Here is a 112,202-nt window from a genome sequence, read left to right on the forward strand (position 1 = left end):
GTCGCTGGCGTGGTACAGCCGCTGGGAATGCGTATCCTGCTCGTCATGCGCGATGAAGCCAGTTTCCGGGTCCAGCGCCTGGCAATGCTCATAGAGATCCCAATACTGCTTGCGCGCGACATAGGGATCGTGCGGGTGCGACAGCGAGACGGTGAGGCACCATGGCCGATGGCTTGCATCGTCCTGTTCGCGTGAAAGCTGATAGAGCTTCTGAGACGCGAGGAACACGACCTCGTCGTCATACTCCATCTGGTTGGTGGTCTCGGCGATGCCGGCGCCGGTTACCGAACCCAGATTGTGATACCACCACTCGATGCGCTCGCCGGGTTTGCGGTAGTCCGGCGTCCAGCCGAAATCCGCCGGATAGATGTCGGTGGTCAGCCGCTCCTCGAAACCGTGCAACTGATCCGGTCCGACGAAATGCATCTTGCCCGACAGGCAGGTGTAGTAGCCGGCGGCACGCAAATGATGGGCGAAGGTCGGGATCGACGAGGTAAATTCAGCGGCATTGTCGTAGACACCGGTGCGCGACGGCAACTGGCCGCTCATGAACGAGGCGCGGCCCGGTGCGCAAAGCGGCGAGGCGGTGTAGTTGTTGGCAAAGCGCGCCGAACGCGCCGCCAGCGCTTTCAGATGCGGCGTGTGTAGAAATTCCGCTGGCCCATCCGGGAAAAAAGTCCCGTTGAGCTGGTCGACCATGACGATCAGGAAATTGGGTCGCTTCGCTGTCACTGTTTGTGCTGTCCGCCAAGTTTGGTTTCGAGATAGTCCTCGACCAGCGCGATCGCGGTCGCGGCGTCGGGCACGCCATCCTTCAGCGCGCGCCTGATGTAGAGCCCGTCGATCATTGCCGCCGTCGCTTCCGCGGCGCGGTCGGCTTCGGTCCTGGGCAGGATACCGATCAAACCGCTCATCAGGTTCGAATGCAGCCGCCTTGCGTAGACTCTGAGCAACCGGCGCAGCGAGGACGATTGCTGCGCCTCGACATAGAAGGCGAGCCATGCGGCGATGGTCTCCGCCTGGAACTGGATGTCGGAAAAATTGACGGCGACCACGGCCGACACGCGCTCGCGCGGGGAGGTGGTGGATTGAAGCGCGCGGCGCATGTCGATGGTCAGTTCGGCCAGGATGTGCCGCATCGTCGCGAACAGCAGCTCGTCCTTGGCGCCGAAATAGTGATGGGCAAGGGCCGAAGACACACCGGCGCGTCCGGCAATCTCGGACATGGTCACGTCAAGCGAGCCGCGCTCGCCGATCGCCGAGATCGTCGCGTCGATGAGCGCCTTGCGGCGCAATGGCTCCATTCCGACCTTTGGCATGCTGTTCCCGATCTTTTCGGGAGATTATTTTTTATTGACGCGTCAATCAACAAAAAATCGATGCTGACGCGACCTGCACCAAGCGATTGTTGCGCGGCGGCTCTTCACGGTTCGAGCAGGAATGTTTATATTTGAACAATAAAGACGAAGTGCGCCATGAGCCCACATGCTAGGCTGGCGCCAAGGATGGAGACCGGCATGACCGCATGTATCGTTGGCTGGGCACATTCGCGCTTCGGCAAGCTCGAGGGCGAGACGCTCGAAAACCTGATCGTCAAGGTCGCGACGGACGCGCTCGATCATGCCGGCATCGGCCCGGACGAGGTCGACGAGATCGTGCTTGGCCATTTCAACGCCGGCTTTTCGGCGCAGGATTTCACCGCAAGCCTGGTTCTCCAGGCCGATGACCGGCTGCGCTTCAAGCCGGCCACGCGCGTCGAGAATGCTTGCGCAACCGGTTCGGCCGCCGTCCGGCAAGGCATCCGCGCGATCGATGCAAACGCTGCCCGGGTCGTTCTGGTGGTCGGCGCCGAGCAGATGACGACAACGCCCGGGCCCGAGATCGGCAAGAACCTGCTCAAGGCGTCCTATCTGCCCGAGGACGGTGACACGCCGGCCGGCTTTGCCGGCGTCTTCGGCAAGATCGCGCAGGGCTATTTCCAACGCTATGGCGACCAGTCGGATGCGCTCGCCATGATCGCCGCCAAGAACCACAAGAACGGCGTCGACAATCCCTATGCCCAGATGCGCAAGGATTTAGGCTACGATTTCTGCCGGCAGGAGAGCGAGAAAAACCCGTTCGTCGCGGGACCCTTGAAGCGCACTGATTGCTCGCTGGTTTCCGACGGCGCCGCTGCCCTTGTCCTTGCCGACACGGCGACGGCACTGAAGATGCGCCGCGCCGTTGCCTTCCGCGCCAACGAACACGTACAGGATTTCCTGCCGATGTCGAAGCGCGACATCCTGGCCTTCGAAGGCTGCGAGCAGGCCTGGACCCGCGCTTTGAAGAATGCCGGCGTGACGCTCGACGATCTCTCCTTCGTCGAGACGCATGACTGTTTTACCATCGCCGAACTGATCGAGTATGAGGCGATGGGACTGGCCAAGCCCGGTGAGGGCGCTAAGCTGGCGCTGGATGGCACAACGGCAAAAGACGGTCGCCTGCCGGTCAATCCTTCCGGCGGCCTGAAAGCCAAGGGCCATCCGATCGGCGCCACCGGCGTCTCCATGCATGTCTTGACCGCCATGCAGCTTGTTGGCGAAGCCGGTGGCATCCAGGTGCCGGGCGCAAAACTCGGCGGCATTTTCAACATGGGCGGCGCGGCTGTCGCCAACTACGTTTCCATTCTTGATCGGATCAGGTAAACCGCCCCGGCATTCACGGGAGGTGACATGGCCAATCCGGTTCTGATCGAAGTCTTGCGCGGCGCCATTGTCGAGAGCGCCCATCGCGGCGCCGTCGCCGTCTTCGATGCCGGCGGCAAGCCGGTCCTGGAGATCGGCGACACATCGAAGCCGGTCTTTCCCCGCTCTGCCGTCAAGGCGATCCAGGCCCTGCCGCTTGTCGAAACGGGTGCCGCCGATGCCTACGGCTTCGGCAACCGCGAACTGGCGCTAGCGTGTGCCTCCCATTCCGGCGAGCCGGCACATGTCGACCTGGCGCGGTCCATGCTGGCCGGGGCCGGGCTGGATAGGTCGGCGCTCGAATGCGGCACCCACTGGCCCTCGGACCATGACGCCGAGATTGCGCTCGCACGTGCCGGCGGTTCACCAAATGCGCTTCACAACAACTGTTCCGGCAAGCATTCCGGCTTCCTTTGCACCTGCGTGCATTCCGGCATTGAGCATCGCGGCTACGTCAAGCCGGGGCACGCTTTGCAGGAAATGGTGCGCGACGCCATGCAGTCGGTCACCGGCGCTGTCCACGGCGCCGACGAACGCGCGACCGATGGCTGCTCGATCCCGACCTATGCGGTGCCGCTGAGGAGTTTCGCGCTCGGCTTTGCCCGCATGGCGACGGGACAGGGCTTTGGCCCCGAGCGGGCGAAAGCTGCGAAGCGACTGCTTTCGGCCTGTATGGCGGAGCCGTTCTTCGTCGCGGGCACAGGCCGTGCGGACCTGTTGCTGATGGAAGCCGCTCCCGGGCGGATTTTTGCCAAAGGCGGGGCCGAGGGCGTCCATTGTGCCGCGCTTCCGGAACTCGGTCTCGGTATCGCCGTCAAATGCGATGACGGTGCCGGGCGCGCTGGCGACGCAATCGCCGCTGCCGTCCTCGCCAGGCTGCTGCGGGCGGACGAAACCGTGGCCGCGAAGTTGTTGGACCTGGCGAACGCGCCAATCGAAAGCCGGATTGGCGCCAAGGTCGGGGCGCTGAGGCCGACGCCAGCCTTGAATTGAGGTCAGCTGACGCGGTTGCGCTCGACGGTCAGATGCGCAAAGCCGCTGCTGCTGGTCTGGGTAAGGTCTGACGTCACCGGCTCGGCCCAGCGCTGGCCGACAACCGCCCCGTTCGACGCACCGTCGATGACATTGTCGGAGATGACGGCGGTGCCGGCGCCCTCGACCACGCTGACGACGATACCGGTGCCTGCCTTGCGGATGATGTTTCCCGTGGCCACGACATTACGCAGATACGGCCCCCAGCCGATCGACATGCCGTAGAGCGGTGCATTCTCGATGACGTTGCTGGAAGCAATGGTGTCGGCTTCGACGGCGATACCGACGCCGAAACCGGGCGGGTCGGCGGTGTAGGGGCCTGATGTCGACAAATTGCGCACGATGTTGCCGGAGCAGACACCCATGCGGCCGCCTTCGTTGAAGTTGACGATCGAGATACCGTTGGCCGCACCGTCGACGATGTTGTTGGAGATGACGGCGCCCTCGAACGAGAACTCGGAGTAGACCGCGGTCTCGCCCGAGCGTGCGCAGGTGTTGCCCGATATCTGCAGATTGCTGGAACTGTTGGCGCGGATCGCCGAGAACGCGCAGTCCGAAACCACATTGCCCGAGATAACGACATTTCCAGCGCGGAAGGCATTGATGCCGTTGCCGTTCTGGCCGGTCCCGCCGCTGCGCGCGCCAATGCGTTCGACGCGGTTGCCGGTGACCATGGTGCCGTCTTCCGCGGCTTGCCAGCGGTGCACGAGGATGCCGCCATTGGCGCAATCGGAGACGGTGTTGCCGGTGACTGCCAGTCCTGCGGCTTCGACGGAATAGATGCCGGCGTCCGCCGCTCCTGATATGTCCGAACGCTCGATCCTGCCCGCCGCGTGTTCCAGCGCCAGCCCGTTCTTGCCGCTTCCGGTGATCTGGCAGTTATCCACCACCAGGTGAGCGACCCGGCGCAGATCGAGCAGCCCTTGTGCATAGTCGCCCATCGAGCGGTTCGAACCGTCGAAGACCAGCCCGCTGAGTTCGATATGGTCGGCCTGTTCCGCCATGAACAGATGGCCGTCGCCGCCATAGACGATCCGCGTCGCACCCGGTACCCCGGACAGACCCACGCGGCCAGGCAGCGAGAGATTGGACACCACATAGGTGCCGGGCGGCAGGAAGACTGGCATGTCGCGGCCGTTGGCATCGCGCAGCAGCTTGGCGAAGGCCTTGCTCTGGTCGTCAAACGTGCCGGGCTGCACGCCAAGTTCCGTGGCATTGATGGAACCGCGCATCGAGGCCTTCTCGATGCCGGTCAGGCTGGCGGCCGCCGCCTTGCCGAGCGCGAGGCCCATCACGGCAAAGCCGGCGGTCTGAGTCAGCAGCATTCGTCTGTTCAACATCGGCACACAATCCAAGTGTTCAGTCCCGACACCCCAGTGTCCAGTCCTGACACCGCAGGAATCATGCCAGACGCTGGGCAGCCGTTCTCGGGGGGCATGGCTTGTCGAGCGGCCACTCGGCGCCTAAGTTCAGGAGATGAGCAGAGCTTTTACCCGCGAGGAAGACAGCGAGAATGCCATCGCCGGCGTTGGCGAGAGGCCGATCAGCACGCACCGCAACCTGGTGACCGAGCGCGGCCTGGCGCAGATCGAGGACAATCTGGCCGATTTGCGCGACGTGCTGGCGAAAGCCGAGAGAAAGGCCGATCGCGAGCGCATCGCGGTCGTGTCGCGTGACCTGCGCTACTGGACCGCGCGGCGGGAGAACGCCGAACTGTCCGTACCGGAGCCCGGCAGCGACGTCGTCCGCTTCGGCATGGGTGTCACGCTGGAAAGCGATGACGGCAAGAAGGTGCACTGGAAGATCGTCGGCGAGGACGAAGCCGATCCCGCCAAGGGCAGCATCTCGCATGTCTCGCCGATGGCAGTGGCGCTATTCGGCAAGAAGGTCGGCGACGTCGCCAGCGTCAATGGCAAGGAGTGGGAGATCGTCAAGCTCTCAGAGAGTTGACGCAAGGCCCGTCTACTTGGCCATCCTTTGCAATACGGCCTCATACTGGTCCATGACATCACGAGCAGCGCGCATCTGCCGTTCGACGTCGTCACTTCTCATCGGTCTTAGAATGACGCCGTCATCGGTTTCGATGATCTGGAATTGATCGCCTACTCGCATGTTCAGGTTGTCCAGCATTTCCTGCGGCAAGATCACGACACCTGATCCGTCGTCGAGCTTGCGGACAATAGTCTTCACGGGCCGTTACCCTTGGTTGCGTTCGTCATTGTGACACAACCTTTCCGGCGCTACAATGTTTCGCTCAACGCGCCAGCAGCCGATGCAGCAGCCTCTCGGCCGCCTCCGGAATAACCGTGCCCGGCGGGAAAATTTCCGCAGCCCCCGCCTTCAGCACAGCCTCATGGTCCTGCGGCGGGATGACGCCGCCGGCCACGATCAGCATGTCGCCGCGGCCGAGCTTTTTCAGCGCGTCGCGCAATTCGGGGATCAGCGTCAGGTGTCCCGCCGCCAGCGACGAGGCGCCGATGATGTGGACATCGTGCCCGACGGCCAGTTTCGCGATCTCTTCCGGTGTCTGGAACATGGCGCCGACGGTGACGTCGAAGCCGAGATCGGCGAAAGCCGTGGCGATCACCTTCTGTCCGCGGTCGTGGCCGTCCTGTCCCATCTTGGCCACGAGAATGCGCGGCTTGCCGCCATTTTTCTTTTCGAAGGCATCAAGCTTGTCCCGCAGCCGGTCGACCACCGGATTGTCGCCGAGCGCCTTGCGGTAGACGCCGGAAATGGTCTGCACCGTGGCCACATGGCGGCCATAGGCTCGTTCCAAGGCGAACGAGATTTCGCCGACAGTGGCGTTGGCGCGCGCGGCGCGGATGGCGAATTCAAGGAGATTGTCCTCGCCTTGTGCGGCACGTGTCAGCGCATCGAGCGCGCTTTCGACGGCGGCGACGTCGCGCGTGCCTTTCAGCCGTTGCAGCTTCGAGAGTTGCCGGGCCCTGACCTCGGCATTGTCGATCTTCAGCACATCGACCTCGATGTCGTTCTCCGGGCGATGCGCATTGACGCCGACCAGCATCTGCTCGCCGGAATCGATGCGCGCCTGCGTGCGGGCCGCCGCTTCCTCGATGCGCAGCTTGGGTATGCCCTTTTCGATCGCCGCCGCCATGCCGCCGAGAGCCTCGACCTCCTCGATATGAGCAAGCGCACGCGCCGCCAGATCGTGTGTCAGCCGCTCGAGATAGGCCGAACCGCCCCACGGATCGATGATGCGCGTGGTGCCGGATTCCTTCTGCAGGACAAGTTGCGTGTTGCGGGCGATGCGCGCCGAATGGTCGGTCGGTAGCGCCATTGCCTCGTCGAAGGAATTGGTGTGCAGCGACTGGGTATGCCCTTGGGTCGCCGCCATCGCCTCGATCATGGTGCGGATGATGTTGTTGTAGGGATCCTGCGCCGTCAGCGACCAGCCGGAAGTCTGGCAATGGGTACGCAGCGACAGCGATCGCTCGTCCTTCGGCGCGAAATTCTTTTTCATCAGCGTCGCCCACAACAGGCGCGCGGCCCTGAGCTTGGCCACTTCCATGAAGAAGTTCATGCCGATCGCCCAGAAGAAGGACAGGCGCGGCGCGAAACGGTCGATGCCGAGCCCTGCCGCGACGCCGGCGCGGGCATATTCGATACCGTCGGCGATCGTATAGGCGAGCTCCAGGTCGGCGGTCGCGCCGGCCTCTTGCATATGGTAGCCGGAGATCGATATCGAGTTGAACTTCGGCATGTTCTTCGAGGTGTAGGAGAAGATGTCCGAGACGATCCGCATCGAGGGCTTCGGCGGATAGATGTAGGTGTTGCGGACCATGAACTCCTTCAGAATGTCGTTCTGAATGGTCCCCGCCAGATCCTCCTGTGCGACGCCTTGCTCTTCCGCCGCCACGATGTAGAGCGCCATGATCGGCAGCACGGCTCCGTTCATCGTCATCGACACGGTCATGTCGCCGAGCGGAATGCCGTCGAACAACTGACGCATGTCGAGGATGGAATCGATGGCCACGCCCGCCATGCCGACATCGCCGGCGACACGCGGATGGTCTGAGTCATAGCCGCGATGGGTGGCAAGATCGAAGGCAACCGAAAGACCTTTCTGGCCGGCGGCAAGGTTGCGCCGGTAAAAGGCGTTGGACTCTTCGGCGGTCGAAAAGCCTGCATATTGCCGGATCGTCCAGGGCTGCTGGACATACATGGTTGGGTAGGGGCCACGCACGAAGGGCGGCAGGCCGGGATAGGTGTCGAGATGCGGCAGGCCCTTGAGGTCGCCCTGATTGTAGAGATGCTTGACGACGAGGCCTTCCGGCGTCGTCCGCTGCCCCTTGACCTCGACAGGCGCGCGGCGCGGTGGCACCCAGCCGATCTGACTGAAATCCGGAATCAAGAAGCGGCCCCGATGGATTGATCGATGCGGACTGGAGGCAGCGGCTCGCACAGGACGACGCCCTCGGTGAAGGCAGGTCGCCGCTCAGCGTCCAGCGTCTCGACCGGACGCTCGCCTTTCAACGGATAAAGCGTGGCGCCGATCATGGCCCGCTCGCCTGACTTGAAGGCAATGCCGCGCTGGACGGCGGCAGCGCGGACGCGTTGCTGGATATGTCCGTCCCGAAGGCTGGAGAGCACGCCACCCTCTGCCTCGATCGCCTGCAATTCCGCCCACGCTGCTTCGCAAAGATCCGACGTCAGCGCTTCGACGGCGCCGGAGCCATGGGCGGGATCGGCGACATGGTCGACATGGCTTTCATTGGCCATGATCAACTGCGCGTTGCGCGCGACGCGGCGGGCAAAAGCCGCCGGCAGGCCATGCGCGATCGTATGCGGCAGGATTGAGATCGAATCGGCGCCTCCCGCCGCCGCGGCGAAGCAGCCGATCGTCGTGCGCAGGATGTTGGTTTCGGGGTCCAGTGCCGTCATCATGCGAAATGATGTCTCGGCATGGATGTTGGCCGTGGAATTGGGGATCGAGCAGGCCTCCTGCACCCGTGCCCACAGCCTGCGCAAGGCCCGCACCTTGGCCATTGACAGGAACTGGTCCTGGTCGACGCTGAGCGCGAAACCGATATGAGGCGCGGCATAGACGAGCGGCTGCCGCGCCTTCTCGAACATTCTCAGATACGAGACCGCCGAGGCCAGCATGATGCCGAGTTCCTGCGCTTCCGTGGCGCCGGCATTGTGAAAAACGCGACCGTCCGCCTCCAGGAGCACACCCGGAACGCCCATCGAGAAGAAATGCGCCAGCGATTGCGGCATCGATTCTTGCAGCGCCTCGATCGACATGCGCAGCCGGCCGGTGCCGGCGAGGACTGCCGCCGGATCGATGCCGAAGGAAAGGTTGAGCTTTGCCGGATCGGAGCGCCGCTTGCTCAGGAACGCCACCAGCCAGTCGGCCATGGGGCGGCTCCAGGGGTGGGTGTCGATGCGGATCTGGACCCTGTTGAGGGGCACGCCCTCCAGCACCGTCTCCAGTGCCTGCGCCGTCCTCGGCAGGCCGTAGCCGAACGCGTTCGGGGCACCTTCGAAGACGAGCGACAGTCCCGTCGCGCCTTGCGCAATGTCTTCCAGGGCCTGGCTCTTGGCGCGATCGACATCGGGGTCGTCGACGCGCTGGCTGACGATCCAGGGCGATTGAGGATTGGCGCGCACGATCGGTTCGGCTCCGGTCGCGCGGTCATAGAGCGGCTCGACGCGGATGTTGTCGTCGGTATGCGAGATCAGCTTTTCCTCGAAGGATGCGCCGGCCAACGCCTTTTCCGCCAAGGCCAGCCATCGCTGACGCTCCGCATCCATTGGCTCAACATCCCTGGTCAAGGCTCCGGCGCCCATTCGTCGTCCTCGTTCTGTGTGGCCGCACCAGCCCGGCCAGCCCAGTCTACGGTCCCCGGTGGGTTACCGCAATGCAGGTGCAAGGCCCGAATCCCACTCACCTGATATTCGATCCACCTGATATAGGTCGGCTTGGGTGGGCGGACCATGGACGATTGCCAAACACCATCGAAATTCGCAAGTTCCAAAATCCGATCCTGGCGATTGGTCCGATTTGGACGATTGGCCTGGATTGGATGATCGGCCCCGCGTTGGACAATTGTCATTGTCGCTGTGCAACAGCCTCACTATACCTTCGGGCAAAGGCTGGCTTTGGGCACATCAGTTTGCGGAGACCCGACATATGGCTGACGACACCAGTATTTTCATCGGCGCCAGCCGCAAGCCCGACGACAGCTATCAGCGAGCTGAAAATCTGCTGCTGCAATACGGCAATCGCCATGGCCTGGTGACCGGCGCCACCGGTACCGGCAAGACCGTCAGCTTGCAGATCCTGGCGGAGGGATTTTCCAACGCCGGCGTGCCGGTCTTCTGCGCCGACATCAAGGGCGACCTTTCCGGCATCGCCATGATGGGCACCGCGCAGGATTTCCTGGTCAAGCGGGCGGAACAGGTGAAGCTCGACCCTTACGACTTCCAGGAATTCCCGGTCATCTTCTGGGATCTGTTCGGCGAGCAGGGCCACCCTATCCGCGCGACCATTTCGGAAATGGGACCGCTGCTGCTGTCGCGGCTGATGAACCTGACCGACGCACAGGAAGGCATCATGAACATTGCCTTCCGCATAGCCGATGAGGAAGGGTTGCTGCTGCTCGACATGAAAGATCTGCAGGCGCTGCTCGCCAACATTGCCGAGCGTGCGGAAGAGATCAGCGCCCGTTACGGCAACCTCACCAAGCCATCGGTGGGGGCCATTCAGCGCACGTTGCTGGTGCTGGAGCAGCAGGGCGCGGCGAACTTCTTTGGCGAGCCGGCATTGCGCATCGCCGACATCATGCGCACGACCCGCGATGGTCGCGGCGCCATCAGCGTGCTGGCCGCCGACAAGCTGATGATGAATCCGCGCCTCTACGCGACGTTCCTTCTCTGGCTGATGTCGGAGCTGTTCGAGGAATTGCCCGAAGTCGGCGACCCCGACAAGCCGAAGCTGGTGTTCTTCTTCGACGAGGCGCACCTCTTGTTCGATGAGGCGCCGAAGGTGCTGATCGACCGGGTCGAGCAAGTGGTCCGCTTGATTCGCTCCAAGGGCGTCGGCGTCTATTTCGTCACGCAGAACCCTTTGGATATTCCCGAAAAGGTCCTCGCCCAGCTCGGCAACCGCGTGCAGCATGCGCTGCGCGCCTACACGCCGCGCGAGCAGCAGGCGGTGAGGACGGCGGCCGAGACCTTCCGGCCCAATCCCGATTTCGACTGCGCCACCGCCATCACCCAGCTCGCCACCGGCGAAGCGCTGGTCTCGACGCTGGAGGCCAAGGGCATTCCGTCGATGGTCCAGCGCACGCTCATCCGTCCGCCGTCGTCGCGGCTTGGACCCATTACCCCCGCCGAGCGGCTGAAGCTGATCGGGGAAAGCCCGGTCACCGGCCAGTACGACCAGGTCATCGACCGCGAATCGGCGTTCGAGATGCTGCAGAAGAAGGCCAAGGAGGCGCAGGACGCCGAGGCGCAGCAGGCAGACACCGGCGGCTCGCGCTGGACCATTCCAGGCTTCGGCAATGACGATCCAGCGCCGCAGTCCGGTGGCAGGCGCGCGCCGGCGCCGCGGCCGTCCAATCGCCAGACGGTGGCGGAAGCCGCAATCAAGTCGGTGGTGCGATCGGTCGGCTCGTCGGTCGGACGTGCGATCGTGCGCGGGATTCTGGGGAGTTTGTCGCGGGGGCGGTAGGATCGGGCAGCGGCGTTGCCGCTGCCCTGTGAGCTCAGAAGATCGCGTCCGTGACCGCCTTGACCGGGCCGAGCAGCACCGATCCATCCGGCACGCCGGCGTCGATCGGGATGGCCTTGTGGTTCGCCGTCGCCACCATGGGCTGGCTGGCGTTGCTGGTCACGATGACCGGGCTCTTCGACGGCACGCGGTCATAGAGATCGATGATGTCCTGGTTCATCAGGCGCACGCAGCCCGACGACACCGATTTGCCTATCGAGCGCCATTCCGGCGAGCCGTGCAGGCGATAGAGCGTGTCCACATTGCCCTGGAAGAGATAGAGCGCGCGCGCCCCGAGCGGGTTCTTCAGGCCGCCGGGCATGCCGCCATTGTCGGCGCTGTACTGCTTCAATTCCGGCTGGCGCGCGATCATCTCATCCGGAGGCGTCCATTTCGGCCATTTCTGCTTCCACTGGACGACGGCGTCGCCCGACCATTCGAAGCCGGCGCGGCCGAGCCCGACACCATAGCGAATGGCCTGGCCGCCCGGGCGAACCAGATAGAGGAAGTGGCCTGTCGTATCGACGACGATGGTTCCCGGCTTCTGTCCGGTCGGGTCGGGCACGATCTGGCGCAGGAACTGCGGGTCGATCCTGTCGACCGGGATGGCCGGCAGATCGAAGCCGCCATCGTTGACCGCCGCGTACATAGACGCATAGTCGGCGAGCGGCGGCTCGACATAGGTAGGTGGCGGCGGCTCGGCCGGCCCCGGTCCGGTGGTTGCGCATGCCGAAACCGCGATCGAGGCGGCGCCCAGGGCTGCGGCGTTGAGAAAGCCGCGACGGCTCAGGCGATAGGATTCGATTTCGGTTATGGACATGGCTGCCTTCTTTAAGACTCAAATCGCAACAAAGCGTCAACACGCCGACGTCCGCCGCGGGTGCCTAACAACACCTGAGGCGATAGGCGGTTCCGATTCTGGCCCGAACGTGGACAAACAAAGGCGAAGCTGTGACTGCGCCGCCACTGTGGCGTTGGGGCCACAGGTCTGTCAGCTGCCGGATACGAGGGCCTCCAGCGATGGCAGGATCAGGGCCGGCGGCAAGTCCCGGTATTCCTCCGGCTGGTTGGAGCGGTTGATCCAAACCGTGCGGAAACCGAATTTGGTGGCGCCCGCAATGTCCCAGCGATTGGAAGACTGGAAGGAGACCGCGCCTGGATAGAGGCGCCAGCCGGTGGCGACCATGTCGTAGACCGCTGGGTCGGTCTTGAAGCGCCGCACCGCATCGACCGAATAGACGTCGTCCAGGACCTGGTCGAGTGCCGCGGACCTGACCGCCGCTTCAAGCATTTCGGGCGAGCCATTGGAGAGGATAGCCAGTCTGGCGCCGGAAGCCTTGAGCGCCTTCAGCACGGCTGGCACTTCGGGGTAACAGTCCAGCCTCCAATAGGCCTCCAGCAACTTTGCCTTGAGACCAGGATCGGCCGAAGGGACCTTGCGCAAGGCGAAGTCCAGCGCTTGTTCCGTCAACTGCCAGAAGTCGGCATAGGTGCCCATCAGCGTGCGCACCCAGGAGTATTCGAGCTGCTTGGCGCGCCAGATTTCGGACAGGAGCTGGCCGTCCGGGCCGATCGCGTCTGCATGGCGGCGCACGGCGGCGTGCACGTCGAACAGCGTGCCATAGGCGTCGAAAACATAGGCGGCGTATTGCATGGCAACAGTTTTGAGGCGAGGCGGGATAAGGTGCAAGCCTTGATTGCACCGCACCCGTCGCTGGCCTCAACAAATCTCCCTGATGATGGTTGACGAGGCCTGTCAAAGCATCTTCCAATGGCTGTCACATAAGATTGACCGGAACGGGAAAACGCGATGACACTGGCGGCGGCGGCGCAATCCGCGACATGGACTTTCGTCGATGGCGATTGGTACGAAGGCAATGTCGCCATTCTGGGGCCGCGCAGCCACGCCATGTGGCTCGGCACGAGCGTCTTCGACGGCGCGCGCTGGTTCGAGGGCGTGGCGCCCGACCTCGACCTTCATGCCGCACGCGTCAATGCCTCGGCGACCGCTCTTGGTCTTGCGCCGAACATGACGCCCGAGCAGATCGTCGCGCTGACCTGGGACGGATTGAAGAAGTTCGACGGCAAGACGGCGGTCTATATCAGGCCGATGTACTGGGCCGAGCATGGCGGCTACATGGGCGTGCCGGCCGATCCCGCCTCGACCCGTTTCTGCCTGTGTCTCTATGAATCGCCGATGATCTCGCCGACCGGCTTTTCCGTGACCGTGTCGCCGTTCCGGCGGCCGACCATCGAAACCATGCCGACCAACGCCAAGGCCGGCTGCCTCTATCCCAACAACGGCCGCGCCATCCTCGAGGCCAAGGCGCGGGGCTTCGACAATGCGCTTGTGCTCGACATGCTGGGCAATGTCGCGGAGACCGGAAGCTCGAACATCTTCCTGGTCAAGGACGGCCATGTGCTGACGCCGGCGCCCAACGGAACCTTCCTGTCCGGCATTACCCGCTCGCGCACGATGACGCTGCTCGGCGATTATGGGTTCAGGACGACCGAAAGGACGCTGTCGGTGCGGGATTTCCTCGAAGCCGACGAAATCTTCTCGACCGGCAACCACTCCAAGGTGGTGCCGGTAACCCGCATCGAGAGCCGCGACCTGCAGCCCGGCCCGGTAGCCAAGAAGGCACGCGAACTCTATTGGGATTGGGCGCATTCGACCTCGGCTGGCTGAGATGCCAGTCGGGCCTTTTTGTCGCTGCGCGGCTGGCCGCAGGAAAAGCGTGTGACAGTTCTCGGGAACCCGCTTAGAAAGAGAACCGACGCTTCACTTCCGGAGTTGTTCCAGCTCAATCCCGACCTATCTTACTCCGGTATCCACACCGGATTTTTCCACGAGGGAGTACTACCCATGGCTTTCGAATTGCCCGCTCTGCCCTACGACTATGAGGCCCTGCAGCCCTATATGTCGAAAGAGACGCTGGAGTATCACCACGACAAGCATCACAAGGCCTATGTCGACAACGGCAACAAGCTCGCCGCCGAAGCCGGCCTTGGCGATCTTTCCGTCGAAGAGGTGGTCAAGCAGTCGTTCGGCAAGAATGCCGGTCTCTTCAACAATGCCGCACAGCATTACAACCACATCCATTTCTGGAAGTGGATGAAGAAGGGCGGCGGCGGCAACAAGCTGCCGGGTGCCCTGCAGAAGGCTTTCGACAGCGACCTCGGCGGCTATGACAAGTTCAAGGCCGATTTCATCGCCGCCGGCACGACGCAGTTCGGTTCGGGCTGGGCCTGGGTTTCGGTCAAGGACGGCAAGCTGGCGATCTCGAAGACGCCGAACGGCGAAAATCCGCTGGTTCACGGCGCATCGCCGATCCTCGGCGTCGACGTCTGGGAGCACTCCTACTACATCGACTATCGCAACGCCCGGCCGAAATATCTCGAGGCCTTCGTCGACAGCCTGATCAACTGGGATCACGTTCTCGAACTCTACGAAAAAGCCTGACAGGCCTCCAGAAAAGCCCCGCAAATCGGGGCTTTTCTTTTTGTACCGAGGTGCCGCACAAGCAAAGGTCATACAAAATTCATGCCGGGAGAAGGGAATATTCCTCCCGCCACGTCCGTTAACGTCCTGTCCTGAATGCCTTCATCACGGAGCCAAATGAATGAGAAAGCTTGTCATCGCCATCTCCATGCTCGCAGTCGCCGCGTCGGCGGCCTTTGCCGATCCGATCCTCGACCGGCAGGCTCTGATGAAGGAACGCGGAAAGATCGTCGGCGGCCTGGCGAAAGTGGTCAAGGGCGAGGAACCTTTTGATGCCGCCGCGGTGCTGACGCAGCTGCAGGCAGTGCAGGCAAATGCCGAGAAATTCGACGTAGTGGCCTTGTTCCCGAAGGGCAGCGATGCCGGCGACACCACGGCGGCACCAAAGATCTGGGAAGACATGGCCGGCTTCAAGGCGGCCGAGGATAAGTATCTCTCCGACGTCAAGGCCGCGGTCGCGGCGGCTCCTGGCGATGTCGATGCGCTCAAAGCGCAAGTCGGCGTTCTTGGGTCGAATTGCGGCGCCTGCCATCAGAGCTACAGGGTCAAGAAGGGCTGATTGCCTGATATGGCATGGCTGAAGAAGCTCGTCGGCGCGGCCCTCGTTCTGGGCGTCGCCGGCGCGGCAGCCGGTTGGCTGCTGTCGGCGCCGGTCAAGCTTGATGCGGCGGCGCTGGCGCAACTCGGCCCCGGCGATGCTGTTCGGGGCAAGCGGATTTTTTATGCAGGCGGCTGCACCTCCTGCCATGCGAAACCTGGGTCGCAGGGCGATGCACGGCTTCAGCTCGTGGGTGGCCTTGAACTCAAGACGCCGTTCGGCACCTTCGTTCCGCCCAATATTTCGCAAGACCCCAAGGACGGCATCGGCGCATGGTCGGCCGAGGATCTCGCCAACGCCATGTTGAAAGGCGTATCGCCCTCGGGTCATCATTTGTATCCGGCGTTTCCCTACGCGTCCTACGCGCGCATGAAACCTTCCGACATTGCCGATCTCTATGCCTTCCTGAAGACGCTTCCCGCCGTCGCCGGCAAGACGCCGGGCAATTCGCTGGCGTTCCCGTTCAACATCCGGCGCGGCATTGGCCTATGGAAGCGCCTCTATCTCAGCGACCAGCCTGTCATTCCGCTGCCTGGCGGCACGCCGGAACCCGTGATGGCAGGCCGCTATCTGGTCGAAGGACCAGGTCATTGCGGCGAATGCCATACGCCCCGCGACTTGGCTGGCGGCATCAGGAAAAGCGAATGGCTGGCCGGTGCTGTGGCAGCCGAGGGCTCGGGCGTCGTGCCGAACATCACTTCGGGTGGGAGTGGCATCACCAACTGGTCGGAAGCCGACATTGCCAACTACCTCGAAACCGGGTTCACGCCGGATTTCGATTCCGCTGGCGGCGCGATGGTCGATGTGCAGCGCAACATGGCCGAGCTGACGGCGGACGACCGTGCGGCGATTGCCGCCTATCTCAAGGCGGTACCGCCGCATCCCAACGGTTATCCGCCGCGCAAGAAAAGCACGAACTAGTCTTCGGACTGCAGGTGTCGATCGCCGAGGAAATCGAAGCCCGTTTCGAAGAAATGGTTGTAGTTGCAGGTCATCTCCTCGCCGGGCGCGATGTCGCGCAAGGCGTAGGTTTCCTCGGGCGACGAGACATCGCAATTCGGCTCGTCGTCATGGTTCATGTAGCGGGCGTCGTCGGCTTCGAAGACGATATAGGCCGGATCGCGCCGGTCGGGGTAGGAATAGCGGTCGAGATAGTTCTTCACTGGCCCGGTCTCGCCCTCATAGGTCTCGACGTCGATGATCCGGTCGAACCGGGGGTCGAGCTTCCAGACCAGCGTGCCCTTGGCAATGTGGTGCTTGGCAAACACACCGATGCCCTGGATCGGCGATTTGTCGAGATAGACGTCGACGAGCAGCATGATGGACCCTTGTGCGAGTGTGGGCTTCGTGGCCCGGAAAAGTCGTGCTTTGGGTAACGCGCGAGCGTCGCAATTGCGAGCGGAAATGAGCCGCGCGGAATTCAAAAAGTTATGATCATCATGCCTGCCGGCAGACGCGTGGCTGCCTGACCTCAGCGCTGTTGCAAGGCCAGGCGGACACCGAGCGCGCAATAGATGCCGCCGACAACCTTGCCCTGCCATTTCAGCACTGTCGGATTTCGGCGCAGGAAACTGCCGAGCCGCCCCGCGCTCACCGCGAACACAACCGTGCTGAATAGACCCAGCACGACGAAGATGATCCCCAATACGGCCAACTGAACCATCGCCGATCCGTTTTCGGGCCGCACGAACTGAGGCAGGAAAGCGAGGAAGAAAAGCGCGGTCTTGGGGTTGAGCACCTCGGCCAGGACAGCCTGTCGAAACGCCTTGCCGGCGGAGATTGCAAGCGCGCCGGCGGTCGGATCGGTCGGCGCTTTCTCGATGATGGCGCGAATGCCGAGGTAAACGAGGTAGGCCGCGCCGATATACTTCACGAGGCTGAACAGCGTCGCCGATGTGGCGATGATCGCCGAGATGCCGATCATCGCCATGACGGTATGAAACACATCGCCGGCCGCGATCCCGGCGCCGGTGGCGATCCCGACCCTCGTTCCCGAACTCGTCGCGCGCGCGATCGTCAACAAAGTGGCCGGACCCGGAATGAAGACGAAGCCGAACACAACTGCGATATAGGCTATCAATATGGACAGATCGATCACCGCGGCGTTCCTCCGTAAGCTATGCCTTGTCCGTCACCTTCAGCGTGAAGGTATAGATATAGGCGATCTCCTCCAGGCGCGAAAACCGGCCGGAGGCACCGGCATGGCCGGAATCCATGTTGATTTTGAACAGCACCGGATTATCGCCGCTCTTGCGGTCACGCAGCCGCGCCACCCACTTGGCCGGCTCCCAATAGGTGACGCGCGGATCGGTAAGACCGGCGAGCGCCAGGATCGGCGGGTAGTCGAGAGCGGCGACATTGTCGTAGGGCGAATAGGCGGCGATCGTCCGGTAATCGTCGGCCGACGCGATCGGATTGCCCCATTCCGGCCATTCCGGCGGGGTCAGAGGCAGCGTCGCGTCGAGCATGGTGGTAAGCACGTCGACGAACGGAACCTCGGCCACAATGCCTCCGAAGCAATCCGGCGCCATGTTGGCGATGGCGCCCATCAGCATGCCGCCGGCCGAGCCGCCCTGCGCGACGATGCGGTCATGCGCGGTATAGCGCTCGGCAACGAGGTGACGGGCGCAGGCGATGAAATCGGTGAAGGTGTTCATCTTCTGTGCCCGCTTGCCGTCATCGTACCAGCCATAACCCTTGTCCTTGCCGCCGCGGACATGGGCAATGGCAAAGACTAGGCCGCGGTCGACGAGTGAGAACCAGTTGGTATTGAAGGCGGCCGGCACGGCAATGCCATAGGAGCCATAACCGTAGAGCAGGCAGGGCGCGGAGCCGTCCAGCGGCGTGTCGCGGTGGTGCAGAAGCGAGATCGGCACCAGTTCGCCATCGGCCGCGGGCGCCATCAGCCGCCTCGTGACGTATTGATGCGGGTCGTGGCCGGACGGCACTTCCTGGGTCTTGAGCAGCACACGCTCACGGGTGCGCATGTTATAGTCGAACATCTGCGACGGCGTCGTCATCGACGAGTAGGAAAAGCGCATCATCTCGGTGTCGTATTCCAGGGACCCCGAAAGGCCGAGCGAGAAGGCTTCCTCATCGAAGAAGATCAGATGCTCTTCGCCGCTGGCGCGGTCACGCACGACGATACGCGGCAGGCCTTCCTTGCGCTCGAGCCGGACCATGTGGTCCTTGAAGCCGATCACCGACAGGATGAGCCGGCCCGGTTCATGCGGCACCAGTTCCTGCCAGTAGGCGCGGATAGGATCGCTCGCCGGCGCCGTCATGATCTTGAAGTCCTTGGCACCGTCCGCATTGGTCAGGATGAAGAATATGTCGCCGCCTTCTTCCAGCTCATACTGAAGGCCGGTCTCGCGCACCGACACCAGCTTCGGCTCGGCAAACGGATCGCTGGCGCTCAACAGGCGATATTCCGAAGTCTCGTGATCGTTGATGCCGATCATGATCCATTGATTGTTGCGGGTCCCGTCGACGTTCATGAAGAAGCCGGGGTCGGTTTCCTCATAGATCAGGCGGTCGTTTTCAGGATTTTGGCCCAGGGCGTGGAACAGCACTTTCGACGGCCTGTGGTTTGGATCGAGACGCGTATAGAAGAACCCGTCATTGCCCGCGTCCCAGACGCCCGAACCGCCGGTGGCGGGAATCTGGTCCGCGAGTTCCCTGCCATCGGCAAGGTCGCGCACACGCAGCGTGTAGAATTCGGACCCCTTGTCGTCGAAGGCCCACAGCAGCTTGCGATGATCGGCCGAATGATCGACGCCGCCAAGCCGGAAATAGGCCTTGCCCTCGGCCTCGGCGTCGCCGTCGAGCAGGATCTGCTCCGGCCCGCCGTCGCGCGGCATGCGGAAATAGCGCGGCTGCTCGCCGCCAAGCTTGAAGGAAGACCCATAGGCGTAAGGCCCGTCCTTCATGGGAACGGAAGAATCGTCTTCCTTGATGCGGCCCTTCATTTCCTTGAAAAGCTGCTTTTGCAGATCCGACGTGTCGGCCATCAGCGCCGACTGGTAGGCATTCTCGGCTTCGAGTTCGGCGCGGATCCCAGGATCGAGCAAGGATGGGTCCCTGAACATCTCCTGCCAGTTATCCGCCCGCAGCCAGGCATAGTCATCGGTTCGCGTGATGCCGTGATGCGTATCCGAGACCGGCCTATTTTCGGGGGCAGGCGGGTTGACGGTCGGAAATCGGGAAGTCCTGGTCATTGCGTCTCGCTCTGGAAATATCTTGAACGATGTATGAACGCGCAGATCAGCGCGGGTTCAAGAGCTGTTGCGTAGAGGTGGTGTCGGGCCCTGAGATGGTCGGGAGGAGAGAAGATGACTATTCGGTCTCGTTTTGCTGCGGTCTTCGCCGTCGCTTCGTTGACTCTGATCTTTGCCGGCCAGTCTCATGCGACCGTATTCGCAGCTTGGCAAGTGGCCAATGTGTCGTTCGGCGATACGCTCAATGTGCGCAAATATCCGTCGGGCATCTCCCAGAAGCAGGCCGCATACCCGAACGGACCGTCCTGCAGATGACCGGACGATGCACTGGCGGCATGGATCTGCTCGATATTGCCGGCCAGGCGGCATGGAAAGAGCAGCAGACGGTTCGCTATCGCTGGTGCGAAGTCTGGCATGACCCCGCCAGGAACGGCGTCTTCGTCACCGGCTGGGCCTATGGCGGATACATCGTGCCGTTTTGACCCCGGAGTGGCCTGCTTGACCGGGGAATGGTTTGGCAACCTGTGGTTTTGTGGACAGGTGTGAACAACCAAGCTTGCCGGTGTGCTCGTCAAGCAAACCGGAGCATTGAAGCTTGTTTTGTGAGTTATCGCGAATGTAACGAGTAGCTGACCCAACGTCAGCCTTTGTCCGTTTGGCGACCGAAATATCGAAAAATTACATGGTGCACGAAAGATTGAAGCTGATCCCGGAATAGTTGATCAACATTCCTAAATATAATGCAAAGAGCGAATTGACTTACTTGACGTGTGGTCGCATTGATGTCCCCGTGACACGAATCGCGGATGCTCTATCTGCAAAAAATTCGTGCAATGCCCTGCTTGTAAAAAAGGGCGCAGACCGACGTAACTCTTGTTGGGGCCTGAAGACCATGGATATTGTCGAAACACCTTCCAGAAACAATGATGCGCTGATCGAGCTCACCGCCGATGTGGTGGCTGCCTATGTCAGCAACAATCCCGTGCCGGTCGGCGAACTGCCGAACCTGATATCCGATGTCCACGCCGCTCTTGGGCGTGTGGGCGGTACCGTCGAACAGCCGCCTGCGGACAAGCAGAAGCCGGCTGTCAACCCGAAGCGCTCGGTTCACGACGACTACATTGTCTGTCTTGAAGACGGCAAGAAGTTCAAGTCGCTCAAGCGTCACCTGATGACCCACTACGATCTGACGCCCGATCAGTATCGCGAAAAGTGGAACCTGGACCCAAGCTATCCGATGGTTGCCCCGAACTACGCGGCGGCCCGCTCGCAGCTTGCCAAGAAGATGGGCCTCGGCCGCAAGCGCAAGGCGCGGTAGCCGATACTGCCGGATTGGACCTGAAATCGGACGGCGCCTTCGGGCGCCGTTTGATTTTGAGGGCCAGAGCAATTCCAGGAAAGGTGTGAAGAAGCCTGTCAGGCAGTCTGCGCGAGCGCCATCTCGGCGTCGCGCTTGATGCGCTTGACCATCGAGCGAAGGCCGTTGGCGCGCTGGGGGGACAGGTGCTCGTCGAGGCCGAGTGCCTTCAGCGTTGCTTCAGCGTCGGTTTTCTGGATTTCGCTGGCTGTCTTTCCGGAAAACAGCGCCAACATGATCGCGACCAGTCCGCGCACGATATGGGCGTCCGAATCGCCCGTGAAGGTGATGACGGGATCGGCGCCCGAACCCCGTTCGGTGGTCAGCCAGACCTGGCTGACGCAACCCGGCACCTTGTTGGCGGCGTTGCGCTCCGCATCGGGGAAGGGAGGCAGCGCTTCGCCGAGCTCGATGACGTAACGATAGCGGTCCTCCCATTCCTCGAGGAACGAGAAGTCGTCGCGGATCGTCTGGATCGTGGTCGTCATGACCCGGATATAGTCACGCGGCGGCGCCGCGTCACGGAAAAAACAAGGACACCGCGGGCGTCGAGAGGGCAAACGATCCGCGGTGCGCCGTCGAGACGGCTTAATTCTTTATCGGCAGGTTGACCGTCTGGGGCAGGACGATTTCGTCCGGCACGCTGCCCGTCATTGTCGAGGTGTCGGGGCCGGCGGACTTGTCGTCCAGCATGGCGGCCGCGATCTTGGCGGTCTCCTTGGCGCGTGCGGTGATGGTGTGCATCGCCGACTTGCCGGTTTCGCAGACATCGGGCTTGCGTTCGCAGATTCCGGCGATGTCGCCGACGGCGTCGCGCGCCGCGAACAGGGCCTGGATCGGCCCGACGCTTTCCTGGCCCGTTTCATCGGACCCGACGCCCAGCGGCAGCGCCAGCAGCACAAGTGAAAACCAGAAAGCCATTCTTATCAGGAAGAACATGCCTTGCCTCTCGTCGTGACCGGATCATGCATCATATGGCATGACCTCTTTTATGGGCAGGATATTGGCACACAGGGACGAAAGACGGCTTGCATGATCGCCGAGAATTTTCCTCAAATTTTAGGCAAATTCGAAACGAAGCGTTTTTGCTGTCGATTTGTTTCATATCGGGACGATTATCGTTACCATCCGATAACCATCTATCTATTTGTTTATATGACATTTTTCGCAAATCAAGGCGATCCCGTTCCTGCCGCTTGGCCGCTGATGGCGGGCGTTCGCGAATAACCCTCCGTTTACTATGGCTGCATTTGCCCGGATTTTCGGTGGCCGTCATCCCGATATTTGCCGCAGGGCCGGCCTTGGTCGGCCCTGCCTTATCCATTCCTTAAACGCTGGATGCGAGTTTCAAAGCCAATCAAGACAATCTGCAAAAGCAGAGCTGTTCCCGACGAGTGCGAGTGCGTTGAGTTGATGCCGATCGAGGCCAGATACGCTGAATTGCCTGGCGCAATGGCGGCCGGTTGTGAACGCATGGTTCATCCCAGCGTTCTCGGGCGCAGCGACCGCGAGCGCCAGCGCCGTTTCATAGGCGTGATGCTGGCCGCGCCGTTCTTTGCAGCGGGTGCCGCGGTCACGCTGGTTACATCGGGCATGGGGGCCGCCGTGACCATGGCCGCCATTTTCGCCGCCTTCGGTCTGTGCTGGTTCGTCGCCCTGCTGGTGGCCGCGACCGGCAAGATGGCCGCCGCGGGACCGATCGCGCTGGCGATGGCGGCGATTGCCCTTGGCGGTCTCACCGGTGCCGCAGGCGGGTTGAGTTCACCTGTGGCCATGCTTGCCCTGGCGCTGCCATTCGAAGCCTGGTGGATCGGCGCGTCAAGGCGTGCGGTATTGTGGGGGGGCGCCTCGGCCGCCATCGCCATCGCCTTTCAGTCCCTGTCGGCCGCCTTCCTTCCATTCGCGGACGCGCACATCGCCGCCTGGCACTGGCTGGTGCCATTGGCCTGGGCGCTGACCCTCATCCCGCGCATATCGGCTTTTCGCGGCACCGCGGGCGCGACCGATACGGTCGATGCAGGGGACCGATTGGAAGACATCATCGACGCGGTGGTCTTGCGGATCGCCCGCCACGGCGAAGTCGTGGATGCGTCCGCCAAGGCGCGTACGCTTCTGAAATTGCCGCCTGAGCTGTTGTCCGGAACGGGCCTCTTCGACCGCGTCCACCTGTCTGACCGTGTCGCCTATCTCAGCGCCCTGGCCGACATGCGAGACGGCGCACTGTCGCGCCGCCTCGAATTGCGCATCAGGCTGCCCCAGAGCGGCAACGGCACCCAGAACGGAAATGGTTTTGTCGCCGACAACTATCAGCCATTCGCGCTGGAACTGGTGCGCGGCGAGGAACAAAGCGACGTCTTCACGCTTGTGCTGCGCGAGAATGACGAGACAGCGCGGCTGCGCGAAGAACTGGCGCAAGCCAATGAGACGGCGGCCGCCGCCGAAGTGGCCAAGGGCAGGTTCCTGGCGGTGGTGAGCCATGAACTGCGCACGCCGTTGAACGCCATCATCGGCTTCTCCGACATGCTGCTGCACGAGATGTTCGGCGCCTTCAAGGACCCGCGCCAGAAGGAGTATGTCGGCCTCGTGCGGGATTCGGGCCAGCATTTGCTGGCAGTCGTGACATCCATACTCGACGTATCGAGAATCGAATCGGGCGTCTACGCCACCGAACCGGAGCCGTTCCGGTTCGTGGAAGCCGTGGACATGTGCCAGTCTATGATGCGGCTGCAGGCGCAGGCCAAGAATATCGACCTGCGGACGCAGATCGCCCCTGACGCAGGCGATATCAATGCCGATCGCCGCGCCGTACAGCAGATGCTCATCAACCTCGTTTCCAACGCGATCAAGTTCACGCCCGACGGCGGCGACGTCGTCGTCGGCGCCAAGCGGATCGGCTCACGTCTGCATTTCTGGGTCAGGGACACCGGAATAGGCATTGCCGAGGAGGATTTCGCCAATCTCGGCAAACCCTTCATGCAGATCCAGAACGACTATACCCGCCGTTTCGAGGGGACGGGTCTTGGCCTTTCCCTGGTGAAGGGGCTGGTCGCCTTGCATGAAGGGACCATGTCGATCGAAAGCATGCCGGGCGAGGGCACCACGGTGACCATCAGCCTGCCGGTCAGCGGGCCGAAGGGACGCCCCGCCAACCAAACCGGAGTGCTGACGATGCCGGTGACGAGGGCGAAAGGGGACGGAAATGGCTCGCTCCGCAAAACAGCCTAAGGCGGTCAAACGCCGCAGCAATGCCTTTCAGGACGGCGCCATCGCCGTTGGCGGCATGATTTCGCGCAATCCCGTCCTTGTGGGAGGATCGACCGCATTCCTGGTGACGCTGTTCTACGTCTCGGCGAATGCACTGTGGTATCAGCCTTTCCCGCACGCCGGGGCATTTTTCGCCACACGCAATTTCCAGGGCTTTCCGCACGCAGCCGACGAGCCGGAGACGACGATCAACATCGTGCGGCCCAACGCTGCGCCCGCCCCGATCAAGGGCGATCCGGTGGTCGAGCAGGTGCAGGGCATATTGAAGGATCTCGATTTCTATTCTGGCACCGTCGACGGCATTTCCGGCCCCAACACGCGCAAGGCCATACAGGCCTATCAGCAGAAGGTCGGGCTGAACGCCTCGGGCGAGATCGACGCGCTGCTGCTGGACCAGTTGGGGGCAACGCCGAAGACCGCCGCCGTGCCCAAGCCGCAGCCTCGTCCCGCTATGCCGTCGGCCGCCGTTCCCGTGTCGTTGCAGACGAATTCTGGGCAGACGAATTCCGGGCAGGCGAATACTGGGCAGACGAATTCCGCCCCGGCCTCCACCGAAGGACCCGACCCCCGCATCGTCAAGATCCAGGCCGGGCTCAAGGCCTTCGGCAATGACGACATGCAACTGGATGGCGTCGTCGGTGCACGCACCAAGGCGGCGATCAAGGAATTCCAGTCGCTGTTCGGGCTGCCGCAGACCGGCGAGCCCGACGAGATCGTCTACGTCAAGATGCGCGAGATCGGCCTGACCAACTGACGGCCGAAACGACGGCTCGCCCCGCATGGGAAATTTCGATAGAGAGCCCGCATGTCGTCGGGAGTCTTCCATGCGTGTAACCGCTGATCTGTGGGTGTCGGCCCTGTTGCGCCGGGTTTTCGGCGCTGGCGGATTTGCCGCCGTGGTCAATCGCGGTGCGACCGAGGCCGGGGCTGTGTTCATCCTGGCGCGGGGCAGGATGGGTGAAACGGCTCTCTACGGGCCGGCACCGCAGACAAGCTACGATTCGGCCAAGCCCGAGGACCGTTTTTTCAGCCTTCTCGCCACCGGCGATGATGCCGCCGTGCTGGATGCGAGACTTGAGCGCGAGAAAAAATTCGATCCCGACATCTGGGTGGTCGAGATCGAGGCCGGGAGCGTTCCCGTCGAGGAGCTTATTTCCGTGAAGACGCCCTGAGGCCGGGGGCGTCGGCTTCGTCGCCGTTCGACTCCTTGCGGCTGTCGCCGTTCGGCGGCGAAACGTTGCGAGCCGCCTTCGACAGGGTTTCGGCTTTCCATCCCCGCACCGTCTCCAGGGCCGCATCGCGATGCAGCAGGCGGTAACGGTCGAGATAGGTGCGGATGGCCTGCGGATGCGGGAACAGGCCGGGATAGACGGCAACCGTGATCAGGAATGCCCGGTCCTCGCTGAAGTCGAGCGAACGCAGCGCCGCAAGCAGCGGCGCATAGTTCTGGTTGGCGATCAGCGATCGCGCGATCGAGAAATCAATGTCGAGGGCGTCCGCTAGCGCGGTCTGGAAGAAGGCGGCGTTTCCCGTCAGTGCCGTCTCGCGCAGTTTGACATAGGTATCCGCACCTGGGAACGCATCGACCTTCGCGGCCAAGGCTTCGTCGCCGGTGTGCATCATGGAGCGCAGCCTGCGCCGCGCGTTCTCGGCGGCAACGCCTAGCGTCCTCTGGGTTTCCGCACTCTCCGCCGTCGCTTGCGTCTTCACGGCAAGGCCTTGCGCCGGGGCTGCTTCCCGATCCCGCACCCGCACCAAGGTCGGTCTTTCAAGCGCCCTGATCAGATCGGCGATGGTCGGGTTCAGCTCCTTGCGCCGCGCTATGGCGCGCGCATGCGGCAGCCCATGCCGGCCAATCAGCGCGATCAGGTCGATATCGCTGACGGCGCGTGAGCGGATGAGCAGCGGAGCGGCGATGTCGACCGGTTCCTCGCAGAGGCGCCGCACCAGGGCCGCGGGTGCATATTCGCATTCGGAAAGGGCGGCTGCCACGTAGCGTCGCGATTCGACGGACACGTCGTCGAACAGCGGCAGGGTCAAGTCCTCGAGCTGGCCGATCTCGCGGCGCGACGGGCGCGTCAGTGAGCAGAACGCCGACACGGCGGCGCGGAACAACCTTTCGGCTTTTCCCGATTCCGTCCTGATCGCGATTTGCCTGAAGTCCGAAGATGACACGAGGGATACGCCTGACACCGGATACACACTTGGCCTCGCGCCACCGGGACTGTGCCGGTTTCGCGATTGCCTCGGTCAGAACGCTCTGACCTCTAGACAAAGATCAAGTTAGCGACGATCCGTTAGCGGTCCGTTAACCCTCTGCCGGCCTTAATGATATTTGGAGGCGTTGCGTTGTGCTCCGGGGAAACCGAGAGGAATGCGCGAACCATGGGCATGGTACTGTCTTTCGTGCCGCGTGCGGCACCGACCAATCGAGCCAAGCAAACCACCGAGATACCGGCGGCCGTGATCATATTTCCCGGCATCCGCTATGAGCGGTCCAGCACCGCCGAAGCGCGGCCCGCCGGGCCTGACAAGCCGGGATCGCCACGGACGCCGGTGCCGCATCACTAAAAGCCGGCTGGAGCAGCGGCGCAGGCCGCCGCGGTCGCCTCTGCCATTGTCTGAAGGTGAGGCGCCATCGCTGATTTCGGCGCACCGTCGCAACGATCTCAGCGCCACCGCCGCCAGCCGTGCGCCACTGGTCCGCATCTGGACCAAGTGTAGCTATCGGCGACTGCGACGCGGGCCGGGCAGGCGAACTCGTCTCGCGCAACGGCGTCGCCACACCGGTCTTGTTTGAGGCCATTGCGCCTTGACGTGTACACACATCACCGCGTGAAAGCGGGGGGATGGACGCCGACAAACGGCCCATCATTCCCATCTCAACTGACTCGCATCAACCACATCAGATCCCATTTGCTCAACGAAAAAGGCCCGCAGCCTCTCACGATGTCGATCCAAGGTTGGAGAAGGTTCCGAAGTCTGACCGCCATGCTCGGCCAGAAAAACCCATTCGACGAATTGGTCAGCGGTGACGTCGCCGGACTGCGGAATGTAATCGGTGACGTGCATAAATTTATCGCCGTGCATTCCCCCACAATAGCCATGCCCAACGCACACCGCGTGCATCAGCAAGTGAAACCGAGTTTTTGCATACATTGAAAATGCGCGTTGGTGAGGCGGAATGCCTGCTAGCGCCCCGGCAACCTACACGCCTTGGCGGAAGGGCGCAACGCTCCGCGGGCAGAAGGCGGTCTCATCCGTCGAGGTGAACCGCGACGGCCGAACCGGCGCAGCGACGCATCGACCTGAATATTCTCTTGAAGGATCGCGAAGGCGCGGTCGTGTTCGACCAGTGCTTCGGCGTGCTGTAGCGGTAGTCTGGGCTTCCAGGCCGCATCGGCTGGCGGCTGTTCGAGAGCAATTCTAGGAAAAGTGTGAAGCGGTTTTCCGTCCGGAATTGCACCGAAGAAATGCGGATCGCGGCTTAGAAATCCTGCAGTTCGCAGGAGCTCTGATCGAGAAAGCGCGACACAATCGGCTTCCAGCTGTCATCCGGTACGAAGCTGCGGATGACGAAGATGCCTTCGTCGATGGGCGCTTCGACGAAGATCGCTCCCTGCAGATCCTCGGGCAAGTCCTTGCGCACATCGATCATCTGGGCTGGCGTCAGCACGACGGCATCGAGCTTGCCGCCGGTCGCGGTACGGTCGTTGAAGGAATAGACATTATGGCCACTGCGGTCATAGACCGAGACCGACCAGAAGGGGACGTTCCCCGGCGCCTTGATCCGGACCATCCCTTCCTCGAGGTCGAACCGGCAGGCCGTGGCATAGAATAGCGGGTCGACCGATTTTACCACCGGCGCGCCGCCCGCCTCGGCATCGAGCCGGTTCATTCTGTAGAGATCGGACGTCATGGACAGTCGCGACCAGGCGTCGCGTTCTGAAAATTCCGGCACCAGAAGCAGCACCACGATGTGCACGATGCCGGCGCCGACGAGGCCAAGCAGGACGGCATGGAAAAGACGGCGCAGCGTGGCTTGGACATTACGCATCGCAGCCGGCCTTGACGATCCTGGGCAGCGAAACATCCGACAGGCCGGTGCTGCTGGCGATCGGCGTGTCGTAGAAGGTCAGGACGAAATACATCCGTCCGGAGCCGTCGGTCAAAAGCCAGTTGCCGGGCATTGGGTGATGGCCGACCGAAATGATCACCGAATTGTCGGCCTGGCGCAGCACCTCGTAGGACTGAAGGGCTGCAAGCCGCGGCTTGCCGGTCTCCACGACGCCGAGCGATTGATCGGCGGCGTAGAGCGTCCAGAAGCGGGCTGTCGGAAATCCGCCCTCTATTCTGTAGCTGCATTCCCGCTTCAGCTGGTCACCGGCAGCATCATTTTCCGCGACGAAGGACAGGCCCTCGGCGCGGCCGAGCGCCAGCACGCCCTCGCGCGCCACGCGAGCCTTGGAATAGGGGTCCGCGGCGGGTGTGCCGATATCGGGGAAGGCGGTCCATTGGCCGATGCGGATCGCCCCGACACCGTCCTGGATCTTCAGCGCATACCAGACGCTAGCGCCGCCGCCGCCAATGGCTATGGCAAGCGAAAGCAGCATCAGGAAGGTGTTCTTGAGCATGAAGGGCCGCGTGCGCGAAGGATTGCCGTTCGGGGATATCGCGGCGCGGGGCCTTGTGGCAAGCCGGCGAGATGGATTTGCGCCTCGGCTCATGCATGTCGCCCAAAAGTGGCCTTGGTTTTGGGAGAACGACATGCATAAAAACAAAGACCTAAAGCCCTCGCCGGGCGGATGTCACAGTGCCGAAAGCGTTTCGGGCGGGGCAGGGGCGTCGAGTTTGGGCGCGGACCGGAACAGCTGCGTCATGTCCCTCAATGTCTGTGTGGTCCGGCCCGACAGCACCGGCGGGCGTTCGGCCGCCGCCTCGGCCGCGGCCTGGTCCTCGCTCTTCTTCTGCGCTTCCGCGGCCTTGGCTGCGATCTCCTCGTCGACGAATGGTTTGTCGATGCCGGGGATCGGCTTCAGGTCGATGTTCTGGTGAGCGTAGACCATCAGGCGCTGCCAGACCATCGCCGGCAGCGAGCCGCCGGTCATGTTCTTGGTCGGGGTGAAATCATCATTGCCCAGCCACACGGCCGCCGTGTAGTTGCCGGTGAAGCCGACGAACCAGGCATCGCGGTACGATTGCGTCGTGCCGGTCTTGCCTGCGACGACGATGTTGGGAATCTGCGCACGCCGGGCCGTGCCCATCACCGGTACTGCCGTCAGCATGGTGTTCATGGATTTCAGCGCCTGCTCGGAGAGCACCCGGTGCGGCGGCGGCGCATCCTTGGTCCAGTCATAGACCACGTCGCCGGTGCGGGTGACGAGCTGGGTGATGCCGTGCCTGGAGCCGACGAAACCGTTCTGGGCAAAGACGCTGTAACCCGTCGCCTGGTCCATCACGGTCATGCCCGAGGTGCCGAGCACCATCGTCTTGTGCCCTTCGAGCGGCGATTCCACGCCAAACGATTCCGCCAATGCCTTGATCGGCGCGATTCCGAGATGGTCCTTGGCCAGGCGCACCGGCACAGTGTTGATCGACTTGGCCATCGCCATGATCAGAGTGATGTTGCCCGCCGACTCGCCGCTGTAATTGTGCGGTGACCAGTTGCCCCAGCTGATCGGCCCACCCGAGATGATCGAGTTCGGCGTGAAGCCGTGTTCCATCGCCGTGGCGTAGACATAGGGCTTGAACGACGAGCCGGTCTGCCGCAGTGCCTTGGTGGCACGGTTGAACTGGCTGGCGCCGTAATCGCGGCCGCCGACGATCGCCCGCACCGCGCCATTGGTCTCGATGACCACCACCGCGCCTTCGGTGACGTTGTATTCCTTGCCGAACTGGCGCAGGTGGAACTCAACGGATTCCTCCGCCGCCTTCTGGATGTTGGCGTCGAAGGTGGTATGGGCGACCAGCGAGTGCTGGCCGGGCTTGGCGATCTTCTTGACCTCGTCGAAGGCCCAGTCGAGGTAGTAGTCGGGACTCTTCTGTTCGCCGCGGTCGACGACGTCGGCCGGATGAAGCCTGGCCTGCAGCACCTGGCCCTCGGTCATGAAGCCGGAATCGACGAGGTTGGACAGCACCACATTGGCGCGCGCGCGTGCCGCCGGCAGGTTGATGTGCGGCGCGTATTTGGTCGGCGCCTTGAACAGGCCGGCGAGCATCGCCGCTTCGGCAAGGTTCAGGTCCTTGACGCTCTTGCCGAAATAGAAATCCGCCGCCGCCTCGATGCCGAACGTGCCGCCGCCCATATAGGCGCGGTCGAGATAGAGCTGCAGGATTTCCTTCTTCGACAGATTGGCCTCCAGCCACAGCGACAGGAAGGCTTCCTTGATCTTGCGCTCGAACGTGCGCTCATTGGTCAGGAACAGGTTCTTGGCCAGCTGCTGGGTGATGCTGGAGCCGCCCTGGACGACCGAGTTTGCCCGCACATTCTCGAAGATCGCCCTGGAAAGGCCGAGCACGTCGATGCCGTAATGGTCGAAAAAGCGTCGATCCTCGGTGGCGAGCACCGCCTTGATGACGTGGTCGGGCATCTCGTCGACCGGTACTGAATCGCGCTGGATGATGCCGCGCTGGCCGATCTCGTTGCCGTAACGGTCCAGGAAGGTGACCGCGAAGTCGCCCTGGGCACGCCAGTCGCCGGTGGTGTCCTGGAAAGCGGGTATCGCCAGCGCCAGCATCACCACCATGCCGCCGGCGCCGAGTGTAAAACCTTCGCTCAACAGTTCGATGAAGCCACGGCGCCAGCCCTTGAGACGGAAGCGCCGCGAGAAGATCGTCGCGGCCTCCCAGAACTCGCGCGCCTTGAACCCGATCTCATAGAGCGAGGAATCGAGCCACGCGTCCAGCGCCAGAAGGCGGGAGGCGATCGGACCTCTTCTCTTGCGCGGTTCAGGGTTGACCATTCTAAAACCCGGCTCGGCTCTGGCGCGACCTGAAAACCGCAAGCGGGCAATTTCAGGGCGGTGCCCTGTTCCGACTATTCATCCATTTTGCCGACACCCACAAGGGCGGCGAGGACACAACTGCAAGGTTTATCGATGGAAGAGCCGGTAGCTGGCGGACCGGCTCTTCGCCCGCCAGATTCTCGATCGGGCGAGCGAAGAGGATTTGGCTTTCCCGGGCTATCAGGCCGGTTCGCGCTTCAGCGCCTGCGCCATGCAGTGAATGCCGCCGCCGGTCTTGGAGATCTCGCTCATGTCGACCGCCGCGACCTCGAAACCGCGCGCCTTGAGCTGGCCGATCAGCGTTTGGCTGGAGGTCGGCGCGATCACCCGGTCCTTGCCGAGCGACATGAAATTGCAGCCGAGCGCCATCGTGTCCTGGAAGGGCACGTCGATGATCTCGTGACCCTTGCCCTTCAGCCAGTCGACGATGCCGGGTTCGGTGCAGGCGAGGCAGACGGCGGTGAGCTTTTCGGCGATCGGCACAACCATCAGGTCGATGTGGACGTAATATTCGTCGATGAAGGCGATGCGCGTCTCCCAACCTTCCTTCTCGAACCAGGCTTGCACCTGGCGGGCGCCTTCCTCCTGCGTGCGGGCGCCGCCGCAGCCGATCAGCACCACGCCGTCCTCGATGACGTTGAAGTCGCCGCCTTCGAAGGTGCCGGCCGTCACCATGTCGTAGATCGGGATGCCGAGCTTTTCATAGGTGCGGATGGCGGCATAGTTCTCGCCGCGCCGCCACCAGTTGGCCATGGCGGTGATGATGGCGCCATAAGGCGTCATGACGCTGGAATCACGGGAATAGACCTGCATCGGCAGCTCCGGTGTCGGCTCGTGCCAATGGATATTGACGCCGAAATGCTCGTAGGCCGCGACCAGATCCTTGTGCTGCGCCTGCGCGATCTGGACGTTGCAGGGCGCCTCGCGCAAATGTTTTCGCGAGAGCGAGCTGGTCGACAGATGACGCAGGAAGTTCGGCGATCCGAGCAGCACGTCGGTCAAGACATCGGTTTCGTTGGCGAAGCCCCATGATGTCAGCGGTTTGGTGCCGCCGGCCGGGTTGCGGCGTTGCAGCGAAAACGGTTCGGCGACGATGCGGTCATGAACGGTCATGCGGTTCTCCTCGTGGCTTGTTCTCAAGAATTGGTCAGTCGCGCATTGTTTGGTATCCACCAGTCGCGCCCGCGCGGCGTGGTGACATATTCCGGCCAGCGGAAATTGATCGGCGGCTCGTAGTCGCAGAGCGGCGCGATCCAGGTGGAGCCGCCGACGCCGCCGCCGGTACGGGTGGTGAACTCGTTCATCGCCTCGTCGCGGACGGTTTTGTCCTCGAGCAGGCGCAGCGCCGCCAGCGCGACCGTTTTGGCCGCGCAGATGACCATCGGATCGATCGTCGCGGGAATGCCGCCCAGAGCATTCATCACCCATGCCGGAAAAGCGTGGCCGTTTGCCGAGCGCAGCGCTGGGCGGGCGACATAGAAGCGCGCGGTCGGCGCGTGCCAGCTCATGTCGGTGTAGTCGTCGGAGGTCGAATTCACCTGGGAAGGCGGCAGGTCGCGGCGCAAGATCGCCTCGGCCTCCTGTGGCGAAATCAGCCGCTCCAGCTCATCGATGAAGGGGTTTTCGGTCGCGGTGCCGCCGGCATTGACCTGGATTTCCCGCGCGATCGTCCTGGCGGCCTCGTCCCAGCGTGGCGGCCCGACCGTCGACAGGGCCTCGTAGGTAATCCCTGCCATGGCGTGGTTGGCCAGCCCCGGCCGCGACTTCGACACCCAGTGCCGCTCGTAGCGGCAGCCGCTGATCGCGGCCGCGGCCGCGGCGTTGCGGTCGAGCACCGCCGTCACCTGCTCGGCCATGCCGATGGTCGGCACGCGGATCATGTACTGGATCTCGGCCAGGCCGGCCGGCAGATTGTCGGCGGTGGCCTGGCCAGCCGTCAGGATCGCCTCGCTGATCGACCAGCCGCCCTGGTGCGGCAGCATGGAATCGCGCAACGCCTTGGAGGCCATGTACATGGTCATCAGCGCATCGTTCGCGCCCGGTGCCCTGACCGCCGAATGCGCCTGCGGGATCGGCACGCCGTCGCCTGCGCGAATCCAGTTTTCGGGTTCGTCGCAGACGAAACGATAGATCATCGCATAGGCCGCGCCGCAATGCGTATCCCAGCGAGCGGTGTTGCAGAGCGGCAGCATGTAAAATGGATGGAAGGAAATCATGCCGGCAAGGCCGTCATAATAGCCTTTTGCCGCATGGATCGGCTTCGAACCGCGCACCTTTTCGGCCGGCTCGCCGGTAAAGCGCAGCGTGCCCTGAATGTCGTGGCGCTGCATGGCGGCCTTGGTCGCTAGCAGCCCGCCGAGGCTTGCTATGCCGAGCCCCGAATGCGGGTCGGTATGGCCGCCGGCCTCGACACCAAGGCCGGACCGTGGCTGCCTCACCGTCACGGCGTCCTGGCAATTGCCGGGCACGGCATCATATTCGGCATACATGCCGATTGTCGGTCCGGCGCCGTTCGTCCAGTGGGCGCAGAAGGCGGTCGGCATGCCGCCCGAGCCTTCCTCGACGGAAAATCCCTCGCGTTTGAGCCGATCGACATACCAGGCGGCCGATTGGTACTCGCGCCATGCGGTCTCGCCGAAATCGAAGATGCTGCGTGTCCAGGCCGACAGCAGCGGCTGGATGCCGTCGAGGCAGGCAAGCGCGGTTTCTTGCGCCGATGTCGTCACCGGTTTGTCCATGCTCTAGAAGAAAGCAGTGAAGCGGCTCGCCAAAAAGTGATATGTTTTCCCGGTTCGTGCAAATTCGGTTCACCTCTTGAGAATTCCTTCGACACAGGCGCTACGCGCCCTCGACAGTTTCGCCAGGCATGGCAGCGTCTGGCGTGCCGCCGACGAACTGCACCTGACCCGCAGCGCCGTCTCGCATCAGCTGCGGTTGCTCGAGCGTGACCTTGGCTTCGATCTCCTGCAACGCATCGGCAAGGGCGTGGCGCTGACGCCGCGCGGCCAGCGCTATGCGGCCGATGTCAGGAAGGCGCTAACCGTGCTCGGCGACGCGGGAGCGCAAAACAGCGGTGCGGGCGTCGGCGGTTCGTTTGCCATTTCCTGCCCTCCGGGCTTCGCCTCGATGTTCCTTTGCTCCCATATCGGCGAGTTCCAGCAAATGTATCGGGACGTGGCACTCTCGATCTTGACGCCTCGTCGCCTCGATGACGTCAGCAATGCGGAGGCCGACGCTTTCATCGCCTTTGGCGTCGGCAACTGGCCGAACCGCGCGGTGGAACTGCTCTGCGAGGTCTCGTTCACGCCGCTCTGCAGCCCGACGCTGCTCAACAAGGTCGGTGGGTTTTCCAAGCCCGCCGACGTGCTGCGCGCCAATTTGCTCCATCTCGGCGACACCGAGGACTGGGCACGCTGGCTGGCATTGTCGAAGGTGGAAAATCCCGACACCGAGGGCGGCATCTTCTTTTCCGACATGAACCTCGTCTTTTCGGCGGCGGTCGCCGGGCAGGGGATTGCCATGGGCGACGAACTGACAGGCCGCCGGGCGCTGAGCGAAGGCCGCCTGGTCAAGCCGTTCGAGGCGTCGGTCCCCTCGCCACGCTCATATTTCCTGGTCTTCGAGCATGCCAAGGCGGGACATCCGGTACTCAATGCCTTCAGCGATTGGTTGAGGGCAAAGCTATCGGAGAACAGGCTCTAGGCGAATTAAGACTAGCAGATCCCCCACGAGGGGGAGATTGGCGGTTCCAGCCACGCCATCTTCCATCCACCCGTGAATCAAATTTGCCGATCAGGCGAAAACTATTCGGTTGCGGTGAGCTTCGGCCCTGCCTACGATTTGGCTCAACGGTAAGGATAGAGGCAGGATGCAGCAACCCGGCCGGGCCGCAGAGATCAAGGCAATCGGGATCGGCAAGAGCTTCGGCTCGTTCCGTGCACTGGACAATCTGACGCTTGACATTGGGCGCGGCGAGTTCCTGACCCTGCTTGGCCCCTCCGGCTCCGGCAAGACCACCTTCCTGATGATCCTGGCCGGCTTCGTGCAGCCGAGCGAGGGCAGGCTTTTCAGCGACGGCGCCGACATCACCGACCGCCCGGCCGAGCAGCGTGCCGCCGGCATGGTGTTCCAGGGTTATGCGCTGTTTCCGCATATGAGCGTCGAAGCCAACATCGCTTTCCCGCTCAAGGTCCGCAAGAAATCGGCCGCCGAGATCAGGAAGCGCGTCGGCGAGATGATCGAGCGCGTCGGTCTGGTCGGCCACGAGAAGAAACTGCCGTCGCAGCTGTCCGGCGGCCAGCAGCAGCGCGTCGCCCTTGCCCGCGCGCTGGTGTTCGAGCCGGGCGTGCTCCTCCTCGACGAGCCGTTTTCGGCGTTGGACAAGAGCCTGCGCGGCCAGATGCAGGCCGAGATGAAGCGCCTGCATCAGGAGACCGGCACCACCTTCGTCTTCGTCACCCACGACCAGAGCGAGGCGCTGGCGCTGTCGTCGCGCGTCGCCATTTTCAACCACGGCAAACTGCTGCAGGTCGGGGCGCCAGACGAGGTCTACGACCGGCCGGACAATCGCTTCGTCGCCGAGTTCCTCGGCGAGATCAACATGCTGCCGCTGAAGGGGGTCAAGCCCGCCGACCACGGCTCGACCGGCCTTTGCGAGGACCGCGCGGTCAGCATGCACTGCAAGGCCGAGAAAGTCCGCGGTGACGCCATCCTGGCGATCCGGCCCGAACACATGTCGATCGCGCCCGAGGCGGCAGCTGGAGAGAACGGCATCGCCGCGACCGCGATCGCCTCGACCTATCTGGGGGCGGCGACCAAGCTCGACCTCACCACGCGCCATGGTGCCAAGGTAACCGTCTCGGTGCCCAACGAGGTCGCGGCGGCTGCTCTCAGCAAGGGCAATTCCGTCTGGCTGACATGGCCGGCGGAAAAGGGCTTCCTCCTTCCGGATGGAGGACAATGAGCGCCGGTGCGGCCTGATCCGCCGCACCGGTTTCCGGATTGAAATCAACGAAAACAAAGGGGAACTGACATGAACGACACCAAGAAACAGGCCTTCGAAACGCTGTCCGAGAGGACGAGACGCGGCGAGATCTCGCGCCGCCAGTTCACGCAACTCGCGGCACTCGTGCTTGCAGGCTCGCCGATGCTGCTGCGCTCGACCGGAGCCTTCGCGGCGGCGAAGGAACTGGTGCTGGTGAATTGGGGCGGCGACGCGATCACGGCTTACGACGCCGCCTATGGCCAGGCTTTCACCAAGGACACCGGCATCACCGTCAAGATGGACGGCTCGGGCCCGACCGAAGGCGCGATCGCCGCGCAGTTCAAGAGCGGCGCCCCGACCTGGGACCTTGTCGACGTCGATCCGTTCTCGGCCATCACGCTCGGCGCGCAAGGCATGCTCGAGCCGATCGACTACAATATCGTCGACAAGAAGAAGATGCGTCCCGGTTTCGGCTGGGACTATGCCGCCTCGACCTATTTCTTCTCCTATGTCATCGCCTACGATTCCGAGAAATACGGCAAGGATGCACCGACCGGCATGGCCGATTTCTTCGATGTGAAGAAATTCCCCGGCAAGCGTTCCCTTTACAAATGGGGCGTGTCGAGCTGGGAAGCGGCCCTTCTGGCCGACGGCATCGCACCGGCGTCGCTCTACCCGCTCGACTTGAAGCGTGCGCATGACAAGATATCAGCCTTCAAGGAAAACGTCGTCGCCTATTGGGGCGGCGGCGCCGAGAGCCAGAGCGTGCTGCTCAATGGCGAAGCGTCGATGGCGATCGTGTGGTCGACACGGGCCTCGCTGATCGAGCAGGATTCCGGCGGCAAGATCAAGTTCATCTGGGACCAGGGTCTGATCTCGCCCGGTGCGCTGGCCGTGCTCAAGAACAACCCAGGCGGCAAGGATGCGGCGATGAAGTTTATCGCCAGCGCCCAGGATCCGGAAAAGCAGCTCGTCATGTTCGACAAGCTCGGCCAGGGTCCGGCCAATCCGGCGGCCGACGCGCTGATTCCCGCCGACAAGAAGCGCATCAACCCCGTCGATCCGGAGAACATGAAGAAGCAGATCCCGCTCGACATGGACTGGTACGCCAAGAACTACGGCGCGGCCCTCGACGAATACACCAAGATCATCTCCGCCTGATCACTGGCGTGGCTGAGCTGACATGAGAGGTGTTCTCTCCGACAGGATGGGCGCGGCGCTGTTGATGGCGCCGCTGCTCCTGTTCCTCGTCCTGGCCTATGCCTGGCCGTTTCTCGGCGTGGTGAAGTGGAGCTTCACCTTGCCGACGCCCGGGCTTGGCCAGTACCAGGCGTTGCTCACCGACGATCTGGTGCAGTCGGTGTTCATCCGCACGCTGCGCATCGCGGCCATCGTCACCATCGTGTCGGTCGCCGCCGCCTATGCCATCACGGTCGTCTGGGTGCGCGGCAGCCCAGCGCAGCGCCTCATCGCCGAATTCTGCATCCTGGTGCCGTTCTGGATCTCGGTGCTGACGCGCGCCTTCGGCTGGGTGGCGCTTTTGTCCAACCGCGGCCTCATCAACACCTGGCTGCAGTCCATCGGTTTCATCTCCGAACCGCTGACTTTGGTGCGCAACGAATTCGGCGTCATCGTCGGCATGACGCATTTCCTCATTCCTTTCGCCGTCTTTCCGTTGGCGTCAGCCATGCGCAGCCTGGACGAGCGCGTGCTGCTCGCGGCGCGCGGGCTGGGTTCCAGCCGCATGCGCACCTTCTGGACGGTGTTCGTGCCGATGACGCGCTCCGGCATCATCGGCTCCGCGATGATCGTCTTCGTCTTCTCGCTCGGCTTCTTCGTCACGCCGGCGATTCTCGGCGGCGGCCGCAGCGTGATGATCGCCGAATTGATCTATCTCCGGATATTCCAGAGCCCGGACTGGGGACTGGGGGCCGCGATCAGCGTCGTGCTGGTGGTCTTCGTCGGCGCCCTGATGGCGCTGCTCTTCCGATACGTCAAACCGAAGCAACTGGTGTAGCGTGATGCCGACCTATCGCCCCGGACCCGTCTCGCTGATCCTCGCCGTGCTGGTGGCGCTGTTCCTGCTGTTGCCGCTGCTGGCCGTCATTCCGGTCTCGCTGACGCCGAGCCGCATGCTGGCAATGCCGACGGGTGAATTGTCGCTGCGCCACTATCGCTCGCTGATCGAGGACCCGCGCTGGCTCCAATCGATCCTGCTTTCGATCCGGATCGGCATCGTCAGCAGCGCTATTTCAACCGTACTGGCGCTTAGTTTCAGCCTCGGCGTCTGGATGTTCCAGCCGCGCTTTACGGCAGCCCTGGTCGGTTTCGTGCTGCTGCCGATGGTTGTGCCGCCGGTGGTCTCGGCGGTGACGCTCTACTTCCTGCTCACCTCGATCTCAGGCGTCAGTTCCTTCTTCGGCTACGACACCTGGCTCGGCGTTGCCATGGCGCATTCGGTGATGACGGTGCCGTTCGCGACGGTGTTGATCCTGGTCTCGCTCAGCCAGCTCGATCGGCGCATCGACCTTGCCGCGCGCGGCCTTGGCGCAAGCGTGTGGGAACGCGCCACGCGCGTCATCATGCCCAATATCAAGTTCGGCATCGTCACCGCGGCACTGCTCTCCTTCGTGCTCTCCTGGGAAGAGATCGGCGTCACCCTGTTCATCACCTCGGTCAACGCCATCACGCTGCCGCGCCTGATGTGGATGGGCCTGCGCGACAACATCGACCCGGCGATCGCGGCGCTTTCCGTGATATTGATCATCATCACCGTGCTGGTTCTGGCGGTGAGGAGCCTCGTGGTCAGGCTGAACCGGGAGAGCAATCCGGTCTAGACAAACCGTACCGAGACGCGGCCAAACTTGCCCAAATCGCCGATCACTTCATCACCAGCCTCGACGCGTATCGGCGTCACGCAAGTGCCTGTGATCACCACCTGTCCCGGCTGGAGCGCTATGCCGAGGCCCGACAGTTCGTTGACGATCCATGTGAGCGCTATACGCGGGTCGCCTAACACCGCCGCGCCGGTTCCGTCGTGCCGCGACTTGCCCGAAACAAGACCGGTCACCGGGTGTTCCGCGAGGTTCACGTCACGCCATTCGTCTTGCGTGGGCTGGCCGATGACGAACAGATTGGCACAGGCATTGTCCGCTATCAGCTGTGGCGCACCGACGGCGCAGAAATCGTCGTAGCGCGAGTCCGGTATTTCGATCGCCGGATGCAAGGTCGCCACGCCATCCATCACCTCGGCGATTTCATAAGGCGCCGGGCGCGGCGGGAGCTGGCTGCCGAAACGGAAAGCGAATTCGATCTCGGCGACCCGCATCTTGCTCGTCGCCAGCGAGACGGTCCCGCCAACCTCGACCGCTTTCTCTGCCAGCAGGCGCCCGGCCATCGGGCCGTCGACATTGATATGCCTTTGACCGGCAAGGCTGGTTGCCGCGATCTTCCAGCCGAAAAGCGGGGCCGCCGAACGATCCATGACATGGGCCTGGATGGCATAGCCTTCGGTCCGTGTCTTCGGGCGAAGCTCCTCAGGTATGGCGTCGAGATGGGTGCCATGGTCCCAATGGCTTACCAGCAGACGCGACGCGGCCTTGGCCTTTTGTGGATCGAGCATGGTCAGCTCCCGAATCTGGGAAAATGGCCCGGCGCCGGGCGTTGATGATGCTTGCGGTGCGCAACCGGTATCGCTATGCCGCGTCCGCTGAGGAGATTGTCGGCAAGTCGTATTTTCGAGATCATCGGCATTCATCATCGAGACGACGAATCGGCAAACCTGTCCGTGCGGCAAATGGTTATATATGGCAAAGCGTCTAGAACGCGGAAGAGCTTCTGGCAGGCAAGGGTCGGCGGCGCAACAGGCGAGGGGAAGAACGATGACCGCGCCCGGTGATTTGCAGCAGGCCCTGTTCCTCAGGTTGAAAAGCGATGCGTCGCTGTCGGCGCTGCTGGGCGGCGCCGGACTGCTCGAGCGGGCAACCGACACCGCCGCCTTTCCCTATGTGACTTCAGGCCAGACCTCGGCCTTTGACTGGGATACGGGCGCCGAGAACAACGACGACCAGCTGATCACGCTGCATGTCTGGTCGAAGGCCCATGGTGAAGCCGAAACGCTTGCCATCATGGCCGCCATCAAGGCGCGCCTTGCCGACGCGGTGCTGGTGATCGGCCCGCGTGGACAGACACGGCTGTCGCTGGAATTCACCGAGGCGCGTTATGATGAGGAACTGCTTGTCCATCATGGTCTGCTGCGATTCCGAGCGCTGACGCAGGAAAACGCCTGACGCGCTTTCAATATCATCGAAACGGAGTCTAGACTGGGCTTTCGCGGGGTTCACTGGTGGGGCGGTGAAATCCAGATTGTCTATCTCGCGTTGCAGGGGTGTGGCGAGCATGGGTTCAGGGCCGTTCACTGTTCATTTCACGTTCAGCACCGATGCGTTACAACGCCGGTCATGAAAACGCTTCGCTCCCATTTCCGAACCGCGACCCTGGCGCTTAGTGCCGCCGGGCTGTTTGCGTCGCAGGCAATGGCGATACCGGCGATCGCGCCCGATCAGCCCACCCCGATCGTCCTGGCCGCATCCGACTGCTATGCGATCGGTCAGCAGGTGGCCCAGCAGAATGGCGGAACACTCGCCAAGGCCTCGGCGTCGACGCGTGGCGGCCAGCCGGTCTGCGTTATCGTCGTCCTCGTGCCGGGCAAGGACGGGCAGCGTCCGCGCCGCTCCGAAATCGTCGTTCCGCAGAACTGACGCAGTCTTCTCGTCCTACAGGGCTCCGTTTCCCAGGCCGCCGGAATCGGCCTATATCTGAAACCTCAGTCAACAGGCATTGGTCCCCGCATGCGCGTACTCGTCGTCGAGGATGACAAGGATCTCAACCGGCAGATTTCCGATGCGCTGGTCGATGCCGGCTATGTCGTCGACCGTGCCTTCGATGGCGAGGAGGGTCATTTCCTCGGCGACACGGAGCCTTACGATGCCGTCGTGCTCGACATCGGCCTGCCGCAGATGGACGGCATCAGCGTGGTCGAGCGTTGGCGTCGCGGCGGCCGCAAGATGCCGGTGCTGATCCTGACCGCGCGTGACCGCTGGAGCGACAAGGTCTCGGGCATCGACGCCGGCGCCGACGACTACGTCACCAAGCCGTTCCACATCGAGGAGGTACTGGCACGGGTCAGGGCCCTGATCCGCCGCGCCGCCGGCCACGCCTCGTCGGAACTGACCTGTGGGCCGCTGCGTCTCGACACCAAGGCTTCGAAGGCCGATGTCAATGGCGTGCCGCTGAAATTGACCTCGCACGAATTCCGGCTGCTTGCCTATCTGATGCACCACATGGGCGAGGTCGTTTCGCGCACCGAACTGGTCGAGCATCTCTACGACCAGGATTTCGACCGCGATTCCAACACGATCGAGGTCTTTGTCGGGCGGCTGCGCAAGAAGATGGGCATCGACATGATCGAAACCGTGCGCGGCATGGGCTACCGCATGCGTGAGCCGGAGGCGTAAGGCGGAACCGCTTCCTACCAACCCAACCGTGGGCAGACGGCTTTCGCTACGCGCTTGGCCGCGCTCGCTGACGTTCCGCGTTATCGCCTTCTCCACGGTATGGGCGATCCTGACCCTGGTCGTCATCTTCACCCTGATCACCACGCTCTACCGCCAAGCCAGCGAGCGGGGCTTCGACAGTTTGCTGTCGGCGCATTTGTTCAACTTGATCGGCTCCATTGGCATTTCCGACAGCGGCGCGCTGACCGGCTCGCCCGATCTTGGCGACCTCCGTTTCTCGGAGCCGAATTCGGGCTGGTACTGGTCCGTCGAGCCCGCCTCGGAAGGCGTGCACGGCGATCTCCATTCGTCGTCCATGACCCGGACCATCCCGTCGCCCGATGTGGCGGATGTTCCTTTCAACGCCAATTTCCAGCGCAGCTATGCCGCGCAAGGCATCAATGGCGAGGAACTGGTCGTATTCGAGAGCGAATTCGTTCTCGATGCCAAGAACCGCGCCGCGCGCTTCCGCGTCATGGGAAACAAGACCGAGCTGGATCAGGAAATAGGGACCTTCCAGCGTCGCCTGTTGACCTATCTCAGCCTGTTCGGCATCGGAATGATCGCCATCAACGCCATCGCCATCCTGCTCGGGCTGCAGCCGCTGCGCAGGGTCAGGAACGCACTCGCCATGGTGCGCGAGGGCACCGCGCAGAAGCTCGACGGCCGCTTCCCGGCCGAGATCGAACCATTGGCCAACGAAACCAACGCTTTGATCGAAAACAACAAACGCATTGTCGAGCGTTCGCGGACCCAGGTCGGCAACCTCGCCCATTCGCTGAAGACGCCGCTCGCCGTGCTGCTCAACGAGGGCCGGGCGCTTGGCGGCGCCAAGGGGCAGTTGATCGCCGAGCAGGCCGCCTCCATGCAAAAGCAGATCGATCACTATTTGCAGCGCGCCCGCGTCGCGGCGCAGCGCGACAGCGTCGTCTACCGCACGCCCGTGGCGCCGCTGGTACAGCGCATGGTGCGCGTTTTGCAGAAGCTCAACCCGCGGACCAGCCTGTCGCTGTCGCTGCCGGCCACCGAGATCGTCTTTGCCGGCGAACGCGAGGACCTCGAGGAACTGCTCGGCAATCTTCTCGAGAATGCGATGAAATGGGCAAGGAGTGCTGTCGCGGTCTCGGTCGTGCCCTTGGTCAGCAAGGATGAGAGCCTGTTCGAGATCAGCATCGAGGATGACGGCCCTGGCATTCCCGAGGACAAGGCGCGCGAAGCCATGAAGCGCGGACGGCGCCTGGACGAGACAAAGCCGGGAACGGGCCTGGGCCTCGCCATCGTCGCCGACCTCGTCAACGAGTACGGAGGTGGCCTGGATCTGGGGCGTTCCGGCATGGGTGGTCTGAAGGCAGCGGTGCGATTGCGGAGCCTTCAGTGACGTTTGCCCAGACCAATCGACACCAACGGGTGGCCCATGCTATGGCGGCATATCGATTGACCTCATACTGGCCGGCGGCGGCCAAATTTCCGACAAATATCAATAGTATGGCCATGCCCACTTCTCAGATGATGCCAGGCGCATCCATGGCAAGCTCCAACTCAGGAATACCGGTTGTTGGCATGAAGATTCGCGTCGCGCTTGTTTCCGCATTGCTGGCCGTGTCGGGCTGCACCACCTTGAGCGGCAAGGGCCCGACCGTGGCCGCGACCCCGGCCTCGACGCCCCCAGCGGGCGGCAAGGTCGTCACCAAGTCGATCATTTCCGCCATGGGCGGCGGCCTCATTGGCGGGTCTGTCGGCAATGGCCTGAGCGACACGGAAAAGCGCAGCGCGCTCGAGGCCGAATACAAGGCGCTTGAATACACGACGAGCGGGCAGAAGGTGGCGTGGAAGGGCGATCAGGCCTCGCGCCATGGCGAGGTCGTTCCAGCCCAACCTTACCGCGTTGGTTCGCAGGATTGCCGCCAGTACACGCAGACGGTGTTCACCGGCAGCGCCAGTGTCACGGCGCACGGAACAGCCTGCCGCAATGCCGACGGCGGTTGGACACCATTGACCTAGCCAGCCGGGTCTGGTTGCGACCCGGCCAGTTGACGTCGATCAAGGACATTCGGTGCGCCTGCCGTCAAAGCGTCGCAGGATGCCTGTGTTGGCAGGGCAGGGCTCTGCCTTTATTGGAAGAACCATGCTGTTCTGGGTCATAGCCGCAATTCTCACGCTGGGCGCCAGCCTGGCGGTGCTTTTGCCGCTGGCTGGGGCTTCCAAGGGCGCGTCATCGAGCGGCGATCACGACCTGGAAGTCTATCGCGATCAATTGGCCGAACTCGACCGCGATGCCGCGCGCGGCTTGATCCGGCCCGCCGAGGCAGCCGAGGCGCGCGCTGAGATCGCCCGCCGCATCCTTCGGCTGGGCAACGCTGACATAACCGGCAACACGTCCGGCAGGGCGGCGTCGGTCGCGGCACGGCTTGTCGCGACCGCGGCCGTGCTGGCGGTCCCGTTGGTCAGTTGGGGGCTCTACAGCCAGCTCGGCTCGCCTGACTTGCCGTCGCAGCCGCTCAGCGAGCGGCTGGCCAAGAACCCGGCCGACAGTTCGGTCGATGAGTTGGTGGCGCGTGCCGAAGCCCATCTTGCGGCCAACCCTGCCGATGGGCGGGGCTGGGATGTGCTGGCGCCGGTCTATCTGCGCATGCAGCGCTTTGCCGACGCCGCGGCGGCCTACCGCAACGCCATACGCCTCGACGGCGACAGTGCCGTACGCCAGGCCGGCCTCGGCGAGGCGATCGCCGGTGCCGCGGGCGGTATTGTTTCGGCCGATGCCCAGGATGCCTTCGAGGCGGCCTTGAGGCTTGACCCGGCCAACGCGAAAGCCAGCTTCTATCTGGCGATGGCATTGGCGCAGGAGGGCCGCGGCAAGGAAGCGGCCGCGGCCTGGCAGGCGATGCTTGGCAAGCTGCCGCCGGATTCGCCATGGCGCGGCGCCGTCGAACAGGCACTGGCCAAATCCGGCTCTGAAGTCGCTTCAGGCGCGGCCGCGAAAGGCCCCGATACTGGCGATGTCGACGCGGCATCCTCCATGTCGCCGCAGGACAGGGAAGCCATGATCAACACCATGGTCGCCGGCCTCGACGACAAACTTCGTCAAAATCCGCGCGACCCGGAAGGATGGATGCGGCTTGTTCGTTCCTATGTCGTGCTGGGCAAGACCGGCCAGGCGCGCGATGCGCTGGGCCGCGCCATTGCGGTCTTTGGCGCCGACAGTGACGAGGCCAAGAAATTCACCGCCTTTGGCGCCTCGCTCGGTCTGACGGTGACGGAGTAGAATTGGACATGACGCGCAAGCAGAAACGATTGTCGGTGATTGTGGGCGGCTTGGCTTTCCTCGCAGCCGCCACCGGCCTGACGTTCTACGCGCTTGGCCAGAAAGCGTCCTATTTCTACATGCCGGCCGATCTGACCACTGCCAGTGTGCAGCCCGGCCAGCGCATCAGGCTCGGCGGTTTGGTCGAAAAAGGCACCATCCAGCGCGGCCAGGGCGCGACGGTTGCCTTTTCGGTCACCGACACCCACAAATCGGTCAAGGTTACCTATACCGGCATCCTGCCCGACCTTTTCCGCGAAGAGCAGGGCGTCATCACCGAGGGCACCTTTGGCCCCGACGGCGTCTTTGTCGCCGACAGCGTGCTGGCCAAGCACGACGAGCGTTACATGCCCAAGGAAGTTGCCGCCGGCCTGAAGGCCAAGGGTGTCTGGCAGGAGAGCAAGAGTGAGTAATCCCGGCGGGAGAGCAAGCGGGAATGGTTGAGACCGGACATTTCGCCCTGGTTCTGGCGTTCGCGCTTTCGCTGGTGCAGACCATCGTGCCGCTGTTTGGCGCGCGGCTGAACAACCAGCGCCTGATGGCGGTCGGCGGTCCGGTCGCGGTGACTGGTTTTGCCTTGACGGCCCTGTCCTTCGCGGCACTTGCGAGCGCCTATGCAAGTTCCGATTTTTCGCTGGCGAACGTCTGGGAGAACTCGCATTCGCTGCAGCCGCTGATCTACAAGATCACCGGAACCTGGGGCAATCACGAAGGCTCGATGCTGCTCTGGGTGCTGATCCTGACCTTCTTCGGCGCGCTTGTCGCCGCTTTCGGCTCCAACCTGCCGGCGACGCTGCGCGCCAACGTGCTTGCCGTGCAGGGCGCCATTGGCGCAACCTTCTTCCTGTTCATCCTGGTAACGTCCAATCCCTTCGTCAGACTCAATCCGGCGCCGATCGAAGGCCGCGATCTCAACCCGATCCTGCAGGACCTTGGCCTCGCCATTCATCCGCCGCTGCTCTATCTCGGCTATGTCGGCTTCTCGATCTGCTTTTCCTTCTCGGTCGCGGCCCTTATCGAGGGCCGCATCGATGCTTCCTGGGCGCGCTGGGTGCGGCCATGGACGCTGGTCGCCTGGATGTTTCTGACCGGCGGCATCGCCATGGGATCGTATTGGGCCTATTACGAGCTCGGCTGGGGCGGTTTCTGGTTCTGGGATCCGGTCGAGAACGCTTCCTTCATGCCTTGGCTGGCGGGCACCGCGCTGCTGCATTCTGCCATCGTCATGGAAAAGCGCTCGGCGTTGAAGATCTGGACGCTGCTGCTCGCCATTTTGACCTTCTCGCTGTCGCTGCTCGGCACCTTCCTGGTGCGTTCGGGCGTCCTGACTTCCGTCCACGCCTTTGCCACCGATCCGACGCGCGGCGTCTTCATCCTGTGCATCCTGACGCTGTTCATCGGCGGCTCGCTGGCGCTGTTTGCGCTGCGCGCCTCGAGGCTGACGGCAGGCGGCCTGTTCCATCCGATTTCGCGCGAAGGCGCGCTCGTCCTCAACAATCTGTTCCTGACCACGGCGACCGCCACCGTGCTGGTCGGCACGCTCTATCCGCTGGCGGTCGAGGCTTTTTCGGCCGGCAAGATTTCGGTCGGCGCGCCGTTCTTCAACCTCACTTTCGCCCCGCTCATGGTGCCGCTGCTGGTGATGGTTCCCTTTGGGCCGCTGCTGGCCTGGAAGCGCGGCGATGTCCTAGGCGTCGCGCAGCGTCTGATGCTCGCGTTTGCGGCCGCCCTTCTGGCGACGCTGGTCACTGCCTTGTTCATCGACGGCGCTTCGGTGCTTGCCGCGCTTGGCGTTGGCCTCGCGGTCTGGCTGATCCTTGGCGCGCTGACTGACCTCGCCGTCAAGGCAGGCTTAGGCAATGTCGCCGCGCCGGTCATGGTCAGGCGCCTGGTTGGTTTGCCACGCTCCGTCTTCGGGACCGCTTTGGCGCATCTCGGCCTTGGCCTGACGGTGCTCGGCATTGTCGGCACGCTCTGCTTCGGCACGGAGAAGATCCTGTCCATGCGTGCTGGTGAAACCGTCGAAATCTCCGGCCGCACGGTGCGTTTCGTCGGCCTCTATCCGGCCCAGGGGCCGAACTACAGCGAGGATCGCGGCCGTTTCGAGCTGATCGGCGCCAGCGGCAGCCCCGTCGGCGAAATCAGCTCGGCCAAGCGTTTCTATCCGGTGCGGCAGATGACGACGACGGAGTCCGGCATCAAGACCATCGGCCTCTCCCAGCTCTACATTTCGCTCGGCGACGAGGGCAAGGACGGCTCGGTCGTGGTGCGTTTGTGGTGGAAGCCGCTGGTGACGCTGATCTGGGGCGGCGGCCTGGTGATGATGGCGGGTGCCGCCATGTCGCTGATGGACAGGCGCCTGCGGGTCGGCGCGCCTTCGCGCCGCCGCAAGCAGGCGGTTGCGCCGGTGGTTCTGCCATGAGTGCAAGGTTTTCGCTGACCTCGATTGTCCTGTTACTTGCATTGCTCTTCGCCGGCACGGCAATGGCGGTGAAGCCTGACGAGATGCTGGCCGACCCCGCTCTGGAGGCACGGGCGCGGGCGCTGTCGGAAGGCTTGCGCTGCATGGTCTGCCAGAACCAGTCGATCGACGAATCCGACGCCGACCTTGCTCGCGACCTGCGTATCCTGGTGCGACAACGCCTTGTCGCCGGTGATACCGACCAGCAGGTGATGGACTATGTGGTCTCCCGCTACGGCGAGTTCGTTCTGCTGAAGCCGCGTTTCGACCTGCGCAACGCGTTGCTGTGGGGCACGCCCGTGCTGTTGCTGCTGGTGGGAGGCGGATTCATTGTGTTGACCGCGCGGTCGCGCCGGACGCTGGCGACGAAATCCCTGTCAGCCGATGAACAGGCGGCATTGGACACGATCCTGGACCGCGACTGACGGCCGCGCCAACATTACCAAAGTTTCATGTGCCGGAAATGGCGTCGTAATGTGCGCCGCTCTAATTCTCGTTCTTGAGGATGCCGATCAAGGCGCGTCCGTTGAAAGAGGATAAGAGAACCATGAATATTGCCCCCAATTCATATTCCCGCACCCGCAAGCGTCTTCTGGCTGCCGCCGCGTCCATCGCTGTCGCCGGCGCGATCGGCGTTGGCGCGCTGACCAGTGGAACCAGCCCCGTTCTGGCTGACGCCGTGCGTGTGGAGGCTCCCCAGGTTCCGAGCTTCGCCGATGTCGTCGAGCGCGTTTCGCCAGCCGTGGTCAGCGTCAAGGTCAAGGCCAAGCTGCAACCGACCGCCGATGACGGTTCCGACGATCAGGGCGGTTTCGACAATCTTCCCAACAATCCGCAGTTGCGCCGCTTCTTCAAGGAATTCCGCGGCTTTGGTGACCAGAATGGCCAGAACGATGAAGGTCAGCGCCGCTTCGGTCATCGCGATCGCAACAACGACCAGCCGCGTCCGGTGGCGCAGGGCTCAGGCTTCTTCATCTCCGAAGACGGTTATCTCGTCACCAATAACCATGTCGTCGAAGAAGGCACCGCCTTCACCGTGGTGACCAATGACGGCAAGGAACTCGACGCCAAGCTGGTCGGCACCGATCCGCGCACCGATCTCGCCGTGCTCAAGGTCGATGGTGGCGGCAAGTTCACCTATGTCGACTTCGCCGACGATTCCAAGGTTCGCGTCGGCGACTGGGTCGTGGCTGTCGGCAACCCGTTTGGCCTCGGCGGCACCGTCACCGCCGGCATCGTATCGGCGCGCGGCCGCGATATCGGCGCCGGCCCCTATGACGATTTCCTCCAGATCGACGCATCGGTCAACCGCGGCAATTCGGGTGGCCCGACCTTCAACCTCAACGGCCAGGTGGTCGGCATCAACACCGCCATCTTCTCGCCCTCGGGCGGCAGCGTCGGCATTGCCTTCGACATTCCGGCCTCGACCGCCAAGCAGGTCGTCGGAGATCTGATGAAGAATGGCGCGGTCCAGCGCGGCTGGCTCGGCGTCGAAATCCAGCCGGTCACCTCCGACATCGCCGAATCGCTCGGTCTGAAGTCCAACAACGGCGCCCTGGTTTCGAGCGCCCAGGACGACGGTCCCGGCAAGAAGGCCGGCATCACCGCGGGTGATGTCATCACCCAGGTTGATGGCAAGGACGTTGCCTCGCCGAAGGAACTCGCCCGCCTGATCGGCGCCTATTCGCCGGGCAAATCGGTTGACGTCACCGTGTGGCGTGACGGCAAGAGCCAGACGGTCAAGGTCGATCTCGGCAAACTGCCCATCAGCGACAAGCAGGCATCGGGCGACCAGCAGCAGCAACCCTCCGCTCCGGCAAAGCCGGACACGCTCGCCGATCTCGGCCTCACCGTCACCAAGTCTGAAAACGGCAAGGGTCTGGTGGTGACCGACGTCGACCCCGACAGCGCCGCCGCCGATCGCGGCATCCAGCCGGGCGACGTCATCACCGCGGTTAACTCGGCGGAGGTCAACGGCACCGACGACGTCACCAAGGCCATGGCCGATGCGGTCAAATCCGGACGCAAGGCGGTGCTGATGCAGATCACCCGCGACGACAACAACCGCTTCGTCGCGCTGCCGGTGGCCAAGGGCTGAGACGACTTTTCCAATGCGGCGGTTTCAACACCCCCGAGTCGCCGCATGGGAAAGCAAGAAGGAGAGCCCGTTAGTCAGTCATCGCGCTCTTCTTCAGTGGCAGCGGGCTTCCCATCGCCCGCTGCCGCGCGCCGCATATGGGTGCCCACATCACGCTCTCGTGCCCGAAGCCGGTCGGTTCGGTGGTCGCGGGGGGAAACGACATGACCGGGAACTGGCATGTCCGGCGCAACGACGCCACGGAACAAGGATTTCATCGCGCACGCTCTCGATCATCTTGATCGCGATGCGCTTTGGCAAAGGCTAGAATGCAGATGCCGGCTACTCAATCTTCCAGCGAAATCGCGTATAACGGCCCTATGAAGATTCTCGTCATAGAAGACGATCGCGAGGCTGCGGATTATCTGCAGAAAGCCTTCACGGAAGCCGGTCATACGGCACATGTCGCCGGTGACGGCGAGACCGGCTTCGCGCTTGCCGATGCGGGTGATTACGACGTGATGGTCATCGACCGGATGATGCCGCGCCGCGATGGCCTGTCGGTCATTGCCGCTCTCCGCTCCAGGGGCAACACGACACCAGTGCTCATCCTGTCGGCGCTGGGCGAGGTCGATGACCGGGTCACCGGCCTGCGTGCCGGCGGCGACGACTATCTGACCAAGCCCTATGCCTTTTCCGAACTTCTGGCGCGTGTCGAGGTGCTGAACCGACGCGCCAGCGCCAAGGAGGCCGAGACCGTCTACCGGGTTGGCGACCTTGAACTCGACAGGCTGTCGCATTCTGTCCGCCGGGCCGCGCGTGAGATCACGCTGCAGCCGCGCGAATTCCGCCTGCTCGAATATCTCATGCGCCATGCCGGCCAGGTGGTGACGCGCACCATGCTGCTCGAAAATGTCTGGGATTATCATTTCGATCCGCAGACCAATGTCATCGATGTCCACGTCTCGCGGCTGCGCGGCAAGATCGAAAAGGGCTTCGACAAGCCGATCCTGCACACGGTTCGAGGCGCCGGCTACATGCTGAAGGGCGGCTAGGCGACAGCATGGCTCTTTCCGTGCCCGCCATCATGAAGACGACGGCAGCGCGGCTTTCGGCGCTTTATTTCCTGCTTTTCGCGCTGTGCGCCGTGCTGCTGGTCTTCTACATGACGTCGCTGTCAGCGAGCATGCTGACCGGGCAGACGCAGGACACAATCAATGATGAGATAATAGGCTTGGCCAGCGCCTACAAAAAGGGCGGCTTGCCATTGCTGGTGCGTGTGGTCGAAAACCGCTCCCGCCAGCCTGGCGCCAACCTCTATCTGATCGCCGACACCAATGGCCAGATCCTGACCGGCAATGTGCAGGCCCTGGAGCCGGGTGTAATCGATACCGAGGGCTGGACGACCGAGCCGTTCTCCTACAAGCGCTTCGGCGAAGGTGAGCTTGATCGTTTGCGCAGCGGAGCGTCCGACCAGACGACGTCTCCTTCAACTGGCGACAACGCGGTGCAGGCTGAAGGCGAGAAGGGCCACAATGCCATCGCGCTGGTGCTGCGGCTGCCCAATCAGATGATCCTGCTGGTTGGCCGCGATCTCGGCGAACCGGAGCGTTTTCGCGCCGTTATCCGCCGCTCGCTGATGCTGGCGCTCGGCATGATGGGGCTCGGCGGACTGCTAATCTGGTTCTTTGTCGGCCGCGCCGCGCTGAAGCGCATCGACAGCGTGTCGGAGGCCAGCCGTCGCATCATGGGCGGCGATCTCAGTGGCCGATTGCCGGTTACGGGCACCGGCGACGAATTCGATCGGTTGTCCGAAAACCTCAATTCCATGCTGGCCAGGATCGCCACGCTCAATGAAGGCTTGAAACAGGTTTCCGACAACATCGCGCATGATTTGAAGACGCCGCTGACCCGGCTGCGCAACCGGGCCGAGGCGACGCTTTCCGGCAAGCAGAAGACGTCGGACTATCGGCAGGCGCTGGAGGGCACCATCGCCGAGTCCGACCAGCTGATAAAGACCTTCAACGCCATCCTGATGATCTCCCGGCTGGAGGCTGGATATTCTTCCGAGCACACCAACCGCGTCGATCTGGCGGCTGCCGTGCGCGATGTGGTCGAGCTCTACGAGCCGGTGGCCGAGGAGGCTGGCGTTTCGCTGGACGCCGAGGTGAACGGTGCTTTTGCCGTTGACGGCAACCGCGAACTGATCGGCCAGGCGCTCTCCAACATCGTCGACAATGCGATCAAGTACTCGACCGATGCCACGTCCAAGCCGGCGGTCCGCGTGGCGCTCGAACGCACGCATGGCGAGATCAGGCTTTCCGTCGCCGACAACGGCCAGGGCATTCCCGACGATGCCGATCGCGCCCGGGCGACGGAGCGCTTCGTGCGGCTGGAGAAAAGCCGTTCGCAGCCTGGTTCCGGCCTTGGCCTCAGTCTCGCCAAGGCGGTCATGACATTCCACTACGGCCGGCTTGACCTGTTGCCCGGCAATCCGGGACTATCCGTGGTCATGAGTTTCCCCACACGCGAGGACCACTGATGGCGGCCGTTGCCAAGCGGAGCAAGACAGACTGGTTGCTGAGCCTGGAAACCCCGCTTGTCCCGCTCGACGAGGGGCGGGCGCGGCAGGAACTGGCCGAAATCGCGGACGCAGCGCGCGAAGAAGGGCTGACACGGGCGGCCAAATTCCTGGCCGGCAAGGGGACGGCGCAGGATTTCCTGGCCGCCGTCTTCGACCTTTCGCCGTTCCTGCGCGATACGGCGCGCCGCCGGCCGCAAATCCTCGACGGCCTCTTCGACCTGCCGATCGAGGCCCGCCTGAAGGCGATCACCGCCGCGATCGACCAGGCGCCGCTGGCCGAAACGGTCTCGGAATCCGGCCTGATGATGGAGCTGCGTCAGCATAAGGCCGACGCGCATTTCCTGATCGCGCTAGCCGATCTCTCGGGCGAGGCCGAGACGTCGCTGACAGTAAGGCGCTTGAGCGATCTCGCCGACGCCTGCACCCGCGCGGCCGTCGATTTCCTGCTGCGTGACGCGCATGGCCAGGGCAAGCTCAGACTGCCAGACCTCGACAGCCCGTCGCATCAATCGGGCTGGATCCTGCTTGGAATGGGCAAGCTCGGCGCGCATGAGCTGAATTTCTCGTCCGATATCGACCTCGTCGTGTTCTTCGATCCGGAAGCGCCCGCCGTGGTCGATCCCCTCGACGCCACCGATTTGTTCTCGCGCCTGACGCGCCGGCTGGTGCGCATCCTGCAGGATCGCACCGAGCACGGCTATGTCTTCCGCACCGATCTGAGATTGCGTCCCGATCCCGGCTCGACCCCGCTGGCGATTCCGGTTGAAGCCGCGCTGCGCTACTACGAGGCGCGCGGCCAGAACTGGGAGCGTGCCGCGATGATCAAGGCGCGCCCGGTGGCAGGCGATCTGGCGGCCGGCGATGCCTTTCTCAAGGAACTCCAGCCCTATATCTGGCGCAAATACATGGACTACGCCGCGATTGCCGACGTCCATTCGATCAAACGCCAGATTCATGCCCATAAGGGTCACGGCGAGATCGCCGTGAAGGGGCACAACGTCAAGCTTGGGCGCGGCGGCATCCGCGAGATCGAGTTCTTCGTCCAGACCCAGCAGCTCATCGCCGGCGGCCGCTTCCCGGAGCTGCGCGGCCGCGAAACCGTGCCCATGCTCGGTCAGCTCGCGGCTCGGGGCTGGATCACGTCAGATGCGCGTGACGCGCTCGCCCGCCAGTACTGGTTCCTGCGCCGGGTCGAACACGCCATCCAGATGGTGGCCGATGAGCAGACGCACACGCTGCCGGAAGACGATGAAGGGCTGGAGCGCATCGCCCGCATGCTGGGCTTTGCCGACGCGGCCGCTTTTGCCGGGGCGTTCCGTGCCTCGCTGCAGCAGGTCGAGCGCCATTATGCGGCGCTGTTCGAAACGGCGCCCGAGCTTTCGGCCGGCATCGGCAATCTTGTCTTCACCGGTGACGTCGACGACCCGAATACGCTGCAGACCCTGCACGGTCTCGGCTTTCAGCGGCCAAGCGACATTTGCCGGGTCATCCGCGGCTGGCATTTCGGGCGCTATCGCGTCACCCAGTCGGCGGAGGCGCGCGAGCGGCTGACGGAACTGACGCCGGCACTGCTCAAGGCCTTTGGCCAGACGCGCCGGGCTGACGAGGCGCTGGTCCGTTTCGACGAGTTCCTCGCTGGTCTGCCGGCCGGCATCCAACTGTTCTCGCTGCTGCAGTCGAACCCCGCACTGCTCAAGCTGATGGCGACGATCATGGGCGCGGCGCCCCGGCTGGCGGCGATCATCACCCGTCGGCCGCATGTCTTCGACGGCTTGCTCGACCCGGCATTGCTGACCGAGCTCCCCGACCGCGCCTATCTCTCGGCGCGGCTTTCCGCCTTCCTCGAAGGCGACAGGGCTTATGAGGACGTGCTCGACCGGCTGCGCATATTTGCTTCCGAGCAGAAATTCCTGATCGGTGTGCGGCTGCTCGCGGGCTCCATCGACCCGGTCCGCGCCGGCCGCGCTTTCTCCGATCTGGCGGACCTGACAATCGCGGCGGCGTTGCAAGCGGTGACGTCCGAATTCGCGGTGCGCCACGGCACGATTGCCGGCGGGGTGGCCTCGCTGCTCGGCATGGGCAAGCTTGGCAGCCGCGAGTTGACCGCCGGGTCGGATGTCGATCTCATCCTGCTCTACGATCACGATGCGGACGCCGAGGATTCCGATGGCGACAAACCGCTGGCGCCGTCGCATTACTACTCCCGCATGACGCAGCGGCTGATATCGGCGGTATCGGCGCCGACGGCGGAGGGGGTGCTTTACGAACTCGACCTGCGTTTGCGGCCGTCCGGCAACAAGGGACCGGTCGCCACCCATGTCGACGCCTTCAAGAAATACCAGCGCCAGGAGGCCTGGACGTGGGAACACATGGCGCTGTCGCGAGCGCGTGCCATCGCCGGTGATGATGGCTTGTGCGGTGAGGTCGAGGCGGAAGTTGCCGCGGTGCTCGGCCAATCGCGCGATGCGGCAAAGGCGAGGGCCGAGGCCTCGGAAATGCGTGCCATGATCGAGCAGGAAAAGCCGCCCCGCGACCTGTGGGACATCAAGCTGATCCCGGGCGGTCTGATCGATCTCGAATTCATCGCCCAGGTGGCTGTCATCACCGGGCAGGTCGAGGCCGGACCGCGCGCCACCGGTACGGCCGAGATCCTGTCTCGCCTGACGCCCCGTTTCGCCAATGCCGCGATCAGGCAGGACCTTGGCGATGCTTACGCCCTTTATCTGGCGCTGACCCAGATGACGCGGCTGTGCCTTACCGGACCCTTCGAACGTGACGACGTTCCGCCGGGGCTTTCGGATCTGCTTCTGGCGGTCACCGACCTGCCGGATTTCGGTGTGCTGGAAGCACATCTCAAGGAGACGTCGCAAAAGGTCAGGAAGGATTTCGACCTTTTGCTTCGTGCCGGGGGTTCGTGACCAACGACCATCCGGCCGCATCGGGGGTGACGATGCAACAGGAGAAAATCATGAGAAAGACAATCAAGCTCGCACTTGCCTTCATCGCCCTGGCCGGAGCCGTCGGCGGCGCCGCCTATGCCGAGAATGTCGACAGCGCAAATATGCGTCAGCGCACCATGATGCGGCTCGACAAGGCTATGAAGGAGAATGACGGCACCATCACCTTCGACCAGTTCTCCAATGTCATGGACGCGCGGCTCAAGAAGCTTGTCGCCGACAATGGCGGCAAACTGACTGTCGCTCAGCTCGCCGACGCGCTGGAGAAGGCACGCTTCGAACGTATGGCCAGGCGCATCATCGCCCGTTACGACAGCAAGGGCGACGGCATGCTGACCGCTGATGACATCAGCGGCCGCGAGAAGAAGCTCTTCGCGATGCTCGACAGGAACAATGACGGCAAGATCGAGAAGGGCGAACTGCCGAAGGGCGGGCACTTTGGCCATGACCGCCAATGGGATGACGAAGGCAACGACGGCGGCCTGCAGTAGGATTGGTTGATGCGGGCTCCGACATCGTCGGCCGGAGCCCATCGCTTAAGCCGCGGCCTTGACCGCCGTTGGCGCCTTCTTCACGGGAATGCGCACCGAGACGATCGTGCCGACACTCTCGGTGGAACGGATCTTCAGAGCACCGCCCTGCAACTCGGCCAGCGAGCGTGAAATCGCAAGGCCAAGGCCGGAGCCGGCATGGTTCTTGGAAAACTGGTTCTGCACCTGCTCGAAGGGACGCCCGAGCTTGCCGAGCGCTTCCTTCGGGATACCGCAGCCATTGTCCTCGATCGTCAGCACCAGCGCGCCTGACGTGTTGCGGGCCCTGACCAATATGTGGCCGCCCTGGCCGGTGAACTTCACTGCATTGGACAGGAGGTTGATGACGATCTGCTTGATCGCCCGGCGATCGGCGAACAACGTCAGCGCGTCGGCGATACGCGTTTCCACGGTGATCGCCTTCTGCGCCGCCTGTAGCGACACGACACGCACCGTCTCGCTGATCAGCGGACCGAGATCGATCTGCTCCTGGTCCAGCGAGAACTGGCCCGCCTCGATCTTGGACATGTCGAGAATGTCGTTGATGACGCCAAGCAGGTATTTGCCGCTGCTGTTGATATCGGTGGCGTATTCTTCGTAACGCTCCGAGCCCAGCGGGCCGAACAGCCCCTGTTCCATCAGTTCGGAGAAGCCGATGATGGCATTGAGCGGCGTGCGCAGTTCATGCGACATGTTGGCCAGGAATTCGGATTTGGCCCGGTTCGCCGCTTCGGCGCGCTCGGTTTCCTTCATGTATTTGCGGTTGAGGTCGACCAGTTCGCGCGACCGTTCCTCTTCGGCCCGGCGGGCAAGGCTGAGATCATGGATGGTCGCCATCAGCCGGCGCTCGCTGTCGACCAGCTTTTCCTGATGCAGCTTGATCTGGGTGATGTCGGACCCCACCGAGACGATGCCGCCGTCCCTGGTCCTGAGTTCGTTGACCTGCAGCCAGCGGCCGTCGGACAGCTGCCGCTCGAACGTGGCGCCGCCCTGCGGGCCATTGGTGTTGGCAAGCCGGCGTTCCGAAGCAAAGGCCAGCATCCGCTCTTCCAGGGACGCGCGCGTCACACCTGGCATTACGTCGCGATCCGAGAGCCCGTTGTCCTGCTGGTATTTGGAATTGCACATGATCAGGTGCTGAGCCGAATCCCACAGCACGAAGGATTCATTGATGTTCTCGATCGCGGTCCTGAGGCGAAGATCGGCCGCTTCGGAGCGCAGCGCCAGATGCCGTTGCTCGGTGACGTCGACCGCGATGCCGATCAGCTGGATCTCCGGCGCTTCCGGATCCATGACCTGTGCCCGGGCGCGCATCCATACCCATTGGCCATCGGCATGCCGCATCCGGAACACCTGGTCGATATGATCGATCTCGCGCGCGACGATCCTGTTGGCGAGTTCGAACAGGTCGCCGTCCTCGGGATGGATGATCTCGTCGACCTCGCCGAAGGACAGCATCGTCTCGCAGGGCTCGTAGCCGAGCATGTCGTACATCGAGCGTGACCAGTACATCTTGCCGCGCACCATGTCCCAGTCCCAAAGGCCGCAACGGCCGCGCACCAGCGCCATGTCGATACGCTGATGCGCCTCGAGATAGATGCGGTCGGCTGCCTGCGCGCGCGCCGCCTGTCCGAAATAGGCATAGAGGATGATGATCAGGACGCCGGCCGTCAGCACGAACAGGGTGACGTTGAGCGAGACCGTCTTGCGCCAGGTGTCGAAGACCGCTTCTTGCGGCACAAGCGCCGCGGCGGCTCCCTTCCTGTCCTTGGACAGGCTGACCGCCGCGTACCAGTCCTGACCGCCGATGTTGACGTCCATGACACCGGCGCGATCGCCGAACATGAACAAAGGCTGGCCGCCCTGGACGAGGCCGTCGAGCGAATGGCCTTGCCAGGGCACCGAACGTGGTGTCACCGCGGTGATCCTGAAGGCACTGTCGGTGACGACCAGCACATGGCTGCGGCCCATCGCGCCCTGGCGGCTGGTGGTCTCCAGCAGGTCCTGGGTGGCGCCCGGCAGCGTGTCCGACGTGGTGGCGAGCGAACTGGCGAGCTGCGCGGCGGCCAGCGTCAGGATCGCCTTGGCATCGCGCTCGACATCGTCGCGCTCGTTCATCAGCGAGAGCACACGCAGCGCCGCGATGACGAGCAGGAAGATGACGATGAGGGCCGGTATCGACCGGCGCAGCAGCGGTTCAGCCGCAAGAAGCCGCTTGTAGGCCGGTTCGGCGATGAGCCGCGTATTCCCGGCAAGGCCGTCGCTGCGCGTCTCGCGACGCGCAAAAGCCATCCCACCGGGCGCGCCCCACGCGTCCGCCTTCGCCATAAATGGCACTCCCCGATTTCCAGTATGCCGCATTTCTATGTGCTGGTGACCCGGCAACACCGCACTTCCGAATCGCCATTAAAGAATCAAAGGTGATTCGCCTTGTCCAGTGGTCCGGCGAAAAAAGATTAAAAATCGACTTAAATAATGCTGAATCGACCCAATGCCCTTTTGAGCGCGACCCTATGGCGAGGGCTATGTGACAGAAGGCGAGTCGGATAAGAGCGGACCGATCCTTGAGCTTTCCTTGACGGGATGTAGTTTATAAACTACAAATCCCTATGATCGATCTAAAGCAGACCGAAACGTTCCGAAAATAGTGGATGCGGCTAAAGGATGAGCGCGCTCGTGGCGCGATCTTTGCCCGGCTTGACCGTCTTGCTTATGGGCATCCGGGAGACGTTGAGCCTGTGGGAGAGGGGATAAGCGAGTTGCGTATCCACCATGGCCCCGGCTTACCGCGTCTATTTTCAGAAGCGGGGCAACACGATCATCGTCCTCCTGTGCGGCGGTGACAAAGGCACCCAGAAGAAGGACATCAAGACGGCGAAACGTCTGGCACAAGAATGGAGCGAATGAGATGGCTGAGAAACTGACGACCTTTGATCCGGCTGAAGGCCTGACCTCCGATGAGGCGATTGCGGCATTCATGGCGGAAGCGTTTGCTTCCGAAGATTCTGGCTATATCGCGCATGCGCTGGGTGTCGTTGCGCGCGCTAAGGGCATGGCCCAAATAGCGAGCCAGACGGGACTTTCGCGTGAACAGCTTTATCGCTCGTTCAGTGAGAACGGCAATCCGACACTAAAAACCACGATTGCAGTGATGAAGGCCCTTGGAATCGAGTTGACCGCAAAGGCACAGCCCCATCAGTCGGTTTGATAGGCGCCGGGCACAGGAGAACTCCCCCATAGGCAGCGGAGTCTGCATTCACGCCAACGTGCGCTCGACGATATCGCGCAGATCCGCCGAGAGGTTTTCGGCATTGGCGATCGAAACCAGCGCTTCCCTGGCCTTTGCCTGCCGGCCCGGTTCGAGCGAACGCCAGGACCTGAGCGCCGTCGCCAGCCTTGCCGCCACTTGCGGGTTGCGTTTTTCGACCTCGAGCACCGTCTGCGTGAAGAAACGGTAGCCTTCCCCGTCGGCGCGGTGAAAGCCGGTCTGGTTGGCGCTGGAGAATGTGCCGATCAGCGAGCGCACCCGGTTCGGATTGCCCATCGAGAAGCCCGGATGAGCGGTCAGGGAGCGGACCGTGTCGACAGCCTGCGGCCCCGGCACGCCGGCCTGGATCTGGAACCATTTGTCCATGACCAGCGGGTCGGACGCATATGTCTTTTCGAAAGCCGCCAGCGCTATTTTCGCCTCCGGCGATCCGTGGTGACGATGCGCGAGCACTGCCAATGCGGCCGCGCGGTCGGTCATGTTGGTCGCGGACTGGAAATGCCCGGCCGCCAATGCCGATCCACCGGGCAGCAGCGAGAGATAATCCAGCAGAATGTTGCGCAAGGCGCGTCGTCCCGCGCTCGCCGCGTCGGGGCTGAAAGCGGTCTTGTCGGCAAGGCTGTCATAGAGGCCGGAAAATATCTCGCCGTTAGCCCTGGCGACCGCCAGCGCTAGCGCCTGGCGAGCTGAATGGATGGCGTCCGGATCGATGTTCTTGCCGATGTCACGCGCGATGTCGGCATCGCCGGGCAGCGCCAGGGCAAGGGCCCGATAGGCTGGCTCCAGCGTCTCGTCGCTGGCGATGTTGCCGGCAAGCTCGGTCAGCTGTGAGGCGAAGTCCGGCTGTTTGCCGCCGAGGGTCTGGCGGAAGGCCGCGATCAGTGCATCGGTGAGCAGGGTGTTGAAGGCCTGCCAGCGCGAGAAGGCGTCGTTGTCATGGCGAGCGAGGAAGAACTGGTCAGCCGCCTTCTGCTCGACCGACAGCGTCACTGGTGCCGAAAAGCCGCGGTTGAGTGACACCGCCGGTCGTTCGGCAACGCCGGAAAAGCGCACCATGTGACGGCGCTTGCGGACATGGATGACACCGTCCTCGACGCTCGCGCCCTCGACGCCGCTATAACAGACAGGTTTGCCGCCGGCGCCGATCAGCCCAAAGGCGAGTGGTATATGCATCAGCCGCTTGCGGCTTTCCGACGGTGTCGGCGGCACCGACTGCTCGATCTCGAGCGTGAATTCCCGCGCGGCAGGATTGTGCGTCGAACTCACGGTCAGGTTGGGCGTGCCCGCCTGGTGATACCAGAACGCGAATTGTGAAAGATCGCGGCCGGACGCCTCCTCGAACACCTTGATGAAGTCCTCGATGGTCGCGGCTTCACCGTCGTGGCGTTCGAAATAGAGGTCCATTCCCGCGCGAAAGGCCTCGGCCCCGAGAATGGTGCGGATCATGCGCACCACTTCGGACCCCTTTTCGTAGACCGTCGCCGTATAGAAATTGTTGATCTCGCGGTAGCGGCGCGGCCGCACCGGATGCGCCAGCGGTCCCTGGTCCTCGGGAAACTGGTGGGCGCGCAGCGTGCGCACTTCGGCGATGCGCTTGACCGCGCGCGAGCGCTGGTCGGCGGAGAACTCATGATCGCGGAAGACCGTCAGCCCTTCCTTCAGGCAAAGCTGGAACCAGTCGCGGCAAGTGATTCTGTTGCCTGTCCAATTGTGGAAGTACTCATGCGCGATGATCGCCTCGATATTGGCGAAATCGGCGTCCGTCGCCGTCTCCTGGTCGGCCAGGACGTATTTGTCGTTGAAGATGTTGAGGCCCTTGTTCTCCATCGCGCCCATGTTGAAGTCCGACACGGCGACGATGTTGAAGGCGTCGAGGTCGTACTCGCGGCCAAACGCCTCCTCGTCCCATTGCATCGACCGCTTCAGCGCGTCCATCGCGTAGCCGGCGAGCGCCTCCTTGCCGGGCTCGACATAGATGCCGAGCTCGACCTTGCGGCCGGACAAGGTCACGAAACTGTCGGCGACCTGGCCGAGATTGCCGGCCACCAGCGCGAACAGGTAGGACGGCTTGGGGAAGGGGTCGTGCCAGCTGGCATAGTGCCGGCCATCGGCGAGATCGCCGCTCTCGACCGGATTGCCGTTGGACAGGAGCAGCGGCGCCTCGTCGCGCCGCGCCTCGATCCGCACCGTGTAGACGGACAGGATATCGGGGCGGTCGAGGAAGTAGGTGATGCGGCGAAAACCCTCCGCCTCGCACTGCGTGCAGTAAACGTTGTTCGAACGGTAAAGGCCCATAAGAGCTTCATTGCCGGCAGGCGCCAGTTCGGTTTCGATCAGCAGCTGGAAACGACGTGCGGCCGGCGGCTTGAGCAGCGTCAGCTGGTCGGGGCTCGCCAGCAGATCCGCCGCTTTCACCGTCTTGCCGTCGATCTCGACGCGCTTCAGCGTCAATCCATCGCCGTCGAGCACCAGCGGAGCCGATTCCGATATGCCGTCGCGGCGCTCGACGGTCAGTATCGCGGTGACGACCGTGGCCTGCGGCGAAAGACGGAAGTCAAGGTTGGTTTCCGGAATGAGGTAGTCGCTGGGGCGATAGTCCTCGAGTTTGAAGACCTGGCCTGTGTCAGTGCGCATTCCCTGGCTTTTCCTGTCTTTTCCGGGGACCGGACATGGTTTGACTGGTCCAAAAAAATTCAAAGTCCGCGCTCTTTACACGAAACATACCCTCGACAAAACTGCGCCAGAGCCTAATTCAGGCCTTCCTTTCGTCGTCGCGAGGCAGTCATGACCGCCGTCACACCGAAATTCGGGATGGGCGCTTTCGTTCGGTGCGCCGACAATGTCCCGTTCTGCCATTTCGAGACCCGCAACGTGCCCTCGACGGCGGGCAGAGACGCATTGCCAAAGTGACATCAGAAGCGAGGCCGCAACCAGAGACGACGGGTGGCCACGGCACGCTGAGAGGCATCGTGCTGAAGATCGTCTCCGTGACGGTCTTTGTCGGCATGCAAACCTGTATCAAGGCGGCAGGCGACGTGCCAGCGGGGCAGATCGTCTTCTTCCGTTCCTTCTTCGCCATCTTCCCGATCATCGCCTTCCTGGCGTTGAAAGGACATCTGGCCACCGCTTTCGCCACGAAGCGTCCCTTCAACCACATCACGCGTGGCGTCGTCGGCGTCGGTGCCATGGGGCTCGGCTTTTTCGCGCTTACCAGGCTGCCGTTGCCTGAGGCGATCACCCTGAACTATGCACAACCGCTGCTGGTCGTGGTGTTCTCCTCGGTCTTCCTTGGCGAGACGATCCGCGTCTATCGCTGGAGCGCCGTCGCCATCGGCCTCATTGGCGTGCTCATCATTTCCTGGCCGGAGCTGACGTTGCTCAATTCGGATGAAGGGCTCGACGACCAGGAGGTCCTGGGCGTCATGGCCGCGCTGATGGCCGCGGCAATCTCGGCTGTCGCCATGCTGCTCGTGCGCAATCTCGTGCAGACGGAGAAGACGGCCACCATCGTGCTGTGGTTCTCGTCGACGGCAAGTGTGCTCTCGCTGCTGACGCTGCCCTTCGGCTGGCAATCGCTGACGCCAACGCAAGCCGCGCTGCTCATCATGGCCGGCTGTTGTGGCGGCCTCGGCCAGATCTTGATGACCGCGGCCTATCGCCATGCCGAAGCCTCGGTCGTGGCGCCTTTCGAATACACCTCGATGATCCTTGGGATCGTGGTTGGCTATCTCGTTTTCGGTGACGTGACCTCGTCCGGCACGCTGGTCGGTGGTGCGATCGTGGTGGCCGCCGGCATCTTCATCATCTGGCGCGAACGGCAACTGGGTCTGGAACGCACCCGCACCCGCAAGGCGGCCCTGCCGCAGGGGTGATCAGGACCGTTCCGACCGCTCCTTTGCCAGGCGTACCAGCGCTGCCCGTGTCTGCTCATCGGCCGGGAAAAAGGATTCGATCGCCAGTTCCGACAAGGTCACGTCCAGCGGTGTGCCGAAGACCGTGATGGTGCTGATGAACGACAGAACCTGATCGCCATGGGCAAGCCTCAGCGGATGGACGATCGCATTCGGCTCGACCGGCGCCGGCCGGCTGCCCTTGACGCCTGAAGGATAGCCGCGCAGTTCGCGCTCCAGTTCGACCAGCACCGGATCGCCGGTGGCATCGTTCTGGCGCTTGAGACGCTCGATCAGGTGCGTGCGCCATTCCTGCAGGTTGACGATGCGTGGCGCGATGCCGCCGGGGTGCAGGCTGAGGCGAAGCACGTTGACCGGTGGTGTCAGCAGCGAAGCCTCGCCGACATCGGCAAGGAAAGGGGCGATCGCGGCATTCGCCGAAACCAGGTTCCAGTGCCGGTCCACCGCCAACGCGGGAAATGGCTCATGCCCCTTGAGTACGGTCTCGACCGCCGCCATCGCCGGCGCCAGCGTCGTATCGGTGAGCGGCCGTTCGCCGAAGCTGGGCGCAAAGCCCGCGGCCAGCAGCAACTGGTTGCGTTGCCGCAGCGGGATCGCCAGTTGCTCGGCCAGATGGAGCACCATGTCGCGCGAAGGTGCGGCGCGTCCGCTTTCGACGAAGGAGAGATGCCGCTGCGAAATTTCGGCCTCCACGGCGAGGTCGAGCTGGCTCATGCGGCGGCGCGTGCGCCATTCGCGGATGAGACTGCCGGCGGAGGTCTGCGAGCTTGTCATGGCCGCATGACTAGGCCGACGCTGAAGGCATTTCAATTACCTGCGAGGTCATCGCTAGCCGAGCGCCCGCAGCTTCGCCTTCACCTCGAGAAAGTCCCGCCATGCCAGCTTCTTGTGCGCGGGCGTCCGCAAGAGATAGGCCGGATGCAATGTCGGCATGGCCGGAATGGCAATGCCGGACGCCGTGGTGTGGACGCGCCAGTTGCCGCGCAGCCGCAGGATTCCTTCCGAGGTGTTGAGCAAGGTCTTGGCCGACGGACCGCCGAGATTGATCAGCACCTTGGGATTGACCAGCTCGATCTGACGCTCGATGAACGGCCGGCAGATTTCCGTCTCGTGCGGCGTCGGCGTGCGGTTGCCGGGTGGCCGCCAGGGAATGACATTGGCGATGTAGGCCGAGTTGCGGTCAAGGCCGATCGCGGCCAGCATGCGGTCGAGCAGGCGGCCCGAGCGGCCGACGAAGGGCAGGCCTTCAATGTCCTCGTCACGGCCGGGGGCTTCACCGACCAGCATGACGGCGGCTTGCGGGTTGCCGTCGGCGAATACGAGGTTCTTGGCGGTGGCCTTGAGATTGCAGCCCTCGAAAGCGGCCATGTGCTGGCGCAGTTCGCCCAGGGACACTGCCGCGGTCGCCAGTTGGCGCGCCAGCGCCGCCTGCGCCTCGTCCGGCACGGCCGAGGTCGGCGGGCGCGGGGCCGGAGCATCCGGCACGGCGCGCCCATCGAGGCGCGGCGGAGCCACGGGCGGCTCCGGTGCGCTGCTTTCGCGTGGCGTCGTGGTCGGCATGCGCTCCGCCGGCTTCGGCGCGGCCTCCGAGAACCGGTTTACCGGCGCATCCTCCAGAGCCTCGTCCACACCCACGCTGGCATAGAAGGCGAGCAGATCGGCGAAATCGACCGGATTGTTGGGAGAGGCGGCAGTCATGGCCGCACCATCGTCCGGGCGGCGTCAATTTGCAACCTCGGCGAAGGCGGTTCGCGACGGTCTAGCCGGTGGGAATGCGCGGATCCTGCACGAGATAGAAGGTCCATCGCGGCGTGTAGTCGGTCATCAGGAACTCGAAGCTGGCGGTCTTCAACGGGTCCACCTTGCCGTTTTTGAACAGCAGCCGGTCATAGGGTTCGAAGTCGCGGTCGAAATCGGCGAAATTGCTCGACCAGATATTGTCCGGCGTCTTGTTGCGCTGGTCGAACGAAAGCCCGTCCCCGAACACGCTTGGCTGATCCAGTATTTCCTGCAGCTCGAACTGGAACTCGATCCAGGCCTGGCCGCTGTTGTTGAGCACCTCAAGGCGCATATACATGATGCCGTTGGCAAACTCTCCAGCCTTGCCGAATGTCTGGATCGGCTTTGTAGTGCGGATGGTCAGCGTCACGGGTGTCGCCGAATTCAGCTCTTCGGTGATGACAAGCGGATCGTCCTTGGTTCCGATGCCGGAGGCTCCGGTGATGCGGAAACCGCCAAGCTCGTCGGAGAATGAGTACGCGCCTGTAGCCCAGACCTTCACTTCATCTGCGACGGCATGGCCCGGCGCCAACGCCAGAAGGGCCAAAATAACCGCCCGGCAGGGCGTTGATGGAAAGCGCGTCGAAGAGAAGCCGCCTGGCCCGGGAATGCGCATGGCGGGAAGTATGGCCGATAAGCAAGCCGTCGAACAATAGAAAACGCAAGCTTGAGGGGCCGCGCCGCGCGGAAACGGCTTGGCTGCCGCGGAATGCGCGACTTTTTGGCCAAATCCGCATTGTCACGTATGCGCCGGTTTCCTGTCGCCAATTGATGCGCTATGCAGCGCAGGAGCCAGCAAGATACGCCAACGGCGGCAAGCGAGTGCGGAGGGGTTGATGAGCGATATCGAACGCGAAAGCATGGAATTCGACGTGGTCATCGTCGGTGCCGGACCGGCCGGCCTTGCCGCGGCCATCCGCCTCAAGCAGGTCAATCCCGAGCTTTCCGTCGTCGTGCTGGAAAAAGGCGGCGAGGTCGGCGCCCATATCCTGTCGGGCGCCGTCGTCGATCCGATCGGCATCGACCGACTTCTGCCCGGCTGGCGCGAGGAGGATGGTCATCCCTTCAAGACGCCGGTCACGGCGGACCATTTCCTGGTGCTCGGCCCCGCCGGTTCGTTCCGCCTGCCCAACATCCTGATGCCGCCGCTGATGAACAACCACGGCAACTACATCGTCTCGCTGGGCAACGTCTGCCGCTGGCTGGCTGGCAAGGCCGAGGCGCTTGGCGTCGAGATCTATCCAGGCTTTGCCGCCGCCGGCCTGCTCTACAATGAAGAAGGCGCCGTCACTGGCGTCGTTACCGGCGACATGGGCGTCGAGAAGGACGGCACGCACGGTCCGGGCTTCGCGCCGGGCATGGCGCTGATGGGCAAATATGTGCTGATCGGCGAGGGCGCGCGCGGTTCGCTCGCCAAGCAGCTGATTGCCAAATACAACCTCTCCGATGGCCGCGAGCCGGGCAAATACGGCATCGGCCTCAAGGAACTCTGGCAGGTCAAGCCGGAGAACCATCGGCCGGGTCTGGTGCAGCATTCCTTCGGCTGGCCGCTCGACATGAAGACCGGCGGCGGTTCGTTCCTGTATCATCTGGAGGACAACCAGGTGGCTGTCGGCTTCGTCCTCCACCTCAACTACAAGAACCCCTATCTGTCGCCCTTCGAGGAATTCCAGCGCTTCAAGACCCATCCGGCGATCGCAGGCACGTTCGAGGGCGCCAAGCGCCTGGGCTACGGCGCGCGCGCCATAACCGAGGGCGGCTGGCAGTCGGTGCCGAAATTGTCGTTCCCGGGCGGTGCGCTGATGGGATGCGCGGCCGGCTTCGTCAACGTGCCGCGCATCAAGGGCTCCCACAATGCGGTGCTGTCTGGGATGCTGGCGGCCGATCATGTCGCCAAGGCGATCGGCGCCGGCCGTGCCAATGACGAGCTTTCCGCCTACGAGGAAGCCTGGCGGGCGACCGACATCGGCAAGGACCTGAAGAAGGTGCGCAACGTCAAGCCGCTCTGGTCGCGTTTCGGCACCATCATCGGCGTCGGCCTCGGCGGCCTCGACATGTGGCTGAACACGCTGTTCGGCGTCTCGCCCTTCGGCACGCTGAAGCATGGCAAGGCCGACTATGCGACGCTCGAGCCTGCCGCCCAGCACAAGAAGATCGCCTATCCGAAGCCGGATGGCGTACTCACCTTCGACCGCCTGTCCTCGGTGTTTCTATCCAACACCAATCACGAGGAAAACGAGCCGGTGCACCTCATCGTCGGCGACATGGCGCTGCAGCAGCGGTCGGAGCACGATGTCTTCGCCGGACCTTCCACGCGCTATTGCCCGGCGGGCGTCTATGAGTGGGTGGACAAGGACGGCAACGCCGCCGCCGATCCGCAGGCCAAGGACGTCCGCTTCGTCATCAACGCGCAGAACTGCGTCCACTGCAAGACCTGCGACATCAAGGACCCGAACCAGAACATCAACTGGGTGCCGCCGCAAGGCGGTGAAGGACCCGTCTACCAGGGCATGTGACCCCTGCGCCGCTAGGCCGCCCAGGGCGCGGCGGCAAAAAATGCAGCGGAGTGCTGGCTGCGAGGGCATGCAGCACAGCGGAACCGTTGAAACGATCACCGGCTTGTGGTTCCCTTCTCCAGGGACAAGGAGAAGGCCGATGCGCCGGACAGTTCTGACATGCCTCATCGTCATCGGAACACTGTGTGCGCCGGAGGCCTGGGCTGGCACCAGGGCAATCGTCCAGACGCGGACCTACGACATCAAGGGAAGCTCGGGTACGGCCTTCATCGAGGCGATGGACAGCAAGGGTCCCAAGCATGGCTTCATGACGCATGCCATCGCCACAACTGCCTATACCGTCGACTGGGATCTCGGCGGAGGGCAGGACAACGGCTTCTGCCGGCTGCGGCGGGTCAACGGCACGCTCAATCTGTTCTACACCTTCCCTCGCGTTGGTTCGCCCATGACGCCGGCGCTGAAAAGGCGGTGGAACAGATTTTTCGCCGGTGTTCGCGCCCATGAGGAAACGCATGGGCGCATCGCCAAGAAGATGATGCGCGCTACGGAACGGTCGATAGCCGGCCTGCGGGTTGCCAACGACCCATCATGCGACAAGACGCGCCGCGAGGCTCGGCTTCGCATCAAGACCGTCTATGCGGAATATGAGGCCAGGCAAAACGCTTTCGACCGGCGCGAGCATAGCGATGGCGGCCATGTCGAACATCTGATCGCTGCCTTGATCGGGAAACCTTGAACGCGCAATCCATTCGCCATCTCGACGCTTCTGCGCTGCGCGGCGCGTGTAAGTCAGCCCTGCGGCTTGGCTGACAAGCCGCTCGCCGCGAGCGCCGTGGCGTGCCCATCCCCGGGCTGCTTCTGATCCGATCGAACCGTAAATTCGACCAGCACCGGCAGATGGTCGGAGCCGGTATCCTCCAGCCGCGTCGATGACAGGATCTTCAGCCCGCCCTTGCTGAACACCTGGTCGATCGGCAGGCCCGCATAGCGGCGCAGGAAGTCGGGCAGTGTCCGGTGGATCCAGGTCGGGCCGGCTGAAGGCATCAGTGTCAGCCCGCCGAGCGCCGCGACCCGCCGCACCGCCGCACTCCAGGGCACGGCGTTGCAGTCGCCGGCCAGGATCGCGGTCTCGCCGAGCGCGGCCAGTGGCTGCGCCAGTTCGCCGATCTGCCAGTATTGCTCCTTCGGCCAGGGCCAGCTCAAATGGATCGCGGCGACATCGACATCGCTCCCGCCAAAGTCGATGGTGGCGGTCGCCATCGCGCCGCGCGGCTCGCAACGCGGCGCGGTGTCGGCGGCAAACGGCCGGCGCGACAGCAGCGCCACGCCGAACATGCCGTTCGGGTAGGGGCAGAGGATACGGTAGGGGTAGGCGCTGGCGATGTAGCCAAGCTCGGTCGTCCACATCGCCGACACTTCGTCGAGGGTGATCACATCAGGATTGGTGCGGCCGATCAGTGAGAGCACTTTCTTCGGCGTCGGGTTGTTGAAGCGCAGGTTCATCTGCAGCAGGCTGTAGACGATCTGGTCGGCGGGCTTGGCAACTGCTGGCTGCGGCCACAACCTGGGCAGTGCGTTTGCCGTCGTGGCCAGGCAGGCGATGGCGAAGAGCAGTGCCGCGGCCGCCTGCAGCCGGTAGGAACTCGCAAGCAGCGGCAGCGCCAGAAGCGCCATCAGCACACTGAAGTGAATGCGGAAATGCGAGAAGGAATCGAAAGCGGGGTGCAGCGCGCCGAAAAACCCGGCCAACAAAGCGGCCGACAATACCGTTATCGCCAGGAATACCAGCCCAGCCGTCATGTTCAAGCGCGCGCCTGTTGTCATTGAGGTCGTGTCTGCCGAATGCCGCCTGCCGATCCGTTCGATTTTGCTTGTCCGCCAAATTACGGCCTGAGCAAGACGACCAATTGCCTCGCCGAGGCTTCGCACGACCGCCTACTGGAACGCTGTCTCCGAAAAGCTCCTGAGCTTGCGCGAATGCAGCCGCTCCATCGGCATCTCGGCCAGCTTCTCCATCGCCCTGATGCCGATGGTCAGGTGCTGCGCCACCTGGCGTTTGTAGAACTCGGTCGCCATCCCAGGCAATTTCAACTCGCCATGCAGCGGCTTGTCGGAAACGCACAGCAGCGTGCCATAGGGCACCCGGAAGCGGAAACCATTGGCGGCGATCGTGGCCGATTCCATATCGAGCGCGATCGCGCGCGACTGTGACAGGCGCTGCACCGGTCCGCGCTGGTCGCGCAGTTCCCAGTTGCGGTTGTCGATGGTGGCGACGGTGCCCGTGCGCATGATGCGCTTCAGGTCATAGCCAGACAGGCCGGTGACCTCGGCGACTGCTTCCTGCAGCGCAACCTGGATCTCGGCCAATGGCGGGATCGGCACCCAGACCGGCAGATCGTCGTCCAGCACGTGATCCTCGCGCACATAGGCATGCGCCAGCACATAATCACCCAGTGCCTGAGTGTTGCGCAGCCCGGCGCAGTGACCAAGCATCACCCAGGCATGTGGCCGAAGCACCGCGATATGGTCGGTGATGGTCTTGGCGTTGGAAGGACCCACGCCGATATTGACCATGGTGATGCCGCCATGGTTGGGCTTCTTCAGATGGTAGGCCGGCATCTGCGGCAGGCGCTGTGGCGCTACGCCTTCGCTGGGCGCACTCTGCCCGGCCCGGGTGATGACGTTGCCGGGTTCGACAAATTCTGTGTAGCCGTCGCCCCCCTTTTCCATCAGGTCGCGGGCGCGGGCGACGAACTCGTCGATGTAGAACTGATAGTTGGTGAACAGCACGAAGTTCTGGAAATGCTGCGGGCTGGTTGCGGTGTAGTGCGTCATGCGGTGCAGTGAATAGTCGATGCGCTGCGCCGTGAACGGCGCCAGCGGCCGGGGCTCGCCGAAGGCGACCTCAAACGTGCCGTTGGCGATCTGATCGTCGGTACCGTCGAGATCCGGCACGTCGAACAGGTCGCGGATCGGCCGCTCGATGCGCTCGGCAGCGGCGCCGTCCACATAGGTGCCTTCCAGGAAAGCGAAATGCAGGGGGATCGGCGTGGTCGATTCCGAGACGGTCACCGACACGCCGTGATTGCGCATGATCAGCCGAAGCTGCTCGATGAGGTAAGTCTCGAACAGGTCCGGCTGGGTCACCGTGGTGGCGAAATGGCCGGGCGTCGGCATGTGGCCATAGGCCTGGCGCGAGTCGACCTGGGTGAACGAACTCGTGGTGACGCCGATCTCGGGGTAGAAGGCCCGGTAGCGCTTGCTGCTGTCGCCGCCGGCGGCAAGGGCTGCGAAGGAATCGCGAAGGAACTTGGTGTTGCGGTTGTAAAGCACCTTCAGCGCGGCAACGGCCTTTTCGGCATTGTCGAAGCTTTGCCGGCCAAAAGGCTCGGGCATGACGACTGATTCGATGGCTTGGGGGTAGATTCGCTTTTCCATGACTCAATATAGAGACTTGGGGAGGCGGTTGGGAGGGGGCTCGCCGCCGAAGGCGCTCAAAGCGCCATTTTTCTTCAACCCCGCTGCAGGCTGACCAGCAGCACGAACCCGACGCCGGACTTTCTGAGCGCCGGCGCCTCGATCGTCGAGCCGGCATCGGCGCGCATCATCGGCACCGCCAGGACCGGAGCGGCCAGGAGCACCAGGATAAGCGCCGCCCTCGGCAGGAGCCGGAGGGTCTTGGCGAGGGCGGCGGCGATGCGGTTCATGATGTCTGTGCTTTTCTTTTCGAGGTCTGGTTCTCTGTTTCAGTGGCGAAGGTTGGTCGGGCAGGCGAGGTGGCACATTCTGGCGGCTTCCTCCCAGGAGCGGGGGGACCGGGCCGCTTCGGCGACGAGGATGGCGAAGAACATCCCAAACAGGCTCATCAGCAGGCAGACGATGGTGAAGCGGCGAGCAAGCATTGGGTCCGTGTCTCCTTCAACACGCAGGAGAATGCCCTGACGCCTCTGAACCGGCTCTGATGCCGGCGTTCATCTGCGGTTCAAATTGATTGACGGGACATTGGCTGGGTCGCCGCCGGCCCGAACGGCCATCGAGGGTCACGGTCAGCGCGTCGATAAAACGAAAACGGGGCCCGCCGGGCCCCGTTTTGAGATCGCAAGGAGATGACGATCAGAGCTTGTGCCAGGTCTGGCTCTTGCAGATCAGTCCGCCTAGCACGCAACCGCTCATCTTGAGCGAGGTGCCAGCCAATGTCGCCTTGCCGGAATAGGTCTTGTCGTTTGCCGGATCGGTGATGTTGCCGGTATATTTGTTGTCGCCGGCCGCCTTGAGCGATCCGATGGTCTTGCCGGCATATTTACCGGACTTGAGCGTAATGGAAAATGAATCGCCGCCTGAAATGGCCGCGGTGTCGCCTGCCTGCGTTTTCCAGTTGCCCTCGATCGGATCGGCCCATGCCGCGCCGCTCAGCATCAAAGTGGCCGCCAGGGCCAGGCTCACTTTTCGAAACATGTCTTCCTCCGTTTGGATAGCCGGCCGGATGCTCCGCCTCACCGGTCTGCCGCTTACGCAAACGTAAGCTAGTCCAGCTTCCGTCAAAACAAAAGCGGTGCCGCAACGGAAGACTTTGGCGTTTTGAAAGCGGCTGAATTCGCTCTGTCGGGACGGAAACGGAAACGATCGCCGCGTCGTGTTTGTTTCCCGTGGTTAGCGGAGTGTTGATCGGGGTCCCGAAAATTTTCGTCAAATTTGGCGAAAACCGGCCGAATTGCTGGTTTCGTATCCTTAACGAATTTCCGTGTTTACCTCTTGTTTTAGCTTTGTTTTCCTCAAATTAAGCACGCCATTTAACGACGGATTCAAGCCTGCGCGGCATTCTCGAAAGCATCGAAAGAGCGCCCCGGACAAGACAAACGGAGGCAGCTCTCGGGAGCCAGACAGGGGACTAAAATGGCACGTTTTGAAATGCTTGAAGCAGGCTTCGGCGCCATGGGGGCAACTGCCCAGGCCGACATTCTTTTCGAACTGGGCATGATGTATGCGACCGGTCGCGATTGCGAGACCGATGTCGTTGCCGCCCACAAATGGTTCAACATCGCCGCCATCAAGGGTTCGGCCCGCGCCGCGGAACTGCGCTCGGAACTCTCGGCGGCCATGTCGAAGGTCGAGATCGCCAAGGCGCTGCGCGAAGCCCGCGAATGGATGACGATGCACTGAGTCCCGCCAGACGGGGACGCTCCGCCGCTAAAAGACGGTCGGGCCAACAGGGACAAGGCTGCGCAGACAGCCAGGCCACGGGCCAACAACAAAAAGAATGCGGCAGGCCGACAGGTCCAAGCCGCGCGACGGACCATGATCCCGAAAGTGGAATCGGGGCTTCGGCAAGATCATGGCCAACAGGAAGACAGGGAAGGTGGGTTGGGTTCACAGCGCGGGGGGCGCCGGGGAAACAGCCTGACAGGCAAAAAGCCACGACCAGCCGGAACAAGGCTGGCGTGGCTTTTTGCGTGGATGAGACCGCGCAGGCCCAATCGAGCGGCGCCAATGCGCCTAGACAGGCCCGGTGAAGGATGAAATTGTCCCGCCTCTCTGGAAGAAGCGCGGCCGGGGCGGCCGCGCGTTAGTGGAGGAGTTCTATTGTCATGAAAAAAATGAGTATTTTGAGCGCGGCCATTTTCGGCCTGATGATGAGCGCGCCTGTCGCATTCGCCGACGACATCACCGTATCGGTGGTCGGCCCGATGACCGGACAACTCGCGACCATCGGCGATCAATTCAAGCAGGGCGCACAGGCCGCGGCCGATGCCATCAACGCCGCGGGCGGCGTCAACGGCTCGATGATCAAGCTCGACATCGAGGACGACCAGTGCGACCCCAAGCAGGCCGTTTCGGTCGCCAACCGCATCATCGCCAACGGCGTCAAGTTCATCGACGGTCATGCCTGCTCGGGTTCGAGCATTCCGGCCTCGGCCGTCTATGCCGAAGCCGGTGCGCTGATGATGAGCCCGGCCTCTTCGAACCCGGTGCTGACCGACGCCGCGGCCAAGTCCGGCTGGCCGACGATCATGCGTCTTTATACGCGTGACGACGCACAGGGCGCCTTCATCGGCCCATGGATCGCCAAGAAGTATGCCGGCAAGAATGTGGTCATCCTGCACGACAAGAGCGCCTACGGTCAGGGCGTGGCTGACGCCGTCAGGGCAACCATGAATACCGGTGGCCTCAAGGAAGTCTACTATGACGCCATCAACCCCGGCGAGAAGGACTATTCGGCGCTTGTCACCAAGCTGAAGGATCTCAAGGCCGATGTCGTCTATTTCGGCGGCTACCATCCTGAGGCTGGCCTGATCCTGCGTCAGTCGGCCGAACAGAACCTGAAGTTCCAGCTGATCATGCCGGACTCGATCGCCTCGCCGGAGTTCTGGCAGGTTGCCGGCCCGGCCGGCGAGGGCACCATGTTCGTGTTCCCGTCGGATCCGCAGGCAAAGCCGGAAGCCAAGGCGGCCGTCGAGAAGATCAAGGCCGGCGGCTTCGTGCCGGAAGGCTTCACGCTGTTCTCCTACGCCGTGGTCCAGGCTTTCGCCGAAGGCATCAAGCGTGCCGGCAGCGACGATCCGGCCAAGGTTGCCGAAGCGTTGAAGAACGGCACGCCGATCAGCACCGTTGTCGGCGACGTCACCTTCGACGAGAAGGGCGACCTCAAAAATGCCAGCTATGACATCAACCAGTGGCATGACGGCAAGTACGCGCCGATCGCGCAGTAATCGCTCCGACGATCGGCTAGAGCAATTCTAGGAAAAGTGTGTAGCGGTTTTCCGTCCAGAATTGCGTAAAAACAAGAAGTTAGAGCGGGTCAGAGATTCTATCAAACTCTGAACCGCTCTAGTCCAAGGAAATGGCCGGGTTCGTCCCGGCCATTTCTGTTTGCGGTCCGCGATGCGCTCCGGCTATCGGCCGGTGGCGGCGGTCGACGCGTTCTGGTCCTCGATGAACCCCACCAGCACCGCCCCGTCGGTGACCTGTGACCCTTCCCCGGCGATCTCGGCGATCACCCCGTCATGCGGGGCGGCGATGGTGTGCTCCATCTTCATCGCTTCGAGGATCAGCAGAATTTGTCCCTTGATCACGGCGTCGCCTTTCGCCACGCGCACAAGCTTGACGAGACCCGGCATCGGCGCGCGCAGGCTGCCGGAGGCGGCAGCGGCTTCATCGCTCCTGGCCAGGGGATCCGGCACGGTGAAAGTATAGGCGACAGCGCCTTCGAACACGGTGATGTGGCCAGGCCAGCGGGCGAGGCGGGGAACGGCCCGAAGGTCATGCGAATTGGTGCTGTCATACGGCGCATCGAGCGCCACCTGAAAGCGCCCGTCCGGCCGCATTGAAACCTTGGCCAGGATGGCCTCGTCGCCGAACTTCAGCCGCGTGCGCCGCGCAACGCCGTGGAAATGCGCATAGCCGGCAAGCGACGACCAGGGGTCGTCCGACGGCAATGCTCCGGTACCCGAGGCCGCCAGCGCGGCAGCCGAGATGATTTCGCCGGTCGGCGGCGCGACCGCCGTCAGCATCTCCTGGAGTCTGCCGATCAGGCCGGTATCGACGTCGCCCGCCGCAAAATCCGGATCGGCGGCAAGAGCGGCAAGAAAAGCGGCGTTGACGGTGGAGCCGGCAATCTCGATTTGCGCGAGCGCAGTGCGGAGCGCCTCCAGCGCCGCCTGCCTGTCCCCGGAATGGACGACCAGCTTCGCGATCATGGGGTCGTAATAGGGCGAGATGGCATCGCCAGCCCGCACGCCGGTCTCAATGCGCATCGCGGCACCCTCGGGGGCAACGCCCGGAAATTTCAGGTGGTGCAGCGTGCCCGTCGCCGGCAGAAACCCCTTGGCCGCGTCCTCTGCATAGATGCGCGCCTCGAAGGCATGGCCGCAAAGCGCGATCTCGCTTTGTGTCTTCGGTAGTTTTTCGCCGCTGGCGACGCGCAACTGCCACTCGACGAGATCGGTGCCGGTGACCATCTCGGTGACCGGATGCTCGACCTGCAGGCGGGTGTTCATTTCCATGAACCAGAAGCGGTCGGCCTTGAGGCCTTGCGAGGCGTCGACGATGAACTCGATGGTGCCGGCGCCGGAATAGTTGATCGCCTTGGCGGCCTTCACCGCCGCCTCCGTCATCGCCTTGCGCAAGGCCGGCGTCATGCCGGGGGCGGGGGTCTCCTCGATCACCTTCTGGTGGCGGCGTTGCGCCGAGCAGTCGCGTTCGTAGAGATGCACGGCATTGCCGAAATTGTCGCCGAACACCTGCACTTCGATATGCCGTGGCTTGTCGACGTATTTTTCGACCAGCACGCGGTCGTCGCCGAAGGCGGCCTTGGCTTCGCGCCGGGCGCTGGACAGCGCCTCGGAAAAATCATCGGGATGCTCGACGCGCCGCATGCCCTTGCCGCCGCCGCCGGCACGCGCCTTGATCAGCACGGGATAGCCGATCTCGCGGGCTTTCGAGGCAAGCAGCACGATCTCCTGCGCCTCGCCATGATAGCCCGGCACGACCGGAACGCCGGCTTTCTCCATCAGCCGCTTGGCGGCGTCCTTGAGCCCCATGGCGCGGATCGAAGCGGCCGATGGGCCAATGAAGGTGAGCCCTGCGGCTGTGACCTGATCGACGAAGTCAGGGTTTTCCGAGAGGAAGCCATAGCCCGGATGGATCGCTTCGGCACCCGTTGCAAGCGCTGCCGCGACGATCCTGTCGCCGCGCAGATAGCTCTCGCCGACAGGCGAGGGGCCGATATGGACCGCCTCGTCGGCCATTTCGACATGCAGGGATCTCGCGTCGGCATCCGAATAGACGGCGACGGTGTGCACGCCGAGCTTGCGGGCGGTGCGGATAACGCGGCAAGCGATCTCGCCCCGATTGGCGATCAGGATCTTGCTAAACATGGAGCCTCCAGCGGCGAATTTGCTTCGAGCGACGCAGGCCTTGCTTCGCGCTCGCCTCAGTGGACATATCCCCCACGAGAGGCACGCTGTCCTGCCGACCTATGCTGGCAGACGTTCCCTCGACCTCTCCCTTACCAAGGGAGTGCTCCAGCTGGCGTTCGGCCCTGCCTACTTCGACGCCGAGATGGCGCAGCCGCCGCTCGCGGTCTTGAGCTTCCACCGTGTCAAGCCGGCCTGGCAGTTGCGCAGCGCCATTTCTTCCGCGGCCTTCTGGGACGGCGCGTTGAGCTTCGTCCCGCAGATGATGTAGAGGTCGACAACGCGCGAATAAAAGGTCGTGGCGTAGGCCGAATGACCGCCCGCCGCGATATAGGCTTTGTACGCCACGTTGCATTCGCTCTTCGGATCCGAGCCCATGGTCGGTGGAAAATGCACGTCTCCCTTGCTTCCCGCCAGTGAACCCGCCGTCGCGGCGGCGACTGTCGTTACGACAAGCAGTCCGGTCAGCACCGGGAAACGAACGTGGCCTTTTCTGTCTGCAAGCGATTTGGCCATGCTCATGCCAGTCGCCGAGAGCATTAGTAATCCTGCAAGTATCGACGCAGCCGACTTGCGACAATATTTCCGAACCATTTTCACCCCAGCCCAATTGCCCAACCCAGTGTGAGCAATAGCGAACATTCGGTGCCGCCGCCAGTTCGCCGGTAGAAATTTTCATTTGGCTATGATGATGAATCGATTGGTCCATACAGTTCAACTTTCCCCCAGAGCAGCAATTGCTCTTCGGTATAGTTCTGAAGTCGGCTCATCGAAGCAGCAGAAAGTAACGGTTTCCGGCGATGTGTTCCGTGCAAGGAAGCTGCCGACCGTTCGGACCGCGATCGCAGTCGCTTCAGCCTTCGGATACCGGTAGACACCAGTCGAGATTGCTGGAAAGGCAATTGTCCGGCAGTCATTGGCAAAAGCGATTTCGAGCGAGCGCTGGTAGCAGGAGGCGAGCAGTTCTGCCTCACCCTTGCCGCCACCCTGCCAAACCGGCCCGACCGTATGGATGATATGGCGGGCCGGCAGCCGATAACCCTTGGTCAGCTTTGCATCGCCCGTCTTGCAGCCATTGAGCATGCGACATTCGAATTCGAGTTCCGGCCCGGCGGCGCGGTGAATGGCTCCGTCGACCCCGCCGCCACCGAGCAGCGAGGAGTTGGCGGCGTTGACGATGGCATCGACCGCCAGCTTGGTGATGTCGCCGGTGTGAACGCTGATCCGGTCGCCCGTGGCGCTCATCATCACATCCTGAACACACCGAAGCGTGTCTCCTCGATCTCGGCGTTGAGCGCGGCCGACAGGCTGAGCGCCAGCACCTCGCGTGTCCGGGCCGGATCGATGATGCCGTCATCCCAGAGCCTTGCCGAGGAATAGAGCGGGTGGCCTTCATGCTCGTACTTCATCAGGATCGGCTTCTTGAATTTCGCCTCCTCCTCGGCGGTCCATTCCCCGCCCTTGCGCTCGATGCCTTCGCGCTTGACCATGGCGAGCACCGTCGCCGCCTGCTCGCCGCCCATCACCGAGATGCGGGCGTTGGGCCACATCCACAGGAAGCGAGGTGAGTAGGCACGGCCGCACATGCCATAATTGCCGGCCCCGAACGAACCGCCGACGATGACGGTCACCTTGGGCACCCTGGCGGTCGCAACCGCCATCACCAGCTTGGCGCCGTCCTTGGCGATGCCGCCCGCCTCGTATTTCCTGCCGACCATGAAGCCGGTGATGTTCTGCAGGAAAACCAGCGGTATCTTGCGCTGGCAGCACAATTCGATGAAGTGCGCGCCCTTCAGCGCGCTCTCGGAAAACAGCACGCCATTGTTGGCGATGATGCCGACCGGCATGCCGTGGAGATGGGCAAAGCCGGTGATCAGCGTCGTGCCGTAGTTCTGCTTGAACTCATCGAATTCGGAGCCGTCGACGACGCGCGCGATCACCTCGCGCACGTCATAGGGCTGGCGCAGATCGGTCGGGACGATGCCGTAAAGCTCATCCGCCGGATGAAGCGGCGGAATCGCTTTCTGTAACTTCAGGCTTACAGCTTTGTTCCGATTCAGGTTCTTGATGATGCGCCGGCAAATGGCGAGCGCGTGTTCGTCGTCCAGTGCATAGTGATCGGCGACACCGGAAAGCCGGGTGTGCACATCAGCGCCGCCCAGATCCTCGGCGCTGACATCCTCGCCGGTGGCCGCCTTCACCAGCGGCGGTCCGCCGAGGAAGATGGTCGCCTGGTTGCGCACCATGATCGTCTCGTCCGACATCGCCGGCACATAGGCGCCGCCAGCCGTGCAGGAACCCATGACGCAGGCGATCTGCGGGATGCCGGCCGCCGACATGTTGGCCTGGTTGTAGAAGATGCGGCCGAAATGCTCGCGGTCGGGAAACACCTCGTCCTGGTTGGGCAGATTGGCGCCGCCGCTGTCGACCAGATAGACGCAAGGCAGGTTGTTTTGCAGTGCGATCTCCTGCGCCCGCAGATGCTTCTTCACCGTCAGCGGATAATAGGTGCCGCCCTTCACGGTGGCGTCGTTGACGACGACCATCACCTCGGTGCCCTCGACACGGCCGATGCCGGCGATCAGGCCGGCCGACGAAATCTCCTCGCCATACATCGACCAGGCCGCGAACTGGCCGATCTCGAGGAAAGGCGAACCGGTGTCCAGCAATTGCGCCAGGCGTTCGCGCGGCAACAGCTTGCCACGGCCGACATGGCGCTCGCGTGCCTCGTCCGAGCCGCCCCGCTCGACGGCCGTGGCCTTTTCGGCGATGTCGGCAACCAGAGCCCTCATGCGCTCGGCATTGGCACGGAAGGTCTCGGAGGAAGGAGAAATCTGGGTTTGCAGCGTGGCCATGCTACGCTCCCTCCGCCATGATTTCGCGGCCGATCAGCCAGCGGCGGATTTCGCTGGTGCCGGCCCCGATCTCGTAGAGCTTGGCGTCGCGCAGCAGCCGGCCGGTCGGATAGTCGTTGATATAGCCGTTGCCGCCAAGCAACTGGATGGCGTCGAGCGCCATCTGCGTCGCTTTCTCGGCGGCAAACAGCACGCAGCCGGCGGCATCCTTACGGCTGGTCTGGCCGCGGTCGCAGGCGGCGGCGACGGCGTAGACGTAGGCGCGCGCTGCGTTCATCGCCGTATACATGTCGGCAAGCTTGCCTTGCACGAGCTGGAATTCCCCGATCGGCTGGCCGAACTGCTTGCGCTCGTGAACATAGGGGATCGCCACGTCGAGGCACGCCGCCATCAGGCCGATCGGCCCGCCGGCAAGCACGGTGCGCTCATAGTCGAGGCCAGACATCAGCACCTCGACGCCGCGTCCTTCCTCGTGCAGCACATTGTCGAACGGTACCTCGACATCCGAAAAGACCAGTTCACCGGTGTTGGAGCCTCGCATGCCGAGCTTGTCGAGCTTCTGCGCCACCGAAAACCCCGGCATCGCCTTTTCGACGATGAAGGCAGTGATGCCGCGCGATTGCCGTTCCGGGTCGGTCTTGGCGTAGACGACCAGCGTTTCGGCGTCCGGACCGTTGGTGATCCACATCTTGGTGCCGTTGAGCACATAGCGGTCATTGCGCTTATCGGCGCGCAGCTTGAGCGACACCACGTCGGAGCCGGCGCCGGGCTCCGACATGGCGAGCGCCCCGACATGCTCGCCCGAACACAGCGGCGGCAGGTATTTTTCCTTCTGTGCCGGTGTTGCCCAACGGTTGATCTGGTTGACGCAGAGATTGGAGTGGGCGCCATAGGAGAGGCCGACCGATGCCGAGGCGCGCGAAATCTCCTCGACCGCGATCACGTGGGCGAGATAGCCCATGCCGCTGCCGCCGAAATCGGGATCGGCGGTTATGCCGAGCAGGCCGAGCGCGCCGAGTTCGTGCCACAGATGCGCGGGGAATTCGTTCTCCCGGTCGATGTCGGCTGCGAGCGGAGCGATCCTGTCCTGCGCGAAGCGCCGGACCAGGTCGCGCAGCGCCTCGATGTCCTCGTCATGCCCGAAGCTGAGCGTGTTCGTGTACATGCCGTTCCTCCTGCCGCATGACCCCATCGATCTTCGCGCCGACCAGGCGCATTGTCATCGAAAGATATGTTGCCGTGACTTCAGCGATCGACAATCGCTCGCCCGGCCGGAACCAGACAATGACGCCGGTCATCATCTGGATCAGCGCCATGGCCGTCAGGCCGGTGTCCTCGACGCTGAAAATACCCGCCTCGGCGCCATCGCGCAGGATCGAACGCAGTTCCTTTTCGTAGGCCGTGCGCATGCGCAGGATCTGCGTCAGCCTGTCGGGCGACAGGCTGCGCAATTCCATGTTCGACACATGCGTGGCGTGGCGGCGTTCGATATGAAAGGCGATGTGGTTGCGCACATAGGCGGCAAGCTGCCGCGCCGGATCCGCGCCGGCCGGCCTGGAGTGCTCCCAGGCTTCGCGAAGTCCTTGCATATGCTCGCGCATCAGTGTGAACAGCAGCTCTTCCTTGGTCGGGAAATAGCGATAGAGCGCGGCTGCCTGGACGCCGACCTCGGCGGCCAACTGGCGCATCGACATCGCTTGATAGCCGTAGCGCGCTATCAGATTGACCGCCGCTTCGCGGATTGCCGCCTCGGTTCGCCCGCCGTCTGATCCTGTGGTGCGTGCCATCATCGCCTCGCTGACGGCGGTAGTAATAAAACGAACGTTCAATTAATTCAAGAGAGCGAAATGCTCCTACGCAATGATCCTGAAATCTCCAGGCGTGGTCCAACTCTCCAGCTCTTCCACATCGATCCGCGAGACCGCCGCTCCCAGCGGGCCCTGCCGTAGCCGCTCGATCATGTCCGCAACCGCCGCGTCGGCGCCGGTAAGCCATGCCGTCACCGAGCCGTCTCTCTCGTTGCGCACCCAGCCCAGCAGCCCGAACCTTGTCGCTTCGCCTCGCGCCCAGATCCTGTAGCCGACACCTTGAACCTTGCCGTATATGCGCGCCTGAACCGCCCTTTTCCGGTCTTTCATGGCTCACTCCCTTGCATAGAGTCTGGCGCGGCACCGAACGAAGGCAACTGGCTTGAGGTACTATCCAATCGAAGACCGGGAGTTTTTGCGGAAATAAGTGACTTGATCCAGTAAATGGTTGACTGGGTCAATTTTCTGGCCATCATCCCTGCGGTCTGGAAATTTCCCGGAGGCTTCTGGCATGAGCGATCGCAATGCCTTGGTCGGCGATATCCGCCGCTTCAACCGGTTCTATACCGGGCTGATAGGGTTGCTCGACGAGACGTTGATGCACAGTGCCTATACGCTGACCGAGGCGCGGGTGCTGTTCGAGCTCGGTCATCACCCCCGCGATTGCCCCACCAAACCTGGCGGCAAGACAGGCTTTCTGGCCCGAGCGCTTCGGCTCGATCTCGAACCGGTGGCCTCCGCAATCGCTCGGGGCCTTCAGGTGGATCCTGCCTATGTCACTAGAATCCTTCGCAAATTCTCTGCCGCCGGCCTGACTGAAATGTGCACCGGTCCCGCGCCGCTACGATCGCGCGTTCTTTCGCTTTCCGCGCGCGGCCAGGCCGCGCTTGCCGCACTTCATGCGGCTACGGATCGTGATCTCGCCCGCCTGACCGCGAGCCTGAATGACAAGGAAGCCGCGGAACTGTCGGATGTGCTGACGCGTGCCAGGCATCTGCTCGGCGTAGCGATGGCTCCTGAGCGCCCGGAAGTGCCCTAGTTTCCCCGCGCCGCCGCCAATGCGCCCGGCAATTCCTCGGCGAAGATATCCAATTCGTGGTCGAGACCGACACTGACGCGGATGCAGCGGTCTAGTCCTGGCGCCATCGGTTTGCGGATGAAGACGTCGCGCGACAACAGTCCCTGCAGCACTTTCAGGGCGAAAGCACCGTCATGGCCGCAGTCGATGGTGACGAAATTGGTCGCCGAGGCGAGCGGCTTCAACCTGTTCTGTTCGGCGATATCAGCGATGCGCCGCCGTCCGGCGGCCACCCGGGCCACCACCGCCTCGAGATAGGCCTGGTCGGCGAGCGCCTCGACGCCGGCGATCTGCGCCATGCGGCTGACGCCATAGTGGTTGCGGATCTTCTCGAAGTCGCTGATCACCAGCCTCTCGGCCAACGCATAGCCGCACCGTATGCCGGCAAGTCCGTAGGCCTTCGAAAAGGTTCGCATGCGGATGACGTTTGGCCGCGAAATATCGATCGGCGGCAGGGCCGAGGCCGGTCCCAGCTCGCCATAGGCCTCGTCGAGCACCAGCATGGTGGTTTCCGGCAGGGCTTGTATGAAGCCGATGATCTCGTCGGCCTCCCACCAACTGCCCATCGGATTGTCCGGGTTGGACAGATAGACCAGCGGCGCCTTTTCCCTGACGACCGCCGCGAGCAGACCGTCCAGGCTTTCGCGATCGTTCTCGTATGGGACGCTCACCAGCCGGCCGCCGACACCGGCAATGTGGAAGTTGAAGGTCGGATAGGCGCCGAGCGAGGTGACCACCGCATCGCCAGGCGCCACATACATGCGCGCCACCAGGCTGAGCAGGCCGTCGATGCCTTCGCCGACAACGACGTTCTCGACAGCCACATTGTGATGCGCGGCCGCCGCAACTTTAAGGTCGTAATTGTCCGGGTCGCAATACATCCACTGGTCGCGCGCGACACTCTCCATGCGGGCGATCACGCGCGGCGAGGGGCCAAAGCTGCTCTCATTGGCGCCGATGCGGGCACGGAAAGCGCGCCCGCGTTCACGCTCCTGCGCTTCGGGGCCGACAAACGGCACGGTCGACGGAAGCGCGGCGATGAGTGGTGAGAGGGCAGGGCGCTGAAGCATGTCGAAAGCTCGCTTGGAAGGGAGCCTTCTTGCTAACGTGCCGCTTGGGACGGTGCAAGGTCAGGATCGGCCGATCCGGTGGCCTTACTGGATTCTGCCGGCGGTATTTGCCAGCGAGGCAGGATGAACACACGATTGCCCCCCATCTAGTCCAGGCAATTCAACGCTCGATCTGCACCAAAGCGCAACCCGCGGCCAGTTCTACCAGCCAGGAATTGCCCCAGAATCCCCGCATCGCGCAAAGCCGCGGTCCGGTACGCTCTTATTTTTCCATATTAGTGACGCGGGCTTGTTGATTGTGCCGCCGCTTTTCTTTATCCACCGGCGCAACGGAGAGGTGGCCGAGTGGTCGAAGGCGCTCCCCTGCTAAGGGAGTAGAGGTCAAAAGCTTCTCGTGGGTTCGAATCCCATCCTCTCCGCCATGACCCCAAGACCTTGGTTGCTCTCGGGGGTTACCCCGGATTTTTCTGAGCCTCTGCTTGATCCAGAAAGAGCGCGATCTCATTGGGCAGGTTACCGGTCTCCAGGAAGGGTGCGTGGCCCTGATCCGGTACGGTGATTGTCCTGGTGCCGGGATGACGCTTTCGCATCTCCTCCAGCGTTTCCTGGGACAATAGCCTTGAATTGGCGCCGCGTATGACGAGCAGCGGAATGGCCGCCAACGCATCGAATTGCTGCCAAAGAGGCGGCAATGGCTGTGACAGGTCGAGATTGGCAACCGTGTCGACCAGCTTCGAATCGAAATCGGGCAGCAGCCCTTGATTCGTCTCGCGATAGAGCGCGCGCACCATTCGCTCCCAGTCGCCCTCAGCAAGCGCTGGAAAGTCCTTGCTATGAACGTTGCGCTGGGCATCCACCGCCTCGGTGAAGGTTTTCGGCTTTGGCGTGCGTTCGAGATAGGACTGGATGTGAGCGAGGCCGGCGGCTTCGATCACTGGCCCTATGTCGTTGAGCACGATGGCTTTCAGTACCGCCGGCTGCATCGTGCCAAGGACATGGATCACCAGCCCGCCGCGCGAGGTGCCGATGAAGGCCGCCTGTCCGATACCGAGTGCGGCCAGCCCGGCAAGGACGTCGCCGGCTTCGATGCCGACATTGTAGTGACTGACATCGGGATCGTAGGCCGACTGCCCCCGTCCGCGGTAGTCGAAAGCGACAACCTTGCGCGCAAGGGCGGATCGCGTTGAGAGATAGAGCGCAAGCTCGTGAAAATCCCGCGCGTTGCGCGTCAGGCCAGGCAGACAGACGACCGGCCAATGGGCGGAACTCGCTTCGCCATAGACACGCGCGTGAAGCCTCAGCCCATCTGGCGCGGCATAGAAGAAGTCGGAGAAATCTGGATTGCTCGACATGGAATGGACGCCTTAGCCGCGAGATCGTCCACGACTGCTATAGACGGAGCGCTGGAGGGTCAAACGGGAAAGGCTCCTCCTTCTCCTCGCACGGGGAGAGCAAGAGCCTCAGCTGCGCCCATTCACGAGATCGCCTACAATGTCGTACTTGCCGGAAATACGCATCTTGTAGACCTCGTAATTCTCCATCACGCGCTGCACGTAACTTCTTGTTTCCGTGTAGGGAATCCGCTCGACCCAGTCCACCACCGCATCGATGTCCTTGCCGCGCGGGTCGCCGTATTTCGCCACCCACTGGCTGGCCCGGGCGGGGCCCGCATTGTAGCCCGCGAAGGTCAATACGTACGAGCCGTTGAAGCGATCGAGCTGTTCGCCAAGGAACGCCGAACCAAGCGTTGCATTGTAGCCGGCGTCGCTTGTCAGCCTGGTCTGCGAAAACTGCAATCCGGCCTTCTTCGCCAATTGCTTGGCGGTTCCCGGCATCAGCTGCAGCAGGCCGCGCGCGCCGGCACCGGATACGGCACCGACGTTGAATTCGCTTTCCTGGCGGGCGATCGCATAGGCCAGCGCCTTGCCCGAACCGGAAATATTAGCCGAATCGGGGATGACGCCGAGCGGATGCGACAACGCACCGACATCGATGCCGCGCGCCCCGGCGATCTTGCCAACTTTCAGCGCCATGAAATGGTTGTTCTGCTTTTCCGCAAGGACAGCGAGCAGCGCCAGTTCACCCGGGCTGGTCAACTGCCCGGCAAGGTCGCGATAGAGCGTTTCGGCATAACGGTCGTATCCTGCCTCCTGCAGGCGCTTGATGGCGGAGACAGCCTCGCGGCCGGCAAAGTTCTGCCGGTCGGCGGCACTTGGCTGGGGATAGACGATGTTGAGCGCCTGCCGGCCGACGCGTTCGGCGGCTAGCTGGCCGTAGAACGTCGTGCCGTAGGTCGCCGCACGTCCAAAATAATCCTTGGCATTGCCGGGGCCGCCGACTTCCGCGGCGCGGCCGAGCCAGTAATAGGCGCGCGACAGGGTCATCGGCCCCTGGGCTAGCTCGGCGATGCGCGCGAAGTGCGTCGCCGCGAGCTTGGGATCGCTCAGGCCGCGCAGCGCATACCAGCCGGCATGGAACTCGGCTTCCGCTGCATTGGCCGCGCTTTCGGCTGCATGCATGGCGACTATCTTGTATGCGGTCTTCATGTCGCCCTGGTCGACCAGTTCGCGCGACAGCACCCGGCGTTCGACCCACCAGGCGTCCGGATCGACCAGGGATTCACGGTCTGCCGGCGCTTTCATGACAACCGCCGCTGCGCCCGCAAAATCCTCCTGCTTGCGCAGATATTCGGCCTGCGCGAAGAAATAGCCGGCCGAACGCTGCGCCACCGGCACCGCCTTCAGCAGTTTGGCCGCATTCTTGTCGCCTCTGTCGGCCGCCACCCAGGCGTCGGCAAGCTGCTGGGCGCCGGCGAGGCCGGCGACACGCAAGGCGGAATTCACCCGGTCGGCATAGAACATGCGTTCCATGCGAAAACGGTGATCGGCGGCGGGAACAAGGCCGCCGAACTCCTTGATCAGAGCCGCCTCGTCCTTGGCGTCCAGGATCGCGGTGCGCCAGAACGGCGACAACGCCGATCGCGCCGCTTTGGCGTTGCCGGACGACACATAGGCGCGCGCGAGAACCATCACGCCTTCGAATGTCTGCGGCTGGCTGCCGTCGAAAGCCTTGATGACGATGTCCGCCGCCGGGTTCTCGCGATAGAGCGCGCGCTCGCTGTTCTTGCGCAATGCAACGGTGCCTGGCCAATTGGGCAGCATCTTCGCGGCCGCCGCGATATCGCCACTCGGAACCTTGTCGCCTCCGTAGAGCGCGATCGCCCAGGCCAATATGTGCTGGTCGAGCGATTGTGCGGGGAGGGCATCGCGCACACCGCGCGCGCCGGGAATATCGCCAGCTGCCAGCGCATCCAGGCCGCTTTTCAAGAGCGCGACGCCGGGGGTGGGGGCCTGTTGCGCCTTGTCCTGTACGCCAGGCATCGGAATGGCCGAAGTGACCCGCACATCGGCGCTGCCACAGATCGCCACGCCGGGCATCAGCGCGGCGATGGCGCCAAGAAGCGCGAACAGGCGGGGCCGACCGGTCGGCATGATCCTTCGTGTCTTTCCTTAGTCCAGCATTTTACCAGCAGGCGAAGAAGCCTCGAAGCCTAGACTTAGGTCGTGAAGGGCTCGTAAACAAAGGGTTATCGAGGCCGTTCGAATAACGCTTGCTGGCACCATGGCAATGCTTGCCGCGCAACAATGTCGAGACTATGGTGCGCGGCTTCGCTTTCGGTTAGAAGGCGCGCACGATAAAACACCGATGCATGTCGCCCAAAACCGGCAACCGCTTTTGGGACGACGACATGCATGAACCTGGAAGTCCCAAGGAGTTGGACGACATGCTGAGAGGCTCGCTTACTGCGCTCGTGACACCGTTCGAAAAGAGCGGGCGTTTCGACGAGAAAGCCTTTCGCGCGTTCGTCGAATGGCAGCTTGGGGAAGGCACCACGGGCCTCGTCCCGGTAGGCACCACCGGCGAGTCGCCGACGCTGTCGCATGACGAGCACCGCCACGTCGTCAAGGTCTGCATCGAGGTGGCCAGGGGCAGGGCGCCTGTCGTCGCCGGCGCCGGTTCCAACAACACCGAGGAAGCTGTTGGGCTTGTGCAGTATGCCGAAAAGGCGGGTGCCGATGCGGCCCTGGTCGTCACGCCCTACTACAACAAGCCGACACAGCGCGGTCTCTACGAGCATTTCGCCGCCGTCGCCCGGGCGACCAAGCTGCCGATCATCATCTACAACATCCCGCCGCGCTCGGTGATCGACATGACGCCGGAGACGATGGGCCGGCTGGTGCACGACTTCAACAACATCGTCGGCGTCAAGGACGCGACCGGCAAGGTCGAGCGGGTGTCCGAGCAGCGCATGACCTGCGGCAAGGATTTCATCCAGCTTTCCGGCGAGGATGCCTCGGCACTCGGCTTCAATGCGCATGGCGGCGTCGGCTGTATTTCGGTGACCTCGAATGTCGCACCGAGGCTGTGCGCCGAATTCCAGGAGGCAACGTTGTCCGGCGACAGCGCCAAGGCGCTCGAGCTGCAGGACCGTCTCTTGCCCCTGCACAAGGCGATCTTCATAGAGCCCGGCGTCTCCGGCGCCAAATACGCGCTGTCGAAGCTGGGCAAGGTCGAGAACGTGCTGCGTTCGCCGCTGGTCACCATCGAGCAGTCGACGGCCGAAAAGATCGATGCGGCCATGAAGCACGCCGGCTTGATTAATTGAGGATGAGGCGCCACCTCTCCACATCATGAATCAAGTCAGAAAAGCCGATCCCAACAACAAGACCGTTGCGGAAAACCGCAAGGCGCGGTTTTCCTATGAGGTGCTCGACACGATCGAGACCGGCTTGGTGCTGACTGGCACCGAGGTCAAATCGTTGCGCCAGGGCCAGGCCAACATCCAGGACAGTTATGCCTCGGTAGAAGGCGGCGAGATCTGGCTGATCAATTCCTATCTGCCTGAATACCTGCAGGCCAACCGCTTCAACCACGAACCGCGCCGGCGCCGCAAGCTGCTGCTCAACAAGCGCGAGATGGCAAAACTGTCGCAGAGCGTCGACCGTGAAGGGATGACGCTGGTGCCGCTAAAAATCTATTTCAACGATCAGGGGCGCGCCAAGCTGCTGCTTGCCGTTGGCCGCGGCAAGAAGCTGCATGACAAGCGCGAGACCGAGAAGCAACGCGACTGGTCGCGCGAAAAGGGCCGGCTGCTCAAGGAACGCGGGTGATCAGGTGACAGCCTGAAAAAAGCCAACAGCCGGGGCTTCAAGGTCTAACAATCGGCAAGCCCAACAGGGGATGGTCTTGAAGAAGCGGATTGTTCTCTGGGGCCTCGCCAGTCTTGCCCTGGCATCTATCGTTGCGGCGGGGGCCTTGGTCTATTTCCACACCTATTCTCCCGACCGCGGCAGATATCCGGTCAGGGGCATCGACGTCTCCCATCATCAGGGCAAGATCGACTGGCGGCGCGTTGCCGCCGATGATGTGGCTTTCGCCGTCATCAAGGCGACTGAGGGCGGCGACCATGTCGACGAAGCCTTCGCCGGCAACCTGCGCGAGGCCCGCGCCGCCGGGCTCGCCGTCGGCGCCTATCATTTCTTCACCTTCTGCCGTCCGGGCGCCGACCAGGCCAGGAATTTTATCTCGGTGGTGCCGCGCGATCAGCCGTTGCTGCCGCCGGTCGTCGACATCGAGTTCGGCGGCAACTGTCCGCAGCGCCCGTCGCCCGAGCAACTGAACGCCGAACTGCAGGCTTTCCTTGGACCCGTCGAGGCGGCCTTCGGCAAGCCAGCGATCGTCTATCTGACGGATGAAGCCGAAGCTGCCTATGCCGGGCAAATCAGCGCTCGCCCACTCTGGCTGCGCTCTCTGCTCATGGAGCCGGACCGCCGTGACTGGATCTACTGGCAGTACCACAACCGGGGACGCGTGGACGGCATTGAGGGGGACGTCGACCTGAACGTTTTGCAGGGCGGGCCGCAGAAGTTGGCGGCGCTGCTTGCCCCCATACCTTGATGCCACTGAAACCATTTACGATCCAGCTGGTGCCGGAACAGCCAGATTTTCCCTGGTGCTGCGTCGACCCATCGCCGAATAACCCATCCCGGCGGCCATGATGGCGATGGCCACGCATTGGATCGCCAGCGGGGTCTCGCCAAGCACGACCATGCCGACCATCACGGTGGCGATCGGCACACCCGGCAGGAACAGCGATGCAGCCTGCGAGCCCAATTGGTCGACAATGTAAGTGTAAAGGAACATTGCGACAGCGCCGGCGAGAAGACCTTGAATGACGATCTGGCTGGCGATTTCGGCGCCTGCGGCGGCATGGAGGCCGCTTGGCGCAAAGACATAGAGAAGTGGCAGCGGCAGGCAGGACAAAAGCACGACGCTCGCGGTCGCCGTCACCGGCTCGACACGCCACCGCTGCACAAGAACGGCATATGTGGAAAACATCGCGCCCGATCCGACAAACAGCAGATCCCCGAACAAGACATCACCGGCGCCGGTGCGCGCCGGCGCTATGAACAGCAACAAGCCGGCGATGATCGTGGCGACGCCAACGATCCGCCGGCGCGACGCGCTTTCCCTGAACAGCGACAATAGGAACGAGAAGAAGACGATCGAGGCGGGGCAGAGCGCCGCGGCATGGGCGGCGGGCGCATGAGTGAGGCCCCAGTTGATGATCAGCGGATAGGGCAATCCGGCCAGCGCCGCCAACGTCAATCCACGCCGCCAGCCCAGCGCCGTCATGGTCGCCAGGCCGCGCCTCCAGACGATCGGCAGGAACACCGCGCCGGCACCGGCAAAGCGCAAGCCGGCCATGTCGGTGGCCGTCAGATGCTCCCTGAGGCTGAAGCGGGCGGCCACGAACTGCGCGGCATAGATGGCGATCATGGCGAGGCCGGCGATCACCGCAAGCCTTGTGTTTCCCGTGTCTCGGACGTCCGCCATGTTCTGCCACCATATTCATGCCGCCAGGAGGAGACAGCCCCGACCTTGCGATGAAGCGCAGCCTATTGTCGAAATGGCCGCGACTAAATACGCTGTTTTTCGAAAATTGACGTGTAGTTCACGCAAATGAGGTGGCTTGAACGTGAATCCTGAATCGGGCGACCTCGACGCCGTCGATCGCAGTCTTTTGCGGCTGCTGCAGGAAGATGGACGCCGCACCACGCTTGATCTGGCAGCGCGCGTCGGCCTGTCGCCGACCGGCACCAGCCAGCGCGTGAAGCGCCTGTTTCGCGACGGGTTCATCACCGCCGTCAGGGCGGTGCTCAATCCGGTAAAGATTGGCCGAGGCATGCTTGTCTTCATCGAGGTGCGGCTCGATCACACGGCCCCGCATATTTTTGATCGTTTCGCCGAGGCGGTCGCAAAGGCGCCCGAGGTTCTGGAATGCCATATGGTCGTCGGTGGCTTCGACTATCTTGTGAAGGCGCGCATTGCCGAGATGGCCGACTATCAGGACTTTCTCAAACGCGTCATCCTGCCGCTGCCGGGCGTGAAGGAAACACATACCTATGCCTCGATCGGCGACGTGAAACCGGATGCCCTGTTGCCGGTGTAGGCAGGCACCGGAGACCGTACGACGTCCGATACTTCAGGTCTCCAGGAATGCCGCGATGTCGCCAAACACCCTGACGAACATGTCTTCAGTCAACACGCCGGTATTGGTGTTGTAGCGCGAGCAATGATAGCTCGAAAACAGCGTAATGCCGCCGGCGGGCAATTGCCCGCCATGTTTGAACGGATAGGCGGCGATGCGCCCGCCCAGTGCCCGCACGGTCGACTGGTGCGCGATCGATCCCAGCGCCAGCACGGCGCGCAAGTTTGGAAAGCGAGCGATCGTCGACACCAAAAATGTCCGACAGGTGGTGATCTCGGCGCCCACCGGCTTGTTCTCCGGCGGCACGCAGCGCACCGCGTTGGTGATGGCCGTGCCGACGAGTTCCAGCCCGTCATCGGGCCGCGCCTTGAACTCGCCGCGTGCAAAACCGTGGGCAATCAGTGTCGAATAGAGCAGGTCACCGGCATAGTCACCGGTGAACGGGCGCCCGGTGCGGTTGGCGCCGCGCAAACCAGGCGCCAGACCGACGATCAGAAGCCGGACGGTGTCTTCGCCGCGCGGTGGCAGGAAGGTCGGCACTGGCGCATTGAACCAGGACGGCTCGCGCTGCCGCCATTCGGCGATGAAGTCATGCAACCGCGGGCAAAGTGGGCAGTCGCGGCTGGGTTCGGAAGCGGAGAGGACGGTCAAGTCGACCGGCCTCAGTAGTCGTCCTCCTCGACTTCGGCCGGTTCGGGCCGCCTTACGGGCCGCTCGGAGGGATCGCGGCCGACTTCGTTCTTCAGCGTCGCCAGGTCGATGAAATGGTCGGCCTGGCGGCGCAGGTCATCCGAGATCATCGGCGGCTGCGAGGCCATGGTCGAGACGATCGACACCTTGCGGCCACGCCGTTGCAGCGCCTCGACCAGCGTGCGGAAATCGCCATCTCCGGAGAATATGACATAGTGGTCGACGACGTCGGCGAGTTCCAGCGCATCGACAGTGAGCTCGATGTCCATGTTGCCCTTGATCTTGCGGCGGCCGGTCGAGTCGGTGAATTCCTTGGCCGGCTTGGTCACCACCTTGAAGCCGTTATAGTCGAGCCAGTCGATCAGCGGCCGGATCGAGGAATACTCCTGGTCCTCCACCAGCGCGGTATAATAATAGGCGCGCAACAGGTAACCACGCTTGTGGAAGCTCGCCAAAAGCTTGCGATAGTCGATGTCGAACCCGAGTGCGCGCGAGGTGGCGTAGAGATTGGCGCCGTCGATGAACAGGGCGATTTTTTCACGAGGGTCGAACATCGAAATAATCCTTTTCGAAATAAGCGCCGTCTAAACGAAATGCGGTATCGACTATTGGTCAGGCTCATGAAAACCGGCGACCTTGGACCAACGGAGATAACGCCAGTTTGGTGGCAATCCAAGGGCGTCTGGCGCACTGCAAGCAATTGTGATCGTAGAGCCGAACCGTGGACGCGGCCGGTTTTGCCAAATCCGGAGTTTGATGGAGGGATTGAGTGCCCTGTGGGCCTGCATCGCCATGATGCTTGTATTTTGGCGCCGTTCGGGTTATGGACCGCGCCTGTTTTCCGTCACATCCAGGCATGAAAGGGGCAATCCATGGCCCGCGTAACCGTTGAAGATTGCATCGACAAGGTCGACAACCGCTTCGAGCTGGTGCTTCTGGCCGGCCACCGCGCCCGTCAGATCAGCCAGGGCGCGCAGATCACCGTCCCGCGCGACAACGACAAAAACCCGGTCATTGCGCTGCGCGAGATTGCCGACGAGACGCTGTCGCCCGACGATCTCAAGGAAGATCTGATCCATTCGCTGCAGAAGCATGTCGAGGTCGACGAGCCCGAAGCCGATGGCGAAGTGATCGCCGACCAGACTGGCGGTGCCGTCGCCGCCGCCGACACCGACGACGCCGAGGACAACGTCACCTTCGATCGCATGACCGAGGAAGACCTGCTGGCCGGCATCGAAGGTCTGGTCCCGCCGGAAAAGAGCGACGACTACTAAGACAGCTCTCCGGAAGCGCCTGGAACAATCTTCCGGCCCTTCCGTCACGGCAGTTTCGTGGCTATCGAGTACCAACTGTCGCAAATACCAGATGCAGTTTTGGCCGCACTTGGCATAATGTATGAATCTGGTATTTGCGACAGTTGGTACCGGACATGCGCCGTACGACAGTGCGGCGCATGATTCATTTCATCGCCGAGAGATTTAGCCCATGATGCGTCAGTATGAGCTTGTCGAGCGCGTGCAGCGCTACAAGCCTGACGTCAACGAGGCGTTGCTCAACAAAGCCTATGTCTACGCCATGCAGAAGCATGGCCACCAGAAGCGCGCTTCCGGCGATCCCTATTTCTCGCACCCGCTCGAGGTCGCGGCCATCCTCACCGAGATGCACATGGACGAGGCGACCATCGCCGTCGCCCTGCTGCACGACACCATCGAGGACACCACGGCGACGCGAGCCGAGATCGACGATCTGTTTGGCCCCGAAATGGGCAAGCTGGTCGAGGGCCTGACCAAGCTTAAGAAGCTCGATCTCGTCTCCAAGAAGGCCGAGCAGGCGGAGAACCTGCGCAAGCTTCTGCTGGCGATCTCGGAAGATGTGCGCGTGCTGCTGGTCAAGCTCGCCGACCGTTTGCACAACATGCGCACCCTTGATCACATGCCCGAGGCCAAGCGCCTGCGCATTGCCGAGGAGACGATGGACATCTACGCGCCGCTGGCCGGGCGCATGGGCATGCAAGGCATGCGCGAGGAGTTGGAAGAGATCGCCTTCCGCTTCATCAATCCGGAAGCCTACCGCGCCGTCACCGCCCGCCTCGCCGAGATCTTCGAGCGCAACAAGGGCGTACTGACCGACATTGAAAAGGCGCTGTCGGCACTGTTTGAGAAGCATGCCATCAACGCCGGCGTGAAGAGCCGGCAGAAGAAGCCATGGTCGGTGTTCCGCAAGATGGAGGCCAAGGCGCTGTCCTTCGAGCAACTGTCCGACATTTTCGGCTTCCGCGTCGTCGTCGACACCGTCGAGGATTGCTATCGCGCGCTGGGTGCCATCCACACCACCTGGTCGATGGTGCCCGGCCGTTTCAAGGACTACATCTCGACGCCGAAGCAGAACGACTACCGTTCGATCCACACCACCATCGTCGGCCCTTCGCGCCAGCGCGTCGAACTGCAAATCCGCACCCGCGAGATGAACAAGATCGCCGAATACGGCGTCGCCGCCCATTCCATCTACAAGGACACCGGTGGCAAGACGAACGGCGCCGGCCATGCGATCTCGAAGGAGACCAACGCCTATGCCTGGCTGCGGCGCACCATCGAGCAACTGGCCGAAGGCGACAATCCGGAAGATTTTCTCGAAAACACCAAGCTGGAGCTGTTCCAGGACCAGGTGTTCTGCTTCACGCCGAAGGGCATGCTGATTGCCTTGCCGCGCGGCGCCACGCCGATCGATTTCGCCTATGCCGTCCACACCGATGTCGGCGACACCTGCGTCGGCGCCAAGGTCAATGGCCGCATCATGCCGCTGATGACGGAATTGAAGAATGGCGACGAGGTCGAGATCATCCGCTCCAAGGCGCAGGTGCCGCCAGCCGCGTGGGAATCGGTCGTCGTCACCGGCAAGGCGCGCGCCGCCATCCGCCGCGCCACCAAGAATGCCATCCGCAAGCAGTATTCGGGTCTCGGCGCGCGTATCCTTGAGCGTGCCTTCGAACGAGCCGGCAAGACCTTCACCAAGGAAAGCCTGAAGCCCGTCCTGCACCGGTTGGCTCGCAAGGACATCGAGGATGTGTTGGCGTCCGTCGGTCGCGGAGAACTGGCTTCCACCGATGTCATGAAGGCGGTCTTCCCTGACTACAAGGACGAGCGCGTCACCCCTGCGGCTCCCAAGCAGCGCGAGGAGGGCTGGTCAAAGATCCGCAACGCCGCCGGCATGCTGTTCCAGATACCTGGCCGGGCCGCGCGCAAGGACAAGGACCAGCCAGGCGCCGGCGCCGTGCCGATCCGCGGCGTGCGCGGCGACCTGCCGGTGCGCTTCGCGCCGGAAGGCGCGGTCCCTGGCGACCGTATCGTCGGCATCGTCCAGCCGGGCACCGGCATCACCATCTACCCGATCCAGTCGCCGGCGCTGCAGGCTTTCGACGACCAGCCGGAGCGCTGGATCGACGTGCGTTGGGACATCGACGAACGCACCAAGGAACGGTTTCCCGCGCGCGTCTCGGTCACCGCCATCAACGCGCCGGGCTCGCTCGCCGACATCGCCCAGGTCGTTGCCTCAAACGACGCCAACATCCATACGCTGTCGATGGTGCGCACCGCGCCCGATTTCACCGAAATGCTGATCGATCTCGAAGTCTGGGACCTCAAGCATCTCAACCGGCTGCTCTCGCAGCTCAAGGACAATTCGAGCGTCAGCGATGCGCGGCGCGTCAATGGCTAGCGATAGCCGATCCATGGGGGACGAGATGAATACCGAAGAAGTGCTGGGCATATTCCGCGAGGCTGGCGCTGTTCTGGAGGGTCATTTCATCCTGACGTCGGGCCTGCGCAGTCCGGTCTTCCTGCAGAAGGCACGGGTGTTCATGCATGCCGACAAGACCGAGCGGCTGTGCAAGGCGCTGGCCGAGAAGATCCGCGCCGCGGTGCCGGGCAAGATCGACTATGTCGTCGGGCCGGCGATCGGCGGGCTGATCCCGGCTTACGAAACCTCGCGCCACCTTGGCGTGCCGGCGATCTGGGTGGAGCGGGAAGGGGGCGAGTTTCGCCTGCGGCGCTTCGAGATCGACCAAGGCGCCCGCGTCGTCATCGTCGAGGACATCGTCACCACCGGATTGTCGATCCGCGAAACCATCGATTGCTTGCGCCAACTCGGCGCAGAGGTGGTCGCGGCTGCCTGCATCATCGATCGTTCGGCCGGCAAGACCCATGTCGGCGTGCCGCTGATTGCGCTTGCCGAATACGAGGTTCCAGCCTATCCGCCGGACAGGTTGCCGCCGGAGCTTGCCGCCATCCCGGCCATCAAGCCCGGCAGCCGCAACATCTGAGGAGGAGGTCGCATTGATCGTTGGCATCGATCATTTCGTGCTGACGGTGGCGTCGCTCGACGCAACCTGCGCCTTTTATCAACGCGTGCTGGGCTTCGAACGCGTCGATACGCCGGGCCGGCCGACAGCACTTGCCTTCGGCAACCAGAAGATCAATGTCCACGAGGTCAGCCGCACCTTCGAGCCGAAAGCCCAGTCGCCGACGCCAGGATCCGGGGACTTCTGCCTGATCACCGAGCGGCCGCTCGATGAATTCCTTGCCGGTCTCGAAGCCAATCACGTGACGGTGGAGCTCGGGCCGGTGGAACGCCTCGGCGCGCGGGGCCCGATGATGTCGGTCTATTTCCGCGACCCGGATGGCAACCTGGTCGAAGTCAGCCAGTATCTGCGGTAGCGTATCGATCATTTGGCTGCGACAATTAGCCGAAAACCGCTTCTCAAATTCGCCGCGATTGTCCGATGTTGGAGGAGACGGACCTTACCAAAATCTGGCGGTGCGGCCACCGCGCGGACGGCCTCCGGTTGTTGTCGGGGTTGCGGATGGCTATATCAAAGTCGCGATTGCCTTCTGGCGACCGTAAAGCGCAAGATATGGTGGTCGAAGCCCGGCTGGAACAGCCGGCGTGTAGGCTGTGAATTGTCGGGAATAGGAAGACAGTGCTTTTTCGTCGCCGCAAGCCTGATGGCCTTTTCGAGCGGGTGCGCACCTATTTGTGGCCGCGCCGTTCGTTTTCGCGCTCGCTTCAATATTTCTCCAAGCGCATTCTGCGGCTGAAGGCCACCCCGCACGCGGTGGCGGCGGGCGTCGCCGCAGGTGTCTTTGCTTCGTTCTTCCCCGTCGGTTTCCACTTCATCATTGCCGCCGTTCTGTGTTGGGTGATCGCCGGCAATCTGGTGGCAGCTGCTCTCGGAGCTGTTTTCTTCGGCAATCCGCTGACCTTTCCGCTCTTGTGGGGCGCATCCTGGGAAACCGGCAAGCTCATCCTGCACGATCGCCTGCCGGCGCATGGCCCGCCGGCGCATCTGGGCGAGATGATGCACACGCTTTCGTTCGCCAAACTATGGCATCCCGTCCTGGAGCCGATGCTGATCGGGGCGGTGCCGCTCGGGCTGGTGTTCGGCCTGGTGTTCTACGGCATCACGCGCTGGGGCATGAATGTCTTCCGCGAACAGAGGCGCAAGCGGCTGGCCGAGCGCGCAAGACGCCGTGAGCATTCGCATCATCCCGGCGGAAGCGTCGGTTCCGCTGCCCAATGATCATCGGCATCGGCAGCGACCTGATCGACATCAGACGCATCGAGAAGTCGCTTGAGCGCCACGGCCAGCGCTTCATCCAGAGGATCTACACCGAGGTGGAGCAGGCGCGTTCGGAGAACCGGCGCGCTCGCGCGGCTTCCTATGCCAAGCGCTTTGCCGCCAAGGAGGCTTGCGCCAAGGCACTGGGCACCGGTCTGGCACAAGGGGTCTTCTGGCGTGACATGGGGGTCGTCAACCTGCCCAGCGGTGCGCCGACCATGGCGCTCACCGGCGGGGCGCTGGCGCGGCTGGAAAAGATCCTGCCCCAAGGCCATCAGGCTGCCATCCACCTCACCATCACGGATGATTTTCCGCTCGCTCAAGCCTTTGTGATCATCGAGGCGGTGCCCGTCGAAGAAGCGCCACATTGATTGCATCTGACGACCGGCATTGACGTTGCCCAGCGCGCGCCGAGACTCTATACCATCCAACGCACAATCGAGGACGACATGAGCGTGGCTGAAAAATCCCAGAAGAAATCCGGCGGGCTTGGCGAAACCGTCAGCGTCATCGTCCAGGCGCTTTTGCTCGCCCTGGTCATTCGCACGCTGCTTTTCCAGCCGTTCTCGATCCCGTCGGGCTCGATGCGGCCGACGCTTCTGGAAGGCGACTATCTGTTCGTCACCAAATGGTCCTATGGTTATTCACGCTATTCGCTGCCTTTTGGGCCGGACATTTTCTCGGGCCGCATCTGGGGCTCAGAGCCCAAGCGTGGCGACGTGGTGGTATTCAAGTTCCCGCCGGATCCGTCCGTCGACTACATCAAGCGCGTCATTGGCCTGCCCGGCGACAAGATCCAGATGAAGGATGGCCAAGTGTTCATCAACGGCGTCGGCGTGCCGCGCGTCAAGACCGGCCAGATCGACAATCCCGACATCACGGAAAAGGATTATCCCATCGACGTCTATCGCGAGACGCTGCCCGATGGCGTCAGCTACGACACGCTGGACCTGTCGCCGAACTCGATCGGCGACAACACCCGCGAATTCGACGTGCCGCCGGGCCACTATTTCATGATGGGCGACAACAGGGACAATTCCGCCGACAGCCGCTTCACCGTCGGTTATGTTCCGGCCGAGAACCTGGTCGGCCGCGCCAACCTTGTCTTCTTCTCGATCGCCGGCAAGGCAAGCCCGCTCGAAATCTGGAAATGGCCGTCGCTGATGCGCGCTTCGCGCCTGTTCCATTTCGTCAACTAGGGCCATGGCGGCGCCAAAACGGTTGACCGCCGATGCGCTCGCCGAAGCGCTTGCGGAACGCACGGGCCATGCCTTCGCCGACCGCCAGCGCCTGCAGCGTGCGCTTACCCATGCCAGTGCGCGCGGTGCCAATTCGGGCGCCGATTATGAACGGTTCGAATTTCTCGGCGACCGGGTTCTTGGCCTTGTAGTCGCCGATATGCTGTTGGCTGCCTTTCCCGATGCCGCGGAAGGGGAATTGTCGCTGCGGCTCAATGCGTTGGTCAATGCCGAGGCGCTGTCTGATATCGCCGAGCATATCGGGTTGCCGGACCTGATCCATGCCGGATCGGACGTGCGCGGGCTCGAGGGACGCAAGCGCGTCAACCTGCGCGCCGATGCGTTGGAATCATTGATCGCCGTGCTCTATCTCGACGGTGGTCTGGAAGCGGCCCGCGTGTTCATTCACAAATACTGGCAGCCGCGTTCGCAGGCCTCGGGCGCGGCACGCCGCGACGCCAAGACCGAATTGCAGGAATGGGCGCATCAGGCGGCGGGTGCTGTTCCCGCCTATCAGGTCGACGGCCGGGAAGGCCCCGATCACGATCCGCTGTTTACCGTCAGCGTCAAGGTCGGCGCGTTTCAGCCGGCAACCGGCAGCGGCCGCTCCAAGCGCGAGGCCGAACAGGCCGCCGCCACCGCCCTTCTGGTTCGCGAAGGCGTCTGGGTTCATGAAGGGAGTGCGGCATGACCGCCGAAGACACTGCAGCCGCTCCTGTTACGCATTCCGGCTTCGTCGCGCTGATCGGCGCGCCCAATGCCGGCAAGTCGACGCTGGTCAACCAACTTGTCGGCGCCAAGGTCTCGATCGTCACCCATAAGGTGCAGACGACACGCGCCATCGTGCGCGGTATCGCCACGCACGACAACGCGCAGATCGTCTTTGTCGACACACCGGGCATCTTCAAGCCCAAGCGGCGGCTGGATACGGCAATGGTGACCACCGCCTGGGGCGGCGCCAAGGACGCCGATATCGTGTTGCTGCTGATCGATGCGGAACGCGGCATCAGGGGCGACGCCGATGCCATCCTCGAACGGCTGAAGGACGTGCGCCAGCCGATGGCGCTGATCCTCAACAAGGTCGACCGCGTCAAGCCGGAGGCGCTTCTGGCCCTCTCAGCGGCAGCGAACGAGAAAGTGCCGTTCCAGCGCACCTTCATGGTCTCGGCGTTGACCGGCTCCGGCTGCAAGGACCTGCTCGACTATCTGGCCCAGGCGCTGCCGGCCGGCCCGTGGTACTATCCGGAAGACCAGATTTCCGACCTGCCGATGCGCCAACTCGCGGCCGAGATCACTCGCGAAAAGCTCTATCTCAGGCTGCATCAGGAACTGCCCTATTCCTCGCACATCGAGACCGAGAAATGGGAAGAGAAGAAAGACGGCTCGGTGCGCATCGACCAGACCATCTTTGTCGAGCGCGACAGCCAGAAGAAGATCGTGCTCGGCCACAAGGGCGAGACCATCCGCGCCATCGGGCAGGCCGCGCGGATGGAAATATCAGGCATATTGGAGCAGAAGGTGCACCTGTTCCTGTTCGTAAAGGTGCGCGAGAACTGGGGCGATGATCCCGAGCGCTATCGCGAGATGGGGTTGGAGTTTCCTCATTAGGGCATGATCCCGAACAAAAGGGTCTGTTTTCGGGAAAGATCATGCTTGAGGTCACGATCGATGTCGCCTTGGTGCGCCGGCTGATTGCCGCGCAATTCCCGCATTGGAAGAATCTTGCGGTCAGGCCGGTTGATTTTGGCGGCTGGGACAACAGGACCTTTCATCTCGGCGACGAGATGACCGTGCGGTTGCCGAGCGCCGCCGCCTATTCCCTGCAAGTGGAAAAGGAACATCGCTGGCTGCCGAGGTTGGCGCCGCTGTTGCCACTGTCCATCCCCGTACCGCTGGCGATGGGCGTTCCGGCCGAGGGCTATCCCTGGCACTGGTCCGTTTATGGCTGGATCGAGGGCGAGACCGCGAAACGGGAACGTATCGCGGATCTGTCGGAATTCGCGGCGGACCTAGCTCGGTTCCTGGTTGCGTTGAGATACGTGGACGCGACCGATGGGCCAGCGCCTGGGCAGCATAATTTCTTTCGCGGCGGACCGCTGACCGTCTATGACGGCGAGACAAGGCAAGCGATCTCGGCGCTCGGCAACCGCATCGATACCGGCGCCGCCACCGCTGTCTGGGAGATAGCCCTTGCCGCGGCCTGGGAAGGTCCTTCCGTGTGGTTCCATGGCGACGTCAGCCGGGGCAACCTCCTGGTCGAAAAGGGCAGGCTAGGCGCGGTGATCGATTTTGGCACCTGCGGTGTCGGTGATCCCTCCTGCGATCTGGCAATTGCCTGGACGCTTTTCGAAGGCGAGAGCCGGGACACTTTTCGCGCCTGCCTCGCGGCAGATGAGGCGACCTGGGCGCGCGGGCGTGGCTGGGCGCTGTGGAAGGCGCTGATCATCGCCGCCGGCCACATAGACGTCGCCCGGGCCGAGATCGAAGAATCTTGGCGGGTGATCGATGCGGTGCTGATCAATCGCGAGTGTCAGGCGTGAGGGGAAGCGCGTGACGCGCCGACATCGGACGGCGTTGAGTTTCCGATGGATTAAAAAAAAGTCACTGCGGCGGGCAACTTCACATGGCCCTTCTGACGTCGGCGGAGCCCGAGGGATTGGTCAGATTTGATTCAGGGATCTGACGTCGAAAAATAAGTTATTCAATGTTTTTGTTAGAAGTAATTTTTAATTACATGAAAATAATAGAATAAATTACAGCATCAGATCAATAAATCAAAAAAATACCCAATTATTATATAAAAATGACAATGTACCATTTGTGCCGATTTGAAAATTGGTCATGGTGGGTTAGTGTTATTTGTGCAACACAGATTTAATCTGTGGTCTGAATCCGGCATATTTGTGGAATTGTCATTGAAGGCGGAAGATTGGTGGGTATGTTCGCCGCGAAAAGGGGACGCGGTGCGAGCCCTTTTTCATTGTCGGGTGAAGCGGGACAACATATCCGCCAGCCACAATTCAGAAGCCATCTTATTAACTTGACTGGAGAGGTCAGAAAATGCACATCAAGAGCCTCCTTCTCGGCTCAGCCGCGGCGCTGATCGCGGTGTCCGGCGCGCGCGCCGCGGACGCGGTCGTCGTCGCCGAACCGGAACCGGCCGAATACGTCAAGATCTGTGACGTCTACGGCGCCGGTTACTTCTATATCCCGGGCACCGAGACCTGCCTGCGCATCGGCGGCTATGTCCGCTATGATATCGGCGTCGGCGATTCCGGCTCGTTCGATGGCGTCAACCATGTCCAGGACCATCAGAACGCCAACGACGATCACTCGACCTACTACAAGAACACCCGCTTCACGCTGAAGACCTGGACCGGTCAGGAAACCGAGCTCGGTACCCTGAAGACCTACACCGAGACCCGCTTCAACTACGGCAACTCCTCGGGCGACTATGAAGATTCGGCCAGCACCGATTGGACGGGCCGTAACAAGTCGCTCTCGCTGCGTTTCGCCTGGATCCAACTCGGTGGTCTGCGCGTCGGTAAGGACGATACGGCTTTCGACACGTTCATCGGCTATGCCGGCAACGTCATCCAGGATACGCTAGTGCCCTACGGCGGGCAGGAGAGCAACGTCGTCCAATACTACTTCGACGCAGGCAACGGTTTCTCGGGCATGGTCTCCCTCGAAGAAGGCGCCGGCGTCGTGGGCACCATCGACAGCTATGTTCCGCATGTCGTCGGCGGCTTGAAGTACAAGGGCGACTGGGGTGCGATCACCGGCGTCGTGGCCTATGACAGCAACTACGAAGAAGTCGCTGGCAAGGTTCGCCTTGACGTCAAGGCAACCAACGAATTGTCGCTGTTCATCATGGCTGGCTACGGCACCGACGACAATCTCACCGACGATGCGAACAACGCCATCGATGCACACGGTCGCGGCTTCTACAAACAGTGGGGCGGCAACTGGGCAATCTGGGGTGGCGGCACCTACAAGTTCAACGACAAGACCTCGTTCAACGCCCAGATCTCCTATGACGACTGGAAGAATCTCGGCATCGCCGCGAACGTTGCCTATACCGTTGTGCCCGGCTTTACGGTCACGGCTGAAGTCGATTACCTCAATGCAGGAAAATTCGACGACGTCGACTTCAACAACTGGACCAAGGCCAACAAGAAGAGCAGCGTCGGCGGCATTCTCCGCTTCCAGCGCTCGTTCTAACGGATCGACTGACCTTACCAGACCGCCCGCAGCGTATCGCTGTGGGCGGTTTTTTGCGCGCTGTCCCGGAGCCAGCCCGTCTGAGCACCAGCGCCTCATCTTGATTTCGCCATCCAACGGGTGAAAAGCTCGGGCATGGAATGGCGCGACGAGGGAATCATTCTCGGCACCCGCAAGCATGGCGAAACCAGCGCCATTCTCGAGGTGATGACGCGTGCGCATGGCCGCCATCTCGGCCTCGTGCGCGGCGGCCGCTCGCGCAAGCAGCAGCCCGTTCTCCAGCCCGGCAATCGCGTCGATCTCTTGTGGCGCGCGCGCCTCGACGAGCATCTGGGCACCTTCCAGGCCGAAGCGATCGAAATGAATGCCGCCCGGCTGATGGACAGTGCCATCGCCGTCTACGGCCTTCAGACCATGGCGGCGCATCTGCGCCTGCTGCCCGAGCGTGACGCCCATGGCGGCCTCTTCGAGGCGCTTTCGGTGATGATCGTCCACCTGGACGATGCCGATGCCGCCGGCGAGCTGGTGGCGCGTTTCGAACTTCTGATCCTTGATGAACTCGGCTTCGGCCTCGATCTCAGCCAATGCGCCGCCACCGGTACAAGGCAGGATCTTGCCTATGTCTCGCCGAAGTCGGGACGCGCGGTGTCGCGTGAAGCCGGCGCGCCGTGGCACGACAAGATGCTGGTGCTGCCTGCATTTCTGCAGCGCGGCTCCGGCATGCGCGCGAACCGTGCGGCGATCGCGGACGCCTTCCGCTTGACCGGTTTCTTCTTCACCCGCCATGTTTACGAGCCGCGCGGCATCGATCAGCCTGACGCGCGCGCCGGCTTTCTTGCAGCGCTGCGCAAGCACCACGCGACGCACAAGCCCATCGCCGGAGAGAACGCGGCCGGGGAAATCATCAGATGAGCGAAGTCGAACTCTATCCGGGCCGGGTCTCGCCACTCGGCCTCGGCACCATTCCTCATGCCGACATCCTGAAATACACCGGCCTGGAATTGCTTCAGCGAATCATCGACGGCAAATATCCGGCATCGCCGATCTCCTTCCAGCTCAGCTTCGCCTTGACCGAAGTGTCGGAAGGCCGCGCCGTATTTCGCGGCGTGCCGGACGAACGCCATCTCAACCCGCTGGGCAGCGTGCATGGCGGTTGGGCGGCGACGCTGCTCGATTCGGCGTTGGGCTGCGCCGTTCAGACGCTGCTCGAAAAGGGTGAGGCCTACACGACGGCCGAGTTCAAGGTGAACCTGACGCGGCCGATCACGCCCAGGACCGGCGAGGTGGTTTGTGAAGGCAAGGTGGTTCACAAGGGCCGCACGCTTGCCGTTTCCGAGGCGACGCTGAAGGGCGCCGGCGGCAAGCTGCTGGCTTTCGGTACCGAGACATGTTCGATATTTCCGGCAGCCAATCTGGCGGCACGTTGAGTTTTCAGCCGTTTGGCCGCCGCATTTGAATGTCAGTGAGACGAAATGTCAGTGAAAACTGGCCTGGTTTGGGGGAACCGCCATGTTTGAAAGCCTGATCGGCCTTGTCGCCATCATCGCCTTGTTCGTCATCATTTCGCGCCAGCAGAGCCGGATCGGTCTGATCGAGCGCGAGCTTGGCGCGCTGCGCAGTCTCGTGCTTTCGGGCGTCGTGCCGCCCGTGGTCAGGCTGTCGGACCAGGAGGCGGCCGAGGGCAAGGCGCACACGTCATCGGTGGCCGCGCCCGCGGCCGACATCGCCCCGGCAGCAATCAGCGATCCGGCACCCGCGATGGTACAGGCCATGGAGGTGGAAATCCCGGCCGGCGAGAGTGTGCCCGGTCCCTGGAGCGCGCCCGAGGCAGCACCGGAAACGCCGGAGGTCGTGCCGGCCGCGGCCGCCCAGGCCGCCCGGCAGTCCGATGTCGAAACCGCGCTCGGCACGCGTTGGGCGGTCTGGGTCGGCGGCATCGCGCTTGCTCTCGGCGGCTTGTTCCTGATCCGCTACACCATCGAGGCCGGCATTTTCGGACCCGGCGTGCGGCTCACCATGGCGGCCGTGCTCGGGTTGGTGCTGGTCGCCGGCGGCGAGTTCATTCGCCGCACCGGCTTCAAGGTGCCGGTGCAAGGTGTTGCCGGCGCCTATATTCCGGCGATTCTGACGGCGGCCGGTGCCTTCATCCTGTTCGGCACCGTCTATGCCGCCCATGGCGTTTACGGCTTCATCGGCCCGGCTCTTGCCTTCACGCTGCTCGGTGCGATCGGTATTGCGACCATCGCCGCCGCGCTCGTCCATGGCCAGGCGCTGGCTGGCATCGGTCTTGTCGGCGCTATGGTGACCCCGGTGCTGATCGCTTCGCAAGCGCCCAATCCCTGGGCATTGTTCGGCTATCTCGCCATCGTACTCGCGGCCACCGGCGTCATCGCCCGCATGCGCGACTGGCAAGCGCTGATGGCGGCCGCCTTTTTCGGCACCGGCATCTGGACCATCCTCTACATGACCGACGCGCCGGGCGCGGACCTCTCCGCCATCCTGTTCATCGACGCCGTCACGCTGGCCGTGCTGGCTCTTGTCTGGCTGAGCGGTCGGGGCAGCGAAGCGGAAAGCGGCTTCGACTGGCCATCGATCGTGCCGGGGGCTTTCATCGCGTTTTCGGCGCTCGGCCTGTCGGTCGACGCGACATTTGTCGCGGCAGGCTATGCCTTGCCAGGCGCCTTGGTTCTCGTCGCCCTTCTCGCCACCGCATTCTTCCGGCCGCGCGCGGTGCCGCTGCTGCACGCAGCCGGGCTGGTGACGGTGATGATCCATCTCGGCATCATTCCGCCCGCCACCATTGGCTCCGATTTGTCCCAGGGCAATCTGGGCTTTGACGGCTTGCCGGTGGCGGCCGGAAATGCCTTGACGCTGCGTATCGGTATTGGCCTCGGCCTTGTCTTCCTTGCCGCCGGCTTGTGGGCCGCGCGCCGCTTTGCCGCCTCGGCACGGATCCGAGCGGCCTCTTGGGCAGCATGGGGCGTCATCGCGCCTCTGGTCATCCTGCTGGCGCTCTGGCTCACCTTCGGCAATCTCGACCGTGATTTTGCATACGCTGCGGTCGCGGCCCTGCTGGTCGTGATCCTCGCCGCCGGCGGCGAGTGGATCGCGCGGGCCGAGGAACCACCGCTCGAGGGCGGTGCCGCAGTGTCCTTTGCCCTGGGCGGCGCAGCAGTTGCCGGCCTCCTGATGCTGCATATGGCTTTTGGTTCCGGCTGGACCACCATCCTGCTCGGCGCCGCGGCGATCATGCCGGCGCTCGCCACGCGCCGGCGCTCTTATCCTGTGCTCGGCTGGATTTCAGTCGCCGCCGTCATCGCGGTGCTTGGCCGCGTCGCCTTCGACCCGACGATTGTCGGCGCCGGGTTCTTGTCAACGACACCGGTCTTCAACTGGTTGCTGCCAGGCTATGGCGTGCCGGCGCTCGCCTTCGGCTTCGCGGCCTGGCAACTCGCCCACACCACCAATGGCCGACCGCGCCTCGCCATGGAGGCCGCGGCGGCGCTGTTTACGCTGCTCACACTCGCCATGCTGGTGCGCCACGCCATGCATGGCGGCGTCATCAACAGCGATGCGCCGACGCTTGCCGAACAGGCAATCTACACGCTGATCGCCATCGGCGCTGGTGGCATCCTGATCGCCATCGACAGGCGCACGCCAAGCTCGGTGCTGCGCTATGGTTCGATGGCGCTGGGTGTCGCTTCGGCCGCCTTCGTCGTCATCCAGCATTTCCTGGTGCTCAATCCGCTGTTCACTGACGAATCGACCGGTCGGATCCCGGTTTTCAATCTTTTGTTCCTGGCCTATCTCCTGCCGGCCGTCGCCGCTGGCGGCCTGGCGCTCTATAGCAGGGGCAAGCGGCCGAAATGGTATTCGGCCATGCTGGCGCTGGTGGCGGCGCTGCTTGCCTTCGCCTATGCCACGCTCTCGGTGAGGCGCCTGTTCAAGGGCGAGTTCATTGGCTTGTGGAGCGGCCTTGGCCAGTTGGAGACCTATACCTATTCGGCACTCTGGCTGGTGATCGGCGTGGCGCTGCTCACGGCTGGCGTCTGGCTGAAATCGCAGGTGCTGCGCATTGCTTCGGCCGGGCTGATCGCGGTTGCCGTGCTGAAGGTCTTTCTCTTCGACATGTCCGAACTGGAAGGCGTGCTCAGGGCGCTGTCCTTCATTGGCCTGGGCGCGGTGCTGATCGGCATCGGCCTGTTCTATCAGCGGCTTTTGACGCGGGCGGCGAAGGAAAAAGGATAATCGCCCGCGAATCATTGGGTTTTCTTGCCGGTCGGGAATAAACCGGCAGCAGCCAGCGTTATCTCGTTGCTTGGGTGACCGGAGCGGCGGACCGCTTCGCGCTGGCCGCTTGCGCCGTGCCGGGAAGGCGCGTTCAATCGGAATCAACAAGGGCGATCTCAGAACCAGCGGTCATGGACGAAAAGAAGGCAGCAATCCTTGGCGAAATACCGCGCCTGCGCCGCTACGCACGCTCGCTTCTGCGCGACCGTGATTCTGCCGACGACCTCGTTCAGGACTGCCTCGAGCGTGCACTGTTGCGGCTCGACAACTGGCAGACAGGAGAAAGCCCCAGGAGGTGGCTGTTTACGATCATGCATCATTTGTTCATCGACCAGATGCGCAAGGTGAACCGCCGCGGCGAAGCGGCGATGCTGCCGCTGGAGGCGGGCGAGGCGGTTGCCCAGCCGCCCGAACAGTTGGAGGGCATTGCTTCGCGCGAGATCATCAACGCATTGCAGGCGATCAGCCCCGATCGCCGCGCGGCCCTGGTCATGGTCGCCATCGAGGGATTTTCCTATGCCGAAGCCGCCAACATTCTGGGTGTGCCCGCGGGCACGCTGATGTCGCGCATCGCGCGTGGGCGTGAGGAACTGCGCGGGTTGCTGGACGACACAGCGCGCCGCCGCGCCATAAGGATCGTCGAGAAATGATCCGCCGCGACTTTTCCGAACGGGACATTCACATGGCGCTCGACGGCGAACTGCCGGCCGATGAGCGTGCCGCCTATGATGCCTGGCTCGATGCCAATCCGGAGATGAAGGCGAGGAGCGTCCGCTTCACCGCCGACCGCGAGGCATTGCGTGCCGCCTTTGCCGGCGTGCTGGATGAGCCTGTTCCCGCGCGCTTGCGCAAGGTGGTGCTCGGCGAAGCGCCTGTTAAGGCAGCGGCGCCACGCTCGCGCTGGTGGCTTGCCGCCGCCGCGGCGGTGTTTCTGACCACGGGCGGATTTGGCGGCTACTTTGCCGGCATCGGCGGACTCGGGCAGGAGGATCCGGCGGAGGATCGGCTCGCCGAACAGGCGATCGCCGCCCATGTCATCTATGCCGCCGAGAAGCTGCATGCGGTGGAAGTGCCGGCCAGCGACAAGGATCATTTGCAGACCTGGCTGTCCAACCGGGTCGGCCTGAAGCTGGTGGCGCCGGATCTGAGCGCGAACGGGTTCCAACTGGTTGGTGGCCGGTTGCTGCCGGCCGGTGAAAGCAAGGCGGCAATGCTGCTCTACGAAGACGACAAGGGCGAGCGCATATCCCTCTTCGTGACGGCGGAATCGACGGAGAATGCCAAGGGTACCTACGCTTCGGCGCAGGACGGTCCGCAGGCCGTCTATTGGCTGGACAAGGGCTATGGCTGTGCCGTCGTCGGTTCGCTGCCGCGCGAGCAATTGGCGGCCGTGGCCAAGAGTGCGTATGGGCAGCTTCTGGCCGGTCTCGCCAGTTGAGCCGGCGGCGATCTCGGCTTGAAACAGCGATTCCGTTCAAAGCTTGTCAGCTTCCCTGCCGCCGCGGAAACTGTCACAATTCGGCCCTAATCAAGGAGCGATAGCGCTTGATGAATACCGGCGCTTCGGCCGGTGTTTGCGACGCTTTGACTGGGGCCGTTTCCGCAACGCAATCGAGGTTTTCTCAAGCCGCATGCCTGCCGAGATCCGCACGGCCCGCGCGTCTGACGTCGATGACCTCGCCGCCATCGAGAAAGCTGTCTTCTCGAGCGACCGCATTTCCCGCCGCTCCTTCCGCCAGTTCATCGAGCGCGAGACCGCCGAGACGCTGGTCGCCGAAATCGATGGCCGCGTCGGCGGTTACGCGATCGTGCTTTTTCGCAAGGGCAGCGGCGTGGCACGGCTCTATTCCATAGCCGTCGGACCGTTTTTCGGCGGGCTCGGTATAGGCCGCCAATTGCTGTCCGCGGCCGAAGAGGCAGCCTTCGAACACGGCCGCATGATGCTGCGTCTCGAAGTGCGCGAAGACAATGGCCGTGCCATCCGCATCTACGAGCAGGGCGGATACCGCAAGATTGGCCGGGAGCTGGGTTACTACGAGGACGGCGCGACGGCGCTGCGCTATGAAAAGACCCTGCGCGGCGACCTTCCGGTCGCCACCAGGGTGCCATTCTATCAGCAGACCTGCGAGTTCACCTGCGGTCCATGCTGCCTGATGATGGCCATGGCCAATTTCGATCGTGGCTTCGTACCCGACCCGGTGATGGAAATCCGACTCTGGCGCGAGGCGACGACCGTCTTCATGATGTCCGGGCCGGGCGGCTGCGAACCATTCGGTCTGGCTGTCTCGGGGTATGAAAGCGGGCTCGCGGCGGAAATCTTTGTTTCCTTCTACGGCGCGTTGTTCCTGCAATCGGTGCGTAGCGAGGACAAGCGCCGGATCATGGAATTGGCCCAGGTCGACTTTCGCCGCCGAGCGGAACTTTACGGTATCCCGGTGAATTACCGTCCGTTCACCATCGACGATATCAGGGCGGCTCTCGCCGGGGGCAAACTCGTGCTGGTGCTGATCAGCGGCTTCCTGATGTTCGGCAAGAAGGTGCCGCATTGGGTGCTGGCCATCGGCGATGATGGCGACCATATTCTGATCCACGATCCGTGGGTCGAGGATGAAAGGCAGGAAACCATCCTTGATGCCGCCAACATTCCCGTGCCTTACGGCATCTTCATGAACATGGCGCAGTTCGGCCGCGACGGACTGCGTGCCGCCATCACTTTGGGAAAGAGATAATGACCTGGGTCATTCTTACCGGCAGGCAAAGCGATCTCGACCAGGTGGCGACACCGCACAAGATCATCACCAATCGCGACTATCTCGCGCATCCCTCGCTGTTCCGCGGCCAGCGGCCGAAGGTCATCAACCTGTCGAACAATTACGGCTACCAGAGCCGCGGCTATTACGCGTCGCTGCTGGCGAGTTCGCGCGGCCACAAGGTCATCCCGACCGTCGAGACGATGATCGACCTGTCGGAGCGCAAGCTCTACGAGCACGCCTTGCCGGAACTGGAACTGGCGCTCAACAAATGCCGCAAGGACCTCGGCGGCGTATTTCCGGCGAAGGTCTGCATCTTCTTCGGCATCGGCCCGTCCAAGGTCTGGGACCGTTTTGCCAAGCTGTTGTTCGACTGGTTCCGGGCGCCGGCGCTCGAAGTCCACATCAAGGACAGCGCCGAATGGGCCTCGATCCGCAAGATCGGCTTCCACCCGCTGGCGCGGATGACCGAGGACGAGGAAAAAAGCTTCATCCAGTGCCTGGAGACCTACACCAACCGAGAGTGGCGCGACACCAAGGGCCGGACGCCGGCGCGCTACACCTTCGCCACGCTGGTCGATCCGCATGAGGAATTGCCGCCGTCGGAAATCTCCTCGCTGCGCTACTGGGCCAAGATCGCCGAAAAGATGGGGGTCGAAATCGAGCCCATCACCAGGAAGGATCTCGCCAAGCTCGCGAATTACGACGCGCTGTTCATCCGCGAGACCACCTCGATTTCCAATCACACCTATCGTTTCGCCCGCCGCGCCCAGCAGGAAGGCATGCCTGTCATCGACGACCCGCTGTCGATGATCCGCTGCACCAACAAGGTCTATCTCAACGAACTGATGGCCTACAACAAAGTGCCGGTGCCGCCCACGGTGATGATCGCCGGCGCCTCTGATCTCGAACTCGCGGCGCAGACGCTGGGTTTTCCCCTGGTGTTGAAGATCCCGGATTCGTCGTTCTCGCGCGGTGTCAAGAAATGCGCCAATTTCGAGGAACTGAAGACGCTTGCCACCGAATGGCTCGAGGATTCCGATCTTTTGATCGCGCAGAAATTCATCCCGACCGAATATGACTGGCGCGTCGGCGTGCTCGGCGGCCAGCCGCTGTTTGCCGTGCACTATCTGATGGCCAAGAAGCATTGGCAGATCGTCAACCACAAGGCCAATGGCAAGCCCGACCAGGGCGGCATCAAGACCTTCACGCTGAAGGAGACGCCGTCTCATGTCGTCGAGACGGCGGTGAAGGCGGCGCGCTGCATCGGCGACGGCCTCTACGGTGTCGACCTCAAGGAGACCAAGGACGGCGTCTTCGTCATCGAGGTCAACGACAACCCCAACCTCGACCATGGCTGGGAGGATTCCGGCGAGAAGGACGAAGTCTGGGTGCGGTTGACGCAGTGGTTCCTGGAGCGGCTGGACAGGCCGGGGCGGTAATCAACCGAGGGAAGAGATGCTGTTCATCGTCATCGAGGATTTCACCGGCTGCGACCGCAAGGAAATCTATCGCCGGTTCCGCGACCGGGGCCGCCTGAAGCCGGAGGAGCTTGTCGTGCATCATAGCTGGATCGCGGCCGATATGAGCCGCTGTTTCCTGCTGGTGGAGGCCGATGATGTCACGCTCCTGCAGCGATGGGTCATCGAATGGGCTGATCTGGTCGAGTTCGAGATCGTGCCCGTGGCGACCAACAAGGACATGGTGGTGGCCTTGAGCGGGCACCTCTAGCCATCGCCCTCCTGGGTCAGCGCAGCGCCGGGGAGTCCACGGCGCGCCGGCATTCATCGATCAGCCAAGCGCGGAACGCGGCCACGACATCGCGCCTTGCGCTTCGCTCCGGGACAGTCAGGCAGTAGGGCTGTCGCAGGGCGATTGCGCTCGCGGCGGGCCGCACCAGCCTGCCGTCCTCCACCGCCTCGGCACAGTAAATCCCTTGCGCCAGCGCCACGCCCAACCCCGAAATCGCGAGGTCGAGGGCCGCGCGCGACGAATTGGCCGACAGGCCGCGCCGCAATGCCCGGCCAGATTGGGCATTCGTCGCCTCGAACCAGTTGCGCCAGGACGGAAACGAAGCGCCGGTCGGTCCCCAATCCGTGTGGATCAGCGGCAGCCCGGCGAGCGGCTCGCCGCCTGCCTTGATCATGCCGGCAAGCTTTGGCGCGCAGACCGGATAGACCGCGTCCCTAGCAATGTCCTCGGTCGGATGTTCGCGATAGTGCGGACCGTAGGAGAGCCTGATGTCGATCAGTTCGCGGTCGAACGGCACCGGGTCGTCATCGCCCCGCACCGATATGTCGGCGGCGCCATGGCTTGCGACGAAGCCGGCCAGACGCTGCGAAAGCCAGCCCATGGCCATGGATGGCGGCACCGATACGACCAGACGCGGGCGGAATGCATCGCCGCCCAGTTCGCGCGAGACGCTGCCGATCTCCTGGAAAGCCACGGTCAGCCGCGGCAACATTTCCACGCCCGCCTCGGTGAGGACAACGCGCCGGTTGATCCGCTGAAACAGCTTGCGGCCCATCTGCTCCTCCAAGGTGCGGATAAGCTGGCTGACGGCGGCAGCCGAGACCGAAAGTTCTTCCGCCGCCGCGGCAAAGCTGCCCGTACGTGCGGCGGCTTCGAAAGCCTGGAGCCCTTTCAGGGATGGGGATGTGACCATGATCGCCAGATAGATAAGCTTAGCTTATCCAAATCGCAGGAATCGTCGTTTTTGGAAAGCTTTTTCGCCGACTAGAGTGGTCTTCATCAATCTCCAGC

General features: G+C 63.0%; 109 protein-coding genes, 1 tRNA gene and 1 pseudogene (1 of these 111 only partly in view). 66 read left to right on the forward strand and 45 right to left on the reverse strand.

The window, feature by feature from the left end:
• Positions 1 to 732: the start of a choline-sulfatase gene (gene betC / locus EN850_RS00230; RefSeq protein WP_127277706.1), read on the reverse strand. It extends 798 nt beyond the left edge of the window; 732 of the gene's 1,530 nt are visible here — the first part of the coding sequence; its start codon is at positions 730 to 732; its stop codon lies off the left edge, out of view.
• On the reverse strand, positions 729 to 1,319 hold the full coding sequence (gene betI / locus EN850_RS00235) for a transcriptional regulator BetI (protein ID WP_135915281.1): 591 nt from the start codon (positions 1,317 to 1,319) through the stop codon (positions 729 to 731). Before betI ends, betC begins: the two co-directional genes overlap by 4 nt.
• A gap of 198 nt (positions 1,320 to 1,517) precedes the next feature.
• Here betI and EN850_RS00240 point away from each other — a divergent pair, with 198 nt between their 5' ends.
• Both EN850_RS00240 and EN850_RS00245 read left to right on the forward strand, forming a co-directional pair.
• Positions 1,518 to 2,684, forward strand: coding sequence for an acetyl-CoA acetyltransferase (locus EN850_RS00240; RefSeq protein ID WP_136090359.1), 1,167 nt, complete (start codon positions 1,518 to 1,520; stop codon positions 2,682 to 2,684).
• Between the two features lie 27 nt (positions 2,685 to 2,711).
• A complete protein-coding gene (locus EN850_RS00245; protein WP_135919504.1) occupies positions 2,712 to 3,716 on the forward strand; it encodes an asparaginase in 1,005 nt (334 codons plus the stop codon).
• A 2-nt stretch (positions 3,717 to 3,718) separates the two neighbouring features.
• Here the strand turns inward: EN850_RS00245 and EN850_RS00250 are convergent, their stop codons facing one another.
• Positions 3,719 to 5,095, reverse strand: a complete 1,377-nt coding sequence (locus EN850_RS00250) for a TIGR03808 family TAT-translocated repetitive protein (RefSeq protein ID WP_136090360.1) — start codon at positions 5,093 to 5,095, stop codon at positions 3,719 to 3,721.
• A 136-nt stretch (positions 5,096 to 5,231) separates the two neighbouring features.
• Here EN850_RS00250 and greA point away from each other — a divergent pair, with 136 nt between their 5' ends.
• Entirely contained in the window at positions 5,232 to 5,705 is a 474-nt protein-coding gene (gene greA / locus EN850_RS00255; RefSeq protein ID WP_127280456.1) for a transcription elongation factor GreA, read from the forward strand.
• Between the two features lie 12 nt (positions 5,706 to 5,717).
• Here greA and EN850_RS00260 read toward each other — a convergent pair whose 3' ends face one another.
• The 3 genes from EN850_RS00260 to EN850_RS00270 all read right to left on the reverse strand — a co-directional run bounded on the left by EN850_RS00260 (position 5,718) and on the right by EN850_RS00270 (position 9,569).
• Positions 5,718 to 5,945: an AbrB/MazE/SpoVT family DNA-binding domain-containing protein gene (locus EN850_RS00260; RefSeq protein ID WP_127871324.1), complete on the reverse strand. Its 228-nt coding sequence runs from the start codon at positions 5,943 to 5,945 to the stop codon at positions 5,718 to 5,720.
• Between the two features lie 64 nt (positions 5,946 to 6,009).
• Positions 6,010 to 8,130 carry a methylmalonyl-CoA mutase gene (gene scpA / locus EN850_RS00265; protein WP_136090361.1) on the reverse strand — a complete coding sequence of 707 codons (2,121 nt, stop codon included), beginning with the start codon at positions 8,128 to 8,130 and terminating at the stop codon, positions 6,010 to 6,012.
• Positions 8,127 to 9,569 carry a methylmalonyl-CoA mutase subunit beta gene (locus tag EN850_RS00270; protein WP_127278924.1) on the reverse strand — a complete coding sequence of 481 codons (1,443 nt, stop codon included), beginning with the start codon at positions 9,567 to 9,569 and terminating at the stop codon, positions 8,127 to 8,129. Before EN850_RS00270 ends, scpA begins: the two co-directional genes overlap by 4 nt.
• Before the next feature lie 343 nt (positions 9,570 to 9,912).
• Here EN850_RS00270 and EN850_RS00275 point away from each other — a divergent pair, with 343 nt between their 5' ends.
• A complete protein-coding gene (locus EN850_RS00275) occupies positions 9,913 to 11,454 on the forward strand; it encodes a helicase HerA-like C-terminal domain-containing protein (RefSeq protein WP_136090362.1) in 1,542 nt (513 codons plus the stop codon).
• A gap of 34 nt (positions 11,455 to 11,488) precedes the next feature.
• On the opposite strand, the gene EN850_RS00280 is transcribed toward EN850_RS00275, so the two are convergent.
• Complete coding sequence (locus EN850_RS00280; protein WP_135883408.1) at positions 11,489 to 12,313, reverse strand: L,D-transpeptidase; 825 nt, start codon at positions 12,311 to 12,313, stop codon at positions 11,489 to 11,491.
• Positions 12,314 to 12,484: 171 nt separating this feature from the next.
• Positions 12,485 to 13,147, reverse strand: a complete 663-nt coding sequence (locus EN850_RS00285; RefSeq protein ID WP_136090363.1) for a haloacid dehalogenase type II — start codon at positions 13,145 to 13,147, stop codon at positions 12,485 to 12,487.
• A gap of 156 nt (positions 13,148 to 13,303) precedes the next feature.
• On the opposite strand from EN850_RS00285, the gene EN850_RS00290 reads away from it, so the two are divergent.
• The 4 genes from EN850_RS00290 (at position 13,304) to EN850_RS00305 (ending at position 16,514) form a co-directional block, all read left to right on the forward strand.
• Positions 13,304 to 14,182: a branched-chain amino acid aminotransferase gene (locus tag EN850_RS00290; RefSeq protein WP_136090364.1), complete on the forward strand. Its 879-nt coding sequence runs from the start codon at positions 13,304 to 13,306 to the stop codon at positions 14,180 to 14,182.
• Between the two features lie 177 nt (positions 14,183 to 14,359).
• The gene (locus tag EN850_RS00295; protein ID WP_056563640.1) at positions 14,360 to 14,956 is read left to right on the forward strand and encodes a superoxide dismutase; all 597 of its coding nucleotides are present in this window, start codon (positions 14,360 to 14,362) and stop codon (positions 14,954 to 14,956) included.
• A gap of 160 nt (positions 14,957 to 15,116) precedes the next feature.
• Complete coding sequence (locus tag EN850_RS00300; protein ID WP_135915286.1) at positions 15,117 to 15,554, forward strand: cytochrome c; 438 nt, start codon at positions 15,117 to 15,119, stop codon at positions 15,552 to 15,554.
• A 9-nt stretch (positions 15,555 to 15,563) separates the two neighbouring features.
• Positions 15,564 to 16,514, forward strand: a complete 951-nt coding sequence (locus EN850_RS00305) for a cytochrome c (protein WP_136090717.1) — start codon at positions 15,564 to 15,566, stop codon at positions 16,512 to 16,514.
• Here the strand turns inward: EN850_RS00305 and EN850_RS00310 are convergent.
• The 3 genes from EN850_RS00310 to EN850_RS00320 form a co-directional block, all read right to left on the reverse strand.
• Positions 16,511 to 16,912 (reverse strand): SET domain-containing protein-lysine N-methyltransferase, encoded by a 402-nt coding sequence (locus EN850_RS00310; protein WP_127277815.1) that lies wholly within the window; start codon positions 16,910 to 16,912, stop codon positions 16,511 to 16,513. The genes EN850_RS00305 and EN850_RS00310 overlap by 4 nt on opposite strands.
• Before the next feature lie 152 nt (positions 16,913 to 17,064).
• Positions 17,065 to 17,691, reverse strand: coding sequence for a LysE family translocator (locus EN850_RS00315; RefSeq protein ID WP_135883403.1), 627 nt, complete (start codon positions 17,689 to 17,691; stop codon positions 17,065 to 17,067).
• A 19-nt stretch (positions 17,692 to 17,710) separates the two neighbouring features.
• Positions 17,711 to 19,810: a S9 family peptidase gene (locus EN850_RS00320; protein ID WP_136090365.1), complete on the reverse strand. Its 2,100-nt coding sequence runs from the start codon at positions 19,808 to 19,810 to the stop codon at positions 17,711 to 17,713.
• A 311-nt stretch (positions 19,811 to 20,121) separates the two neighbouring features.
• On the opposite strand from EN850_RS00320, the gene EN850_RS37820 reads away from it, so the two are divergent.
• Positions 20,122 to 20,292, forward strand: a complete 171-nt coding sequence (locus EN850_RS37820) for a hypothetical protein (RefSeq protein ID WP_348642418.1) — start codon at positions 20,122 to 20,124, stop codon at positions 20,290 to 20,292.
• A gap of 410 nt (positions 20,293 to 20,702) precedes the next feature.
• A complete protein-coding gene (locus tag EN850_RS00330; protein WP_027143963.1) occupies positions 20,703 to 21,128 on the forward strand; it encodes a MucR family transcriptional regulator in 426 nt (141 codons plus the stop codon).
• 98 nt (positions 21,129 to 21,226) lie between these two features.
• On the opposite strand, the gene EN850_RS00335 is transcribed toward EN850_RS00330, so the two are convergent.
• Complete coding sequence (locus EN850_RS00335; RefSeq protein WP_127277819.1) at positions 21,227 to 21,655, reverse strand: SufE family protein; 429 nt, start codon at positions 21,653 to 21,655, stop codon at positions 21,227 to 21,229.
• Between the two features lie 100 nt (positions 21,656 to 21,755).
• Complete coding sequence (locus EN850_RS00340; RefSeq protein WP_127277820.1) at positions 21,756 to 22,106, reverse strand: DUF5330 domain-containing protein; 351 nt, start codon at positions 22,104 to 22,106, stop codon at positions 21,756 to 21,758.
• A gap of 93 nt (positions 22,107 to 22,199) precedes the next feature.
• Here EN850_RS00340 and EN850_RS00345 point away from each other — a divergent pair, with 93 nt between their 5' ends.
• From EN850_RS00345 to EN850_RS00360, 4 genes are all read left to right on the forward strand, one after another.
• The gene (locus tag EN850_RS00345) at positions 22,200 to 22,394 is read left to right on the forward strand and encodes a hypothetical protein (RefSeq protein ID WP_136090366.1); all 195 of its coding nucleotides are present in this window, start codon (positions 22,200 to 22,202) and stop codon (positions 22,392 to 22,394) included.
• A gap of 246 nt (positions 22,395 to 22,640) precedes the next feature.
• Positions 22,641 to 24,392: a HAMP domain-containing sensor histidine kinase gene (locus tag EN850_RS00350; RefSeq protein WP_136090367.1), complete on the forward strand. Its 1,752-nt coding sequence runs from the start codon at positions 22,641 to 22,643 to the stop codon at positions 24,390 to 24,392.
• Positions 24,367 to 25,185 (forward strand): peptidoglycan-binding protein, encoded by an 819-nt coding sequence (locus tag EN850_RS00355; protein ID WP_136090368.1) that lies wholly within the window; start codon positions 24,367 to 24,369, stop codon positions 25,183 to 25,185. The genes EN850_RS00350 and EN850_RS00355 overlap by 26 nt, the downstream gene beginning before the upstream one ends.
• A 70-nt stretch (positions 25,186 to 25,255) precedes the next feature.
• A complete protein-coding gene (locus tag EN850_RS00360) occupies positions 25,256 to 25,603 on the forward strand; it encodes a DUF1491 family protein (protein ID WP_127871331.1) in 348 nt (115 codons plus the stop codon).
• Here the strand turns inward: EN850_RS00360 and EN850_RS00365 are convergent.
• Positions 25,581 to 26,606, reverse strand: coding sequence for a hypothetical protein (locus tag EN850_RS00365; RefSeq protein WP_189590923.1), 1,026 nt, complete (start codon positions 26,604 to 26,606; stop codon positions 25,581 to 25,583). The two genes, EN850_RS00360 and EN850_RS00365, sit on opposite strands and share 23 nt — an antisense overlap.
• Positions 26,607 to 26,816: 210 nt before the next feature.
• Between EN850_RS00365 and EN850_RS00370 the strand changes: the two genes are divergently transcribed.
• Positions 26,817 to 27,002, forward strand: coding sequence for a hypothetical protein (locus EN850_RS00370; RefSeq protein WP_136090370.1), 186 nt, complete (start codon positions 26,817 to 26,819; stop codon positions 27,000 to 27,002).
• Between the two features lie 300 nt (positions 27,003 to 27,302).
• Here the strand turns inward: EN850_RS00370 and EN850_RS00375 are convergent, their stop codons facing one another.
• From EN850_RS00375 to EN850_RS00400, 6 genes are all read right to left on the reverse strand, one after another.
• On the reverse strand, positions 27,303 to 27,590 hold the full coding sequence (locus EN850_RS00375; protein ID WP_136090371.1) for a hypothetical protein: 288 nt from the start codon (positions 27,588 to 27,590) through the stop codon (positions 27,303 to 27,305).
• A 328-nt stretch (positions 27,591 to 27,918) separates the two neighbouring features.
• The gene (locus EN850_RS00380; RefSeq protein WP_136090372.1) at positions 27,919 to 28,488 is read right to left on the reverse strand and encodes a DUF1254 domain-containing protein; all 570 of its coding nucleotides are present in this window, start codon (positions 28,486 to 28,488) and stop codon (positions 27,919 to 27,921) included.
• On the reverse strand, positions 28,481 to 29,065 hold the full coding sequence (locus tag EN850_RS00385) for a DUF1214 domain-containing protein (protein WP_136090373.1): 585 nt from the start codon (positions 29,063 to 29,065) through the stop codon (positions 28,481 to 28,483). Before EN850_RS00385 ends, EN850_RS00380 begins: the two co-directional genes overlap by 8 nt.
• Before the next feature lie 174 nt (positions 29,066 to 29,239).
• Entirely contained in the window at positions 29,240 to 31,393 is a 2,154-nt protein-coding gene (locus EN850_RS00390; protein WP_136090374.1) for a penicillin-binding protein 1A, read from the reverse strand.
• Positions 31,394 to 31,615: 222 nt separating this feature from the next.
• A complete protein-coding gene (locus tag EN850_RS00395; RefSeq protein ID WP_135883394.1) occupies positions 31,616 to 32,548 on the reverse strand; it encodes a dimethylarginine dimethylaminohydrolase family protein in 933 nt (310 codons plus the stop codon).
• A gap of 23 nt (positions 32,549 to 32,571) precedes the next feature.
• Complete coding sequence (locus EN850_RS00400; protein WP_189343614.1) at positions 32,572 to 34,173, reverse strand: amidohydrolase; 1,602 nt, start codon at positions 34,171 to 34,173, stop codon at positions 32,572 to 32,574.
• A gap of 76 nt (positions 34,174 to 34,249) precedes the next feature.
• On the opposite strand from EN850_RS00400, the gene EN850_RS00405 reads away from it, so the two are divergent.
• From EN850_RS00405 to EN850_RS00425, 5 genes are all read left to right on the forward strand, one after another.
• On the forward strand, positions 34,250 to 35,137 hold the full coding sequence (locus tag EN850_RS00405) for a LysR substrate-binding domain-containing protein (RefSeq protein ID WP_127280983.1): 888 nt from the start codon (positions 34,250 to 34,252) through the stop codon (positions 35,135 to 35,137).
• Between the two features lie 166 nt (positions 35,138 to 35,303).
• Positions 35,304 to 36,398 (forward strand): ABC transporter ATP-binding protein, encoded by a 1,095-nt coding sequence (locus tag EN850_RS00410; RefSeq protein ID WP_135863684.1) that lies wholly within the window; start codon positions 35,304 to 35,306, stop codon positions 36,396 to 36,398.
• A 69-nt stretch (positions 36,399 to 36,467) separates the two neighbouring features.
• Positions 36,468 to 37,580: an ABC transporter substrate-binding protein gene (locus tag EN850_RS00415; RefSeq protein WP_136090375.1), complete on the forward strand. Its 1,113-nt coding sequence runs from the start codon at positions 36,468 to 36,470 to the stop codon at positions 37,578 to 37,580.
• A gap of 22 nt (positions 37,581 to 37,602) precedes the next feature.
• A complete protein-coding gene (locus EN850_RS00420; RefSeq protein ID WP_135883390.1) occupies positions 37,603 to 38,436 on the forward strand; it encodes an ABC transporter permease in 834 nt (277 codons plus the stop codon).
• A 4-nt stretch (positions 38,437 to 38,440) separates the two neighbouring features.
• Positions 38,441 to 39,256: an ABC transporter permease gene (locus EN850_RS00425; RefSeq protein WP_136090376.1), complete on the forward strand. Its 816-nt coding sequence runs from the start codon at positions 38,441 to 38,443 to the stop codon at positions 39,254 to 39,256.
• On the opposite strand, the gene EN850_RS00430 is transcribed toward EN850_RS00425, so the two are convergent.
• Positions 39,253 to 40,041 carry a fumarylacetoacetate hydrolase family protein gene (locus EN850_RS00430; protein WP_136090377.1) on the reverse strand — a complete coding sequence of 263 codons (789 nt, stop codon included), beginning with the start codon at positions 40,039 to 40,041 and terminating at the stop codon, positions 39,253 to 39,255. The genes EN850_RS00425 and EN850_RS00430 overlap by 4 nt on opposite strands.
• Positions 40,042 to 40,300: 259 nt before the next feature.
• On the opposite strand from EN850_RS00430, the gene EN850_RS00435 reads away from it, so the two are divergent.
• The 14 genes from EN850_RS00435 (at position 40,301) to EN850_RS00500 (ending at position 55,845) form a co-directional block, all read left to right on the forward strand.
• Positions 40,301 to 40,708, forward strand: coding sequence for a DUF3168 domain-containing protein (locus tag EN850_RS00435; protein WP_127871341.1), 408 nt, complete (start codon positions 40,301 to 40,303; stop codon positions 40,706 to 40,708).
• 171 nt (positions 40,709 to 40,879) lie between these two features.
• Positions 40,880 to 41,179, forward strand: coding sequence for a hypothetical protein (locus EN850_RS00440; RefSeq protein ID WP_135879655.1), 300 nt, complete (start codon positions 40,880 to 40,882; stop codon positions 41,177 to 41,179).
• A gap of 90 nt (positions 41,180 to 41,269) precedes the next feature.
• Positions 41,270 to 41,935, forward strand: a complete 666-nt coding sequence (locus EN850_RS00445; RefSeq protein WP_015318627.1) for a response regulator transcription factor — start codon at positions 41,270 to 41,272, stop codon at positions 41,933 to 41,935.
• 28 nt (positions 41,936 to 41,963) lie between these two features.
• Positions 41,964 to 43,352, forward strand: a complete 1,389-nt coding sequence (locus tag EN850_RS00450; RefSeq protein ID WP_245464372.1) for an ATP-binding protein — start codon at positions 41,964 to 41,966, stop codon at positions 43,350 to 43,352.
• Positions 43,353 to 43,534: 182 nt separating this feature from the next.
• The gene (locus EN850_RS00455) at positions 43,535 to 43,975 is read left to right on the forward strand and encodes a hypothetical protein (RefSeq protein WP_127278453.1); all 441 of its coding nucleotides are present in this window, start codon (positions 43,535 to 43,537) and stop codon (positions 43,973 to 43,975) included.
• Between the two features lie 124 nt (positions 43,976 to 44,099).
• The gene (gene ccmI / locus EN850_RS00460; protein WP_136090378.1) at positions 44,100 to 45,236 is read left to right on the forward strand and encodes a c-type cytochrome biogenesis protein CcmI; all 1,137 of its coding nucleotides are present in this window, start codon (positions 44,100 to 44,102) and stop codon (positions 45,234 to 45,236) included.
• Between the two features lie 8 nt (positions 45,237 to 45,244).
• Positions 45,245 to 45,688: a cytochrome c maturation protein CcmE gene (gene ccmE / locus EN850_RS00465; protein WP_135883386.1), complete on the forward strand. Its 444-nt coding sequence runs from the start codon at positions 45,245 to 45,247 to the stop codon at positions 45,686 to 45,688.
• A gap of 23 nt (positions 45,689 to 45,711) precedes the next feature.
• Complete coding sequence (locus EN850_RS00470; RefSeq protein ID WP_135863695.1) at positions 45,712 to 47,697, forward strand: heme lyase CcmF/NrfE family subunit; 1,986 nt, start codon at positions 45,712 to 45,714, stop codon at positions 47,695 to 47,697.
• Positions 47,694 to 48,161 carry a cytochrome c-type biogenesis protein gene (locus tag EN850_RS00475; RefSeq protein WP_127871348.1) on the forward strand — a complete coding sequence of 156 codons (468 nt, stop codon included), beginning with the start codon at positions 47,694 to 47,696 and terminating at the stop codon, positions 48,159 to 48,161. The genes EN850_RS00470 and EN850_RS00475 overlap by 4 nt, the downstream gene beginning before the upstream one ends.
• A gap of 122 nt (positions 48,162 to 48,283) precedes the next feature.
• On the forward strand, positions 48,284 to 49,834 hold the full coding sequence (locus EN850_RS00480) for a Do family serine endopeptidase (protein ID WP_127871349.1): 1,551 nt from the start codon (positions 48,284 to 48,286) through the stop codon (positions 49,832 to 49,834).
• 359 nt (positions 49,835 to 50,193) lie between these two features.
• Positions 50,194 to 50,868: a response regulator transcription factor gene (locus EN850_RS00485; protein ID WP_023771592.1), complete on the forward strand. Its 675-nt coding sequence runs from the start codon at positions 50,194 to 50,196 to the stop codon at positions 50,866 to 50,868.
• 8 nt (positions 50,869 to 50,876) lie between these two features.
• Positions 50,877 to 52,355: a HAMP domain-containing sensor histidine kinase gene (locus EN850_RS00490; protein ID WP_127871350.1), complete on the forward strand. Its 1,479-nt coding sequence runs from the start codon at positions 50,877 to 50,879 to the stop codon at positions 52,353 to 52,355.
• The gene (locus EN850_RS00495) at positions 52,355 to 55,315 is read left to right on the forward strand and encodes a bifunctional [glutamine synthetase] adenylyltransferase/[glutamine synthetase]-adenylyl-L-tyrosine phosphorylase (RefSeq protein WP_136090379.1); all 2,961 of its coding nucleotides are present in this window, start codon (positions 52,355 to 52,357) and stop codon (positions 55,313 to 55,315) included. The genes EN850_RS00490 and EN850_RS00495 overlap by 1 nt, the downstream gene beginning before the upstream one ends.
• 50 nt (positions 55,316 to 55,365) lie before the next feature.
• A complete protein-coding gene (locus EN850_RS00500) occupies positions 55,366 to 55,845 on the forward strand; it encodes a hypothetical protein (protein WP_136090380.1) in 480 nt (159 codons plus the stop codon).
• A 45-nt stretch (positions 55,846 to 55,890) separates the two neighbouring features.
• On the opposite strand, the gene EN850_RS00505 is transcribed toward EN850_RS00500, so the two are convergent.
• The gene (locus tag EN850_RS00505) at positions 55,891 to 58,212 is read right to left on the reverse strand and encodes a PAS domain-containing sensor histidine kinase (protein WP_136090381.1); all 2,322 of its coding nucleotides are present in this window, start codon (positions 58,210 to 58,212) and stop codon (positions 55,891 to 55,893) included.
• Between the two features lie 323 nt (positions 58,213 to 58,535).
• On the opposite strand from EN850_RS00505, the pseudogene EN850_RS00510 reads away from it, so the two are divergent.
• Together EN850_RS00510 and EN850_RS00515 are read left to right on the forward strand one after the other, a co-directional pair.
• Positions 58,536 to 58,791: pseudogene (locus tag EN850_RS00510) on the forward strand (type II toxin-antitoxin system RelE/ParE family toxin).
• A 1-nt stretch (position 58,792) separates the two neighbouring features.
• A complete protein-coding gene (locus EN850_RS00515) occupies positions 58,793 to 59,092 on the forward strand; it encodes an addiction module antidote protein (RefSeq protein ID WP_135915302.1) in 300 nt (99 codons plus the stop codon).
• Positions 59,093 to 59,140: 48 nt separating this feature from the next.
• Here the strand turns inward: EN850_RS00515 and pepN are convergent, their stop codons facing one another.
• Entirely contained in the window at positions 59,141 to 61,786 is a 2,646-nt protein-coding gene (gene pepN, locus EN850_RS00520) for an aminopeptidase N (RefSeq protein WP_136090382.1), read from the reverse strand.
• A 272-nt stretch (positions 61,787 to 62,058) separates the two neighbouring features.
• Here pepN and EN850_RS00525 point away from each other — a divergent pair, with 272 nt between their 5' ends.
• Positions 62,059 to 63,024 carry a DMT family transporter gene (locus EN850_RS00525; protein ID WP_127871356.1) on the forward strand — a complete coding sequence of 322 codons (966 nt, stop codon included), beginning with the start codon at positions 62,059 to 62,061 and terminating at the stop codon, positions 63,022 to 63,024.
• On the opposite strand, the gene EN850_RS00530 is transcribed toward EN850_RS00525, so the two are convergent.
• The 3 genes from EN850_RS00530 to EN850_RS00540 all read right to left on the reverse strand — a co-directional run bounded on the left by EN850_RS00530 (position 63,025) and on the right by EN850_RS00540 (position 65,458).
• Entirely contained in the window at positions 63,025 to 63,837 is an 813-nt protein-coding gene (locus EN850_RS00530; protein WP_127871357.1) for a helix-turn-helix transcriptional regulator, read from the reverse strand.
• Positions 63,838 to 63,891: 54 nt separating this feature from the next.
• Complete coding sequence (locus EN850_RS00535) at positions 63,892 to 64,761, reverse strand: uracil-DNA glycosylase family protein (RefSeq protein ID WP_136090383.1); 870 nt, start codon at positions 64,759 to 64,761, stop codon at positions 63,892 to 63,894.
• A 61-nt stretch (positions 64,762 to 64,822) separates the two neighbouring features.
• On the reverse strand, positions 64,823 to 65,458 hold the full coding sequence (locus EN850_RS00540; protein ID WP_136090384.1) for a hypothetical protein: 636 nt from the start codon (positions 65,456 to 65,458) through the stop codon (positions 64,823 to 64,825).
• Between the two features lie 220 nt (positions 65,459 to 65,678).
• On the opposite strand from EN850_RS00540, the gene EN850_RS00545 reads away from it, so the two are divergent.
• Positions 65,679 to 67,358 (forward strand): electron transfer flavoprotein-ubiquinone oxidoreductase, encoded by a 1,680-nt coding sequence (locus EN850_RS00545; protein WP_135919567.1) that lies wholly within the window; start codon positions 65,679 to 65,681, stop codon positions 67,356 to 67,358.
• 139 nt (positions 67,359 to 67,497) lie between these two features.
• On the forward strand, positions 67,498 to 68,094 hold the full coding sequence (locus EN850_RS00550) for a DUF922 domain-containing protein (RefSeq protein ID WP_135919569.1): 597 nt from the start codon (positions 67,498 to 67,500) through the stop codon (positions 68,092 to 68,094).
• 53 nt (positions 68,095 to 68,147) lie between these two features.
• On the opposite strand, the gene EN850_RS00555 is transcribed toward EN850_RS00550, so the two are convergent.
• The 5 genes from EN850_RS00555 to EN850_RS00570 all read right to left on the reverse strand — a co-directional run bounded on the left by EN850_RS00555 (position 68,148) and on the right by EN850_RS00570 (position 71,813).
• Complete coding sequence (locus tag EN850_RS00555; RefSeq protein WP_189524516.1) at positions 68,148 to 69,158, reverse strand: endonuclease/exonuclease/phosphatase family protein; 1,011 nt, start codon at positions 69,156 to 69,158, stop codon at positions 68,148 to 68,150.
• A 135-nt stretch (positions 69,159 to 69,293) separates the two neighbouring features.
• Entirely contained in the window at positions 69,294 to 70,754 is a 1,461-nt protein-coding gene (locus tag EN850_RS00560; protein ID WP_246689118.1) for an AMP nucleosidase, read from the reverse strand.
• A gap of 116 nt (positions 70,755 to 70,870) precedes the next feature.
• The gene (locus EN850_RS00565) at positions 70,871 to 71,065 is read right to left on the reverse strand and encodes a hypothetical protein (protein ID WP_136090386.1); all 195 of its coding nucleotides are present in this window, start codon (positions 71,063 to 71,065) and stop codon (positions 70,871 to 70,873) included.
• A gap of 39 nt (positions 71,066 to 71,104) precedes the next feature.
• Positions 71,105 to 71,260, reverse strand: coding sequence for a hypothetical protein (locus EN850_RS36180; RefSeq protein ID WP_167531191.1), 156 nt, complete (start codon positions 71,258 to 71,260; stop codon positions 71,105 to 71,107).
• Between the two features lie 211 nt (positions 71,261 to 71,471).
• Complete coding sequence (locus EN850_RS00570) at positions 71,472 to 71,813, reverse strand: DUF2147 domain-containing protein (protein ID WP_127871364.1); 342 nt, start codon at positions 71,811 to 71,813, stop codon at positions 71,472 to 71,474.
• Between the two features lie 438 nt (positions 71,814 to 72,251).
• Between EN850_RS00570 and EN850_RS00575 the strand changes: the two genes are divergently transcribed.
• A complete protein-coding gene (locus EN850_RS00575; protein WP_010915070.1) occupies positions 72,252 to 72,518 on the forward strand; it encodes a sel1 repeat family protein in 267 nt (88 codons plus the stop codon).
• Between the two features lie 425 nt (positions 72,519 to 72,943).
• Entirely contained in the window at positions 72,944 to 74,065 is a 1,122-nt protein-coding gene (locus EN850_RS00580; protein WP_127281159.1) for a branched-chain amino acid ABC transporter substrate-binding protein, read from the forward strand.
• A 183-nt stretch (positions 74,066 to 74,248) separates the two neighbouring features.
• Here EN850_RS00580 and EN850_RS00585 read toward each other — a convergent pair whose 3' ends face one another.
• The 7 genes from EN850_RS00585 to EN850_RS00615 all read right to left on the reverse strand — a co-directional run bounded on the left by EN850_RS00585 (position 74,249) and on the right by EN850_RS00615 (position 81,263).
• A complete protein-coding gene (locus EN850_RS00585) occupies positions 74,249 to 76,231 on the reverse strand; it encodes an acetyl/propionyl/methylcrotonyl-CoA carboxylase subunit alpha (RefSeq protein ID WP_136090387.1) in 1,983 nt (660 codons plus the stop codon).
• A 168-nt stretch (positions 76,232 to 76,399) separates the two neighbouring features.
• A complete protein-coding gene (locus EN850_RS00590) occupies positions 76,400 to 76,864 on the reverse strand; it encodes a hypothetical protein (RefSeq protein WP_136090718.1) in 465 nt (154 codons plus the stop codon).
• A 120-nt stretch (positions 76,865 to 76,984) separates the two neighbouring features.
• On the reverse strand, positions 76,985 to 77,515 hold the full coding sequence (locus EN850_RS00595; protein ID WP_135915308.1) for an O-acetyl-ADP-ribose deacetylase: 531 nt from the start codon (positions 77,513 to 77,515) through the stop codon (positions 76,985 to 76,987).
• Positions 77,516 to 77,517: 2 nt separating this feature from the next.
• Complete coding sequence (locus tag EN850_RS00600) at positions 77,518 to 79,125, reverse strand: carboxyl transferase domain-containing protein (protein ID WP_127871369.1); 1,608 nt, start codon at positions 79,123 to 79,125, stop codon at positions 77,518 to 77,520.
• A 1-nt stretch (position 79,126) separates the two neighbouring features.
• A complete protein-coding gene (locus EN850_RS00605) occupies positions 79,127 to 80,290 on the reverse strand; it encodes an isovaleryl-CoA dehydrogenase (RefSeq protein ID WP_135883368.1) in 1,164 nt (387 codons plus the stop codon).
• The gene (locus EN850_RS00610) at positions 80,259 to 80,912 is read right to left on the reverse strand and encodes a TetR/AcrR family transcriptional regulator (protein ID WP_135919580.1); all 654 of its coding nucleotides are present in this window, start codon (positions 80,910 to 80,912) and stop codon (positions 80,259 to 80,261) included. Before EN850_RS00610 ends, EN850_RS00605 begins: the two co-directional genes overlap by 32 nt.
• Positions 80,913 to 80,978: 66 nt before the next feature.
• Entirely contained in the window at positions 80,979 to 81,263 is a 285-nt protein-coding gene (locus EN850_RS00615) for an acylphosphatase (protein ID WP_127278538.1), read from the reverse strand.
• A 181-nt stretch (positions 81,264 to 81,444) separates the two neighbouring features.
• On the opposite strand from EN850_RS00615, the gene EN850_RS00620 reads away from it, so the two are divergent.
• On the forward strand, positions 81,445 to 81,972 hold the full coding sequence (locus EN850_RS00620; RefSeq protein ID WP_135919582.1) for a MarR family winged helix-turn-helix transcriptional regulator: 528 nt from the start codon (positions 81,445 to 81,447) through the stop codon (positions 81,970 to 81,972).
• On the opposite strand, the gene EN850_RS00625 is transcribed toward EN850_RS00620, so the two are convergent.
• Entirely contained in the window at positions 81,969 to 83,081 is a 1,113-nt protein-coding gene (locus EN850_RS00625; protein WP_136090388.1) for a pyridoxal phosphate-dependent aminotransferase, read from the reverse strand. The two genes, EN850_RS00620 and EN850_RS00625, sit on opposite strands and share 4 nt — an antisense overlap.
• Positions 83,082 to 83,412: 331 nt before the next feature.
• On the opposite strand from EN850_RS00625, the gene EN850_RS00630 reads away from it, so the two are divergent.
• Positions 83,413 to 83,503 (forward strand) — tRNA-Ser (locus EN850_RS00630).
• A 30-nt stretch (positions 83,504 to 83,533) separates the two neighbouring features.
• On the opposite strand, the gene EN850_RS00635 is transcribed toward EN850_RS00630, so the two are convergent.
• Positions 83,534 to 84,433 carry an alpha/beta hydrolase gene (locus EN850_RS00635; protein WP_136090389.1) on the reverse strand — a complete coding sequence of 300 codons (900 nt, stop codon included), beginning with the start codon at positions 84,431 to 84,433 and terminating at the stop codon, positions 83,534 to 83,536.
• A gap of 108 nt (positions 84,434 to 84,541) precedes the next feature.
• The gene (locus tag EN850_RS00640; RefSeq protein ID WP_136090390.1) at positions 84,542 to 86,572 is read right to left on the reverse strand and encodes a lytic transglycosylase domain-containing protein; all 2,031 of its coding nucleotides are present in this window, start codon (positions 86,570 to 86,572) and stop codon (positions 84,542 to 84,544) included.
• 293 nt (positions 86,573 to 86,865) lie between these two features.
• Between EN850_RS00640 and dapA the strand changes: the two genes are divergently transcribed.
• The 3 genes from dapA to EN850_RS00655 all read left to right on the forward strand — a co-directional run bounded on the left by dapA (position 86,866) and on the right by EN850_RS00655 (position 89,039).
• Positions 86,866 to 87,747, forward strand: a complete 882-nt coding sequence (dapA, locus tag EN850_RS00645; RefSeq protein ID WP_127278541.1) for a 4-hydroxy-tetrahydrodipicolinate synthase — start codon at positions 86,866 to 86,868, stop codon at positions 87,745 to 87,747.
• A 25-nt stretch (positions 87,748 to 87,772) separates the two neighbouring features.
• Complete coding sequence (gene smpB, locus EN850_RS00650; RefSeq protein ID WP_027144197.1) at positions 87,773 to 88,252, forward strand: SsrA-binding protein SmpB; 480 nt, start codon at positions 87,773 to 87,775, stop codon at positions 88,250 to 88,252.
• Between the two features lie 76 nt (positions 88,253 to 88,328).
• The gene (locus tag EN850_RS00655; protein WP_135863724.1) at positions 88,329 to 89,039 is read left to right on the forward strand and encodes a GH25 family lysozyme; all 711 of its coding nucleotides are present in this window, start codon (positions 88,329 to 88,331) and stop codon (positions 89,037 to 89,039) included.
• A gap of 15 nt (positions 89,040 to 89,054) precedes the next feature.
• On the opposite strand, the gene EN850_RS00660 is transcribed toward EN850_RS00655, so the two are convergent.
• Positions 89,055 to 89,978, reverse strand: a complete 924-nt coding sequence (locus EN850_RS00660; protein ID WP_135863726.1) for a DMT family transporter — start codon at positions 89,976 to 89,978, stop codon at positions 89,055 to 89,057.
• A 142-nt stretch (positions 89,979 to 90,120) separates the two neighbouring features.
• Between EN850_RS00660 and EN850_RS00665 the strand changes: the two genes are divergently transcribed.
• Positions 90,121 to 90,594 carry an Lrp/AsnC ligand binding domain-containing protein gene (locus EN850_RS00665; protein WP_127871508.1) on the forward strand — a complete coding sequence of 158 codons (474 nt, stop codon included), beginning with the start codon at positions 90,121 to 90,123 and terminating at the stop codon, positions 90,592 to 90,594.
• A gap of 33 nt (positions 90,595 to 90,627) precedes the next feature.
• Here the strand turns inward: EN850_RS00665 and EN850_RS00670 are convergent, their stop codons facing one another.
• Both EN850_RS00670 and EN850_RS00675 read right to left on the reverse strand, forming a co-directional pair.
• Positions 90,628 to 91,284, reverse strand: coding sequence for a uracil-DNA glycosylase (locus EN850_RS00670; protein WP_127276198.1), 657 nt, complete (start codon positions 91,282 to 91,284; stop codon positions 90,628 to 90,630).
• A gap of 11 nt (positions 91,285 to 91,295) precedes the next feature.
• A complete protein-coding gene (locus tag EN850_RS00675; RefSeq protein WP_127276201.1) occupies positions 91,296 to 91,877 on the reverse strand; it encodes an NYN domain-containing protein in 582 nt (193 codons plus the stop codon).
• A 318-nt stretch (positions 91,878 to 92,195) separates the two neighbouring features.
• Here EN850_RS00675 and rpoZ point away from each other — a divergent pair, with 318 nt between their 5' ends.
• The 19 genes from rpoZ (at position 92,196) to EN850_RS00770 (ending at position 111,170) form a co-directional block, all read left to right on the forward strand.
• Entirely contained in the window at positions 92,196 to 92,597 is a 402-nt protein-coding gene (gene rpoZ, locus EN850_RS00680; protein WP_127276203.1) for a DNA-directed RNA polymerase subunit omega, read from the forward strand.
• Between the two features lie 211 nt (positions 92,598 to 92,808).
• The gene (locus tag EN850_RS00685; RefSeq protein WP_127276205.1) at positions 92,809 to 95,037 is read left to right on the forward strand and encodes a bifunctional (p)ppGpp synthetase/guanosine-3',5'-bis(diphosphate) 3'-pyrophosphohydrolase; all 2,229 of its coding nucleotides are present in this window, start codon (positions 92,809 to 92,811) and stop codon (positions 95,035 to 95,037) included.
• A gap of 25 nt (positions 95,038 to 95,062) precedes the next feature.
• Positions 95,063 to 95,641, forward strand: coding sequence for an orotate phosphoribosyltransferase (gene pyrE, locus EN850_RS00690; protein WP_136090391.1), 579 nt, complete (start codon positions 95,063 to 95,065; stop codon positions 95,639 to 95,641).
• A gap of 13 nt (positions 95,642 to 95,654) precedes the next feature.
• On the forward strand, positions 95,655 to 96,035 hold the full coding sequence (locus tag EN850_RS00695) for a VOC family protein (protein ID WP_189524507.1): 381 nt from the start codon (positions 95,655 to 95,657) through the stop codon (positions 96,033 to 96,035).
• Between the two features lie 263 nt (positions 96,036 to 96,298).
• Positions 96,299 to 96,898 (forward strand): DUF2062 domain-containing protein, encoded by a 600-nt coding sequence (locus EN850_RS00700; protein ID WP_127276212.1) that lies wholly within the window; start codon positions 96,299 to 96,301, stop codon positions 96,896 to 96,898.
• The gene (gene acpS, locus EN850_RS00705) at positions 96,895 to 97,308 is read left to right on the forward strand and encodes a holo-ACP synthase (protein ID WP_127276214.1); all 414 of its coding nucleotides are present in this window, start codon (positions 96,895 to 96,897) and stop codon (positions 97,306 to 97,308) included. Before EN850_RS00700 ends, acpS begins: the two co-directional genes overlap by 4 nt.
• Positions 97,309 to 97,386: 78 nt before the next feature.
• On the forward strand, positions 97,387 to 98,136 hold the full coding sequence (gene lepB, locus EN850_RS00710) for a signal peptidase I (protein ID WP_027144187.1): 750 nt from the start codon (positions 97,387 to 97,389) through the stop codon (positions 98,134 to 98,136).
• Positions 98,137 to 98,140: 4 nt separating this feature from the next.
• Positions 98,141 to 98,866, forward strand: a complete 726-nt coding sequence (gene rnc / locus EN850_RS00715) for a ribonuclease III (RefSeq protein ID WP_136090392.1) — start codon at positions 98,141 to 98,143, stop codon at positions 98,864 to 98,866.
• Positions 98,863 to 99,783, forward strand: a complete 921-nt coding sequence (gene era, locus EN850_RS00720) for a GTPase Era (RefSeq protein ID WP_127276219.1) — start codon at positions 98,863 to 98,865, stop codon at positions 99,781 to 99,783. The genes rnc and era overlap by 4 nt, the downstream gene beginning before the upstream one ends.
• A gap of 41 nt (positions 99,784 to 99,824) precedes the next feature.
• On the forward strand, positions 99,825 to 100,715 hold the full coding sequence (locus tag EN850_RS00725; protein ID WP_189590927.1) for an aminoglycoside phosphotransferase family protein: 891 nt from the start codon (positions 99,825 to 99,827) through the stop codon (positions 100,713 to 100,715).
• A 520-nt stretch (positions 100,716 to 101,235) separates the two neighbouring features.
• The gene (locus EN850_RS00730; protein ID WP_136090394.1) at positions 101,236 to 102,399 is read left to right on the forward strand and encodes a porin; all 1,164 of its coding nucleotides are present in this window, start codon (positions 101,236 to 101,238) and stop codon (positions 102,397 to 102,399) included.
• Between the two features lie 135 nt (positions 102,400 to 102,534).
• A complete protein-coding gene (gene recO, locus EN850_RS00735) occupies positions 102,535 to 103,311 on the forward strand; it encodes a DNA repair protein RecO (protein ID WP_136090395.1) in 777 nt (258 codons plus the stop codon).
• Positions 103,308 to 103,826: a PaaI family thioesterase gene (locus EN850_RS00740; RefSeq protein WP_136090396.1), complete on the forward strand. Its 519-nt coding sequence runs from the start codon at positions 103,308 to 103,310 to the stop codon at positions 103,824 to 103,826. Before recO ends, EN850_RS00740 begins: the two co-directional genes overlap by 4 nt.
• A gap of 82 nt (positions 103,827 to 103,908) precedes the next feature.
• A complete protein-coding gene (locus tag EN850_RS00745) occupies positions 103,909 to 106,647 on the forward strand; it encodes a DUF2339 domain-containing protein (protein WP_136090397.1) in 2,739 nt (912 codons plus the stop codon).
• 173 nt (positions 106,648 to 106,820) lie between these two features.
• Positions 106,821 to 107,339: an RNA polymerase sigma factor gene (locus EN850_RS00750; RefSeq protein ID WP_127276227.1), complete on the forward strand. Its 519-nt coding sequence runs from the start codon at positions 106,821 to 106,823 to the stop codon at positions 107,337 to 107,339.
• Positions 107,336 to 108,127, forward strand: coding sequence for an anti-sigma factor (locus tag EN850_RS00755; protein ID WP_136090398.1), 792 nt, complete (start codon positions 107,336 to 107,338; stop codon positions 108,125 to 108,127). Before EN850_RS00750 ends, EN850_RS00755 begins: the two co-directional genes overlap by 4 nt.
• Before the next feature lie 193 nt (positions 108,128 to 108,320).
• The gene (locus EN850_RS00760) at positions 108,321 to 109,418 is read left to right on the forward strand and encodes a peptidase C39 family protein (RefSeq protein ID WP_135929076.1); all 1,098 of its coding nucleotides are present in this window, start codon (positions 108,321 to 108,323) and stop codon (positions 109,416 to 109,418) included.
• A complete protein-coding gene (locus EN850_RS00765) occupies positions 109,418 to 110,881 on the forward strand; it encodes a RimK family protein (protein ID WP_127280355.1) in 1,464 nt (487 codons plus the stop codon). Before EN850_RS00760 ends, EN850_RS00765 begins: the two co-directional genes overlap by 1 nt.
• Positions 110,882 to 110,897: 16 nt before the next feature.
• Complete coding sequence (locus tag EN850_RS00770; RefSeq protein ID WP_127871388.1) at positions 110,898 to 111,170, forward strand: DUF3303 family protein; 273 nt, start codon at positions 110,898 to 110,900, stop codon at positions 111,168 to 111,170.
• A 16-nt stretch (positions 111,171 to 111,186) separates the two neighbouring features.
• Here EN850_RS00770 and EN850_RS00775 read toward each other — a convergent pair whose 3' ends face one another.
• Entirely contained in the window at positions 111,187 to 112,104 is a 918-nt protein-coding gene (locus EN850_RS00775; RefSeq protein WP_135863744.1) for a LysR substrate-binding domain-containing protein, read from the reverse strand.
• Between the last annotated feature and the right edge of the window lie 98 nt (positions 112,105 to 112,202).

The organism is Mesorhizobium sp. M8A.F.Ca.ET.207.01.1.1, from assembly GCF_004794715.1.
Classification (GTDB): Bacteria; Pseudomonadota; Alphaproteobacteria; order Rhizobiales; family Rhizobiaceae; genus Mesorhizobium.

Excerpts from the sequence above, each read along its gene's own strand:
- EN850_RS00615 (WP_127278538.1), bottom strand. The coding sequence starts at position 81,263 with ATGAAAGACCGGAAAAGGGCGGTTCAGGCGCGCATATACGGCAAGGTT.
- acpS (WP_127276214.1), top strand. The coding sequence starts at position 96,895 with ATGATCATCGGCATCGGCAGCGACCTGATCGACATCAGACGCATCGAG.
- EN850_RS00570 (WP_127871364.1), bottom strand. The coding sequence starts at position 71,813 with ATGTTTCGAAAAGTGAGCCTGGCCCTGGCGGCCACTTTGATGCTGAGC.
- EN850_RS00480 (WP_127871349.1), top strand. The coding sequence starts at position 48,284 with ATGAATATTGCCCCCAATTCATATTCCCGCACCCGCAAGCGTCTTCTG.
- EN850_RS00760 (WP_135929076.1), top strand. The coding sequence starts at position 108,321 with ATGCCTGCCGAGATCCGCACGGCCCGCGCGTCTGACGTCGATGACCTC.
- EN850_RS00370 (WP_136090370.1), top strand. The coding sequence starts at position 26,817 with ATGGGCATGGTACTGTCTTTCGTGCCGCGTGCGGCACCGACCAATCGA.
- EN850_RS00290 (WP_136090364.1), top strand. The coding sequence starts at position 13,304 with ATGACACTGGCGGCGGCGGCGCAATCCGCGACATGGACTTTCGTCGAT.
- EN850_RS00600 (WP_127871369.1), bottom strand. The coding sequence starts at position 79,125 with ATGGCCACGCTGCAAACCCAGATTTCTCCTTCCTCCGAGACCTTCCGT.
- EN850_RS00560 (WP_246689118.1), bottom strand. The coding sequence starts at position 70,754 with ATGCCCGAGCCTTTTGGCCGGCAAAGCTTCGACAATGCCGAAAAGGCC.
- recO (WP_136090395.1), top strand. The coding sequence starts at position 102,535 with ATGGAATGGCGCGACGAGGGAATCATTCTCGGCACCCGCAAGCATGGC.
- pepN (WP_136090382.1), bottom strand. The coding sequence starts at position 61,786 with ATGCGCACTGACACAGGCCAGGTCTTCAAACTCGAGGACTATCGCCCC.
- greA (WP_127280456.1), top strand. The coding sequence starts at position 5,232 with ATGAGCAGAGCTTTTACCCGCGAGGAAGACAGCGAGAATGCCATCGCC.
- era (WP_127276219.1), top strand. The coding sequence starts at position 98,863 with ATGACCGCCGAAGACACTGCAGCCGCTCCTGTTACGCATTCCGGCTTC.
- EN850_RS00240 (WP_136090359.1), top strand. The coding sequence starts at position 1,518 with ATGACCGCATGTATCGTTGGCTGGGCACATTCGCGCTTCGGCAAGCTC.
- EN850_RS37820 (WP_348642418.1), top strand. The coding sequence starts at position 20,122 with ATGACCGGACGATGCACTGGCGGCATGGATCTGCTCGATATTGCCGGC.
- EN850_RS00585 (WP_136090387.1), bottom strand. The coding sequence starts at position 76,231 with ATGTTTAGCAAGATCCTGATCGCCAATCGGGGCGAGATCGCTTGCCGC.
- EN850_RS00300 (WP_135915286.1), top strand. The coding sequence starts at position 15,117 with ATGAGAAAGCTTGTCATCGCCATCTCCATGCTCGCAGTCGCCGCGTCG.
- EN850_RS00270 (WP_127278924.1), bottom strand. The coding sequence starts at position 9,569 with ATGGGCGCCGGAGCCTTGACCAGGGATGTTGAGCCAATGGATGCGGAG.
- EN850_RS00755 (WP_136090398.1), top strand. The coding sequence starts at position 107,336 with ATGATCCGCCGCGACTTTTCCGAACGGGACATTCACATGGCGCTCGAC.
- EN850_RS00550 (WP_135919569.1), top strand. The coding sequence starts at position 67,498 with ATGCGCCGGACAGTTCTGACATGCCTCATCGTCATCGGAACACTGTGT.
- EN850_RS00395 (WP_135883394.1), bottom strand. The coding sequence starts at position 32,548 with ATGACCGTTCATGACCGCATCGTCGCCGAACCGTTTTCGCTGCAACGC.
- EN850_RS00275 (WP_136090362.1), top strand. The coding sequence starts at position 9,913 with ATGGCTGACGACACCAGTATTTTCATCGGCGCCAGCCGCAAGCCCGAC.
- EN850_RS00730 (WP_136090394.1), top strand. The coding sequence starts at position 101,236 with ATGCACATCAAGAGCCTCCTTCTCGGCTCAGCCGCGGCGCTGATCGCG.
- EN850_RS00580 (WP_127281159.1), top strand. The coding sequence starts at position 72,944 with ATGAAAAAAATGAGTATTTTGAGCGCGGCCATTTTCGGCCTGATGATG.
- EN850_RS00350 (WP_136090367.1), top strand. The coding sequence starts at position 22,641 with ATGGTTCATCCCAGCGTTCTCGGGCGCAGCGACCGCGAGCGCCAGCGC.
- EN850_RS00685 (WP_127276205.1), top strand. The coding sequence starts at position 92,809 with ATGATGCGTCAGTATGAGCTTGTCGAGCGCGTGCAGCGCTACAAGCCT.
- EN850_RS00335 (WP_127277819.1), bottom strand. The coding sequence starts at position 21,655 with ATGACGACCACGATCCAGACGATCCGCGACGACTTCTCGTTCCTCGAG.
- EN850_RS00440 (WP_135879655.1), top strand. The coding sequence starts at position 40,880 with ATGAAAACGCTTCGCTCCCATTTCCGAACCGCGACCCTGGCGCTTAGT.
- EN850_RS36180 (WP_167531191.1), bottom strand. The coding sequence starts at position 71,260 with ATGCTTGCTCGCCGCTTCACCATCGTCTGCCTGCTGATGAGCCTGTTT.
- EN850_RS00485 (WP_023771592.1), top strand. The coding sequence starts at position 50,194 with ATGAAGATTCTCGTCATAGAAGACGATCGCGAGGCTGCGGATTATCTG.
- EN850_RS00495 (WP_136090379.1), top strand. The coding sequence starts at position 52,355 with ATGGCGGCCGTTGCCAAGCGGAGCAAGACAGACTGGTTGCTGAGCCTG.
- EN850_RS00245 (WP_135919504.1), top strand. The coding sequence starts at position 2,712 with ATGGCCAATCCGGTTCTGATCGAAGTCTTGCGCGGCGCCATTGTCGAG.
- EN850_RS00530 (WP_127871357.1), bottom strand. The coding sequence starts at position 63,837 with ATGACAAGCTCGCAGACCTCCGCCGGCAGTCTCATCCGCGAATGGCGC.
- ccmE (WP_135883386.1), top strand. The coding sequence starts at position 45,245 with ATGACGCGCAAGCAGAAACGATTGTCGGTGATTGTGGGCGGCTTGGCT.
- rnc (WP_136090392.1), top strand. The coding sequence starts at position 98,141 with ATGGCGGCGCCAAAACGGTTGACCGCCGATGCGCTCGCCGAAGCGCTT.
- EN850_RS00345 (WP_136090366.1), top strand. The coding sequence starts at position 22,200 with ATGATCGCCGAGAATTTTCCTCAAATTTTAGGCAAATTCGAAACGAAG.
- EN850_RS00435 (WP_127871341.1), top strand. The coding sequence starts at position 40,301 with ATGACCGCGCCCGGTGATTTGCAGCAGGCCCTGTTCCTCAGGTTGAAA.
- EN850_RS00725 (WP_189590927.1), top strand. The coding sequence starts at position 99,825 with ATGCTTGAGGTCACGATCGATGTCGCCTTGGTGCGCCGGCTGATTGCC.
- EN850_RS00775 (WP_135863744.1), bottom strand. The coding sequence starts at position 112,104 with ATGGTCACATCCCCATCCCTGAAAGGGCTCCAGGCTTTCGAAGCCGCC.
- EN850_RS00340 (WP_127277820.1), bottom strand. The coding sequence starts at position 22,106 with ATGTTCTTCCTGATAAGAATGGCTTTCTGGTTTTCACTTGTGCTGCTG.
- EN850_RS00360 (WP_127871331.1), top strand. The coding sequence starts at position 25,256 with ATGCGTGTAACCGCTGATCTGTGGGTGTCGGCCCTGTTGCGCCGGGTT.
- EN850_RS00420 (WP_135883390.1), top strand. The coding sequence starts at position 37,603 with ATGAGAGGTGTTCTCTCCGACAGGATGGGCGCGGCGCTGTTGATGGCG.
- EN850_RS00595 (WP_135915308.1), bottom strand. The coding sequence starts at position 77,515 with ATGAGCGCCACGGGCGACCGGATCAGCGTTCACACCGGCGACATCACC.
- EN850_RS00375 (WP_136090371.1), bottom strand. The coding sequence starts at position 27,590 with ATGTATGCAAAAACTCGGTTTCACTTGCTGATGCACGCGGTGTGCGTT.
- EN850_RS00425 (WP_136090376.1), top strand. The coding sequence starts at position 38,441 with ATGCCGACCTATCGCCCCGGACCCGTCTCGCTGATCCTCGCCGTGCTG.
- EN850_RS00400 (WP_189343614.1), bottom strand. The coding sequence starts at position 34,173 with ATGGACAAACCGGTGACGACATCGGCGCAAGAAACCGCGCTTGCCTGC.
- EN850_RS00675 (WP_127276201.1), bottom strand. The coding sequence starts at position 91,877 with ATGTTCGACCCTCGTGAAAAAATCGCCCTGTTCATCGACGGCGCCAAT.
- EN850_RS00740 (WP_136090396.1), top strand. The coding sequence starts at position 103,308 with ATGAGCGAAGTCGAACTCTATCCGGGCCGGGTCTCGCCACTCGGCCTC.
- smpB (WP_027144197.1), top strand. The coding sequence starts at position 87,773 with ATGAATCAAGTCAGAAAAGCCGATCCCAACAACAAGACCGTTGCGGAA.
- EN850_RS00320 (WP_136090365.1), bottom strand. The coding sequence starts at position 19,810 with ATGACCAGGACTTCCCGATTTCCGACCGTCAACCCGCCTGCCCCCGAA.
- EN850_RS00430 (WP_136090377.1), bottom strand. The coding sequence starts at position 40,041 with ATGCTCGATCCACAAAAGGCCAAGGCCGCGTCGCGTCTGCTGGTAAGC.
- EN850_RS00545 (WP_135919567.1), top strand. The coding sequence starts at position 65,679 with ATGAGCGATATCGAACGCGAAAGCATGGAATTCGACGTGGTCATCGTC.
- EN850_RS00390 (WP_136090374.1), bottom strand. The coding sequence starts at position 31,393 with ATGGTCAACCCTGAACCGCGCAAGAGAAGAGGTCCGATCGCCTCCCGC.
- EN850_RS00750 (WP_127276227.1), top strand. The coding sequence starts at position 106,821 with ATGGACGAAAAGAAGGCAGCAATCCTTGGCGAAATACCGCGCCTGCGC.
- rpoZ (WP_127276203.1), top strand. The coding sequence starts at position 92,196 with ATGGCCCGCGTAACCGTTGAAGATTGCATCGACAAGGTCGACAACCGC.
- dapA (WP_127278541.1), top strand. The coding sequence starts at position 86,866 with ATGCTGAGAGGCTCGCTTACTGCGCTCGTGACACCGTTCGAAAAGAGC.
- betI (WP_135915281.1), bottom strand. The coding sequence starts at position 1,319 with ATGCCAAAGGTCGGAATGGAGCCATTGCGCCGCAAGGCGCTCATCGAC.
- EN850_RS00470 (WP_135863695.1), top strand. The coding sequence starts at position 45,712 with ATGGTTGAGACCGGACATTTCGCCCTGGTTCTGGCGTTCGCGCTTTCG.
- EN850_RS00250 (WP_136090360.1), bottom strand. The coding sequence starts at position 5,095 with ATGTTGAACAGACGAATGCTGCTGACTCAGACCGCCGGCTTTGCCGTG.
- EN850_RS00305 (WP_136090717.1), top strand. The coding sequence starts at position 15,564 with ATGGCATGGCTGAAGAAGCTCGTCGGCGCGGCCCTCGTTCTGGGCGTC.
- EN850_RS00635 (WP_136090389.1), bottom strand. The coding sequence starts at position 84,433 with ATGTCGAGCAATCCAGATTTCTCCGACTTCTTCTATGCCGCGCCAGAT.
- EN850_RS00445 (WP_015318627.1), top strand. The coding sequence starts at position 41,270 with ATGCGCGTACTCGTCGTCGAGGATGACAAGGATCTCAACCGGCAGATT.
- EN850_RS00295 (WP_056563640.1), top strand. The coding sequence starts at position 14,360 with ATGGCTTTCGAATTGCCCGCTCTGCCCTACGACTATGAGGCCCTGCAG.
- pyrE (WP_136090391.1), top strand. The coding sequence starts at position 95,063 with ATGAATACCGAAGAAGTGCTGGGCATATTCCGCGAGGCTGGCGCTGTT.
- EN850_RS00770 (WP_127871388.1), top strand. The coding sequence starts at position 110,898 with ATGCTGTTCATCGTCATCGAGGATTTCACCGGCTGCGACCGCAAGGAA.
- EN850_RS00575 (WP_010915070.1), top strand. The coding sequence starts at position 72,252 with ATGGCACGTTTTGAAATGCTTGAAGCAGGCTTCGGCGCCATGGGGGCA.
- EN850_RS00355 (WP_136090368.1), top strand. The coding sequence starts at position 24,367 with ATGGCTCGCTCCGCAAAACAGCCTAAGGCGGTCAAACGCCGCAGCAAT.
- EN850_RS00410 (WP_135863684.1), top strand. The coding sequence starts at position 35,304 with ATGCAGCAACCCGGCCGGGCCGCAGAGATCAAGGCAATCGGGATCGGC.
- EN850_RS00565 (WP_136090386.1), bottom strand. The coding sequence starts at position 71,065 with ATGAACCGCATCGCCGCCGCCCTCGCCAAGACCCTCCGGCTCCTGCCG.
- EN850_RS00455 (WP_127278453.1), top strand. The coding sequence starts at position 43,535 with ATGAAGATTCGCGTCGCGCTTGTTTCCGCATTGCTGGCCGTGTCGGGC.
- EN850_RS00605 (WP_135883368.1), bottom strand. The coding sequence starts at position 80,290 with ATGTACACGAACACGCTCAGCTTCGGGCATGACGAGGACATCGAGGCG.
- EN850_RS00330 (WP_027143963.1), top strand. The coding sequence starts at position 20,703 with ATGGATATTGTCGAAACACCTTCCAGAAACAATGATGCGCTGATCGAG.
- lepB (WP_027144187.1), top strand. The coding sequence starts at position 97,387 with ATGAGCGTGGCTGAAAAATCCCAGAAGAAATCCGGCGGGCTTGGCGAA.
- EN850_RS00475 (WP_127871348.1), top strand. The coding sequence starts at position 47,694 with ATGAGTGCAAGGTTTTCGCTGACCTCGATTGTCCTGTTACTTGCATTG.
- EN850_RS00640 (WP_136090390.1), bottom strand. The coding sequence starts at position 86,572 with ATGCCGACCGGTCGGCCCCGCCTGTTCGCGCTTCTTGGCGCCATCGCC.
- EN850_RS00415 (WP_136090375.1), top strand. The coding sequence starts at position 36,468 with ATGAACGACACCAAGAAACAGGCCTTCGAAACGCTGTCCGAGAGGACG.
- EN850_RS00505 (WP_136090381.1), bottom strand. The coding sequence starts at position 58,212 with ATGGCGAAGGCGGACGCGTGGGGCGCGCCCGGTGGGATGGCTTTTGCG.
- EN850_RS00515 (WP_135915302.1), top strand. The coding sequence starts at position 58,793 with ATGGCTGAGAAACTGACGACCTTTGATCCGGCTGAAGGCCTGACCTCC.
- ccmI (WP_136090378.1), top strand. The coding sequence starts at position 44,100 with ATGCTGTTCTGGGTCATAGCCGCAATTCTCACGCTGGGCGCCAGCCTG.
- EN850_RS00535 (WP_136090383.1), bottom strand. The coding sequence starts at position 64,761 with ATGACTGCCGCCTCTCCCAACAATCCGGTCGATTTCGCCGATCTGCTC.
- EN850_RS00490 (WP_127871350.1), top strand. The coding sequence starts at position 50,877 with ATGGCTCTTTCCGTGCCCGCCATCATGAAGACGACGGCAGCGCGGCTT.
- EN850_RS00620 (WP_135919582.1), top strand. The coding sequence starts at position 81,445 with ATGAGCGATCGCAATGCCTTGGTCGGCGATATCCGCCGCTTCAACCGG.
- EN850_RS00765 (WP_127280355.1), top strand. The coding sequence starts at position 109,418 with ATGACCTGGGTCATTCTTACCGGCAGGCAAAGCGATCTCGACCAGGTG.
- EN850_RS00310 (WP_127277815.1), bottom strand. The coding sequence starts at position 16,912 with ATGCTGCTCGTCGACGTCTATCTCGACAAATCGCCGATCCAGGGCATC.
- EN850_RS00540 (WP_136090384.1), bottom strand. The coding sequence starts at position 65,458 with ATGCGCATTCCCGGGCCAGGCGGCTTCTCTTCGACGCGCTTTCCATCA.
- EN850_RS00285 (WP_136090363.1), bottom strand. The coding sequence starts at position 13,147 with ATGCAATACGCCGCCTATGTTTTCGACGCCTATGGCACGCTGTTCGAC.
- EN850_RS00500 (WP_136090380.1), top strand. The coding sequence starts at position 55,366 with ATGAGAAAGACAATCAAGCTCGCACTTGCCTTCATCGCCCTGGCCGGA.
- EN850_RS00745 (WP_136090397.1), top strand. The coding sequence starts at position 103,909 with ATGTTTGAAAGCCTGATCGGCCTTGTCGCCATCATCGCCTTGTTCGTC.
- EN850_RS00555 (WP_189524516.1), bottom strand. The coding sequence starts at position 69,158 with ATGACGGCTGGGCTGGTATTCCTGGCGATAACGGTATTGTCGGCCGCT.
- EN850_RS00625 (WP_136090388.1), bottom strand. The coding sequence starts at position 83,081 with ATGCTTCAGCGCCCTGCCCTCTCACCACTCATCGCCGCGCTTCCGTCG.
- EN850_RS00280 (WP_135883408.1), bottom strand. The coding sequence starts at position 12,313 with ATGTCCATAACCGAAATCGAATCCTATCGCCTGAGCCGTCGCGGCTTT.
- EN850_RS00380 (WP_136090372.1), bottom strand. The coding sequence starts at position 28,488 with ATGCGTAATGTCCAAGCCACGCTGCGCCGTCTTTTCCATGCCGTCCTG.
- EN850_RS00590 (WP_136090718.1), bottom strand. The coding sequence starts at position 76,864 with ATGGTTCGGAAATATTGTCGCAAGTCGGCTGCGTCGATACTTGCAGGA.
- EN850_RS00660 (WP_135863726.1), bottom strand. The coding sequence starts at position 89,978 with ATGGCGGACGTCCGAGACACGGGAAACACAAGGCTTGCGGTGATCGCC.
- EN850_RS00385 (WP_136090373.1), bottom strand. The coding sequence starts at position 29,065 with ATGCTCAAGAACACCTTCCTGATGCTGCTTTCGCTTGCCATAGCCATT.
- EN850_RS00610 (WP_135919580.1), bottom strand. The coding sequence starts at position 80,912 with ATGGCACGCACCACAGGATCAGACGGCGGGCGAACCGAGGCGGCAATC.